Raw genomic sequence first — 94057 nt, 5'->3', positions numbered from 1 at the left:
GCGGTAGCCTTCCGTGTGCGCCATCACGAGCGGGTACGCACCAGATTTGTCCGTATTTGGCGGAGTCGGTCTGCCGCCATCGGGGTCGTCTTGTTTGCGCCACCAGTCGAGGAGTGACTGGTAGGAGTCCCATGTTTGGAGGGCTTTGCCGACGACCGCGCACTTGTTGTTCCGCAAGAAGTCGTCGCGGTCAACCTCCTTCTGTATCTCGGTACGATTGTACCCTTGCTGTTTGAGGTGAATGGTGTCGTTGAATATCTCGCGTGAGGCGAGGCGGGCGTCGTGAAGCCACGACCGTTCACCAGACGCTATCTGAAGGCGCGTCTGAATCGTCTTCGTGGCTTCCTCACCCATACCATGACAACCGTTATAGACTGTCATAAATGTAGGGATTAGAGATGGAGGAGTACCGCAGTCATGCGCATTCAGTTAGTTCCTGCAAGTATCACTTCGTGTGGTGTCCCAAGTACCGCCACCCGGTTCTCGATGTAGTGGAGGCCGATGTGCGAGAGTTGTTTGCGGAGACTGCCGACCACTTCGGACACGAGGTTCTCGCCTTGGAGATTGCGGACGATTACGTCCACCTGTTTGTGCAAACAGACCCGAAGCACAGTCCAGCGGATATTGCCCGGCAGTTCAAATCGTACTCGGGTAAGCACTTGCTGGAGCGGTATCCCGAAATTCGAGAGTCGTATTTCTGGGGCGGTGGATTCTGGAAGGTTGGGCACTACGTTGGAACGGCGGGAGCGGTGTCGGAGGAAGTAGTTGAACGATATATCGAGGAGACAGAACACTGAATCGAGTGTCGGGCTTCACCCCCGACCCCGGTGGGTCGGGGAACTCGCCCTCGCAGGTTGTTTAGAACAGCGCCTCGCGTTGGTCGAGCAGTTCGGCCGGGCCGCCGACTTCCCAGACGCGGGTCGGCACGAGTTCGGCGATTGCGGACTCGACGCGGTCGACGTGCGCTGCGGTCGTGTTCACATAGACGGACGCGCCGGTATCTGTCGAGTAGTAGGCTGGTATCCCCTCTTCGCGGAGGTCACGCACCCGCTCGAACACTGCCAGCGTCTCTGGCTGCCAGTAGACCCAGCCTGCAGGGCCAGTCATCGTCGTGGCGGCCAATGATAGCGAGTCGTGTTCCGCGAGTTCAAAGGCGTCCTCGAACGCCCCGCGCCGCAGGGCGTCGCGCATATCCGCGATTTGCTGATGGATGTGGGCCATCCGCGCCTCGAACATATGCGAGTCAGCCGCCTCGCGGTGGGCTTCCTCGGTGTGCTTGAACGCCGGGACTTCCGCGGCCACAATGCGGAGATCCTCTTCGAGATCCGTCTCGATACGGTGGGCCCGGCAGTCGGCGTCGTTCATGCCAGCGTCAAGCTGCGAGAACGCGCCGGTGACCGCGCGCGCTGCGGACGAGGAGCCGCGCCGGGCGACTGTCGATATCTCCGGGCGGGTCATCTCAAGGCCAGCGGCCTCGACAAGCGCGACGGCTGCGGCCGCAAATCCCGATGATGAGGACCCGAAGCCAATGTTCGTCGGGAAGTTGTTCTCCGAGTGGAACCGGACCGGCGCATTGATGTCGGCTAACTCGCGCACGTACTCGACGACCGCCTCGATGCGCTCGCGGCCGCGGCCAGTCACCGCCTCGCCGTCGATGACGAACTCGTCCTCATCGAGCGTATCGTCGAACGCGGCGGTCGTCTTCGAGTGGGAAGGGGCAGTGCAGACGCTGATGGAGTCGTGGTACGGGAGTCGAAGCTCGGGGTCGCGCATCCCGTGGTATTTGACGAGCCCCTGAATCGGATGGGCCTTCGCGGTCGCCTTCATGCGCCAACCGCCGGCCGTCGCTCGTATAAAACTCGCGTCCCAGCCCGCGACGGACCGCAAGGGGTTTTCCGGCGACGCCGGTACCGGAGGGTATGTCACAGCGACAGCAGCCCATCGAGGGACCGACCCGGAAGGGGATGCCGATGCTCGGCCTCGGCACGTGGGAGAACGACGACCTCGACCAGTGTGCCGACTCGGTCCGGACCGCCCTCGAGGTGGGCTACCGCCACATCGATACCGCCCAGATATACCGCAACGAGGCAGGCGTCGGCGACGGTATCGCCGCCGCCAACGTCGACCGCGAGGACGTGTTCCTTGCCTCCAAGGTGTGGATTGACAAGCTCTCGCCGGCCGATGTGGCTCGGTCCACACGCGAGAGTCTCGACCGGCTCAACACCGACTACGTCGACCTGATGTACGTCCACTGGCCGGCCGGCGAGTACGCGCCGGCGGAGACGCTGCCCGCCTTCGCAGAACTCGTCGATGACGGCCTCGTTGAGCGGATCGGCGTCTCTAACTTCGAGCCGGCTCACCTTGACGAGGCGGCGGATGTGCTCGGCGAACAGCCGTTCGCCAACCAGGTAGAGATGCACCCGCTGCTCCCCCAGACCGAACTGCGCGAGTACGCCGCCCGCAACGATATCGAACTTGTTGCTTACTCGCCGCTGGCTCGCGGCCAGGTGTTCGATGTGCCTGTCCTCACGGACATCGCCGACGCGCACGACGCCAGTGCCGCGCAGGTGAGTCTCGCGTGGCTGCGCGAGAAGGGCGTCACCGCTATTCCCAAGGCGACCAGTGAGGCCCACATCCGCGACAACTGGGCAAGCCTGGGGCTCGACCTCTCTGCGGAAGACATCGCGCGCATCGACGACATCGACCGGCGGGACCGCCGTGTCGACCCCGACTTCGGCCCTGACTGGGAGTGACGTGACCGCAAGACCCGTAAGCCGTCTCGCCCTCACGCCCGTATGCAAACGCGCCACGAGGTCCGCGTCGGCGACGCGCGCGGACTCGATCTCGATTCTGTCGACCTCGTGGTCACCTCTCCACCGTATCCAATGGTGGAAATGTGGGACGAGAGCTTCTGCGCCCAAGAACCGGCGATCGAGACGGCGCTGTCGGCCGGCGAGGGCGACCGTGCCTTCCAGTTGATGCACGATCTGCTTGATGATGTCTGGGCGCGACTGGCCGATGTCGTCCGCGAGGGAGGAATCGTCGCGATCAACGTCGGCGACGCAACCCGAACCCTCGACGAGTTCCAGCAGTACCCTAACGCGGCGGAGATAACCAGCCGGCTGCGCAATCATGGCTTCCAGCCGCTGCCGGACATCCTCTGGCGCAAGCCGGCCAACTCGGCGGCGAAATTCATGGGGAGCGGCACGCTCCCGACAAACGCCTACCCAACGCTGGAACACGAACATATCCTGCTGTTCCGCAACGGCGGCCCTCGCGAGTTTCCTCCGAGCGACGAGACGCGCTACGAGTCGGCGTATTTCTGGGAGGAGCGCAACGAGTGGTTTTCTGACCTCTGGGAGATACGCGGCGAACGCCAGGCACTGCCGGGCGATGGCCGCGATCGCTCGGCGGCGTTTCCCTTTGCCGTCCCCTATCGGCTGGTGTCGATGTTTTCTGTCTACGGCGACCGGGTACTGGACCCATTCTGGGGGACGGGGACCACAGCGCTGGCCGCGCTTGTCGCCGGCCGCGACAGCATCGGCTATGAGCGGGATCCCGCCCTCGTGGAGACATTCGCCGCAGCTGCCGCCGACGCGCCCACCCTCTCGCGTACCGTCGTCGAGGACCGGCTCGAGGCCCACCGCGCGTTTGCCGCCGATGCCGAAACGAACCACGAGGCGGTCCATTACGAGTTCGGCGTGAAGACGAAGCTGGAACGGAAAATCCGTCTCTACGAAGTGACCGACGTGGTCCGTGAAGGCCAGACGTGGACAGCCAGCTACGCACCCGTCTGACATCCTCCCACGGCTAACGCCGTGGGGTTCCCCCACTGGGGGTTGAACCCACGGAGACGGAGAGGTTCGCAGGTTCCTCGTCGCGTGGGACGATGACCTGCGTTTCGGGCCGTGCCAGTACGGCCCCCGCCTCGGACAGCGGTTTCGAGAACTTGCCCAAGGCTCGTTTGCCGATGTTCAGCGCACCGTTCTTGTCGGCGTTGTCGTCCAACCCACACTCGGGACACTCGAAGCGTCCCTGCGTCTCACGGATACCCTCACAGGCACACCGATTGCAGGTCTTCGACGTGTCGTATTCTTCGACCAACTGCACCTCGATGCCCGCGTCGTGGGCCTTGTACTCGATGTAGTTGAGCAGGCGGGCGAACGGCATCTTGTGGGTCTTGTCGTTGACGTACCGCCCTTTGTCGTTGTCCTTGCGAATCCCGCCGAGGTCGCCCACGACGATGACCGCGTTCCGTTCTTCGGCGTCCTCCACGATTTGGCGAGCAATCTTGTGGAGGCGGTCGTCCACCTTCCGCGCTTCCGCGTCACCGATACGCTCGACCACCTGCTGTCCTTGTCGGGGTTTCGCTTTCCCGATGGACTTCCGCAGTTGCTTGTAGTGTTCGCGGAGACGGCGCACTTCCTCGCCGTAGAAGGCGGTCTTCCGGTCGGAGAGGAACGCGCAGGTAGCCCACCATCCACACGCACGTCTACGAGACCACGCTCACTCAATCTGGAGCTCGCCGCCGTCTCCGTCCCCGGCGTCCTCATCCCACTCGATCTCGAACTCGATGCTCAGTTCGTCGGCGGTATCGGCCGGCCCCTCACGTTCTGCCTTCACCTCGAAGGTAGGCGGGCTGGCGGGTCGAGGGTCACCGTCTCGCCACCGGCGCTGAGCCGGAGTGGCTCGCCACCCTCGAGGTTCTCGGCGACTGTCCGTAGATACGAGGCAATCTCGCCGCGGTCACGCTCCGTCTCCGACTTGAACAGCACTTCTTCGGGCATACCAGAGATAGACGCCCCACCGACATAAGGCCGCCTGCACGACCGCTGGCCGCCGGGGTTTTGCCGGTCGGCGTTCACCCGTCCGTATGGACGCCGATCTTTCGTTCGACACCTTCCGACTGGCGGCCTCGACCGCGGACCTCGCCGATGAGCCGCAGGCTCGCGAGCACGCCGACCTCGTCGAGTTTAGGATGGATCTCGCAGCTGACCCGCTGTCGGCGCTCGACGATTACGATGGCAACCTGCCGCTGCTGTGCACGAATCGGGCTGCATGGGAGGGCGGTGAGGCTGACGATGAGGGCCGGCTGGCGGCTCTCGAGACAGCCGCCGAGCATGAGGCGGTTGTCGCCGTCGATATCGAGGTGGCCGCAATCGAGGATGGCGCCCAGCCCACGCTTGAGCATGCGCACGACCATGGAGCGCAGGTTGTCGCCTCGGTCCACGACTTCGCGGAGACGCCCGAGGGTGAGGAGCTCGCACGGCTGCTCGCACGGGCGGCCGCGGCCGGCGACATCGGCAAGCTCGCTGTCACCGCCGAGTCGCGGGCCGACACCCTCCGGCTGCTATCGGTGACGCAGGCAATGCACGACGAGGGTGCGACCGTCGCGACGATGGCGATGGGCGAGCCGGGCCGTCACACCCGTGCGGTCGCGCCGCTGTATGGCTCGCGGATCGGCTACGCCCCGGTCGACCCTACGGACGCGACCGCGCCCGGTCAGTACGAGCTCGGGACGCTCGCGCGACTGGTGGCGGAACTCGACGACTGAACGCAGGTTGCCCTCCTCACACCGCTAAACGGGGTAGGCTTTCATTTTGCGGCCGCTGTGAGCGGCGACGCCGCTTACTTTTCGATTATCGTCTCTTCGACGGCCTCGCCGAAGTGGCGTGCGGTGTCTTCGTAGTACACCAGCAGCTCTTCTCCCGCCTCGAGGTCGGTGACGGCTCGGCGGCCCTCGGTGGTGGCGACTTTGATAGTCTCGGCATTCTGGAGCAGCGTCTCGATGCGGTCACCGTCGGGCGTCTCTGCTTCGATGCGGAACATGGGCCGCCGCTCAATCTTGGCGCGGCCGACGATGGCCTCCCGGGTGTTGCCGGCCGTATCGACGATCTGTACCTCGTCGCCCGATTTGAGCTCCGAGAGGTACTTCGTGCCGCCGCCGGGTGTCCGGACGTAAGCGTGGACGGCCCCGGCGTTCACCCGGAACGGCCGCGAGGCGACGTACGGAGAGTCGGCCGTCTCAGCGTGAACAAAGAAGAGTCCGCGCGACATCGACCCGACGAGCATCCCCTCGTCGTCGGTCATCATCGAGCCGGTATCGACACAGACCCGGTCGGCGCTGCCCGTCTCCTCGACGGCCGTCACCGTCGCATGGGTGAGTTCGAGCGTTTCGCGGTCAGCCTCGTCGCGCACGTCGACAACGTCACGGATGGTGCCCGGGTCGTCTGCGTCCAACAGGACTGCGTCGGCGCCCAGCTCCAGCGTTTCGAAGGCGGTGCGGGCCTCCTCGGCGGTGCGAACGCCTGCCACCAGCTCCGTCTCTTCGCCAATGCGGGCGATGAGATTCTCCAGCGGAATGATGGTCCAGTCTTCGCCGACAACGACAGTATACTCGGCATCCCCGGCGGCCGTCTCCGCGAATGACTCGTAGTCTTCGTTCAGGATACGGACGTACGCAGCCTCTGCGCCCCCTCGCCGGAGTGTGGTCAGGTCGGCGCTGCCAGAGAAATCTCCCGGGAGGTCGACAGTACCGTCCCCCTCGCCATCCTTGCCGACGACGCGGATGTCCGGCTCCTCGTCGGCCTCCTCGGCGTCCATCACGTGAACGTCATCGCCGGTGAACGCAGCGACGGTCACCTGCCCGAGTTCCCGCACGCGCTCGACATCACGGCGGTCCACGAGCACGACGTCGACGCCCGCTTCCAGCCCCGCGGTGATGCGTGCGCGCCGCGTCTCCCAGTCGCCGACCGAGTCGTCGGCCTTCAGCCAGACGGAGCGTGTCATATACGTGGGTCGGCAGGTCCGGTATTGAACGTGGCGAAACTTACACTCCTCCACGGCGAAAGCCAACGGCTTTGCTCGTGGGAGACGGTCAAAGGGGGAGCGGGAGCCAGGAGAGCCACTCCAGCACCCGCTCGGGCGCCACCAGTGGCTCGTGGAGGACGAGCCAGTCGAGCAACGCCAGCCCGCCGCCATGAGCGACAACCGACGGGAGGATAGAGTTGGATTCGTAATCGACGAGCCCGAACAGTACGTCTGTCGGCCCGGACAACAGCAGTTCGACCGGCGGCTTGTGCACGTGGTGGAACGCGTAGACGATGGGGCTGATGAGCGCGGCCTTCCGGCCGAGTTCGCGGACGCTCACGCAGAGCAACCCCCGATAGTACGTCTCGGCCGCGAGGACAACCGCGAACTGTCGGAGCGCGTGGCTGGGGTACGTCTCCAGCGTGCCGCCCCACATCGGGTAAAAGGCCCGCACAGAGGGAAGCGTCGATCCAACGAGGTAAAACGGCGCGACGAAGGCTGCAAGCAGGAGGCTGTTGCGTATCGCTGCCCGGTCGACCCGCCACCCCAGCCGCCGGCCGTGAAATGCCACGAGCGCAGCAGGCGCCGCGAAAAACAGCAGGACGTCTTTCAGCACGCGCTCGTTCAGACCGGCAGTAGTCCACAGCGTCCACACGGCGCCGAGGATGGCGCCGACGGCGAGTGCTCGCACCGGCCACGAGAGGCGAGCAAACCGGCCACCAACGGGGTCGCGGTGCTCGCGGTCGGCAAACACCCCCCAGCCGTCTGGCCCTGTCCCCCCCACTGTCGCGGCTACTCCGTCGGGACGGGACCGGTGCCGATGACGTCGCGGACAGCCGTTTCGAACGCCTGCCTGGTCGGGAAGTAGGTCTCGTCGCTCTCTTCGATTACTGCGGCCAGGTCACGCGGCCCTGTCGGCGTTCGGATTCTCGTTTCCCCTTCCCGGCGGACGACCTCGCTCGCCTCGATACCGAAATGAAGCCGGCCAGTCACCTGCGCCAGCGGCACGCCCGCAACGTCAGGCCCGTCGCCCAGCGGCACCGCCGGCGCCTCGGTCTCGTCGTCTGTCATACACGCGAGTTTCCGTGGCCCGAGGTTAACCGTTGCGGACCGGTGCGCAGCGAAACGGGTTTGCGCCCACCGGTCCGACTCCCGACGTGTACCACGGCGTCGACTTCAGCGGCGCGGCCCGGCCAGGCGACTCTATCTGGCTTGCGAGCGCCGTCCCGAGCGATGACGGGATTCGCGTGCAAGCGTGCCGCTCGGCCCGTGCGGCGTTCGACGCGACCGACCGCGAGCCGGTGCTCCGGGCGCTCCGGGAGTGGTTGGCCGGCGCTGACGGCGCGGTTGGTCTCGATGTCTCCTTCGGGCTGCCGCGACCACTGCTCCCGTCGGTCCCGGACTGGTCGGCGGCGCTCGCATGGGTCGCAGACGAGTTTGCGGATACCGACGCCCGCGAGATGCAGGCCGCGCTCAAAGAGCGGGCGCGTGCGAGCGACGCTGACGGCGTTGAACTGAAGCGCCGAACAGACGGTCCGACCGGCGCCTCCTCGCCGTACTCGTTCATAACACGCTACCAGACGCTCCACGGGCTCCGGGATGTGCTCGCACCACTGGTCGCCACAGACCGGGTGACTGTCGCACCGATGACCGGCCGGGACGCGCCGCTCTGTGAGGTGTACCCGGCGGCGACGCTCCGTGCGCTGGACCTGCCGGCCGAACGGTACAAGGGTGGTACCCACGACGGAGAACGGGCCCGCCGCGAGCGGATACTCGCTGGCCTGCGGGCGTGGGGCGTCGACCTCTCAGCAGAGACCGAAGAGACAGCCCTCGCAGACGGAGGCGGCGACGCGCTCGATGCCGTCGTCGCGGCCGTCGCCGTGGCCCGAGCCGCCGAGGCTGGGTTCGCCGTCGACGAGTCCCGCTACGACCCGCTGGAAGGGTACATCTATGTCTGAACTCGCAGACGAAGGTCGATGCCGTCCGGGTCGGTAATCTGGAGTTCGTGGTCGCCGCCGACCTCGATATCGGCATCGCGGAGGCGGCTCTTGAGGGCCGTGAGCCCTGCCTCGGGGACGAGTATCTCTGCCCACGCGAGTCCACGGCCGGTCTTCGGCGCCGTCCGGCCCTGCCACGTATTCAGCCCGACATGGTGATGGTAGTCGCCGGCGGCGACGAACAGCGCGTCCGGCTGTTCGGCGTCGGGCCATTCGCGACGCACCCGGAACCCCAGTGTGTCGACGTAGAACTCACGAGCGGCCGCGACTGACGACACCTCGAGGTGGATGTGGCCCACATCGGTCTCAGCCGGCACCGTCTCGCCCCCGTCGCCGGCCGCGCGTATCGGCCCGAGGTCGAGCGGGCGCGTGTCGATGTCGACGCGGCCGTTGGGGAGCATCTCCCACGTCTCCCGCGGCGTGTCGCAGTACACCTCGACGCCGTTGTCCTCTGGGTCACGCAGGTACAGCGCCTCGCTAACGAGGTGGTCGGAGGCGCCAGTGAGGCGCCAGTCGGTCTCAATCCGCTCGAGGGCCGCCCCCAGTGCCGTTCGGTCGGGCACGCGAAATGCGGTGTGAAAAAGTCCTGTCTCGTCGGGGGCTCGCTCGGGGGCATCGCTCGCCTCGAGCACCAGAAACGGCGTCTCCGTCGTGCCGAGGACGGCCTGGTCGTCAGTTCGCTCGCGGACGACAAGTCCGACTACGTCCGCGTAGAAATCGGTCATCCGGTTGAGGTCAGCGATGGCGAGCGCGACCCGGCCGATACGGGTCTCCGGTGGCAGCGTCGCCTTGTCGGCTGGCATACCAGCCCGAGGTAGTCCGGCCACAAAAGTCCGGCCACGGGCGCTGCCGCGGACCCGACCGGCGGCGTTTTACCGCTCGACCCGCTGGCTTCGGTATGGAGGACCCGGCCGACCTCGCCGTCACGCTCGTGGACGGGTACGTGGACGAGCCGGCTCACTTTGGCGTACCGCCGTACGTCTCGACATACCCGCGGTACACGGCGGGTGCGCTGGTCGACGCCGGCGTCCCGCGGGAGCAGGTGACCTACCACACTATCGACGAACTCCGCGACGACCGCCACAAATGGCGCGACGTCGAGGAGGCGGACCTGTTCATCTACGTCGGGGGGATGACCGTCCCCGGGAGTTACGTCGGTGGTACGCCGGCCGAACCGGACGAGGTGCGCGAACTCGCGTGGACGGCCAACGGGACGAGCCTGATGGGGGGGCCGGTCCGGTTTGGCGTTGGCGAAGAGAACGCCGGCGCACAGGAGACGGCCCGCGACGACCTCGATTTCGACTTCCTCGCGCTCGCGGACGTGGAAGCGGCTGCCTACGACCTCGTCCACGGGGGCCTGGAAGGCTTCGAGGACCGCTACCGCTCGAATGATGAGGTTGCCCGGTGGGCACGGGAAGGGGCGTTCGTTGTCGAGCAGCACCCCAACCACCCCGATTACCTCATCTGTGAGATGGAGACCTCACGGGGCTGTGCCTACCGATGTTCATTCTGTACGGAGCCGATGTACGGCGATCCAGCCTTCCGGTCGGCCGAGGCAGTCGTGGATGAGGTGGCCGCACTATCAGACTGGGGAGTCCGTCACTTCCGGCTCGGCCGGCAGGCAGATATCCTCGCATTTGGCGGCGACGGCGAGGCGCCAAATCCAGAGGCTCTCCGTGACCTCTACGGCGGTATCCGTGAGGCTGCTCCTGACCTCGAGACGCTCCACCTCGACAATATGAATCCCGTGACTATCGTGGACTATCCGGAGCGGTCACGGGAGGCGATTCGGATTATCGCAGAGCACAACACGCCCGGCGATACTGCGGCATTCGGGCTCGAATCTGCCGATCCCGTTGTCCAAGAAGAGAACAACCTACTGGTCACCGCTGAGGAATGTCTCGAGGCAGTCCGGGTGGTGAACGGAGCCGGCGGTTGGCGACCCGGTGAGTCGCCTGCCGATGCCCCATCTATCGGGGCTGAGGCGCCACGCCGGCTGCCGAAACTTCTCCCGGGGATCAACCTCGTCCACGGACTGATGGGCGAGCGGCCAGAAACCTACGAGCATAATCTGCGATTCCTCGAGCGCGTTCTCGAGGAGGGCCTGATGCTCCGGCGCATCAATATCCGGCAGGTGATGGCTTTCGAGGGGACAGAGATGGCCGAGACAGGTGCCGATATCGCCGAGGCGCACAAGCAGAACTTCAAATCCTACAAACAGGAGGTGCGCGAGCGCATCGACCGCCCGATGCTCGAGCGTGTAGTGCCCCCCGGCACCGTCCTCCCGAACGTCCACCTCGAGTACCACCAAGACGGCCGGACATTCGGCCGACAGCTGGGCACCTACTCGCTGCTCGTCGCAGTGCCCGGCGAGCGAGAACTCGGCAGGACGGTGGATGTGGCTGTCACCGACCACGGCTACCGCTCGGTCACCGGCGTCCCCCACCCGCTGGACCCCAACAGCGCGTCGATGGACGAACTCGTGGCGGTTCCCGGCATCGGCCGTGGCCGAGCCGGCGACATCGTCGTCGACCGACCACACGCCAGTCTCGAGTCGGTCCCCGGTGATGATGAACGTCTGCAGGCGTTCTTTACGATCGATACGCCAGAGGGAGCCGATTGAGCCGGCAGCACTCCGCGTAGCCAAAAAGAATAGACTGTCGGCGCTACTCGTCGTCGGCGGCCGCGACGCGGGACTGCATCTCTTCGATCTGAGTGCGGAACTGCTCGAACTGCTGTTCGAACTGTTCCTCAAGGGCCGCGAACTGCTCCTGCATCTCCTCGCTTTGCTCCTCGAGGCGGCTCTGGAATTCTTCGCTACCCTCCTCGAACTGTGCTTGCATCTCTTCGAACTGTGACTCGGCCTGCTGGAACGCCTCCAGGGTCTGGCCCTCGATCTCCTCGTGGGCCTCCAGAAGCATGTCCAGCTGCTCGGTAACAGCCTCGAGATACTCAGTCACGAACTCCTCGTAGCTCTGAGTGCCGTCCTCGACGGCGTCTTCGGCGGCCGCAAGTGCGTCCGTCCGCTGGCGCTCGAGCTGGTCGAACTGCTCGTCGACCGTGTTCCGAACCTCTTCGACAGGCCCGGCTGCGTCCGGTGCCGTTGCCTCGATGGCGTCCAGTTGGCTGTGGATGGCACGGCGCGCGAAGTCGACGCCCGGGAGCGTCTCGCCGGCGTCCGGCTGGGTCGCGTCAAGAACGGCCTCGTTGAACTGTCGCTGGAACTCGACGCTGCTCTCGAGGGCCGCCTGGCTCTGCTCGATGGCGTTGCGCTGGAGTTCGAAGGCGGTCTGAATCGGGGTACTGAACGTATCGTTCGTCATCGTGTATACTATACTTCGCCGACGAGACTTATAAAGATTGCCCCCATAAACCACCTGATACCATTGAGTACCATCAAATGGTTCAGGAGGCGCGGCCAGCTCGCACGTCGACCAGTCCCAGAAGGTTCATAGCCGGCTGCTCGCAAACGACCCTCATGACGGAGGTGAGCGTGGTTCTCCCGGCGTACAACGAGGCGGAGACACTGGAGCACACCGTCAACGTGACCCTCGACACGCTCGCCTCCTTCTGCGACTCCTTCGAGGTCATCGTCGCTGAGGATGGCTGCGAGGACCGCACACCAGAGATCGCTGACCAACTCGCGGCCGAAGACCCTCGCGTGCGGCACTTCCACAGCGACGAGCGGCTGGGCCGTGGCGGCGCCCTGGAACGGGCGTTTCGCGCCAGTGACGGCGACGTGCTCGTCTACTTTGACACGGACCTCGCGACGGACATGGCGCACCTAGAAGAGTTGGTCGAATCCATCCGCACAGAGGGGTACGATGTCGCTACCGGGTCCCGGCGTATCCCAGGCCGGAAGCAGGAGCGCGAGCCGGAGCGGGGCGTCGCCTCGACGGGATTCAACGGGCTGGTCCGGCTGCTGCTCGGATCGGAACTGCATGACCACCAGTGCGGCTTCAAAGCGTTCGACCGGACGGCGCTGTTCGCCCTGCTCAATGACGTTGAAGACGACCACTGGTTCTGGGACACAGAGGTGCTCGTGCGCGCTCAGCGGGCCGGCTACCGGGTGAAAGAGTTTCCCGTTCGGTGGACACCAAAGGGAGACACGACGGTCGACCTCGTGCGTGACGTCCTCGGGATGGGAAGCCAGATTCTCCGTGTCTGGTGGGAGTTCAGCATCCAGCCGCGGGCCACACGCCGAGCCGGCCTCGCCGCTGGAAGTCTGCTGGTGGTCGCCGCGTTAGCGCTGATGACTGTTTATCTCGACCCGTCGGCAGTGCTCGACGCCATCGCCGGCGCCGACCCAACACTCGTGGCCGTCGCTGGCGTTGTTTACCTCCTCTCGTGGCCGCTACGAGGTGCTCGCTACCGCGATATCCTGGCGAAACTCGGCTACCCCGGCGATGTCGGCTTCCTCACTGGTGCGGTGTTTATCTCTCAGACCGGCAACCTCGTGTTTCCCGCACGGGCGGGTGATGCTGTCCGCGCCTACGTGGTGAAGGCTCGTCGGAAGGTCCCGTACCCCAGTGGATTTGCCTCGCTGGCCGTCGAACGCGTGTTCGACCTGCTGGCGATCACTGTGCTGGCGGGGACGGTCCTAGTGGGGCTAGTGCTCACAGACGGCACGGCCGGGCTGGCCGCGGCGATTGCTGCTGATGTCGGGGCTGTCACCATCGGCGGTGAGACCATCCGACCAGGCGAGGCGGCCCGGACCGCCCTTCAAGTAGCCGCAGGCGTGGGCCTGCTCGCTATCTTTGCCGTCGTCGTCATCCTCGCGAGTGCCCGGCATGAAACCAACTTCGTCCACCGCGCGCTTGCGGCCGTCAGCGACGACTCCTACGCGGATTACGTCTCGGACGCGATTGGCCGGTTCGTCGGCGACGTGCAGGCTGTCGCCGGCGACGGACGAGCCTTTGCCCGCGTCGGCGCGACCAGCCTCCTTGTGTGGGGTATCGACGTCGCGACTGCGGTCGTCGTGCTGGCCGCCTTCGGTGTCGCCGTGACGCCATACTTGCTTGCCGTCCTCTTTTTCGCTGTCAGCGTCGGCAACCTTGCGAAGGTGGTGCCGCTGTCGCCGGGTGGGATTGGTCTCTACGAGGGCGCGTTCACCCTCATTGTCGTCGCACTCACGGCCGTGCCCGGACTGACTGCTGCCGTCGCGCTTGCTGTTTCGGTCGTCGACCATGCGGTGAAGAACGTCGTCACCGTCCTCGGCGGCGTAGCTGCGACCCTGCTGTTCAATGTCTCGCTGGTCGAGGCCGTCGAGGGAGCTGCCGAGGCCGAGCGGGAACCGGTCAGTAGTGATCGGTGAGAAATGGCCCGAGGGCACCCGCCGCGGCCGTCCGCAGGGCTGCCTGCCGATCGGTCGCGCCGCCGGTAAGGACACCTGCGGCGCCCTGCTCGCGGGCGACGCCCTCTTTGCCGAGAACATCATCCATCACTGGGCCAAGTTCCTCACCGTCTTCGACGCGGGCCGCGATAGCCTCTGGGAGCCGTATCGACGGACCGCCACCTCGACCCCATCGCTCGCCGTCGGTCGCTGCGCCCCACATCACCAGCCAGAGCCCTTCGGCGGCCTCGTAGCGGGCGACACCGCCTTCCAGCCCAACCGCGAGGTCGTACTCGCCGGAGAGGGCTCGCTCGGCGCGGGTCTCCGCGCCCGCGACTGTCTCCGTGAGACCGTACGGCTGCTCGGAGACGCCCGACTCGACCGGCTCTGCCTCGACACGCGCTTCGGGAAGGGCCGCCTCGACGGCGGCGATCTTCACTGGGTTGCCGCTCCCGACTGCTACGTACATACCTCCACTGGCTGTCCCACTGGCTTGTACGTTGACACCGACGCTCCGGCATAAACCGGTCAGCTGTGCCGGCTATTCGCCCCAGGCGACTCCCGTACAGTCGGTCGCCCACAGAGTACCGGTACGCTTATAAGTTGGGTTCGCGTGAATCTGATAAGCGAAGCTACCCGGGCTTTCTCCGGCGGCCGCGCCACCCCGGTAGCCCCCGCCAGCGTACCACCAATGAGCGACCACATTCGCACCCACGCAGCGCGAACCGAAGAACAGGAAGCTGAACAGGACGAGCAGACGGAGGGGTGTCCGGAGTGTGGCGGCAACCTCACCGCCAGTGCTGATCACGAGACGGTCTGTGAAGACTGTGGGCTCGTCGTCGAAGAGGACAACATCGACCGCGGGCCGGAGTGGCGCGCGTTCGACTCTGCCGAGAAAGACGAGAAATCCCGCGTTGGCGCCCCGACGACGAACATGATGCACGACAAGGGGCTGTCGACGAATATCGACTGGCGCGACCAAGACGCCTACGGGAACTCACTGTCCTCCAACCAGCGGCAGAAGATGCAGCGGCTTCGCAAGTGGAACGAACGGTTCCGCACCCGTGACTCCAAGGAGCGCAATCTCAAGCAGGCCCTCGGCGAGATCGACCGGATGGCCTCCGCGCTCGGCCTCCCGGACAATGTCCGCGAGACGTCCAGCGTCATCTACCGGCGGGCGCTCGACGAGAATCTCCTGCCGGGCCGCTCCATCGAGGGGGTCTCCACGGCCGCCGTGTACGCGGCCGCCCGGCAGGCCGGTGTCCCCCGCTCGCTTGATGAAATCGACGAGGTCTCTCGAGTCGAGAAGGACGAAGTAGCCCGCACGTACCGCTACGTCGTCCGCGAACTGAAGTTGGAGGTCGCGCCCGCCGACCCCGAGAGCTACGTGCCCCGGTTCGCCTCTGACCTCGGGCTCTCCGACGAGGCCGAGAACCGCGCGCGCCAGCTGCTCCAGAACGCCAAACAGCAGGGCGTCCACTCCGGGAAGTCGCCGGTCGGCCTCGCCGCGGCCGCAGTGTACGCGGCAGCGCTGCTCACGAACGAGAAGACGACACAGGCGGCTGTCAGCGAGGTGGCCGATATCTCGGAGGTCACCATCCGCAACCGGTACCACGAGTTGCTGGAAGCCGAACAGGATATCCCCGTCGCCTGAGGCCCCGTTCGTCCGGCGGTTTTGCGTGCGGGCCGGAAGGTTCAGGTGAGCGCGACCGAACCTATCGCACATGGCAGCCGAGCAGGGACGGGAGCGTGACGGCGTCGTCGCCGCCGTCAAGTTTGATGTCGTCACGCTCCACGAGACGTGGATGGAACTCCTGTTCCCACGCCAGCGGGGCCACGCACACTCCGTGCTCGGGAAGTGGAAGCCGTCGACGACCGCCGACCGACTGAAGTACAACATCTGGGCCACGCTCGGCGTCCCGATCATCGCCCTATTGTACCCGTTCGTGCTGGTCGGGCTGGCGACCCGGTTTTACACACGCCGTATCGATAGCGGCGTCACCCGGCTGGGCGCAATCGGTGTCCTCCTGCTTGGCGTCGTTGCGTGGGGCGCGCTGACAGCGCTGGCGAGAATCCGGTTCGGCGCGACCGCCGAGGGATTCTACGCCGTCGCCGCCGCCTCGGTCACGGCCGTCGTCGCCAGCCTCCTTGCGTACGGCTTCCTCCGGATTGACGGCCGGTCGACCACCGTTCTCTTCGCGTATCCGTTCGCCACGACCGCCCTGTTCCTCCCGCCGGTCGTTGCGGCGCTGTACTCGCCGACCGTCGCCTCGGCAGTGCTCCCCCGGAGCTTCGACCTTGCAGTGTGGTTTCTCGATAATGTCGCGCCGGCCCAGCTGGCGGCATTCCTCCGCTCCTCGTACGATCTTGAAGGGGTCGCGTACGTCACCATGTGGTTTGCCGTGGCCGTGCCGCTGGGCTGGCTGCTCGGGATTGTCGTCACGTTGGCGGATGTGGTGCGACCGGCCGGCGAGGAGGAACCGGCCGGTTCCTGAACCGTTTTCGGGCTGGCGGTCCTCGAGCTGATATGGAGTTTGACACGACCACCACGGTCGCCGTCTTCCTCGGGCTCGTCGCGCTGGGCGTTGCCGGACTCGTTGCCGCGCCCCTCCCGATGACGGCCAGCACGATTCTGATGATGGTCGCCCCGTCGATGCTCGTGTTCGGGGCGCTGTGTCTGGGAATCGGCGTGAAGTTCGGTGAATACCGCGCAGCAGCGCGGTAGTGACGCTCGTCAGACGTGTGAACAGAAGAAGGGGTGTGGAGTCGTCTGGTTACATGTAGCCGAGATCGCGCAGCCGCTCCATCAGGTCCTCTTTGTCCTGGGCGCGGCCAGCGCGCTCGGTCGTGTTCTCCATATCCTGGAGCCATGCGGGCTCTTCGGCGGACTTGTCGGTTGAGATCTCGGAGCCGAGCGAGCGGAAACCCGCGAAGTACTTCGGCGACACCGGGATATCCTCGTGGGTGATACCCTCCGGGAGATCGTCGAATCCTTGCGGGACGTACCCCTCTTCGGGGTAGCCCTCGACGGTCTCCGGGACGACAAAGTACCAGAATGCGTCCCAGACGTCCGCTTCCATGAACTGCAGGATGGGCTGGATGCGGTCGTGAGGTGGGTAGATGTCGGGGTCGTGCCGCGGCGAGAAGAACGTCTCGTCGGCGCGAGCCTCCTGTTCGTCCCAGCGGATGCCGGAGATGATACCGTCGATGTTCTCCGACTCAAGCGTGTCGTTGAGCGCGACCGTCTTCAGCAGGTGATTGCCGACGTAGGTGTCCAGCAGGAATGGGAACGTCTCCTCCTCGTACTCGAGGATGTTCCGGATGTGGTGCTGGTTGTGCTCGGACAGTTCGGCAACGGGAATGTCGTCGCCGGGGTCGAGGCCGTGTTCGTCGACGTAGCGGCCGACGTCAACGTTGCGGGCGTACAGCAGCTCGACGTCCCAGCGGTCGGCCCACCGCTCGGCGAACTCGATGAGTTCGTCAAAGTGCTGGTAGTGGTCGATGAACACTGCCGGCGGCATCTCCAGGTCGTCGTACTGCTCGACGACCTCTTTCACGAAGTACAGCGTCAGCGTCGAGTCCTTCCCGCCGGTCCACATCACCGCTGGGTTCCGGTACTCGCGCAGGCCGGTCTCGACGACCTCCAGCGCCTTCTCTATCTTGTGCTCGATGCTCGGGTACTCGTCGGGTGACTCGCCTTCGCCGTCCGTGTAATCGACGTCAAGGTAATCGGAGAACTCGCTCATCGCGTGTTAATGACATCTAATTAGAATCCCTAAACCGTTTTCGACTTGGAACGGCCCGCCGGCCGTCCCGGGATCAGTTAGAGATGAACTTGTTGTCCCGCCACTCGACGGAACCGTCGGCATCCCGCTCGCGGGGGTCCTCGACGATCTCGATGGTGGCGGCCCGCTCCTCGCCGTCAACGATACGATGGGCCTCGAGTTCGCCGTCGACGGCGGCGATCGCGGTCAATTCGCCGCGCTCGGCAAACAGCGCCAGCTTGCGGAGGACCTGGAACATCGGATACTGGAGCGCCGTGTTCTGGAGCACCGTCTCGCGGTCGCCCTTGAAGCAGGCGTACTCGCGGAGCTTAGAGTTGATTTCCGGCTCTTCTTCCTCTTGAGCGAGACTGCCCCACGAGGGACCGTCGCCGCCGCCCCCACCGAAGCTGGGCTCGGCCTCTTCGGGCTGTTCCTCGACCCACTCGCCGTCCTCGTTCTCGTACACCCGATTCTCGGTAACGCTCGCCTTCAGCTGGGCCGTCGGCGTGTACTTGGAGATGTTGTCCTCCGCCGACACGGCCTTGACGATGAGCGTGTTGTTTCGTCGGGTGATGTCGACGTCGGCAATCTCGACGGGCAACTCAACCTCGTCGAAAAAGTCGTGCACGTCGTCGAGCGGCAGTTCGAGTGTCGAATGTAGTCTGAATACGCGACTGGTCATGTGGTATCCCTCGTCCCTTGTCGGGGCACGGCCCCTGACCGCTGTAGGGTCACCCGAATGTACGGACTGCGTACTTATAGTGTCTCGCCTTGCCCACGTCCGACCCAGTTGGACGCCAGTAGCCGCCGAACTCGGACGGAAGAGTGGCAATATCTCTCGATTTCGCTCCACGAGCGGTCGTGTCTTCGCTGGCGGTTACGTCCGGTTACCACCAACTCACGTCGGAGTTATACCCCTGGCGGCACTACCCATGTCCATGACGGATACTCCGGAGTACGAGGTAACAGTCGTCGGTGGCGGCCCAGCCGGCCTGACGGTGGCGCTGTACACGACCCGGCTCGGCCACGATACCGCGATGATTAACCGCGGCGGCGGCCGCGCCGCGATGATGCTGGACACACACAATGTCATCGGAGTCACGGAGGACGTGAGCGGCAACGAGTTCCTCCAGACCGCTCGCGAGCAGATTCAGGCATACGGCGCCGACTACCACCAAGACTTCGTGAGTGATATCGAGCGGCGCGAGGATGGCCGGTTCGACGTCACCGCCGGCAACATTGAGGTAATCAGCGAGCACGTCGTGCTGGCGACTGGCTTCTCCGACGTGCGTCCCGACCCGCCGCTGCCCCGCACCGGCCGTGGACTCCACTGGTGTCTCCACTGTGACGCCTACATGTTCGTCGACCAGCCGGTCTTCGTGATGGGCACCGGCGAGTCCGCGGCGAAAGTCGCGATGATTATGCTCAACTTTACCGACGATGTGGACCTGCTCACCCGAGGCGACGAGCCAGAGTGGAGCGAAGAGACCGCCCGCCAGCTCGAGGCACACCCGGTTGATGTCGTCGAGGCCGATATCGAGTCAATGCAGAAGGGCGAGGACGGCTGGCTGGAGTCGTTCACGTTCGAAGACGGCCAGACTCGCGAGTACCGCGGCGGCTTCCCGATGTACGGCAGCGATTACAATACCGAACTCGCGGAGTCGCTGGGCGTCGAGTTCAACGATGACGGGACCATTGCCGTCACTGACCACGGCGAGACGAACGTGGATGGCGTCTATGCTGTCGGCGACGTCACTCCCGGCCACAACCAGATTCCGACTGCGATGGGCGAGGGGGCCCGGTGTGGGATCCAGAACCACTACGATCTCCGGACCTTCCCTGTGGCGGTCGAGGATCTCGACGAGTACGACGGCGAGGTGCCCGCGGATGCCGCGCCCGGTGTCTCCAATCGACTGCGCGAGCTGGCCCGCCAGCACAACGCCGAGGCCGCCGCCCCGCCTGTCGACCTGGAGACAGACCCCGAACCGGCCGACGACTAAGCGGCCGGCCGCTTACTTTCACTCGCCTGCACGGCGGTCTCGCTCTCGTGTCACGACTGTCGTCATCCAGCAGGCCTCGTAGCGGCCGCCCCACTGGCGCTCCAGTTCCCACTCGAACGTCGCCCGCTCTCCACCAGCAGTGACCCGTACTTCGCGGCTCGCCTCGTTGCCGACCACGACGGTCGGCCCGAATTCGATCGCCGTCGCGTTCAGCAGGGCGCTGAAGGATGTCTCCAGCGTCTCGCGGAACGCGGCTCGCGACTCGTAGAAGCGTCTCGCGTCAGGGGCGGTGAACTGCCAGGTCGTGTTGATGGCCGCCGTGCGGTTCTCGGCGCGCAGCGCTGCCACCTGTATCTCGACGACACGCCCCGGTGTCCGCTCACAGGTGGGCCGGCGGTCGACCGCCGCCGAGGGACCGATCGTCCCGGTCGCGCCCGCCGTCGCCTGCTCCGCGTTGGGCACCGGCGCCGGCGTAACCGTCGTCTCGGTGGGCCCGCCGCTAGTCGCGGTGCCACACCCCGCGAGCAGCAGGCAGCCCACGAGCAGCAGCCGACGATACACGGGCAGAGTTGAACGCGCGCCGAAGAAAGGTTCCTCGCCGGTTAGTCGTCGGCGAACGCGGAGCCGGCCCCCTCCGTGGCGGCGTCGTTCTCGATGCTTGGTGGGTACTTCCCGCGGTCCAATCGCAGGTCAGACTGTGGGCGGGCCATGCAGGTGAGCGCGTACTCCTCGGCCTCTTCTTTGGTGAATGCGCGCTGCTCGGCGACGGTCTGTTCGACCTCCCCCTCGAGTATCTTCGCCGTACAGGCGAGACACATCCCCACCCGGCAGGAGTACTCCTGAGCGATGCCCTCCTCGATGCACCGCGAGAGGATGGTCTCCTTGTCGGAACAGGTCATCGTCTCGCCCGTCCCGACGAACTCGACCACGTACTCGGTCATACACTCAGTACGCTCACCCCCGACAAAACTCTTTACCGATGCGACGAGCGCTCGTAAAGAGTTTTTACCGTGGGGTGGCCAATGCGGGTAATGAGTACACGCTCAGTCGACGTCGCGGTCGTCGGCGCCGGGACGGCCGGCTGTTATGCCGCCGCGACGCTCGGCCAAGCGGGCTTCGATGTTGCCGTCGTTGAGCGGAAGGACGAGCAGGAGGCTGGCCACATCGCTTGCGGCGACGCGCTGAAAGGCGCCAACAAGTTCCCCGAGGCCATCCCTAAGTCGGCGCTCGAACCTGCGTTCACCAACACAGATGTCGACCACGGCCGCTTCGAGGCACCTCGCGAGGGGGTCGCGCTCGACATTCCCGTCCCCGGCGAACTGGCCGTTATCGACCGCTGGGAGTACGGCCGTATCCTCATCGACGCCGCCGAGCAAGCCGGCGCGCGCTTTGATTATGACACCGTCGTCCAAGACGTCGTGCAGGCCGACGACGGCCGCGTCACCGGCCTGCAGGCCACCCGGAAGGGGGAGCCGGTTCAGTACGAGGCCGAGATGGTACTCGATTGCGCTGGAGCGCTATCGATCCTCCAGGACAAGACAGACTTCTCGGGGACCACCTTCGATACCAATGTCCGCTACTCGCAGTTCTCCTCGGCCTACCGGGAGGTACTTGAGGTCGACGAGCCCGTCGACTGGTCGGATGCCCTCGTGTTGAAGCCGACGAAGCGCTCGGCGGGCTACCTGTGGTACTTCCCGCGCACCCCCACGGAGATCAACGTTGGGCTCGGCTTCCAGATGAACGAGGAGCCGATGAAGCTCGTCGACGACCTCCGAGCAGACATCCACGACCGCCCCGAGTTCCAGGGGGCCACCGTCGTCGACAAGCTTGGCGCGGCACTCCCCACCCGCCGGACGTACGACTCTGCGGTCGCCCCCGGCTACATCGCCGCAGGCGACTCTGCAGCCCACGTGAACCCCATCTCCGGAGGCGGCATCGCTGGCGCGGCCTACGCCGGGAAGTATGCCGCAGAACAGACGATCGAGGCCATCGAGACTGGTGACGCAAGTGAGCCGTCGCTGTGGGAGTACAACAGCCGTGTGATGGACCACTTCGGCGCTCGCTACGCCGCCCTTGACGTCTACAATATCTTCTCGACGGCCTACGAGATTAGCGACCTGACCGCGCTGGCGGGTGCGCTTCCAGGCGAGCAGATTGCTGATGCACTCTACTCGGGCTCGTCGGGCGTCTCCCCGTGGCTCGCGCTCAAGACGCTCTGGAAGGCACGGGGCCACCTCGACACGCTGATTGATCTCTACCGGACGAAAGATGTCGCCGACCGACTGCTCGAACACTATGAGTCGTACCCGGACGCGCCGGGCGACTTCGAAGCCTGGCGCAGCGAGCGCGACAGCATCATGGACGATGTGTACGCGACCACCGGCGCCGAACCGAAATACTGAGCGCGTACAGCGGTCGAAAACGAGTCTCGCGGTCAGGCAGTCGAGCCGTCAGGGGTCGGCGTCGCCGTTAGTTCCTCGCCCTGCTGGCTCGCGTCACCCTCGTCGCTCTCGTCGTCCGGCGTCACGTCGCTAATTGCGCTCCCGAGGTCCGACAGCTCGCCGTTGAGGAACTGCCCGATGAGGTCGTGAATCTGTTCGACGTGGCCGGGCACCTGTTCGGGCATGTCGGCCGGCGGCCCGCGCTGCTCAGCGGCGCCGTCACCGGCAGCCGCGGCAGCTGGCGCGTCACCGGTTGCTTCCGTGTCCGTCGCGTTGTCGGGCTGTTCGGCAGCTTGGTCACCGGTCTGTTCGTCTGGGCGCGCGTCTGCGGGCGCGGCTGCGTCACTGTTCCCCGGGGCGGCGGCGACCGCGCCGGCCGCACCGGCCGTCACCACCAGTGCCGCGAGCAGTGCCGCGGCGTACGTTTTCAGGCTCATCGCATCCGACCCTACCGGCCGGGGATAGATAAGGGGGGTAAGCCGTTCGGCCGTGTTCAGGCCGCTGAACGGTGATAAACAGAACGAACGGTTTCAGCTGTCCGTCGACAGCCTTTCGACAACGCCCGCGAGCGTATCGATGCCGATGGCGATGCTCGGCTCGTCCACGTCGAACGTGGCGGTGTGATGGCCGCCGGGATGCGAGGTACCGATGCCGACGTAACAGGCCCGACCGCCGCGATCCTGGACGTACTGCATCAGGTATGTGGCATCCTCGCTGCCGCCGAGGTCGTCCCGGCGCACGATTGAGTCGACGCCGTCGACGCCGCCCGCGACATCGGCCACGCGTTCGACCAGCTTCTCGTCGCTGGTCGCGCTGGGCGCATCGCCGACGATATGCGTGTCGACCTCACAGCCGTACGTCGCTGCAGCGCCCGCGAGCGCCTCGTCGGCGCGCTCGAGCATGTACTCTTTCAGGTCGGTCGTCTCGCCGCGCACCTCCGCCTCGATTCGCGCGGACTCTGGGATGATGTTTGTCGCGGTGCCGCCCTCGACGCGACCGGCGTTCACCCGTGTAGCCCCGTCGGAGTGGCGTGGGATACCGTATAGCGCCTGAACGGCGGCGGCCATCGCCTGTACCGCGTTGCGGCCCTCCTCGGGGCGGGCACCGGCGTGGCCAGGGTGGCCCGTGAACTCTGCGTGGAGATGCGAGACGGCGAGGAACCCGTCGATACCTGCGACCACCTCGCCCGTCGGATGGTCGAGGCCGACATGGAGCGCCAGCAGGTGGTCGACATCGTCGAGATGGCCCGACTCGGCCATCGCCTTCCCGCCGCCGACGACCTCCTCTGCCGGCTGGAACAGCACTTTGAATGTTCCCTGGAAGTCGGACTCTTTTACCCGTCGGAGGATGCCCAGCCCGATGGTCGTGTGGGCGTCGTGGCCACAGGCGTGCATGTAGCCGTCCACCTCGGAGCGGAACCCCTCGCGAGCAGGGACGTGGTCGTCGTCGTCTGCTTCCCGCTGCGGAAGCGCGTCGATATCGACCCGGAGTGCGACCGTCGGTCCCTCACCCTGCTCGATGACGGCGACTGCACCGGTGTAGCCTCCCTCCGTCTTCGCAAGGACATCCTCGCGGGCGCCCGCTTCACGGGCGCGTTCGTGCCACGCGGCCAGTTCCTCGTTATCGGGAACCCCCATCCGTTCGCCATCCGCGAGCACTTCGCGGCCGATAAACAGGTCGTCAACGCCGATACGCTCCAGCTCGTCGACGATGCGCGAGGTGGTGTGGAACTCTCGCCAGGCGGGCTCTGGGTAGCGGTGGAGGTCACGGCGCAGGGCAACCAGCGCGTCGTGGCTCGTCAGGCTCATACCCGTGTCACGCAGGCCGGGACAAAAACCTCCCTGCTACGTCCGCTTGACACTCGCCTCAACATGGACGCTGGCGGGATACTCGTCGCCGGCGACATCGCGTGCGAACGCCTCGTAGGCGTGTATCTCTATCTCACGGGTGTAGACGCTGTAGTGCCACGGTTCGTAGGAGTCGCCGGGGGCAAGTCGCTTCTGTTGGGGGGCAGCTACCTCCGTCGCAGGCTGAGGGTGGGGGCCCTTCAGCTCGACTCCCTTCCGCTCGGCGCGCTCTTTGATATCTGTCACCACGCGGTCGAGCACTTCTCGGTCCCCGCTCTCGAACGTGAGTTTGGTGACGAAAGGCATGTTCGAGCGGTCGGTAGCGACGGGCAAAAGGCCGCCGTTCGGGGCGCAACCCTTTTGTACAGATGCGTCCGTCATTGTACACACATGAACACTGAGCTCGCCCCGGAGGTGCGGTCGATTCTTCAGGCCGCCCGCGAACGGGGCCGCGGCGATGGCCGGCAGGTCGACGTAGACGCGCGCTCGTTATCGGCTACGTTCGCCAGCAGCGAGGCCGATGGGCGCGTTCCGCTCATCGCGGAGGTGAAACCGACCAGCCCAACGACCGACGGCCGCCGCGATGACGACCCCGTCGCGCTTGCCGAGGAGATGGTTGCCGGCGGTGCGGCCGCACTCTCGGTGCTGACGGAGCCAGACCACTTCGGCGGCTCCCCCGAGACGCTGGAGCGAGTGCGTGCGGCCGTCGACGTTCCCGTCCTGCGGAAAGATTTCGTGTTGGACGAGGCGGGGCTGGATGTCGTCGCGGCCGACGTGGTGCTGCTCATCGCCCGCTTTGTCGACGACTTGGCGCCACTGGTCACGGCTGCCCGCGACCGGGGATTCCAGGTGCTCGTGGAGACACATACCCGCGCAGAGCTCGAGCGGGCCGTCGCAGCCGGCGCGGAGTTCGTCGGCGTCAACAATCGCGATCTCGGGGCGCTGGAGGTGGACCTCTCTACGTTCGAATCGGTCGCACCTGCAGCACCCGAGAGCGTCACGCTGATTGCAGAGAGCGGCGTAACAGCAGTAGACGACGTCCGCCGGATGCGGGCGGCCGGTGCCGACGCCCTGCTGGTCGGCTCGGCCATCATGGACGGTAACGTCCGCGAGAACACCCACCGATTCACCCATGTCAGAGACTGATTCAACGGAGGCCGACACGAAGTTCGGCGACTACGGCGGTCAGTACGTGCCCGAGGCGCTGATGCCGGCGATCCAGGAACTGCGGGATGCCTACGAGCGGTACGTCCTGCACAACGAGGATGGCTTCATGGACGAGTTCCGCCGCCGGCTGCGCGACTTCGGCGGTCGGCCAACGCCGCTCCAGCGGGCCGATACCCTCTCGGAGCGGTACGACCGCGACGTGTACCTGAAGCGTGAGGATCTGCTCCACGGTGGGGCCCACAAGCTGAACAACGCGCTCGGCCAGTGTCTGCTCGCCCGCTACATGGGCAAAGAGCGCATCATCGCGGAGACGGGCGCCGGCCAGCACGGCACCGCGACGGCGATGGCCGCGGCCCACCTTGGGATGCCCTGTGAGATCTACATGGGCGAGCGAGACATCAACCGCCAGCGCCCCAACGTGTTCCGGATGCGCATCAACGGCGCCGAGGTGAACCCCGTGACCACCGGTCGCGGGACGCTGAAGGAGGCCATCTCCGAGACGATGCGCGACTGGGCGACCACCGTCGAGACGACTCACTACGTCATCGGCTCCATCGTCGGTCCCGCTCCGTTCCCCGCGATGGTGCGTGATTTCCACCGTGTCATCAGCGAGGAGACGCGCCGACAGGCCCGCGAGCAGTACGGCCGGCTCCCCGACTCAGTGCTGGCGTGTGCGGGCGGCGGCTCGAACACGATGGGCATCTTCGCCGACTTCATCGAGGACGACGTCGACCTCTACGCCGTCGAGGCGGGCGGCTCCTCGCTGTCCGTCGACGAAGAAGAGGGAGTCGCCCCCAACTCCGCATCGCTGTCGACCGGCAGTGAGGGCGTTCTCCACGGCGCGCGCACGAAGCTCCTGCAGGACTCCGACGGCCAGATTATGGAGTCACACTCCGTCTCCTCCGGACTGGACTACGCCGGTGTCGGCCCCGAACTCGCTCACCTCGTCGACGAGGGGCGCGTCGAGGCTGTCAATGTGGACGACGATGCCGCCCTCGAGGGGTTCCACCGGCTCTCGCAGGCGGAAGGTATCATCCCCGCGCTGGAGACCGCCCACGCGTTCGGCTTCATCGAAGAGACGGACCGCGAGTTGGGTGAGTTCATCGTCATCAACGTCTCCGGACGCGGCGACAAGGACCTCGAGGCGGCCCTCGAGGAGACGGATCGCCGCGACATCCCGAACGCTCCCGAGATGGAGGTCTTCCGATGAGCCACGACGGGAGCCGCATCCGCGCGGCCTTTGCGGACGAGCCGGCGTTCGTCCCGTACCTTGCGGCCGGCGATCCCGATGTCGACGCCTCACGGCACTACGTCGAGGCACTTGCGGCCGGCGGTGCCGATGTAATCGAACTTGGGCTTCCGTTCTCCGAACCTATCGCCGAAGGCCCGACCATCCAGAGTGCAATCGTACGCTCACTGGAGGGCGGGATGACCGTCGACAGCTACTTCACGTTCGTCGAGTCGCTGGACGTGGACGTGCCCGTCGTCTGTATGACCTACTACAACCTCATCTACCAGTACGGCGACGAGCAGGGACCGGCGCCGTTCGTCCGGCGCGCGGCCGAGGCGGGAATCGAGGGGTTCGTCGTCCCGGACCTCCCCGCCGAGGAGGCGGGCCCGCTCCGGGCGGCCTGTGACGAGCACGGCCGCGACCTGATTTTCATCGTCGCGCCCACAACCGAGGACGAACGGCTCGACCGGCTGGTGTCGCTCTCGTCGGGATACGTGTACGTACAGGCGCGGCTAGGCGTCACGGGCGCCCGCAACGAAGTGAGCGAGCAGACGACCGCCAGCTTGGAGCGCCTCCGTGCGTACGACATCCCGAAAGCCGTCGGCTTCGGCATCAAGAATGGCGAACAGGCCCGGGCCATAGTCGCCGGCGGCGCCGACGGCGTTATCGTCGGCTCAGCACTCGTCGACGTGGTCGCCGAGGGCCACGAGTCGGACGCGTCTGTCGAGGAGACGGCCGACCGGCTCGAGGCGCTGTGTCGGGAACTGAAAGAGGGCGCGGTCGCCGGCGCTGGCGACCGGCCGACACCGGAACGAACTTGAACCGCTCTACCGGAACGGTGACACACATGCACACAGGCGTCTCCGCGCGGCTCGACCGTATCAGCACGGACGGGAAGTTCCTCATCGTCCCGATGGACCACGGCATCACCATGGGGGCCGTGAAGGGCCTGAAGGACATCGAGGCAACCATCGACGGCGTCACCCGCGGCGGCGCCGATGCCGTCCTCACGCAGAAGGGAATCGCTCCCCGTGTCCACGACAACAAGAACGGCCAGGGATATATTGTCCACCTGAACGCCTCCACCGAGATTGGCCCCGACGAGAACGACAAGCGCATCTCCGGGAGCGTCGAGGCAGCGGTCCGCGCGGGCGCGGATGCCGTCTCCCTGCATATCAACGTCGGCTCCGAGTACGAGCCGAAACAGCTGGAGGATCTCGCGGCCGTCACCGACGAGGCCGCACGGCTGGGCATCCCCGTCCTTGCGATGGCGTACGCCCGCGGGCCGGGTGTCGACGGCTCGGACCCCGAGGCGCTGGGCCACGCCGTCCGATTCGCCGAGGAACTGGGAGCGGATGTCGTGAAAACGGGCTACTCCGGGGACGCGGACAGCTTCGAGCATGTCGTCGAGTCGACCCGGCTCCCGGTCGTTATCGCCGGGGGCGCGAAGGGGACCGACCGCGAGACCGTCGAGGCCGTCCGAGGGGTGATGGACGCCGGTGGCGCCGGCGTCTCGATGGGCCGGTCTATCTTCCAGCACGATGACCCCGAAGCCATCACGACCGCGGTCAGTGCCGTCGTCCACGACGATGCCGATGTAGATAAGGCACTCGATCGAGCGGGCCTCGCCGTCCAGGCCTGATTACCCCTGTAGAACGGTCGACAGCTCTGCCAGCGACGAGAACGTGTGGTCTGGCGGGTGCCGGTCCGGGGTATCATCGCGGTCGCTCTCGCGGGGATACCACGCCGCACGGAGCCCTGCGCCCTTCGCGCCCGCGACATCGTGATGTAACGAATTACCGACGTACAGCGTCTCCTGTGGTCGTGCGTTCAGTTCGGTGAGCGCGCGGTCGAAGGGTTCTCGGGCCGGCTTGGGCCGCGTGTCCGCGCCCGCGTACACTCGGGTCGCGAAGGTGTTCTCAAGCCCGAGTGTCCGCAGTTTCGTCCGCTGGACCTCCGGCCCACCGTTCGTGATGAGTCCGACCGGCCCGAGGTTGCGGGCAGCTGCAAGCGCCGCCTCTGCGCCCGGTCGGAAGGAAACAGCGGTGTGGTCTGTTGCCGCCTCGTAGGTCCGTGCGAGCGTCGCGGCCGTCTCTGTCGGCCCGCCGAACTGGGCTGCCGCCTCGCGGAACAGATAGGTGAGAAACTGGTGGTCGTCGGCCGCCTCAGGGGTATCCGCGGCGACGGACCACAACTGGTCGGGCGTACAGAACGGGCCTACCCCTGCCCGGTGGAACGCTTCTTCAAGGACGGCCTCAGGGTCCTGGTCGTAGCGGATGAGTGTATCGTCAAGGTCGAAACAGACGGTGGAGACAGTCATTGTACATAAAAGGAGGCGTCACCGGATAAGCGTTCGCCACGCGCTTTTGTCGCGTCGGCGACTACAGTCGCTATGCTCCCGGTCGACCCGACCCGACTCGATTCAGAGAATATCGGCGAAAAACGGACGACGCTCCAGATGCCTCACGAGGACGCCGTCGAGCACGTCCGTGAGGCGTTTCTCGACGCAGGGTTCGGTGTCGCGACCGAATTCTCGCCGTCCGAGCTCCTCAACGAGAAGGTCGACGCCGACCGCGACCCGTATCATGTGCTCGGCGCGTGCAACCCGCGGATGGCCGACCGCGCGCTCGATGCCTCCGAGAACCGAATCGGCGGATTGTTCCCGTGTAACGTCGTAGTCTGGGAGGAAGAGCCGGGCGTTCAGACGGTCTATCACGTCTCCATCATGAAGATTGCACGGCTCGTCGGGATGGCGCCCGACGACGAGACGATGGCCGACATCGTCGCGGAGACGGGCGAACTCGTCGAGGCGGCGTGGGCGAACCTCGAGGACTGACCGCTACTCCTGGCGCGCGTAGTCCGTCAGCCGCGACTGGACGCCGGCGACCAACTCAGAATTGCGCCGGAGCGTCTCCAAATCGACCGGCCAGCGGTCGAGCAGTTCACGGATAGCATCGTGGAGCGTCTCGGCCGTGCCGGGTTCGCCCTCTTCGAAGGCGTTCCGGACTGTCTCGCGTACCTGCCAGACGCCGGCCGGCCCCCAGTAATCAGGGGTGACGTGGCGGACGACAAGCACCTTTGCCTGTCGACCGCGGTCTGCAAGGTGCTCGAGGGCGCCCAGCTGTGCCGCGTAATAGGCGCCTGCGGTCTCGTCGGCGTAGTCGGTCCGGCCCTCGAACCCCTCGTAATCGCTGGTGACTGCGTACCCGCGGCCTGCGGGGTTCCAGACGGAGCCGGGCGCCTTCAGCTCGACGAGTTCGTACTCGAAGTCACCGGGCGCGAGCAGCACCCAGAAGCGGTTGCCGAGATACTCGTTGTACCACACCTCCGTCGCGTCGACGCTCGGCCGGTTGTGAAGCTGGCCGCGAAGGAACGAACAGACGGTATCGTCGACAGCGGTGATCGACCACCGGGTGGGGACGAGCTTCCGCTCGTCGGTCTGACCGAGCGCGCCCGCGGACAGCACGTTCTCGATATCGTACACGTCGAGGCCACGGTTGTAGAGATATGTGATGGCGCCCTCGGCCTTCCAGTCGTCGTCCGAGAGGGTGTACTCAACCGGCTTGGGGACGTGTGGATTCTCGGCGAGATCGGCGTACTCGGCGGTGGCGCGCGGGCCAGTCGGCGTCGAGATATCCGCAAACGAGAGGTCCATGTCCACCTCTGGGCGACCGTCGAGCCCAACCTCAACATCGACGGGCCGGTCGGCGATGGCTACCTCTCGTTGGACGCCAGTGAACCCGTCCCACTCGTCGGCGACGTGGACGTTCGTTCGCCGGGTGGAGTTGAGCAGGTTCGTCCGCGAGCGGAACACATCGTCGATCGTGTACCCGCGCTCGTACCAGTGGGGGCCAGTCTCGAAGGCGGCCGCCCGCTCCGGCTCGGCAACGGGGGCGAGCACGCCCGCGGACACGTCCGGGTACGACGACCGGCCGACGAAGACGCCCGGTGCGGTTGACCCGAACAGTGCGTCACCCTGGATAGTCTCGTCCATCGATTGCTCGACGGCCTCGAGGTGGTCCGTGATGGCGTAGGACTTCTCCTCGGCGAGCTGGCGCCGACGCGCCTGCTCGTCCTCATCGAGTCCCTCGATGTAGTCGTCGAGCCGCATCGACCGATGGTTCGGTGCTCGGATGCTTTAACGGTTCGCCGCGCCGGCTCACCGGGAATGGGAAACCACTATGCGCGCGCCGCCGATGCCGGAGGTATGACGAGCGTCAAGGAGTTCCGGGTGGCCGAACCCGCCACGTCGTCGTCGCTCGGCCGGGGGGCGTTCGTGTTCACCGATGACTACTCCGTCTTCGACTGGGGGCCGATGCCGGACGAGATTCCGGGCAAGGGGACGGCGCTGTGTGCGATGGGGGCGGCCAACTTTGAGCTGCTTGAGGCCGCCGACGTTCCCACCCACTACCGGGGAGTCGTCGTCGACGGCGAGCCCGTCCCGCTGGCCGAGGTGGAGGAGCCGCCCCGCGAGATGGCGATTGGGCTGACACAGGTGCCTGACCTCCCGCACGAGGGGCGTACCTACGACTACGACGCGTTCCACGCGGCCGCGGGCGACAACTACCTCGTCCCGCTGGAGGTTGTGTTCCGCAACACCGTCCCCGTCGGGTCGTCGCTCCGTACGCGTGGCCGCCCCGCCGACTACGGTCTCGACGCCGATGAGTGGCCTGACGAACCTGTCGACCTTCCTGAGCCGGTCGTGGAGTTCTCCACGAAGTTCGAGGAGTCCGACCGGTACCTCTCGCGGGCGGAGGCGGACCGTATCGCCGGCGCCGCCGATATCGCCGCTCTGGATGCCCTCGCTCGCGAGGTGAACGACCTCATCACGGAGCGGGCCGCCCGAACGGGACTCGTCCACGAGGACGGCAAGATCGAGTGCTGTTATGTCAACGGCGATCTGCTCGTGGCCGATGTTGTTGGTACCTTCGACGAGAACCGGTTCTCGTACGACGGCCAGCAACTGTCCAAGGAGGTACTCCGCCAGTACCACAAGCGCGAGCAACCCGAGTGGGTCGCCGCCGTCGCCGACGCCAAAGAGCGGGCGAAACGCGAGGACGTCGCCGACTGGCGGACGCTATGCGAGACCGCGCCGGCGCCACTACCCGACGCCGTACTTACGACCGTCGGTGATATGTACGCGGCCGGCGCGGAGACCTATCTCGACCAATCATTGTTCGACGCGCCGTCGCTTCCGGAGGCGGTGGCAGCCGTCCGCGACCTGTAGTCACTCCTCGCCCAGTGCCGCAGCCAGTCCGTCAACTGGCCGGTCAGCCCGCAGTTCTTCCAACTCCGACGGCAGACCGAGCTGGTAGCGCTCGCGGTCGACAGCTTCGCGGAGTTCGACCCGGCCGCGGTGGACGTACACCGCATCGTCGAGATGGAGACGGACCGCCTCCAGCAGCGCCTCGGCTTCGAGCGGTTGTCCCCGTCGCTGTATCTCTTCGACATCGGCGTCCGAGGGCACGTTGAAAGCCCGCTGCGTGATGATCGGTCCCTGGTCGAGATCGGTCGTCACGTAGTGGGCGGTGACACCGGCGATTCGCACGCCCTCCTCGCGCGCCTGTCGGTAGGCGGCCGCACCGGGGAACGACGGCAGCAGCGACGGATGGACGTTGATGATGCGGTCCTCGTAGCGGAACACGACCTCCGGGCTGAGGATACGCATATACCGCGCGAGCACCACAAGATCGACCGCGTACTCGTCGAGCAGGTCCAGCAGTGCCGTCTCGTCGGGCGTGCCGCGCTCGTCGCCGATGTGGTGGAACGGGACATCGTACTGCTCGGCCAGCGGTCGGAGGTCCTCGTGGTTGGCGATGATCACGCTGATTTCAGCGTCGAAATCGCCGTTGGCCCACGCGGCGAACAGCGCCTCCAGACAGTGACTCTCCTTGGTTGCCAGCACGGCAATCGACTGGGTCTCGCGGTCAGCGGGGAATCGCACCCGGACGTCTTGGCCGATCTCCTCCCCCAGGTCCGCGAGTGCGGCCCGCAGCTCCGACTGGCTGCAGGTCATTTCGGCGGTATCGACGTGCAACGTCATCCGGAACAGTCCGTCTCGGACTGCCTGATCGACGTCCTCGATGTTGATCTCCCGCTCGAACAGCAGCGTCGTCACTTTGGCGATGATGCCCGTCTTGTCGTCGCCGACGACGGTAATCTCGGTGTATCGGCGGCTCACGCCGACCCGCTCCGTTCCATACCGTGGTGCGCCACCGGCCGGGCAAAAACCGCGCGCTTTCTGCGTCGCTCGCTGTGCACGTCCGTGTACACCGACGCCGACCCACAAGCGTTTTGATTCACTGACGCGCAGGCGCGGGTGATGACCGACTACACCGCGACGGTGACCGTCCGGCTGAAACACGGGGTACTCGACCCCGAGGCCGAGACGACCCAGCGGGCGCTAGAGCGGCTTGGATTCGAACTCGCCGATCTCCGTAGCGCCGACCGCTTCGAGATCGACCTCGCGGCCGACAGCGCCGACGCCGCTGCCGCCCGGGCTGACGAGATGGCCGAGCGACTGCTGGCGAACCCGACCATCCACGACTACGAGGTGGCCGTCGCGGAGGCCGACACGGGCGACGCATGACCGTCGCCGTCGTCCGCTTCGGCGGCTCGAACTGCGACCGCGACGCGCTCGCGGCGCTCGAGCATCTCGGCGTCGACGCCGAAATCGTCTGGCACGCAGACGGTCTCCCCGAGGACGTCGCGGGCGTCGTCGTGCCAGGGGGCTTCTCGTACGGCGATTACCTCCGGGCCGGCGCGATGGCCGCTCGTGCGCCCGTGATGGAAGAGGTCCGCGCGGCCGCGGAGGCGGGCGTCCCCGTCCTCGGCGTGTGCAACGGCGCACAAATTGGCTCGGAGTCCGGGCTGACGCCCGGCGCGTTCACGACGAACCGGTCGGCCCGCTTCCAGTGTGAACACGTCCACCTGCGTGTCGAGAATGCCGACACACCGTTCACCCGCGCGTTTGACGCCGGCGACGTCGTCTCGCTGCCCATCGCTCACGGCGAGGGGCGTTTCGAGATTAAGGATGACGCGCTCGCGGCCCTCGAGCGTGACGACCGGGTGCTGTTCCGCTACTGTGATGCGGACGGGAACGTGACGGATGCGGCCAACCCCAACGGGTCGAAAGACAACGTGGCGGGCGTCCTCGGTGAGCGGGAGACGGTGGCGGTACTGATGCCTCATCCTGAGCGGGCGACCCTGCCGGATGTCGCTGGGCCGAACGGCGCGGGGACCGACGGCGCGGGCGTACTCGCAGCGTTCCAGAAATAAACGGGTCCCAGTTGGCTATCGACGCAAGAACGACGGCCCGCGGTGTTGCTCACAACAGCCACTGACGCTGTGGACAGCCGCCGGCGACGCCTCAGGAAAGGAACGTACGGGTCGCGGCGAGCGCGCGGTCGTCCGGCTCAAGCCAAGGCGCGTGCCCCAGCCCGTCGAGTTCGCGAATCGCCGCGTCGGGCATCTCGGCTGCGGCAGCCCGCCCAACTGATGGCGGAAAGTACTGATCCTCGCTTCCCCAGACGAACAGCGTCGGCTGAGTGATGTCCCCTAGCTCTTCTCGCAGCATGTATGCGGAATCCACGCCCGAGAGCCCCAGGCTGTCCTGGAAGACGGATGCAAGGCTCTTGCGGCGGCCCGGCGGCTGGAGTTCGGCAAGATAGGCGGCGAGCAGTTCCGTCGACAGCGATGCCTCGTCGACGACCATCAGTCGGCCGAACAGCTGGCGGGCACTCTCGATGTCGTCGGGTTCTGTCAGCCCGACCAGCCGCTCGCCGACCACGGGAAGCCCGCTCAGGCGCGCGGACAGCGGGAACGCGCCGCTCAACCCGCCCGGCGCACCAAGCAGAACGAGCCGGTCGACCAGGGCTGGCCGGTCGAGTGCGGCCGCCAGCGCCTGGAAGCCGCCGAAGGAGTTCCCGACGAGTGGACAGGAGTCGATGCCGAGCGCGTCGAGTGTGGCCGCACACAGGTTAGCGTTGAACGGTCGGATATCGACACGCGTGCTGTCCAGCGGATCTGACAACCCTCTGCCCGGTCGGTCGACAGCGTAGCAGGTGAACCGCTCGGCCAAGCCGGCTACCAGCGGGAGCCACGAACTCGCGCCAACGCCAACCCCGTGCAACAACAGCAGCGGCGGGCCCTCGCCGGCGACCAGTGTGTGGACCCGCTCAACCGGGCCGACGTCGACCTGGAGGTGCCGTGACGTGATATCGAGCCCATGTCGGTCTGCGAGTGCCCCCACCGCCTGCTCGTAGCGGCGCACGTACTCCGTCACGGTCGCCGGTTGGGCCGCCGGCACAAAACCACGACGGCTAGTAGCAGCGCGTCTCCACTCGCTGGTCGTAGAGCCGGCGGAGCAGGTTCGTCACCGGGCCGCTCCCCACCTGGAGACCGTCGACCTCGTCAATTGGTCTGAGCTCCCACGTCGTGTTCGTGAGGAACGCCTCGTCGGCCTCCCGGAGGTCGTCCACGCTGTAGGTGCCGGTTTCGACGGGAAACGACTCATCAGCCGCCAGCTCAAGCACGTGTTCGCGGGTGATACCAGGGAGCAGTTCCCCCGTTGCGGGCGTCTTCAGCGTCCCGTCGTCAATAAAGAAGATGTTGCTCGTCGTCCCCTCCTGGAGGTTACCGTCGATATCCCGCAAGAGCGCCTCGTCCGGCTGATACCCCTCGTTGGTCACCCGGCGGAGTTCCAGCCGCGCCATGATACCGTTCAGGTAGTTGTGTGTCTTCGCGTCGGCAGGCACCGCCGCCGAGGGTGTCCGGCGCGTTTTCACCGTCTGGACCGTCGCGTGGCCATCCCACACCGGATCGCTGTCGACACCACCCCGCGGCAGCGGCTTCACCTGTATGACCACTGTCGAGTCCACCGCCTCCCGGGGAGTGAGCTTTCCCGGCTGGACGCCCCGAGTGACCGAGACGCGGACGTACGCATCCGCCAGGTCATTCGCGTCGAGCGTCTCCGCCACGCGGACGGCAAGATCGGCCGGGACGGCGTCGGGCATCCCCAGTGTCTCGCAGGTGTTCGCCAGCCGCCGGCGGTGCCGCTCCCATGCGAACACCTCGCCGCCGTACGCGCGACAGGTTTCGAACGCGGCGTCACCGTAGCGGAAGCCGCGGTCCTCCACGTGGACTGTCGCCTCCTCGCGGGCGACGAGGTCGCCGTCGACGTGGTACTGCACACCCAGCGTTCGACCTGCCCCCACGTTGGTCTGTCGGACCGTGCGAGTCAAGGGCGCGCCGCCCGACCCTCAGGTATGTTCGCGGTCGTCGGCTGTACGGACTGTGAGGCGCTGTGGGTCGTCGAGGGCCGCCCGGAGACGACCGCCTGTCCCCGGTGTGAACGGCGTCATCGATTCGAGAAACTCCGGGCGTTCGCGGAGACAGAGACCGCCGACGCCGCACGCAACGTCCGGTCGGTCATGCAGCAGCGCCGGGCGGACGACGATACCGATCTCGCCGACTTTGCGACGATGGGCGAGCGCGCCATGGAGGGGGGTGTCGACGCGACGGAGTTGCTCGCGGATGCGGGTATCGATCCGGAAGAGGCTGCCGCTGCAGGCGAGCGCGCGACCACAGGCCGCGAGTCGCTGTCGAAGCGGGAGGCCGTCGAGCGGGCTGTGGCTCACCTGGACACGCCGACCGAGGCGGAAATCGCCGACTTCGCTGCCGAGCACGGCGTCGACCGTGCGTACGTGGAGCGAGCGCTCCGAAAGCTCGAGCAAGCTGGGGCTGTGACCGCAACCGACGAGGGGTATCGCTCGCTATGAGTGACGACGGCTGGGAGCCGGACCCCGCGTGGGACGACCCGACGGCTGACGGGCCAGCTGGCTGGCCGTCGCTGGCCGACCTCGATCCTGCCTCGATTGGCGTCGGCCTGCTCGTCGGGCTGGCGGGTGTCCTCCTGTTCATCCAGCCGAGCGTCCGGGCCGTCACCCTGCTCGGCCGTCAGGTGCCGACATTCGTGCTCTCGGCGGGCGTGCTCTCGCTGGGCTTTGCCGTCGGGACTCCTATCTACCTCGCGCGCGGGCACCGGCTCCGCGGGCTCGCCCACGGTATCGGCGCTGTCGGCTTTGGCGGGCTCTTCTTTGCGGCTGGGTTCGGCAGTCTCACGCTGCTGTGGGTGGCGCTGGCGCTCCTGCTTGGCGGGCTGTTGTTTCTCGTCTCGGAGACCCGGAAGCTGTAGCTACCGTCCGAGCTCCTCGTGTGCGCTCGCAAGGTTCGAGGAAGCGAGCGCGCCCAGCAGCGACAGTTCTCCTCCCAGCGCGGCCGTCGTGATGACCTCAGCGAGCGCGTCGGCGTTTGCCCCCGGCGGATCGCCACCGCCGCGGACGCCGACGACGTCGAGTGCTTCGGCCTGTGTCGGGAGCTTCGTTCCGCCGCCGACCGTTCCGACCTCCAGTGACGCGATCGTGAGCGAGGCGTACAGCGTCGCACCGTCGTCGCGCACGTCGACGGTGGTGATGGCGTTGGCACCCTCGACGACCTGTGCAATGTCTTGGCCTGTCGCGAGGAACGCCGCCGCGACGGTGTTAGCGGCATGGGCGTTGAAGCCGAGCGAGCCCGCCTTGGCGCTGCCGACGAGGTTCTTGCGCGTGTTCGCCTCCGCGATAGCCTCCGGTGTGGTCTTCAGTACGTCTGCGACCGTCTCGCGGGAGAGCGTGACATCGGCGCTGACGGTGCGGCCGCGGCCCTCGACGGCGTTGACTGCCGCGGGCTTTTTGTCTGTACAGAGGTTGCCCGACAGCGCGACAAGCTCGGCGGGCGTCTCCGCCTCCAGCAGTTCGGCAGCCTCCTGTGTGGCGATGGTGGCCATGTTCATCCCCATCGCGTCTTTGGTGTCGTAGGCGAACCGGACGAAGACGCTGTCGCCGACGACGTATGGCGTCGCTTCCTGGAGTGTGCCGTGGCTTGTCGTCGCCTCTGCGGCTGCCGCCAACTCGTCGACATGCTCACGAACCCACGCGGCCATTTCGGCAGCTTCCCCCACGTCTGCGACCCGGAAGACCGGCGCGCGCGTCATCGCGTTCTTCAGCACGCGGGCGGTCGCGCCGCCGCCCGCCCGGATGGCCGCACAGCCGCGGTTGACCGAGGCGACCAGCGCCCCTTCCGTGGTCGCCAGCGGGAGGTACGTCTCCGGCGGCGCCGCCCCACCTGTATCCAGTTCGATTGGCCCGACGACGCCCATCGGCACCTGCGCGCCCCCGAGCATGTTCTCGATGTTAGCATCGGCGGCCTGCTCGGGATCGAACCCGTACGCCGCGACGGTCTCGAGGTCGGCGCCCGTCTCCGCTGCGAGCAGGCGCCGGCGAACCGTGGCCGCCGTCGCCGCGTCGGTGTGCTCGTCGAGTTTGTGCAGGCGCACCTCGCCCTCGCGGACGCGCTCGAGAAGCACGTCGACTTCGTCCGTATCGCTCATACCGGCGGGTCGGCCCCCCGCGGCATACCGTTTCGGTTCGGCCCCGAACGCTTACCGGCTGGGGGAGCCACCGCACGGGTATGACCCAACCTGCGGACCTCCTTGTCACGAATGCGGAGGTACACGCACTGACCGACCCCGACCGGACCCACGAGGCTGTCGCCGTCCGTGACGGCCGTATCGTCCGCGTTGGCGATGCCTTCGAAGTGGGGTTCCTCAAGGGTGCCGAAACGAACGTCATCGACGCCGGTGGCGGTGTCGTCCTCCCGGGGTTCATCGACGCACATACCCACCTCGAAATGGTCGGCCGGCACCTCGTCCACGCAGACCTCCGGGATGTTGACTCGCCGGCGGCGGCCGTCGACCGGCTCCGTGAACGGGCCGCCGAGACGGACGGCCCGGTGCTCGGCTTCGGCTACGACGAATCGACGTGGAGCGAGGCTCGCTATCTCACCCGCGATGACCTCGACGATGTTGCAACCGACCGACCCGTGGTCGCCTTCCGGGAGGATATGCACACTGCGTCGGTGAACACGGCTGCCCTCGACCAACATCGCGATGCGATGCCCGACGCGGACATCCGCACCGACGACGGCGAGCCGACGGGCGTCGTGGTCGAGACGGCCGTCGACCCGCTATTTGCGGCCGTCGATTCCGACCGGGAGGGGACGGAGCAACTCGTCCGGGCCGCACAGGAGCACGCGAACGCGTTGGGGGTCACCGGTGTCCACGATATGTGCCGTCAGAGCCACAAGCCGCGGGTCTACCGAGATCTCGCTGCGGCTGGTGAATTGACGCTACGTATTCGCATCAATTACTGGAGCGACCACCTCGATGCTGTCGAGGAGACGGGGCTTCGGTCGGGCGCTGGCGGCGACCGCGTCCAGACGGGAGCGGTGAAGTCGTTCACCGACGGCTCCTTCGGCGGCCGCACCGCCAAGCTGCGGGCGCCGTACGCCGACGCCGACGAGACGGGCCAGTGGGTCGTCGACCCGGACGAGGTTGCCGAGCTCGTGGCGCAGGCGAGTGCGGCGGACCTCCAGTTCACTGCCCACGCCATCGGCGATGCGGCGGTTGCGGAGACGCTCGACATCTTCGCGAACCACGACGCCGAGCGACTCCGCCACCGGGTCGAACACGCGGAACTGCTCACCGGCGACCTTGTCGAACGGTTCGCCGAGACGGGCGCCGTCGCGTCCGTCCAGCCCAACTTCCTGAAGTGGGCCCGTGAGGGTGGCCTCTACGAGTCGCGGCTGGGTGAGCGTCGCCGCGAGGTGATGCCGTTCAGCGAGCTGCTCGACGCGGGCGTCCCGCTCGCCTTCGGCTCTGATTGCATGCCGCTGGATCCGCTGTTCGGCGTCGAACAGGCCGTCACCGCGCCCGAGGCCAGCCAGCGGCTCACCGTGACCGAGGCACTCCGGGCCTACACGGCCGGCGGCGCCTACGCCGCTGGCGAGGAAGACCTCGCGGGGACCATCGAACCTGGCAAGCGGGCGGACCTCGTCGTGCTGGCCGACTCGCCGTGGGACCGCCCCAAGAGCGTCGCCGATATCGACGTCACTACCACCATCGTCGGGGGTGAGGTAGTTTACCGGCGCTGACGGCCACTCTGAAGCGGCAACGCTTACCTGTGGCTCATTTTGTAGAAGAAATCTTTTCAGAGGTGGCGCTGTTAGGCTGTGGTACTGCGGGGTACCATACTGTGGCACGAATGGAGACAGTGGGGCTCGATACCGACCTGAGCCTCTTCAAGTACGACAATCTCGAACAGCTTCCGCCCGAGTACCGCGATCTTGCCGAGCCCGAGCGGACGGCCCGCATCACGGCCGCGCTTGACACCCTCGGCGACGATGTGGTGGTACTGGGCCACAATTATCAGCGGCGCGAAATCGTGGAACACGCCGACTTCGTCGGTGACTCCTACGAACTGTCGAAGCGCGCGGCCGACTCCGATGCCGATCACGTCATCTTCTGTGGGGTGACGTTCATGGCCGAGTCGGCCGACATCATCACCGACGACGATCAGTCGGTGCTGCTTCCGTCGATGGAGGCGTCCTGTCCGATGGCGGGGATGGCCGAGGCGCTGCAGGTGGACGCAGCGTGGGCCGAACTCACCGAGGCAGCCCCCGACGCCGACATCGTCCCGGTGACGTACATGAACAGCTACGCCGATCTGAAGGCATTCTGTGCCGAGCAGGGCGGACTGGTCTGCACCTCCTCGAACGCCCACGACGCCTTCGAGTGGGCTTTCGAGCGGGGTGATACGGTGCTGTTCCTGCCGGACAAGCACCTCGGCTACAACACAGCCCACCGGCTCGGCCTCGAAGAGTCTGTCATCGAGTGGGACCCGTGGGACGCCGACGGGACCGACGCCGCCGCGGCTGCCGACGCCGATGTCGTCCTCTGGGACGGGTACTGCCAGGTCCACGAGCGGTTCACTGCCGACCACGTGCACGACCTCCGCGAGCGGCGGCCGGAGGCGAACGTCGTCGTCCACCCGGAGTGTCGCCGCGAGGTGGTCGAGGCCGCCGATGTCGTCGGTTCGACCTCGACCATTCGCGACACCGTTGCAAACGCCGACCCCGGAGAGACGTGGGCTATCGGCACGGAAATCCACCTGGCGCGCCACCTCAACCGCTGGCACGAAGATGTGGAGGTGGTACCGCTGTGTGGCGACGCCTGCATGGACTGTAACGCGATGCGACAGATCGACCCCAACTACCTGACGTGGATTCTGGAGGAACTGGTCGAGGGGCGCGAGCGTAATCGTATCGAGGTCGCCCCTCGCGAACGCGAGTTGGCAGAGACAGCTCTCGACCGGATGCTGGAGATATGACTGCGACACGACAGACAGAGACGCTCGTCGTCGGGTCGGGCATCGCCGGCTGTGCGGCAGCACTGGCGGCCGCCCGTGCCGGCGCGGATGTCACGCTCGCCACGAAGGCGAGCGAACCGGAGGAGACGAACACCTACTGGGCCCAGGGCGGCATCGCCGTCTCGCGGGGCGACCCCGAGGGGTTCCGCGCAGATATCCTCGCGGCCGGCGACGGTGCCTGTGACCCGGCGGCCGTCGACACGCTCGTCGCCGAAGCGGACGACGCTGTTCGGGACATCCTCGTCGACACGCTGGCCGTCCCGTTCGACACGGACGGCGACGGTGAGTTCGACCACGGCCGCGAGGCCGCACACGCCGTCCCGCGTATCCTCCACGTCGACGCGAAGACGGGCGCGGCCATCCTGCCGCGGTTCATCGACTATCTACGCACGGAGACGGCTGTCGATGTCCGCGCGGATACCGCCGCGCTCGACCTGCTGACACACGAGGGACGCGTCCACGGTGCGTTGCTTGAGCGCGACGGCACGGTCACCCCGTGGTTCGCCGGCGCGACTGTGCTGGCGACCGGCGGTATCGGTGCCGCTTACGGCCGCTCGACCAACCCCGACAGCGCCACCGGTGACGGGATCGCGATGGCGGCGCTCGCTGGCGCCGATGTCGCCGACATGGAGTACGTCCAGTTCCACCCGACCGCCTACGCCGGTGACGAGGGCACGTTCCTGCTCAGCGAGGCACTTCGGGGCGAGGGAGCGCTGCTCGTGAACGGCGACGGTGAACGGTTCATGCCCGACTACCACGCCGACGCGGAGCTGGCACCGCGGGACGTGGTCGCGCGGGCTGTCCGAGCCGAGCGCGACCGGACTGGCGAGGTCCGGCTTGATGTCTCGCCACTCCCGTTCACCGAGTCGTTCCCCGGCCTCGCCGAGCGCTGTCGCGAGCACGGTGTCGACATCGACGCAGGGATTCCCGTCGCCCCCGCTGAGCACTTCCTCTGTGGCGGTATCGACGTGGCCCGCGATGGCTCGGCGAGCCTCGACCGGCTGTTTGCCGCCGGCGAGTGTGCCTGCACGGGCGTCCATGGCGCCAACCGGCTCGCCTCTACCTCGCTGCTGGAGGGGCTGGTGTTCGGTCGCCGCGCTGGCCGCGCCGCCGCCGGCTACGATCCAGAGCCGGTCGAACCGCCGACGCTCCGCGACAGTGATCCCGACCTCCCGGCGGGGTTCGCCGAAGAGAAGCTTCGCCGGCTCCGGCGGACCATGGACCAGTATGTCGGCGTTGAGCGAGCGCCGTCGGACCTGGAACGGGCTGCCGCGAGCATCCGCCGGCTGAAGGGCGAGGTGGACGCGTACGTGCGCACGCGGACCGCCCGTGACCTGTACGAGCTCCGTAATGCGACGGTGACGGCACTGCTGGTCGTGCGCGCTGCTGCCGCCAACGACGAATCGCGCGGCTGCCACCACGTCACCGCCCCCGAGGCCAGTGCCGATTGAGCGCTCGCAGGTCGAACGGTGGCTCCGCGAGGACCTCGGTCACCACGACGTGACGAACGACATCCCTGGCGAGACGACCGGTCGGCTGCTCGCCCGAGAGTCGGGCGTCGCCGCTGGCATCTCGGCCGCACGCGCCGTCTTCGAGTATCTCGACGTCCCCGTCACCGCCTCCGTCACGGCCGGTGAGCGAGTCGCGGCCGATGACACCCTGCTTGCCGTCGAGGGGCCAACGCGGGACGTGCTCCGCGGTGAGCGGGTCGCCGCCAATATTGTCGGCCATGCGGCTGGCATAGCGACGCGGACCCGCGCAGCCGTCGAGCGAGCCCGGGAGGCCAGCGACGAGGTCCGCGTCGCGGCCACCCGGAAGACGACGCCCGGACTCCGTGGTGTCGAGAAGCGGGCTGTCGCGGCCGGCGGCGGCGACACCCACCGGCTCGACCTCTCACACATGGTCATGGTGAAGGAGAACCATATCGCCAATCTCGGTCTTGAGCAGGCCGTCGAACGGTTCCGCGAGCGGGCGTCGTTCGCGACGAAAATAGAGTGTGAGGTAGAGCGACCGGCCGACGCCCCGCGAGCAGCAGCTGCCGGCGCCGACGCAGTCCTGCTCGACAACATGTCGCCCGCGGAGACAGCCCGTGCGGTCGACCTACTGGACGGCGCCGCGCTCGCGGAAGCCTCCGGCGGCATCGGCCTGGAGGATGTGGCCGACTACGCAGCCACCGGTGTCGATGTCGTCTCGATGGGGACGCTCACCCACTCGGCCGACCAGCTGGATGTCTCCTTCCAGACGGGCTGAGCGGCGAAACTACCTTGCTGGCGTGGTCGAATACACGGGTATGAACGCGAGCGACTGGCCCCGCGAGGTGGGCAACCACCGTGTAACGATGGAGTGGGACTGCGAGCGGTGTGGCCGCTCGTTCGACTGTCTTTCCCAGTTCAGGCAGACGGACTGTCAATGAGTAACGACTCGCCGGTCATCGCGGCCGGCGGGTCGACGCCGACCAACCGCAAGAGCGTCGGCGCGATATCACACAGTGCACCTCCCTCTCGAACCCGGTAGCCGCCGGCGGTTCCGTCAGGCGCGACGTAGACGAACGGCACCGGATTCGTCGTGTGGGCAGTATGGGGGTCCTCGGGCGACCCCATCTCGTCGGCGTTGCCGTGGTCGGCGGTGACGAGCAGGTGACCGCCTGCCGCCTGGACCGTCTCGGCTAGCCGACCTAGGCCGGCGTCGACCGCCTCGACGGCCGCTACGGCCGCCTCGAAGTCACCCGTGTGGCCGACCATGTCCGGGTTCGCGTAGTTGCACACGAGCACGTCCGGGTCCTCCTGTTCGATACGGTCGATAGCCGTGTCGGTCACCTCGCCAGCGCTCATCTCTGGCTGCTCATCGTACGTCGCTACGGCCGGCGAGTCGACGATGACCCGCTGTTCGCCCGTGAACGCTCGCTCCCGGCCGCCATTGAGGAAGTAGGTGACGTGTGGTGATTTCTCGGACTCGGCCACCCGAAGCTGGGTGAGCCCGGCCGCAGCGAGTGTCTCCCCGAGCACGTCTGCCGGCTGTGTCGGTGGGAACGCCACCGGGAGGTCGAACGTCTCGTCGTACTCGGTCATCGTGACGAGACGCGCGCCTGGTGGGTCGACGGTGACGCCAGCGGCCGCCCAGTCCGCTGGTCGGATGCCGGCGAGCATCCGGGTAAGCTGTCTGGCCCGGTCGGCCCGGAAGTTACAGAAGACGGCCGCGTCCGCGGCGGTGAGCGGCAGGCCGCCGTCGACGAGCGTCGGCTCGACGAACTCGTCGGTCTCGCCCCGCTCGTAGCTGGCCTCGACGGCGGCCACAGGGTCGGCCGCCTCGTGGTCAGCCCGCCGGTTCACGATTGCGTCGAAGGCCCGCTTCGTCCGGGCCCAGTTCTCGTCGCGGTCCATCGCATAGTAACGACCGGTGACCGTCGCCACGTGGCCGCCGTGCTCGTCGACGACCGCCTCGAGGTCACGCAGATAGTTGGCCCCCGACCGCGGCGGCGTGTCGCGGCCGTCGGTGAACGCATGGACGACCGGCGTGAGCCCCGCGTCGGCCGCCGCCCGGACCAGCGCGTGGATGTGGTGCTGGTAGGCGTGAACACCACCATCGGAGACGAGCCCGAGGAGATGGAGCCGGCCGTCGTTCGCACGGGCATACTCGAAGGCATCCGCGATGGCCTCCCGGTCGCGGAGTTGGTCGGCGGCGGCGGCCTCGCTCACGCGCGTGGAATCCTGCAGGACGACCCGCCCCGCGCCGATATTGAGATGGCCCACCTCGCTGTTGCCCATCTGTCCCTCGGGGAGGCCGACCCGGCGGCCGTGGGTTGCAAGCGTCCCGGCGGCGCCGGCTGCGCGGAGCCGGTCGAAATTCGGGGTCTCGGCGGCGGCGACAGCGTCCCGGGTCGACCCGTCGCCGATGCCCCATCCGTCGAGGATGACCAGGGCGGCTCTCATTGGCGGGAGGTGGCTGCGCCCGCGTAAGTAGCCGTTGGAAGCCGTTTCACTTTCGGCGCGGTCCCGAGCGGCTTTTATTGGTCGGCGCTAACCGAGAGTCGTGACGCTCGACCCGGTCCATTTCAAGGCCATCTCACGGCTCGCAGAGGGGGTCTCTCGGACCGTCGACGAGCGAGCCCACCGCGAGTTTGCCGAAACTGTCTGGGCAGAGTGGCTCGACCCGCTGGTCGACGACGGCCGGCGCGTGCTCGAGCCGCTCGCCGAGCAGGCGCGCTACCGGGTCGACACCGAGGCGATCGCACTCGAGCCCGACCGGTTCGAGACCCGCCATGGGCTCGACTCGGGCACTATCAATCCGACGACGTTCAAGAACGGGCTGGTGGTCGATGTGGCGCAGGCGGCGATGAGTCGTGTCCCCTCGGACCTTGAGCTCCACCGTGGACGGACGAACGTCGTCGCCGTTCACTCCAACGACGTGACTGTCGGGCTGGACGGCGAATGGACGCTGGACGACGGAGGATACGTCCGCCAGCGGCTCCTCCACGTCCCGGCGACGGACCGCTCGATGACTGCCGTCGTTCACGAACTCGCTCTCTATCTCGCAGAGGTGACTCACGCGACCGAGAACGCCGGCGTCGTTGAGGATCTACTCATCCTCGACGGGCCGATCTACCCGAAGGGCCTGCTCACGTGGGAGCGGCGCGACCCCGAGCTCGCGAAGCTACTCGCCGAGGAGGAGACGCCCAAGCAGGTCATCCAGTCGTATGTCAATCTCGTTGAGGACTTCATCGAGCGGGACGTGCCGCTGGTCGGTTTCGTGAAGAACCCCGCCAGCCGACTCGTCACCCGGACGATTCGCGACGAACAGGGCAACTCACCGTGGCTCAACGACGCGGCCTTCTTCTCGCAACTGCTCGAGCGCGGTCACCTCGAGGACGGCCGGTGGGTGCGTGAGACGGACGAACTCACCTACACGAACTGGTTCGTGTCGCGGGGCGCCACGGATGGCGCGCTCGCGTCGCCGGACACGCTCGCGGGCATCGACCGGGCGCTCGATCACGAGGCCTACGAGGTGACGTTCGCAATGGTGTACGACCCCCGAACGGACACGATTTACCGGCTCGAAGCGCCGCGGCACTTCACCGCCGACCCCGATACGCGGGAGGCGCTCACCCGCCAGCTGCTGAAGGGAATCGCCGCCGAGCAGGGGCCGCCCGAGGCGGTCGGCAAGGCTGACTCGCTGGCACGTATCGGCCAGGAGGAGTCAGCCGCGCTCCGAGCGGCCCTCGAGACCGCCTTCGACTCGGAGGTCGACGCCGGCTACGACGAGGACCGCTGGGGCGCGTTCGTCGACTAGACGGAGCCTTCGAGGCTCGTCTCCGGTTCGGGCTCCTCGCGGAGCAGCTCGATCTCTACCTCCGATTCCGGAACGCCCACGCGGGCAAACTGCGTGCGGAGATGCTCTTTCGCCGATTCGATGGCCCGCTCGCGGGTTTCGAAGCCGCGGGCCGTCGGCGACTCGAAGGCGACCCGAATCTCCCGGCCGTCGAGCGTCTGCACCTGCCCGCCTGATTCCACCTCGTAGAAGGCGTCACAGACCCAGACGTACGGCGCCCCCTCGTCTGGGGCGCCCCGGAACGAGGGTGGCTCTTCGCCCCGCTCGTAGAGCGTCCCGGTGAGGGCCGTCCCGCCGGCGTGGCCGCGGATGAGCAACATAGTCGTGGGTAGGACACCCGGGCGTAAATGCTCGCGGTCGCCACGACTACACTAGCGGCTCGCGCACCAATAAAACGGAGAAGTCGGTCGCCGGCTTACCCGAAGAGCTCGCCGAGCCCTTCGCCGCCGTCGCCCTCGTCTTCGTCGTCGCCGCCCTCGTCGGCCTCCTCGGCCTCTTCCTCGTCGGCCTCTTCCTCGGCCTCCTCGGCCTCGGTCTCGTCGGCTTCGGCTTCGGCGGCAGCGGCGCCGCCAGCCCCGCCGGCCGGGACGGCTGCGGCCTGCTCGACGGCCTCCTCGATGTCGACGTCCTCGAGGGCCGCGACGAGCGCTTTCACGCGCGACTCCTCGACGTCGGCACCGGCTGCCTCAAGCACGCCGGTCAGGTTGTCCTCGTTGATCTCTTCGCCAGTCTCGTGCAGGATGAGTGCTGCGTAAACGTATTCCATTGGTGGTCACCCGAACATGTCGCCGAGCGCGTCGCCGCCGTCGCCGCCCTCGTCCTCGTCGTCGTCAGTGTCGGAGTCGGTGGCGTCGTCGGCCGTCTCGGCGTCCGCTTGGTCGTCGTCCTGTGCGTCGTCCGCATCGTCCGCGGCCGGCTCGCTGGCGGCTGTGTCGCCCGCCGGCTCGATGTCGCGAAGTTCCTCAGGGAGCGCCTCCTCGTCGTCGATGGCGGCTGCCAGCGCGCGAACCTGCGCGTCGGCCTTCGACACCAGGTCGTCCGCGAGGTCCGGCGACTCGACAGCCGCGTGGATGCCGAGGCTCTTCGCCTCGCCGGAGCCCTTCCGGAGGAGCGTCCCTGCGGTCCGAGCCGTCGGGTAGACGGCGTTGACCGAGAGGTTGCGCCCGCGCGCCGCGGCGGTTTCGATGTCTGCGCGGTAAGCGTCGACATCGATGTCGAGTTCCTCCGGGGCGAAGCTGACGCCCTCGGAGACGACCCCGCGCAGGTCGAGCCCGACCTCCTTGGGCTCGATGCCCAGCTCGCCGAGCACGTTCTCGAGGTCGGCGCTGACCTCTTCGCCCGCCTCAAGCACGGTCGACTCCTCCGTCACGTGGATGGAGCCGTCCATGATGCGGGCGGCGGCGCCGACCTGCTGGAGTTCGCCCACGAACGGTCCGGGATCGACCCCCGTGTCACCCTCCGGGATGACGATGTCGTTGGGGGCGATTTCGCCGGCACTGATCGGAGCGGGCGTCTTCGACGCCTCAAGCTGTTTGTAGAGCCCGAACGGGTTGTCGTTCGTCGCGATGATGCCGACCTGGCCGGTGACGTGCTCGGTCAGCCCGCCGAGGCCGCCTTCGGCCGCCTCGAGCGCACGCCGTAACAGCGTGTTCCGCGAGACGCGCAGCTCCGCGGAGCCGTGCAGCTCCCGGCGCATGTCCTGGAGCTGGCGCGAGGGGATACCGGTGATGTCGACGATGCCGACCGACTCGTAGGAGTCGAGGAGTGCGACGATATCGTCGACTTCCTCGCGTTTCCACTCCGGAATCGTCTCGGTGCGGCGCTCGCTTTCGGCGCTCATACGGGCACCTCCTCGGCGGGGCCCATCGTGGTCTTCACGTAGACGCCGTCGATATTCTGCGGGCCCTTCTCGAGGTCGCCGGTGAGTCGACGGATGATGACGTCGATGTTGTCGGCGATGTCCTCGGCGTCCATATCTTCGGCCCCCACGCGGGTGTGGAACGTCCGCCGGTCGCGGCTCCGCACCTGGACGGTGTTTTTCATCCGTTCGATGGTCTCGACGACATCATCGTCCGGCTGGAGCGGCGTCGGCATCTTCCCGCGGGGACCGAGGACGGTCCCGAGATAGCGGCCGATATCCTGCATCATGCTCGCCTCGGCGACGAAGAAATCCGTTTCGTCGGCCAGATCCTTCGCGGCGTCGTCGTCGTCACCGAGTTCCTCGAGGGCCTCCCCGTCGAGTACCTCGTCAGCGACGTCTTCGGCGCGAAGGGCGGTCTCGCCTTCGGCGAACACGACGATGCGTGTCTCCTGTCCCGTTCCCCGCGGAAGGACGATCGACTCGTCGATGCGGTTATTAGGGTCGTTAAGGTCAATGTCGCGCAGGTTGACGGCGAGGTCGACCGTTTCGCGGAAATTCCGCTCGGGTGCCTCGTCGAGTGCGCGCGCGACTGCGTCTTCTATCGTATCTGCCATTTTTCACCTCCGTAGTCGAAGCCGTAGGGCTACTACGGTGTGACACAGGCTACGCCTGTCTCGTCAGAACCGACGCCGAAGGCACACTTAAGTCCGTCGAAGCGCGCGAGCCACCACGCCGCACGTCACGGAACGGGGCAGTGTGTGTCGTCTGTGATAAGAGTGCGTCGCTGCTCAGGCCGCCGCTTCCTCGCCGAGCACGTCGTCGTACTCGCCGGCGTCGATGCGCTCCTTGAACGAGCGGGCGTCCTCGCCCTCGATGGTGACGCCCAGGGAGACGCAGGTTCCGGCGACCTCCTTGGCCGCACCCTTCGTGTCGTACGCCAGCAGGTCCGGCAGTTTCTGTTGGGCGACAGTCTTCAACTGCTCGACACTCATGTCTGCGACGAACTCCTCGTTGGGCTTGCCCGAGCCCGTCTCGAAGCCAAGTTCGTCCTTGATGAGTGCGGCCGTCGGCGGCACACCGACCTCAATATCGAAGGAGCCGCTGTCCTCGTATGAGACGGTGACGGGGACCTCCGTCCCGTCGAAGGCGGCGGTCTGGTCGTTGATCTCTGCGACAACAGCCTGCACGTCCACCGGCGTCGGCCCGAGCTCGGGCCCCAGCGGCGGCCCGGGGTTGGCCTCCCCGCCGGGCACGAGCACTTCGATGGTTCCAGCCATACCTCAGACGACCGGATGCGAGCGGTTAAGCGTTGCCAATTGCGGCCTCGCCGGCTACAGATTAACGACGAACAACCCCACGACGGCGACCCCGACGAACAGCGCCCCCACGTCTGCCAGTCCAGTCTCGAAGACGAACACCGCAAGTACGGTGTGGAGGACGGCGACGAACAGCAGCGCCCCCAACAGAAGGTTCGCGGCCAAACGGCGTTTCTCCATACTACCTTCACGCGTGGCCGAGACAAAACGGCATCCCTCTCGGCAGGCGGCCAGGCTGTGTCCTCCCGGTGACCGGCAGGCGACTGGGGCTATGTCGCGCTTGCTTTCGGCCGGCGCCCAGGTCGTAGCGGGCGACACGGACAGCCTTTTGAGCGACAGCGCCGGACGCTCCTGTGAATGGGGCTCGAAGAGGAGATCGAGGAGCTCGAACAAGAGATCGCCGAGACGCCCTACAACAAGTCGACTGAGGCACACATTGGGCGGCTGAAGGCGAAGCTGGCCGAGAAGAAGGAGAAGCTCGAGCGCCAGCAGTCTGGCTCCGGCGGTGGCGGAGGGTACGCCGTCGAGAAGACCGGCGACGCTACCGTCGCGCTGGTCGGCTTCCCCTCGGTCGGGAAGTCGACGCTCCTTAACGCCCTCACCAACGCCGACAGCGAGGTGGGCTCCTACGAGTTCACCACCCTCGACGTCAATCCGGGGATGCTCCAGTACAAGGGGGCGAACATCCAGCTGCTCGACGTGCCGGGGCTCATCGAGGGAGCCGCCAGCGGCCGCGGCGGCGGGCGGGAGGTGCTGTCGGTCGTGCGGACGGCGGATCTCGTTCTGTTCGTCCTGTCGGTGTTCGAGATTGACCAGTACCAGCGGCTCGCCGACGAACTGTACGAGAACAAGGTGCGGCTGGACGCCGAGCCGCCGAGTATCTCCGTCACCAAACGCCACACCGGCGGGCTGAGCGTGACGACCGCCGACGGCGTCGACCTCGACGAGGAGACCATCGCGCAGGTGTGCCGCGAGTACGGCTACGTCAACGCCGATATCACCATCCGCGAGAACCTCGATATCGACCGGCTGGTGGACGCGCTGATGGACAACCGGGTCTATCTCCCGTCTGCGGTCGCCGTCAACAAGGCCGATCTCATCGAGGAGTCGTATCTCGAGACGGTCCACGAGGAACTGCGCGCGCATGATATCGACCCCGAGGAGGCGGTGTTCATCTCTGCCGAGGAGGAAAAAGGACTTGAGGCGCTCAAGGAGACCATCTACGAGAAGCTGGGGCTCATCCGCATCTACATGGACAAGCCGGGCCGCGGCGTCGACTACGAGGAGCCGCTGGTCGTCTCTGAGGAGGAGAATACCGTCGGGGACGTGCTCCAGAAGCTCGGCGGCTCCTTCGAGGACCGGTTCCGGTTCGCCCGCGTCTCCGGCGACAGTGCCGTCCACGACCAACAGCAGGTGGGCCGCGATCACGAACTGGCCGACGAAGACGTGCTCCGTATCATCACCCGCAAGTAGATGGCCACACAGGTTCGAGGCCAGGCCCACGCGACGCCGCGCCGCCGCCTGCTGGCCGTGGGACTGCTGGGGCTGGTCCCGTGGACGGTCTTGCTCATCGACTACGGTGGGCCGACGGTCGTGAACGCGCTGTTTCCGCTCGCAGTCGTCGATTACAACCCCGCGCTCGCCCCGGCCGTCCGTGTGACGCCCGTGTGGCGGTTCTTCGCCGCCGGGGGCGGGTTGCCCCGGAACCCGGAGCTGTGGCCCGCGAGCATCCTCTTGCATGGGGCCGCGCTGGCGAGCGCCGCCGCCGGCCTTGCCGACCGCGAAGACCCCCGGCTGACGGGCGGGCTGCTCGCGTTCGCCGGCCTGGCGGGGCTGGGCGTAACGCTCGCCTTCGCCCACCGACTCCGCTACACGCCTCTGCCCGCCGGGGCGCTGCTCGCGTGCGCGCTCGCGTGGTGGTACTACGGGCCAGCGCTCCAGGCTGCGATTCTCGCGCCGATTCGAGAGCCGTGAGATGGACCGGGCCCGCGGGCCGCGGACCTTTCTGGGGTGAGCCAGCCGCCCGCCGCTCCGTCGCGTCTGGCACCTCAGTCACGCTGTCATAGGTAGGCTTTCGTGGCCCGCCCCCGTTCGTCCCGGTGATGTACGCTCCGCTCGACCACGTGATGATGCGCGTCGCGGACCTGGAGGCATCGCTCGACTGGTACACTACCCACCTTGGATACGAGGAGAAGGGTCGCTGGGAGGCCGACACGTTCACGAACGTGTATCTCGGGCCGGAGGATGCCCACGAGGCGGGTGCGGTGCTCGAGCTCACCTCCAACCATGACTCGGAACCCGAGGAACTGGGCGACGCCTGGGGGCACATCGCCGTGCGCGTCCCCGAGGACGAACTACAGGAGCGGTACGACGAACTGATGGCCGGCGGTGTTGAGGACTATCGCGATCCGGAGTCCTGCGGCAACCGCTACGCGTTCGTGAAGGACCCCGATGGCCACGAGATCGAGATTGTCAAGCGGGATTACGGTCCGCTGTACTCGCTGGACCACACGATGATCCGTGTCGAGGACGTCGACGAGGCACTCGGCTTCTGGACCCGTAAGTTCGAGTACGAACACGCCGGCCGCTGGGAGGCCGACACCTTCGCGAACTACTTCATGGCACCTGCCGATGCCCCGCCGGAGGCGATGACCGTCGAGCTCACCTACAATTATGACGGTCGCTCGTACACGATGGGCGACGCCTGGGGCCACCTCGCCGTCCAGGTCGACGATCTCGACGAGGCCTGGGACACGCTCACCACTCGCGGAGCCGCGCCCGACCGGCCGCCCGCCGAGTGTGACAATCTCTACGCGTTCACCCGCGACAACGAGGGTCACGAAATCGAACTACTCGAGGAACACGTCACGAACGCCTGAAACATGGCCAACTGATCACCGCTTATCGAATTTAATTATACTATTAAAATCCACGATTATATTCGCTGTACCGCTCTCTTTGGTGCAAATATTATATAGATACTACAAAATAAAACGATTGTATGGATATGCCGGAGTTATCCCAGCATTTCAGATTCGTTTGCACTTGTTGGATGGGAGTGACGGCCTTGCTCGGCCTGTAGCGGCATTAGTATCGACACTTCCTCAATAGTGAAGACTCCTCCTACACAGGCCGGTTGCCACGCCGGTCTCGTGTAGGCTAGTTCGCCAGGATTTTATCCCTCGCTGGCCAGCGCAGGCACTGTCGATACGTATTAACTGCTTCGGGCGCCCCATTGCCATATGGACAACGGCGATCGAGGGCCCCGCTTGAGTCGCCGACGCCTGCTGCAGGCGGTCGGCGGTGTCACGGCACTGGGAGCAGGTGTCGCCGTTGATAACGTCCTGCTCGGCTACGAGGCGCTGGGGACGAACCTCCGCGAGCAGGACCTCGGCGCCGAGGTCACAGAGACGGCCACCAGTGGCCTGCGACGTACTGACTGGAACGGCATCCGCGTGCTCCTGTGGGACGACCAACTCCGACTGCTTGACGGCCCTGATGGCGACGTGCTCGCTGCCCGCCGCTACTCTGAGCTGCCGCCAGCCGAAACACGCCAGCTAGACGACCAGTACGGCTTGGACGGGCTGTTAACCGATGGGCTCCCCGCGGTGCGTGCCCTCCGGCGTGGCGATGTCGACTACGTCTTTTCTGACCACGAGGCCTTCTTCGAGCGGGTGCGCGCGGGGACGCCTGTCCGATCGGCGATTGAATTGCTACGAGGATTCCGGCCTGCTGACCCGGACGCTGTCGCGACGGTCGCTGACGCGGCCCCGACGGACCCGGCGGCCGTCGCGAAGGGCCTCGTAGACGGCTTCCGGGCACACACCCACTACGATATCGCCCGCTACCTCGCGGGGGCGGTGCAGTTCAACCTCGCGTTCGACGCGGTTGACCTCCGTGCGGGCTTCCGAGATGATACCAGCTTCACCGCGATGCAGGACGGCGGCGTGGGCATGTTCTGCAACGAGTTCGCCAGCCGCGCAGCGCAGGCGTTCCATGCCGTCCCCGCACGTAAGCAGGCGCCGCCCGTGCTCGCGGGCATCGTCATCGACGAACGGCACCGTCACATCTTCACGGTGCTCGCGAGCATCCTCCGGGACGACGAGGGGCTCGTCATGCCTGCGACGTTCCTCGATTACACCCACAGCACACTCTACGACGATCTCAACCTGACAGGGCTGCTCGGCGAGGGGCTGGGCGCGTACAACCGCCGCCACCGGGCGGGGACGGTCTGGTGGGCGCCGATTCGTGTCCGGTGAGACAATCGACCAGCAGAGATTTACCAGTCAGGAGCAAACCCCACACACATGCCAACGTCGGCCCTGACCAGCGCGCTCGCGTGGCTGTCCGTGGGGGCGTTCCTCGCGGGCGTCCTCGTGGTCCGGCGCGACCGCCGGGTGGGCCGACTCCTTACCGCCGGTGCGTGGGCCATCTTCGGCGTCTTCTGGGGAACGCTCGTCCCCCACTTCTGGTACGCCCAGTCGAGCTTCATCGAGGCGGGGCTGTCGCTCGTGGCCGTCCCTGCCTGTCTGTACACGGGCTACCGGCTGTACACGGGCCGTGAGTCGCTGTTCGTCCTCTCGCGAGCCGTCGCCGTGATGGGCGTCATCTACCTCCCGGCGACGACCATCGCGGCCATCTACGAGCCGCTGGTGGAACTCGTCGCTTTGCAGGCGAAGTGGGGCGTCGAGCTGTTGGGCTATCAGCCGGCGCTCGTCGATAACGGAGAGGGCGTCCAGAGCGTCCTGCTGTTCAACGGTGGGACGGAGGCCGCCCGCGCGACGGAGATACTGCTCGCGTGTACCGGCCTCGGGAGCATGGCCATCTTCGCAGGGCTCGTCGCAGCCGTCCGGGCCCCCCTCGACCGGAAGGCCAAGGCTCTCGCCGTCTCTGTCCCCGTCATCTGGGTGCTCAACATCGTCCGGAACGTGTTCATCGCCGCGGCGTTCGGCGCCCAGTGGTTCCAGGTGTTCGTCCCACAGGTGCTGTCGCTGTTTGGCGCCTCCGAGCCGGAGCTCGTCTCCTTCTTAATCGCCGACAAGGTGCTGAGCCAGTCCGGCTCGCTCGTCGCGCTTGTCCTCATCATGTTCGCTGTCCTCCGGTTCCTTCCCGAACTGGAGACGGTTGTAACGGACGTGCTGTACCTGCTCACCGGCGACGAGTACGACCTCGGGCTCACGGACCCGCCCGGCCCCGGTGGCGTCCGCGCCGACGGCGGAACGACCGACAGCGACTGACTACGGGCGGTCGGCCAGCCCGGCCGGCGCCCCCGCGAGTGTCTGGAGCGCCTCGGCCTCGACGTGGTGGAGATCACCGGGGATGACGAGCAGATGGAGTGGGTCGCCGAACGAACGATCGGCAAGTTGTCGTAGCCGGTCGGCCGCGACCACCGGCGCCGGCGAGCCGGCCCGACACACCGCGACGCCCAGACAGTCCTCGTAGTCGGCCGCCAGCAACTCCGCGGCCCGACTGGCGGTCATATACTCCCCGCGCTCCTGCTTGATGTCGAGATAGACCAGCGTGTGAAGCCCGCGCTCGCGGTTGGCGTTGATCGTCTCACAGACGGACGCGGGCACCCCCTCGCCACCGTGGGCGTACGGGAACGGCAGCGTCGTCGCCTTGCCGAACCGGTAGTTCTGGAGGCCAGTGAGCGACGCGGCCGCACTCGCGGCGGTCGTCCCGTGGATGAGCCGTGTCTCGATGCCACGGTCGTGCGCACGCAACCGGAGGTCGACGTGGGTCGTCGAGATCATCGTGTCGCCGGCGGTGAGAAACACCGCGTCACCGTCGGCGGCGGCCGCAAGCACCGGCTCTGGGTCCTGTTCGACGCCCGCCCGGTCGCGCACCTCGATTTCGACATCGTGGTGGGCCGCCAGCGAGTCCACGTCGGTACCCGCCAGCTGTGAGGTGTAAAACTCCGCGAAGACGCGGTCAGCCGCCCGAATTGCCTCCTGACCGGCGACGGTGACCGACCGCTCGTCCCACAGCCCGAGGCCGACGAAGGTGAGCATGTGCCAGCGAGGCGGGCAGGCCGAATAAACGGCCCGCTTGGAGCGTCACGCTTACCGCCGGCCGGCGTCCACGTCCGGTGATGACCGTCCCGTGCGTCCGCGTCCAGCCGGAGGCGGGCGAACAGACCCGACAGGCGCTCGCCGACCAGGGGCTGCTCGATGACGCCTACGACATCACCGTCGCAGACGGCTGGCTCTACGTTCCCGTCGCCGATCCTGACGAGGTCCCCGAGGACTATGAGGTGGTTACCTTCGACGCGCCCCGCCGCGAGACCCAGACGCTCCCACGCGACATCCTCGGCTTCGAGCCGCACGTCGAACGGCTAGGCGATATCGCAATCCTCGACGAGGATGACCACGACCGGGCCGTTCGGATCGCCGAGGCGGTGATGGCCTCCGATCTGCCCGTGACGACGGTGGTGAACCGCGCCTCGAAGGTGCAGGGTGACCACCGGGTGCGCGAGTGGGACGTGCTTGCGGGCGAGGACACCGAGACGGTCCACACAGAGTACGGCGTCGACCTGCTGGTAGACATCCGCGACGTCTATTTCTCACCACGGCTGGCGACCGAACGCCACCGCGTCGTCGAGCAGGTGGCGGCCGACGAGCACGTCTTCGACATGTTCGCCGGTGTCGGCCCGTTCGTCGTCCCGATGGCCAAACGGGGAGCGACCTGTGTCGGCTGTGACCTCAATCCCGCCGCTATCCGGTACCTCCGGGAGAATGCCCGACGGAACGGCGTCGCCGACCGCGTCACCGCCCTCGAGGGGGACGTCCGTGAGGTGGCCGTCGGCGGTGGCCCAGACGGCACCGATTACACCGGGTGGGCCGACCGCGTGGTGATGAACCTCCCGCACTCGGCCGACGCATTCCTCGACACGGCCGTCCGGCTTGCAGGCGCGGAGTGTGTCATCCACCTCTATGACATCCAGTCCGAAGAGGACCCCTTCGGTCCTGGCGAACATGCACTCCAGGCGGCAGCCGACGACGCGTACGCCGTCGACATCGAGACGCGCCGGATCGTCCGCTCGTATGCCCCCCATGAAGTGAACATCTGTCTGGATGCTCGGCTCACCCAAACATGACGGCAGCATCGCCGCCACACCACCCGCCAGCGGCCCGGTTCGCAACGCTTATACTCGGCTCCCTACCACGGTACGACAGACGCGCCGGAGTAGCTCAGCTGGCAGAGCGATTCCTTCGTAAGGAATAGGCCGGGGGTTCAAATCCCCCCTCCGGCTTCGCTGTCGCCGCTCGTCTCCCCGCTTTTTACTCACTCTCGTGTGGCATCTCTTCTATCGGCTTGTCGCTACCCCGAGAGTGCCGCCGCCGCAGACCAACCAGCCCGGGTCAGCCGCCAGCGCCGGACGCCTCTGTGCGTGTTGAACCCGACCCGGCCCTCAAGCGCCAGTTGCTGAAGATGAACCGTGACGTACGGCTTCGGCACGCCCAGCGCCGCTGCAAGGCGGCTGGTCGGCACCGCCGTCGCGTCTGCCTCCGCGAGCGCCGCGAGCACTGCCTCGGCCGTGCACGTCGTCTCCATGCCCGTCCGTCGCGGCCGGAGCCTACCAAGCTATCGCTCGGAAGCGTGCCACCCAAGTAAGGGAGTGGCGTGCTCTCGCCCGTGGCCCGCTACGAGGAGCGGCTGTTCGGTGGCTACACCGGCCGGATACTCGGCAGTCTCGTCGTCGCGTGGGCGACACTGCAGACCGGCCGATTTCTGCTGTCACCGCTGTTGCCCAGTATCATCGATTCCCTCGCCATCACGAAGGTGACCGCAGGATTCGCGCTGGGCGCCCTGCAGTTCACCTACGCACTCACCCAGTATCCCAGCGGCCGCCTCTCGGATGCGCTCTCGCGGGCGTCGCTGCTCCTGCCGGGGTTCGTCACGCTGGTAGCGGCCTTCCTCCTCTTGGGGACGGCCGGCGGCTACGCCGTCTTCGTCCTCGCGGCGCTGCTGATCGGTGTCGGCAAAGGGCTGTTCGCCATCCCGTCGCGCGCGCTCGTCTCCGATTTGTTCGTCGAGCGGCGCGGCCAGGCGTTCGGGCTCTACACCGCGGGAACAGACGTCGGAGGAACGCTCGCGGCGGCGGCCGCCTTCCTCGTCGTTGGCGGCGGGGCAACGCTCGTGACCGGGCCGGCTGGCGACTGGCTTCTGGCCGCCGGGTGGCGAGCACCGTTCGCCCCCGTGGCGGCCGTGCTCGCTGGGGCGGGCCTGCTGTATCTGGGGTGGAGCCGCGAACCGTTCCGCTTCGGGCGGCCCTCAATCGGGCTTGCGGCGACGCTGCGCCGACTTGCGACCACTCGCGAGCAGCGGGCGACGCTGGCAGCGTTCGCGCTCTTCTATTTCATGGTCGGGGCGTGGATCAACTTCCTGCCGACCTACCTCGCAGAGGCGAAAGGGCTGGCGGCGCCGCTCCCGCAGTTGCTGTTTGCGGTCGTATTCATCGTCGGGCTGGCGGTGAAGCCGGCTGCTGGAGCGGTCTCCGACCGGTTCCCACGGCGGCTCGTCGGCGCTGCGGGCCTGGGGTTGGCGGTGCTGGCGCTCGTGGCGGTCACACTCGCCGTCTCCGTCCCGGGTATCGCGGCGGCCGTCGCGCTGTTTGCCGCCGGCTACAAGGCGCAGTTCCCCGTCGTCGACGCTGTCCTGCTCGACGCCGCCCCGAGTGCGAACGCTGGCGGCGATCTCGGGGCGGCGCGAGCACTGTTCATCGGCGTCGGTGCACTCGGCCCCGTCTATATGGGTGCCGTCGCGTCGACGCTTGGGTACGGCGCCGCGCTTGCGGGTCTGGTCGGCTGTCTCGTCGTTGCGGGGCTCCTCCTCGTTGTTGAGACGCGGCGCTGACGATTAACCGGCGCCTAAGTGGCCAAGTTATAAGTGGCGCCCTCCATCCGTGCGAGTATGCCACAGTGTAGCAACTGTGATGGGTTTGTGACGGAGGCATACGTACGGGTGTTCGCGCCCGACGGGATGGACGCGGTGCGGGTGTGTCCGAACTGCGAAGATAAGCTGCGTGACGGCGCGGAGGTGCGCGAGGCACGGTCCACACGGGGCGGGTAGCTCACTCCTCGACGCGCTCGCGATCGGCCCGATCCGCCTCGACATCTACCTCGTCGAGCCGCTGCTCGCCGGCCGGCGTGAGCCCGTATATACACTCGTTGGTGACCGGCTGCACGTAGCCTCGTTCGGCGAGCGCCTCGACACGCCCGTCGGCATGGCCAAGCGGAAGCCCCAGCCGCGTCGCGATGAGGGGCACGTACTCCGGCGGGTGCTCGGCGAGGTACGACAGGATGCGTCTGTCCGCAGGTCGGAGGCTGTCGTCGGCCACGTGTCGGGCCACCCGAGTCGAACGAAACGTCCCCGAGACACATGTATCTGTGGGTAACGTTAACACACACTCTCGGACCGATCACAAGTCATTCTCGTCGGCGAACGCCGTGACAGTGGCTGTGTCGGTCGCGGGATTTTCGTCCACGACAACGGCCGTCCCGAAGACGGCTTCCAGTCGCTCGGCCGTGAGCACCTCCTCAGGCGTGCCGGCCGCCTGGATCGTTCCGTCGGCCAGCAACACAACACGATCACAAAATCGGGCGGCCAGCTCCAGATCGTGAATAGCGGCTACGACCGTCTCGTCGAGCCCGGCGACCAGTTCCAGGGTCTGCACCTGATGATTGATGTCGAGACTCGCGGTCGGCTCATCGAGTAGGAGCACCGGCGCATCCTGTGCGAGTGCCCGGGCCAGCAGGACCCGCTGCTTTTCACCGCCGGAGAGCGTCTCCACCGACCGGTCCGCGTAGGCGGCCGTCTCGGTTCGCTCCAGCGCAGCCGCCACCCGAGCCGGCCCCTCCGGATCAGCCTGACGCCGGAGCCGACGTCGGTACGGCGTCCTCCCCATCTCGACGACCTGTTCGACTGTGAATTCGAAGCCGAACGATGTGTCCTGCGGCACCGAGGCCACGAGCCGAGCGGTCTCCTTGGCCGACAGTGCGGCCAGGGCACGGTCTGCGACCGTGACAGTGCCCGTTGTCGGAGAGAGGAGTCCGCCCATCACCTCGAGCAGCGTCGACTTTCCCGCCCCGTTCGGCCCCACGAGCGCGACGAACTCCCCACGCTCGACGGCCAGCGACACCTCCGAGAGGACGCGCACACCGCCGCGATCGACGCTAACACCGTCGACGTGAATCACAGCTCGCTCACCTCGCGCTTGCGGAGCAGGTACAGGAAGAACGGTGCGCCAAGCGCCGCGGTGACGATGCCAACTGGGAGTTCGGCTGCCCCGGCGCGGGCCAGCGTGTCGGCGGCCACGAGGAAGGTCGCGCCTGCGAGCGCACTTGTCGGGAGCAAGACCCGATGGTCGGGGCCGACGAGCAGGCGCATTGCGTGCGGAACGATGAGCCCGACAAACCCGATTACCCCCGCGACGGCCACCGCCGCGCCAGTGACGACGCTGGCGGTTGCCAACAGGAGTTGTTTCGTCCGCTCAACCTTGACGCCGACCGCCTGCGCCTCCTGTTCGCCGAGCAGCAACGCGTTGAGGTCACCCGCGTACAGATACATGACGCCGACGAGCACGACACCGAGACTGCCCGTGACGAGTGCCTCATCGAACGTCGACGCGTCGAGATGGCCCATCAGCCAGTACACCACCCGTCGCATCGACTCCCCACTCTGCAAGAGCAGATACGACGTTACTGCGCCTAACAGCGTCTGCACCGCCACGCCGGCAAGTAGGAGCGTCGCTACCGGGGTGTGGCCGCCCTCCGTTGCAATCGCGTACACGACCCCAGCCGTGACCAGCGCGCCGGCGAAGGCAGCCGCTCGGAGCCCGACTACCGCTGGCAGTACGCCTGGGAGAACGATGAAACAGACAGCCCCGGTTGCGGCCCCTGACGAGACGCCGATGATGGAGGGGTCCGCCATCGGGTTCCGGAAGAACCCCTGCATCACGACGCCCGCGGCTGCCAGCGCAAAACCAACCGTCGCTCCGAGGGCAATCCGAGGCAACCGGACCGTCATGACGATGGCCGTCGCCGTCGCGTCGACTGGGAACATAAACGGGTGGACCCACACAATGCCCACGCTTGGCACCTGGCCCAGTGCCGCCCCGGTTGCCGTCACTGTGAGCCCGACGGGGATGGCCAGCCCGTTCGCGACCACCTGCAGGACGACGGTGGGCGCGAGCGGGACCGGGCCGATGCTGCTGGCCGTCGCCATAACGGCAGCGAGGAGCGCGACCAGCCCGACGGAGTAGACCCCAGCGCGACGGCGCGGATGCACGGGTACAACCCGATTGTAGTTAGACAAATACTTATTGAATCCCCTCGCTCCTTCAGAAGATGACTCGTACACTCAGCGCACTCTGTGTTCTTCTTATCGTCGCAACGGCGCTCGCGCCCGTGAGCGCTGCCGGGGCAGCCACCGGCGCGACCACCTCACACGACTGCTCATTTCCGGTGACCATGACCGACGCCAGCGGGACCGACGTCACGCTAGAGGAACGACCTGACCGCGTGACGACGCTCAACCCATCGGCGGCCCAGACCATGTGGGCTCTTGACGCTGAATCGCAGGTCGTCGGTCGAACGAAGTTCGCCGCGTACCTCGAGGGCGCCGAGACACGCACCAACGTCTCGGCTGCCGGTGGGTTCGGCGTCAGCGTCGAGAAGGTCGTCGGGACGAACCCCGACCTCGTCCTCGCACCCAACACGACCAGCGCCGAGACGGTAACGGCCCTGCGTGATGCCGGGCTGACTGTCTACCAGTTCGCTCTCGCCGAAGATATCGACGACGTCGCAGCGAAGACGACGACGATTGGGCGACTCACAGGGAACTGCGAGGCGGCCGCCCGGACCAACGCCTGGATGACAGCCAACGTTGACGCAGCACGCCAGGCTACCGCTGATGTCGACCGGCCGCGTGTACTCTACCCGCTCGGGAGCGGCTTCGTCGCCAACACGAATACGTTCATCTCGGCGATGATTACGGCCAGCGGCGGTACGAACGTGATGGCCGAGACCAACCTCTCGCGGGCGTACCCACAGGTCAGCGACGAGGTGATTCTGGAGCTGGACCCTGAGGTACTCGTCATCACCGAGACGAACCGGTATCTCCTCGCCCAGCAGCCGTACAACGCGACGACGGCCGGCCGGATGAATCAGACCGTCTTCGTTGACGCGAACTATTTGAACCAGCCGGCACCCCGCTCTGTAGTGTATGCCGTCCGGAACCTCACTACTGGCCTCCACCCGGACGCCGCCGCCTCGGCCGAGTTCGTGGCGAAAAGCGAGGTAACCGTCGCCACCGAGACGCCGCCGCCGACGGATGCAACGTTCACCGCGACACCGACCGAACCTGAGCCAACGCCCACAACCGCTCCCGGCCAACCGGGGCTTGGCGTCGTCCCGGCGCTGCTCGCACTCGCGGCCATCGCACTCCTCAGCCGTCGCGACTAACCGACTGCACCATTCTCTGCCGGCGTCACCAGCCGCTCGAATCCAACCAGTGCTGCCGCCAGCAAGAGACACACGCCGGCAAGCATCAGCCACCACAGCGTCGCCAGCCCGGCATCGAAGAAGAGTCCGCCGAGGAACGAACCGGCGCCGATTCCCACCCGCTTTGCCACCTCGACCACCGAGAGGTGAGTGCCCCGCTCGCTTGCCTCACCGAGGCCGGCTGTCAGCGAGGTCACCAGCGGCGCGTGGAGAATCTCGCCGAGTGTCCGGACGACGAGGTGGGTGCCGACGAACGCGACGCCCGCAAGCACAGGTCCGACGCCAATATCTGCCAGCAAGGCCGCGCCCATCGAGACACCCCACAATAGCGCCGACAGCGTCAGCCCGCGGGTGCGCCGCCAGTCGTCGACGGCCGCCACCACCGGCAGCTGGAAGAGGACGATCGTGAGTGGGTTGAGCGTGTAGAGTGTGCCCAGCTGGACTGGCGACAACCCGAGTCCTGCCTTCGCAACAACCGGCACCGTCGCCTGCATCTGTGCGTACATAATCGCGAAACCGACGTTCAGCCCCGCGAGCACCAGCACCCGCGGCTCGCGCACCGCGGCGAGCCAGCGGCCGAACGCACCTGCCGCGTTGGCGCCAGTCTCCTCGCCGTCCGTCCCGCCAGTGGCCCGCGGGACGAACGCGATTAGCAGGAGCGCCACTAACCCAGAGGTAGCGCCATCGGCGACGAACACGGCGACGGAGGCGACCGAGTACAGCAACCCACCTGCGACGAAGCCGGCGCCGAAGCCGGCGTTGTTGGCGACCTTCAGCAGCGCGTAACCGCGGTCCCGCTCGCTCTCGGCGGTGAGGTCGGCAAGCAGCGCCTGCGCGGCCGGCGTGTACAGACCACCCACGAGACCGGCGACGACGGAGACGCCGACGAACGCGGCGCCAAGCCGCGAGACGCCGACTGGCTGGACGAGTGCGCCGGGAACGAGGGCGGCCAGCGCGGGCACGGCCGCGTACGCCGACAGCGCGAACGCCGCCGCGGCCATCGAGACGACCATCACTGGCCTGCGACCGACGGCGTCCGCGAGATACCCGCCGACGGCCGTCCCCACGCCGGTTGCGACGCTCTTCGCGCCGAGTCCCAGTCCCACCACCGCGAGCGCGATTCCCACCTCGAGATGGAAGTGAACGGTCGCGAACGGGTAGACGAGGCCGGCGCCGAACACGTTGACCAGCTGGCCGCCGGCGACGACGTAGACCGCATGGTCGAAGCCACGGATAGCATCCAGCGATGGGCGACGGACCACGACGGCCGTCGGCGGGCGGACCCTTTCAACGCCCCGTTTGCGACCGGCCGGCCGTCTTCGACAAGAGGTATAAGCCCGTGCCGACAGGTCTTCGCATGGTCGAGAACGTGCTGTGGCCCGCTCAGTTCGACGCCGAACTGTCGCGGGCAGAGGGTCGGCGGGTCTCGCTGGACCTCGCGGTCGAGGACCCGACGGTCGACGAGATTGCGGAAGCGGTCCAGCAGGTGGGCTACGACGCCATCATCGACCGCGAGGCGCAGTATCCTCGCGAGTTCGAGCCCCGCGGTCGGGTGCTCGTACAAGATGCCGACGACGCGGCCAAGTCGGATCTGCTGGGTGCCGTCGCGGCGTATCTCGGCGTCCTGCGCGGATGAGACGGCTCGGCGAGGTCACCGGAACCGCACAGGGGCTGGCGGTCGCCCGGCTCCCCGATGCTGACTACCCCGATATCGGCACGACAGCCCTCGACGAGTCGCTCACCGAGGTCGGCCGGGTAGTCGACGTGTTCGGTCCCGTCGACCGCCCGTACGTCGCCGTCGCTCCTGCCGACGACGTGGACCCTGAGCGCCTGCTGGGGGCAAAGCTGTACGCTCGCTGATCACACGGGCTCGGCCGGCAGCAGCTCGTCGCGCTCGCGGGCGGCCAGCCATTCGCATAACTCACACAGCTGCTCGGTTGCGGCCTCGAACAGCTGTTTGCCCTTTGCCGCAGTGGCGTCCGTCTGGTCGCCGAAGACGCCGTTCGCGCTGTTGTCACGCGCGTCGAAGAACGTCGCCGCGCCGTTCTGGTAGGTGCCCTCAGCGGCCCAGATGTCGCGGACACCGCCGTCACGGGCTGCCGCGAGCTGGTCCTCGTGCACGAGGTCGGTGAGGTGTTGCAGCATCGCCGTCTCTTTGGGCCCGCCGTGGGGGCCGTTGTGCTCGAACAGCTCGTCGACCAGTTCGGGCACCGACTCGTCCCACATCCACTCCAGCGCATAACACGTCTCGGCGGCGTGGAGGTCCTTTGCCACCTCACGGAGGGCGTCCACGTTGCCGCCGTGGGCGTTGACGTAGACGACGCGATCGATACCGTGGTAGGTGAGATTCTCCGTTAGCTCGCGGACGTACGCGCGGAACGTGTCCGGACTTACCCACATCGTCCCCGGGAACTGCCTGTGGTGGCGCGAGATACCCACGTTCACAGTCGGCGTACACAGATAGCCGGTCCGCGCGGCGGCCTCGCGGGCCAGCGACTCCGCAATGACATGGTCCGTTGCCTCCGGGAGGTGGGGGCCGTGCTGTTCTGTCGACCCGAGCGGCACCAGCGCGAGCGACTCCGCCTCGAAATACGCCTTGAGATCAGGCCAGGTCTCGTCTGCCAGGTACATACGTCAACGTGGGCGGCCACCCCTATCAACGTGCGCGATTCCGCTCGACCGGCTGGCTCACGAGGAGCCTGACGAGCCGGTCAGCGCGTCTGTCCACAGCCGCGAGAGGTCGGCCGTTCCCGTCATGAGCCGCTGGAGCTGCTGGAGGCTCTCGCGGGCCATGTCCGGCGGGCTCCCCTCGTAGACGAATACTGCCCGCTCGTCGCGGTCGTCGTCGGTGAACGTCACCTCGTAGCTCCCCTGCTCGGGGTCGAACCGCTGGCTGACGCTGTAGCCCTCGTCGGCGAAGTAGACGAAGGTGAGCCGGGTGAACGACTCCCAGCGGTTCGTCTCCACGCGCGTGTCGTAACTCCGTCCACTCTCTGCCATGCTGGTCGTTAGCACACTGGCGACAAAAATCCGGCTCCCCGCGGCCAGCAGAAGCCTTCTTTACGCCGGCCGCCACAGCTTCGCCCGACGAATGCGACAGTATCTCGACCTCGTGGCCGACACGCTCGCGACCGGGCAACACAAGCCCAACCGGACCGGCGTGGACACGATCTCGGCATTTTCCCACAGCTACACAGTCGACCTCGCGGACGGGTTCCCGCTCGTCACGACGAAAGACCTCTCAGGGTTCCGCTGGAACTCGCTCATCCACGAACTGCTCTGGTATCTCTCCGGCGAGGCGCACATCCGCAATCTCCGTGAAGAGACGAGTATCTGGGATGCCTGGGCCGACGAAGAGGGCCGGCTCGACACTGCGTACGGCCGGTTCTGGCGCCGCTATCCCGTCCCCAACGAGACGGACCAGCTGCCCGGTGAATCCTGGCCCGCAGAGGACGACCCATGGCGCAACGACGACGGCACCTTCGACCAGCTGGCGTACGCGCTCGACCAGCTCCGCGAGAACCCCCGCTCCCGGCGTATCGTCGTCAACGCGTGGCACCCCGCCAACGCCGCCCGGTCAACGCTGCCGCCGTGTCACTACACGTTCGTTTTCAACGTCCAGAACGGCCGACTCAACACCCATCTCACCCAGCGATCAGGCGATGTCGCGCTGGGGGTGCCGTTCAATATCGCCGCCTACGCGCTGTTGACACACGCGGTCGCCAACCGCACCGACCTCGCCGTCGGGAAGTTCGGCCACACCGTCGTCGACGCGCACATCTACTGCGGCCAGGGCGCCCGTGGCGACTGGTACGCGGAGAACCTCTCCGCACTGCAGACCCGCCTCGCCGACGTGAACGACCCCGCGGAGTACCGCGCGGTTCGCGACTGGCTCGAGGCGACGGTCCCGCCCGAAGCCGAGGGCGACGAGCGACTCGATCACGTGCCCGGGCTGTTGACGCAGCTGTCTCGCGAGCCACGCGAGCGGCCCACCATCGACGTGGCTGACCGCCCGCTCGATGAGCTGTCGTTCGAGGATTTCCAGCTGTCGGGATACGACCCCGCACCGGGCATCGACTTCGCTGTCGCCGAATGAGCTACGCGCACCCGGACCTCGAGCTCGTCGCGATCGCGGCCGTCGCCGCCAACGGCGTCATCGGCCGCGACGGCACGCTCCCGTGGCATCTCCCCGCCGATCTCGCCCACTTCAAGGAGCTGACGACCGGCCATCCGGTCATCCTCGGCCGGCGCACCTACGAGTCGATTCGCGACCGCCTCGGTGGCCCGCTCCCAGACCGGACGAACATCGTCCTCTCCCGGTCTTCGCTTGAATTGCCGGACGGAGCCGTCCACGCGCCGGATGTCGACGCGGCGCTTAAGGCTGCCGCCGCTCGGGACAGCGTCGCCTTCGTTGCCGGCGGCGCGACAGTGTACGAGACGCTGCTGGAGCGAGTCGACCGGCTCGAGCTTACGGAGCTGGACGCTGCCTACGAGGGAGACACGTACTTCCCCGAAGTGGGCGATAAATGGGTCGAGACCGGCCGGGAGTCACACGATGCGTTCGCGTTCGTCACGTACGAGCGGGCCTGATCAGAGCTCGCCATCGACATAGGCACCGATGGCGCCGCCGAGTGCCCCGCCACCGACGAGATAGCTGCCTCCGAGTAACAGAAACAGGACGCCCGCCAACGAGACGAGGCCGGCCATTCCGCCCCCCATCATTCCGTCGCGCATCATCGGCATCCCCAGAATCGGAATTCCGAGGACTGCGAGGACGAGTCCGCCAACGACCAGGACGACGAGGAAGGCCAGCAGGCCGGCCAGGCCGCCGACTCGCGCGCCGGCGCGGTAGTCTCGGGGCACGCCCTGCAGATAGCCTGCGACGGCGCCGCCGATGACGATGGCGAACGGGAGAAACGAGAGGAGCAGTCCGACCGCCGCCCCGATGACCGCGTTCCAGAGTGTGTCGCCGTCGCCCATATCTGGGAGGTCGACGGCCGTCCGTATACGTGTTGGCACGCTACAACAATTCGGAGACTTCCGTCCCACTGGTCACCTCGGGGATGATGACCTCGTCAGCGCCGGCCCGGCGGGCCGTCGCCTCGTACATCTCCTCACCGACGCGAGTGATGATGCGACACTCCGGCGAGAGGCCCGCCGCGACGATGGTAATCTGGATGTTGACGTTGGAGTCATCGATGGCGGCTACCAAGACGTCTGCCCGCTGGACGCCCGCGTCTCGAAGCGTCTCCTCCAACCGCGCGTCCCCGACGACGGCGGGCACCGACTCGGGGAGCCGCTCGAGTTCGCTCTCGTTCGATTCCACCACGACCACGTCTCGCCCGGCCTCGGAGAGCCGCTGGGTGATGGTGCGGCCGAACATGCCGAACCCACAGACGACGACGTGGTCGTCCAGTTGCTGTATCTCGCGTGTCATCCGTATATCTCGCAGTTCCTCGCCGATTACCCCGCCAAACGCCGCGGTCACCACCGTCTCGCCGGCCCAGAGGCTCGCCACGATGAGCCCGGAGAAGACGATGAGCGCGACGGCTTTTGTCACTCGCTCTGGGCCCTCGGGGTGCTCGGCGAAGTGAAGCTCCAGGCTCGTTGGGTCGAGCAGCCAGAATGCCGCCTCGATGACCCCGACGTCGGCCAGCAGGACGAACGCGGCAATCCCGCCGCCCGCAACCACCACGAACGCCGTGGCCGGCGCCAGCACCCGTCCGAGCAGCGGTCGGTCACGGAGTCGCTGTGCCACGTTCCATGCTACCAGTCACCGAGGCAAAAGACTCTCGCCGCGCCGTTCCGCGTGCATTTATACCCGTTCCCGTCACACTCCCGGTAGATGACGCGGGCCGCCGCCGTCGTACTCGTATGTCTGCTCGCGGCCAGCCTTGTCGCCGGCGCCGCTGGCGGGACGGCCGGCGCCACGGCTGCCCGCCCGGCTCCCCTCTCGCTCACCCAGCAGGACTTCGACCGCACAGAGTTCCGCCTGACTGTCTACGCTAACGGCTCGACACGGTGGATGTTCTCCTTCACTCAGTCGCTCGAGAACGAGTCCGAACGGACCGCATTCGAAGACTACGCTGACCGATTCAACACCGAAGAGACGGAACTGTACACAGATTTCGTGGCCCGGGCCGACCAGCTGACCGCCCAGGGGACGAACGCCACGGGCCGACAGATGGAGGCGCGAGCGTTCACACGGCGCGCGTACGTCGATGAGGGACTTGTCGGCGAGGGCGACGAACGTGGCGTCGTCCGGATGTCGTTCCTGTGGACGAATTTCGCGCGGACGGACGGTGACCGGGTCGTGATTGCGGATGTCTTCGAGGGTGGCTTCTACATCGGCCCGACGCAGACACTCGTCGTCAGCCACGGACCCGAGCTTGCCTTCCAGGAGGCACAACCGGCGCCCACCTCTCGTAGCGATGCCGATTCGCTGGCGGACAGCGACTCGGTCACCTGGGAAGGCGAGCAGTCGTTCAACGACAATCGCCCGCGGATCGTCCTTGGGCCGCCAGATGGGACGCCGTCTGACGGGACGCCCACAGATGGTACCACGCCGACTGCCACGCCGACTGCCACGCCGGCTGGTACGCCCGATCTCGGCGCGATTCCGTGGCTCGCGTTAGTGGCGGTACTCCTGCTCGGGGTCGCGGCCGCCTACGTCTACCGAGCCGGCGCGCTTGAGGGCGGCGTCGGAACCGACGACGGCAACGGGGGGGCGGCTGGGGCGGCGGCGCCCGATATCAGCGACGAGGAGTTGATGAGCGACGAAGACCGGGTCGTCTCGATGCTGGAGGAACGGGGCGGCCGGATGAAGCAGGTGAACATCGTCGAGGAGACCGGGTGGTCGAAGTCGAAAGTATCGATGCTGCTGTCGGACATGGAGGACGAAGGCCGCATCTCGAAACTCCGGGTCGGCCGCGAGAACATCGTATCACTGGCCGGCGAGGAGCCGGAGGCTGCTGGCTCGCCGTTCGACGACGACGAAGGTGATGGGTGAGAAACCGCACCACGGCGTGCCCAAAGCGCAACCGTTATACCCCGGACTGCGCTACACTTCGCTGAGTTCCACCCGTGCTCTGGTGGTGTAGTCCGGCCAATCATATTGCCCTCTCACGGCAATGACCAGGGTTCGAATCCCTGCCGGAGCACTCCAACTCAACTCCTTTCGAGATTAGATGGCCAGCGACAGAACCTCGACATCTTCCTACCCTGAATAGGTGGGCTTCCGCTTGCTACGTGTCACTGTTGCCAGAATGACGGCGTGAGCACGACCAACACTGACACGACCTCGAGCCGGCCAATCCACATCAGGAACACCATGTAGAGCTTCGCAGCCGGCGAGAACGGCTGGAAACTGTTCATCGGGCCGACGAGGCCGAAGCCGGGGCCGATGTTGCCGAGCGTGGCGATAGCGACACTCATCGCCTCCAGCCCCGACAGCGACACGCCGGGCGTGCGAAGACTATCCAAATACAGCAGTATCGTCGAGAGCGCAAACAGGAGCACGAACAGGAGCACGAACGCGAACACGTCTCGGAGCGTCTCCTCGTCGACCACCTCGCCGGCGAACCTGATTGGCCGAATCGCCTCCGGGTGAACGGCCGTGAACAGCGACCGCGCGATAGCCTTCTCGACGAGCAGCCACCGGACGATCTTGACCGAGCCCGCAGCCGACCCGGCGGAGCCACCCAGGAAGTAGGCGAACAGTAAAATTGTCTTCGCGGACGCATCCCACGTGTTGAAGTCCATGCTCGCGTAGCCGGTGGTCGTCACGATAGCGAGCACTTGGAACAGCCCCTGTCGGAGTGCGCGTTCGGCGTTGCCAGGAATACGCGCCACATTCTCCGGCGTCGACGCCAGGCCCACTCCGAGGAACAACAGCGCCGACAGGACAACTCCGAACGCGCCGGCAACGAGCAGGTAGCCGCGGAACTCTGTGTTGTCGGTCAGCTGGCGCGGTCGACCGCGGAGCACGTACCAGAATAGTGCGAAGTTCGTGCCCGCCACAATCATGAACGGCATGATGGCCCATTGAATCGCCGGCGAGAATGCCTCGACGCTGCGCGCCTCCGGGGAGAAGCCGCCGGTCGGCAGCGTTGTGAACGCGTGCGCGACGGCGTTGTACAGCCCCATGTTGGGGGCCAGTCCCGCGAGGTGGAGCCCATAGTAGACGAGGGCAGCCAGCACGGTGAACCCAGCGTAGATGCCCCACAGTGCCCGCGCCGTCTGCTGGATCCGCGGCGTCAGCTTCTCGAACCCGAGTCCAGGCGATTCCTCGCTGATGACCTGTGCCCCGCCGACTGACAGCTCCGGCAGAATAGCAACCATCAACACGAGGATTCCCATTCCGCCGAGCCACTGGGTGAGTTGACGCCACATCAGCATCGCGTGGCCGTGCCGCGCTACAGAGATCTCGCCGAGCACCGTCGCGCCGGTCGTCGTGAACCCGGACATCGACTCGAACAGCGCGTTGACTGGGCTGGCGACGGTCCCCGTGCCAGCGACGAGATACGGGATGGTCCCTGCGAGCGGCACGGCCAGCCACGCGAGACTCACTAGCAGGAACGCCTCCCGGTTGCCAAGGTCCGCACCGGAGTGAATCTGTTCGAGCAGCCAGCCGCCGCCGACCATCACGGCCGCCGCCACGACGAACGGGAGCGGGTCCTCGCCGTAGCCGACGGCCAGCGCCAGCGGGACGAGCGGTGCGACCCCGAGATACTTGAGCACCGTCCCGACGACGGCGACGCTCACCCTGTAGTCGACGTAGCTCGTCCCACTAGCCATCGTGCGTTCCCGCACTCGCCCAGCGAGGGAATACGCCTTTCGCCGCGGCCCCGAAGGCCTAATTGTCGGGGCAGTCCGGTTCCCAGCATGCGAGGCCGACTCCGACACCCACTGGTCGCCCTGGCGGCCGTCGTCTCACTTACCGTCCCGTGGCTCGCCCTCCGTGGCTTGGGGCTCGTCCCGACGCTCCCTGTCTCGGCTGTCATCCTGACCAGTGGTATCGCTGTCGTCGGTGCCGCGTTCGTACTGACGTGGGGCGCCGAGACGACTGAAGTGGACGTGCCGCGTTCATTCGCGCTGGCTGTCCTCGCTATCATTGCCGTCGCACCGGAGTACGCCGTCGACGCGCTGTTCGCGTGGGAGGCCGGCCAGTTCGCCGGGACCGCGCGCGGGACCGAGGCGGCGAATCTCGCGGTGGCGAACATGATCGGCGCCAACCGCATCCTCGTCGGCCTCGGCTGGTCGGGGATTGCGCTGTATGCTATCTACCGCGCCCGGACCGCCGCTGACGCGAGCGTGCTGTCGCGGGACGGCTTCCTCGCGGGCGCCGTCCGACTAGAGGATCGGCATCGAGATACTCTTCCTTGGGGCGGCGACGGTGTATGCGCTGTTCATCCAGCTCGGTGGCGGTATCGACGCCCTCGACGCGTTCGTGCTCGTGAGTATCTATGCCGCCTATGTTGTCGTCATCCTCCGAGGGGAGTCGACCCACGAACCCCAGCTTGGCGTGCCCGGCTACCTCCAGCGACTCCCTCGCTCCCGCCGGATTGCTGCCGTCCTTCTCATGTTTGTCTTCGCGGGTGCGGTCATCCTGCTGGCGGTGAAACCGTTCGCGAAAGGGCTGGAGACGCTCGGGCCACGAATCGGGCTCTCGTCGTTCTTCATGATTCAGTGGGTTGCGCCGCTGGCCTCGGAGTCCCCCGAGTTCATCGCTACCGCCTATCTCGTCCGGAAACTGCGGACCACCTCGGCGTTCAACGCGCTCATCTCCTCGAAATTGAACCAGTGGACGCTACTCATCGGTACGCTCGTCGTCGTCTACAGCGCGTCACTCGGTAGATACGACGTGTTGAGCTTCAGCCTGAAGCAGGCCGGCGAGATCTGGCTGACGGCCGCCCAGAGCTTCTTTGCGGTGACGCTGCTCGTCAACTTCGAGATTAGCATCCGGGAGGCACTCGCCCTGCTGGGACTGTTCGCAATCCAGTTCCACCCTGTCTTCCAGACGTACGAGGGGTTGCTTGCGTACAGCGTCGTCTATCTCCTGCTTGGCGCGGGCGTGCTGGTCGTCCGCCGCGACCAGCTCCCGACCGTCCTCGCGCAGGCTCGCGAACACAGCCGTCGCGGCGGCCCGGCACCCACACCGCCCAGCGAAGACTGAAGACGGCTACTCGGCCACGTCAGCGACGGTCGCGTCAGCGAGTTCGCGCAGCTGCGCCGGGGCGATTGGGAACACCGCCTCGGGCGTACCTGCGGCGGCCCAGACCGTCGACTGGTCGGTGAGCGTCTCATCGAGATAGACCGGGAGTGGTCGGTCGTGACAGATGGGCGGCACCCCGCCGATTGCCCAGCCGGTCGCCTCGCGTACTGTCTCCGGGTCGGCCATCGCGACGGCCGTAGCGGGGACGCCCATGGCATCTGCCAGTTTCGCCTCGTCGACCCGGTTGGCCCCGGAGGTGACGACCACGATGGGGTCGCCGTCGGCGAGGAAGACGAGGCTACTCGCGATCCGTGCGACCGCACAGCCGATGGCCTCGGCGGCATCGGCGGCTGTGCGCGTCTCCTCAGAGAACTCCTCAACCGAGAGGTCGACGCCATACTGGTCTTTAGCACGGCTGCGGAACTCCTCGGCGCGTGGGTGCATACCCTGGCGCACGTTCTGTCTGGACAAACCGGTTCCGCTCCGTCGACAGCTTTCTGCCCACCCGGCCCCACCTCCGACCAATGACCGACCGCCTCCACGAGATTGCCCGGGCGTGTCTCGAGGCTGGGATTGACGCCGCCCACCCAGAGCGGGTCGTCGGTGACGCCGTCACACACGAACAAGGCACGCTCGCGGTGGGTGGACGACCGCCTGATGGTGGGCCGTCCGCCGACCGGGTCCGCTACCGGCTTGCAGACTACGACCGGCTGCTCGTCGTTGGCGGGGGAAATGCGGCCGGCACGGCAGCTGCGGCACTTGAGACGGTGCTCGGCGACGCCATTGACGACGGGCTCGTGGTTAGCGATGTCCCGGTACCGACCGAGCGGATCGATGTGTGCGAGGGGACTCATCCGGTTCCCGGCGAGTCGGCGGCTGCGGCCACCAGTCGGTTGACCGACCTGCTTGCCGATGCCGGCGAGGATACCCTGGTCGTCGCTGTGGTGACCGGTGGGGCGAGCGCGCTGCTGCCGGCGCCCGCCGAGGGACTTACGCTCGCCGACCTGCGGGCGACGACGGAGGCGTTGCTGGCTAGCGGCGCGGATATCCACGAGGTGAACGCTGTCCGGAAACACTGCTCGGCGTCGAAGGGGGGTGGTCTCGCAGCACGGGCGGCCCCCGCGACGGTGGTTGCCTTGCTGTTCAGCGACGTTGTCGGCGATGACCCGGCGGTCATCGGGAGTGGGCCGTTCGCGCCCGATACGTCGACGCTCGCGGACGCCCGCGCCGTGCTCGACCGCTACGACGTGGACGTGCCCACGGCGGTGCGCGACCACCTCGAGACGGCCGCCGAGACGCCCGGCCCGGATGACTCGACGTTCGCCAGCGTGACGCCCCGACTGCTCGCAGATGGGGATACCGCCGCGGCCGCCGCGGCCGAGGCGGCTGGTGACCACGGCTTCGACCCACTCGTACTCTCGACACGGGTGCGTGGCGAGGCGCGAGAGGCGGCGACAACGCATGTTGCCGTCGCCGAGCAAATGCGTGCGACTGGCGATCCAATCGCACCGCCGGCGGTCGTCGTCTCGGGCGGAGAGACGACCGTCCGCCGGGAGGGAGCCATGGCCGGCACGGGCGGGCCGAACGCGGAATTCGCGCTCGCAGCTGCGCTCGAACTCGACGTATCCGAGGCCGTCGTCGCCGCTGTCGACACGGACGGAATCGACGGCAATGCCGAGACAGCGGGCGCCAGCATCGATGCCGACACGGTCACCGACGAGACGGCTGCCCGCGCGGCGCTCGAGACACATGATGCCGCCGGCTACCTGGAGGATGTCGGCGCGACGGTCCATACTGGCCCGACAGGGACGAACGTCAACGACCTGCGAGTGGTTGTCCTCGCGTAGTCACTCCCGCTCGCGACCGACGGTCCCGCCGGCGACCCGTGCGCTCACCTGTACTGAGCGGCTGCTCGGCTGTCGGAACGAGCGGGCGAGCCAGAGAAGACCACCACCGGTGGCGACGGCCAGCCCTCCGGCCGCCCCCGGGCGGCCGAAGGCGAGGAGCGTACTCGTTGCCAGTCCGCCGACCCCGACGCCGATACCAAGTCCGACGCGAGCGACCAGCCGACGCAGCGGCCCAGGGTCGTCGGCGTACAGGAAGGTGACGTCGGTGTCGCCGCGGGCGACGGAGTCGAGCGTCGCCTCAGCGGCTGGCGGCACGCCAAGAAGGCCGCCGACTGTCGCCCGGGCCGCTCGCTCGATTTCTTCGCGCGCCAGCCCCGTCGCGTCGACATCACCGGCGCCCCGCTCGCGGAGGAACGACGTCACCGCGGCGACAAAGTCGAACTCTGGGTCGAGCGTTCGCGTCACCCCCTCAAGGACCGTCGACACCCGGACGATGAGCGCGAGATCCTGCGGCAGCCTGAATGGGAAGTCGCTCACGTCGCCGACCGCCGCCTGAAACTCGCGGACGTACTGTTGGATCTCGTCTTGGTCGAACGGCTGGCCGCGCAGCTGCTCGATGACCAGCCCGAACACCTCACGCATGAGCGCGCGATCGGCGTCAGGGTCGAGCGCTCCCATCGCGACGAACGCGTCGATGACGCGGTCGATATCGTCGGTCGCCAAGCCGACATAGAAGTCGAGAATCTGCTCGCGACGCCGCTCCGAGAGGCGCCCGACGACGCCAAAGTCGTAGAAGATGATGGCGCCGTCCGGGCGGACCGACAGGTTCCCCGGATGTGGATCGGCGTGGAAGACGCCGTCCTCGATAATCATCTGGAAGTACGCCTCCGAGAGGCGCTCGACCAGTGCTGTTGGGTCGACACCCTGCGCTCGGAGCGCGTCCACGTCGGTTATCTTGCTGCCGGCGATGTACTCCATCGTGAGCACGCGCTCGGTCGACCGGGCTGAGACCACAGGTGGAACGACCACGGTCGGCTCGTCGGCGAAGTTCTCGCGCACCTCCTCAAGACGGGCAGCCTCGGCCGCGTAGTCCATCTCACCGCGGATGGTGGTTGCGAACTCCTCGGCGAGGTTCTCCATCGTGAACGCCTGGCCCGGTGGCGCGAACCGGACAATGATGGGGAGGAGTGTCTCCACAACGACGAGATCAGCCGCCACCCGCTCGCGGATGTTCGGCCGGAGTACCTTGACCGCTACCCGCCGTCCCTCATAGGTAGCCGTGTACACCTGACCGAGCGACGCACCACTGATTGGCTCGGTGTCGAAGTCGTCGAACGTCTCCGCGACCGGGCCCAGTTCCGCCTCCACGACCGGCTCGATGCGGTGCCACGGCTCGGGCGGCACCTCGTCTTGCAGGCTCGACAACTCCTCGATGTACGCCGGTGGGAGGAGATCTGGCCGCGCAGAGAGAATCTGTCCCACCTTGATGAACGTCGGCCCGAGGTCCAGCAACGTCGCCAGCAGGTACTCTGCCCGGCGGCGCTGATCATCGACTGTTACCTCCCGGCTCCGCCCGAGGAGGAGAAAGCGCTGGCGGTCGCGAGCGTACGCGACCGCGAGCGGGAAGAACGCCCGCAGGACGGCGACAAAACGGCGGACCGTCCGTAGCGTGTTCGGCTCCGGGCGGTCGGCTGGGTCACGGGCCGTCACTGTCAGTCATTGGATGCCCCTGACCAAGTGCCTATCCTTCGAAGATGTAGTCGAGTTGCGCGCGTGTCTCGGCCAAGTCGCCGGAGTTGTCAACGACAAGATCCGGGTCTGCAACCGGTTCGTACGTGGTGCGGAACTGCTCGTAGACGGCGACATCGGCGTCGCTCGCGTCATCGCTGCGAGCCCGGATGCGCTCGCGGACGACGCCGTCGGCACACTCGACGTGGACCAACCGGAAGCGAGCACCGGCGTCGGCAGCCGCCGCTCGAGCATCCGCGCGCGCCTCTGCCGTCGGGAACGTCGCATCTAACACGACACTTTCCTCGGCAAGCCGACTCTGTGCCCGGTCGAACAGCCGCTCATACACCGTCGCCGTCTCGGCGTCGTCGTACGTCGGGTCGGCGAACAGCTCCTTGCGGAGGACGTCCGTGCGGAGGTGGGCGGCGTCGAGCCGGGTGGCGATCTCTGCTGCGACGGTCGTCTTCCCCGTGCCGGGGAGACCGCAGACGGCCACCAGGGTTTGCACGCTTCAACTTCCGCCAACGACCACTAAGCCGTTGTGGAACCGCGCCACCGTTTTGCCGCCTCGGTTCCCCTGCTCAGACGTGTACCGCTCGCCTGCCATCAGAACGATGTGCGAGGACCCGACCCCGGGCGCAACTGCCCGTCTCGCGGTCCGGCTCGGCGACGATTCGGCCGAAGAGCCCGTCCGCGCGGCGCTTGCGGCCCACGGCACTGTCGAGGGGAGCACGCGATTCGGCACACTTCACGCCCGCGTGCCGGAGCCGGCGGTGGCGGACCTGCTTGCGACTCTCGAGACGGAGGGTGTCGACGCCGTCGAGACCCGCACGCGGGTGAGCGAGGAGACGGGCGCCGAGGAGTAGCTACGTGTAGTCGGGCCGCTCGGCGTACTCGATCGGGTCGGTCGCTCCGGCCCGCTGGAAGGCCTGGAGCCGGTACGCACAGGCATCGCACGTGCCACACGCCGGTGCCTCCGACCGGTAACACGACCACGTGTGTTCATACGGGACGCCGAGTTCGAGGCCCCGCTCGGCGATGTCTGTCTTCGACCACTCCACGAACGGCGCCTGGAGGGTAATCTCCGTCTCGGGCTTCGTACCGACATCGACGACTCGCTGGAACGCCTCGAAGAACGCCGGCCGACAGTCTGGGTAGCCAGAGAAATCCTCCGAGTGGGCGCCGATGAAGATAGCCGAGGCATCGTTGGCCTCCGCGAACGAGACGGCCATCGCGAGCAGGTTGGCGTTGCGGAACGGCACGTACGTGTCGGGTACCTCCTCGTCCGCAAGGTCGGCGTCCGGGACGGCCATGTCGTCGTCGGTAAGCGACGAGTCACCCAGCTTGGCGAGGTGGTCTGTTTCGACGCGGCACAGCCCCGCGTCGACCGTTTCGGCGAGCCGGCGCGCACACTCGTACTCCTTGGCTTCGGTCGCCTGCCCGTAGGAGGTGTGCAGACACAGCGGCTCGTGGCCTCGCTTCATCGCCTCGTAGACTGCGGTGGCGCTGTCCATCCCGCCGGAAACAAGAACGACAGCCCGGCTCATCGTTCCGGGGCGTCGTTCCACAGTGTGACGTGCAGACGGGGCGTGTACCGGTAGCCGTACTCCTCGGCGAGCGCTGCCGCGACGGGGCGGGTCTCGGCCAGTCGCCCGCGGGTGGCTCCTTCGGGCATCAGCAGGATGTCTGTATCGCGCACCTCAGTGCGCGTCACGCCCCGGAGATCGGCCACCAGCGACTCGATTTCGGGCAGGTCGTCCCGCTCGGCAACAACGAACTTGAGCTGGAACGGATAGGCGTCCACCAACTGAGCGAGCGCCTCGAGATCGATCCGTCGCTCGTCGTGGTGATCGGCCCACTCGCCATCGCCCGCCGGGTCGCGCTCGGGCGTCGGCGTGCTGTTGGCCAGCTTCGGACTGATGCTCGCAAGGTCGATGTCGGCGTCGACGAACCGGGTCCCGTTCGTCTCGACGGTCGCGTGGGCGTCGACGGCCGCCAGCAGGTCGACTGCGGCATCGTGGACCAGTGGCTCACCGCCAGTCAGGACGAGATGGTCGGGGTCGCGCTCGGCGACGGCATCGGCTATGCGGTCGACGCTCATCCACGCGCCGGTCGGCTCCCACGAGGTGTGATACGAGTCGCAGTACCAGCAGCGCAGGTTACAGCCGCTCGTGCGCACGAACGTCGACGGAACGCCCGCGAGTCGCCCCTCGCCCTGGAGAGAGGCGAACAGTTCGTTGACAGGAAGTGCTGGCCCCTCCGGAGCAGTCTCACGCTCGGGCGCTGTCTCGGAGACGGGCATCAGCGCGCCTCCAGTTCGCCCGTCTCGGCCACCGCCACCGAGACGTCTGAGATGGTCTCGGGGAGCCGCTCGGCCAGCCGCTCCTCGAGCAGCACGGCCATCACCTCGGCCGTCGGCGGCGCGTCCAGCACAACGAGCGCGTCGCCGTCACCTGCCTCGCGGAATGCCTCCACGAGTGGATCGCCCGCCTCGAGAAGGAACATATGGTCCCACTCGTCGACGATGCTCGTCACGACGCCCTTGTCGACGACCCAGCCATCCTCGCCGAGCGTGCCCGTCACCTCCACCCGTATCTCGTAGTTGTGGCCGTGCGGCCGGGCGCATTTCCCATCGTGATGTCTGAGCCGGTGGCCTGCAGAGATGCGCAGTGGCCGGTCGCCGCCGACGACGAGCGTCCGCTCGCCGCCCCGCGCCGCCGACGACTCCCCGAGTGTGCTTCGAGTCATATCCGAGTCTTATCGAGCGCACGTATGAACGTGTCCCACCGCGACCGAAGCGGGTAACCCGCTGCCGCTACTGGCCGCCGTATGGACCTCGCGCCGGGGACCTGGCGGCTGGCGACGCCGCTGTTTCTCGCGGCTGTCCCAGCGACGGTGGTCGCCCTGCCGGCGGGGCTCGCCCTGCTCGCGCTCGGGGCTGCGACGCTGTGGTTCCACCGTGACCCGCCTCGGCCGACCGGCGATGGCGTCGTCTCGCCAGCGGACGGTACCGTCTCCGTCGTTCGCACAGAGGAGGGTCGGATCCGCGTGGGCGTCTTCATGTCGCCGCTGTCTGTCCACGTCAACCGCGCGCCGCTGGCTGGGCGGATTCGCCGTGTCGAGCGGGTGCCCGGCGCCTACCGGCCAGCGTTCTCGAAGGATTCTGACCGCAACGAGCGGGTCCGCCTCGAAAGCGACGACTGGACACTTGTGCTCATTGCCGGCTGGTTCGCACGCCGTATCCACCCGTACGTCTCGGCCGGCGACGACGTTACGCCCGGCGAGCGGGTGGGCCACATCAGCTACGGGTCGCGTGCGGACGTGCTCATGCCGCCCGACGTCGAGCGGGACCACCTGACCGTTGCAGAGGGCGACGACGTCCGCGCTGGTGAGACGCTCGCGCGCCGGCCTGATTGAGATACGGTAGCACGCCTCGGCAAAAATTAATATAACTCCGCTGAACAGTTGGGGTGAACACGGCGCACGGAGGCTCACCATGCTCACCACTTCTACCTTCATCGACGACGGCGCGTTCCTGAGCGTCGCCGCTATGCTCGTCGCCGGGAAGTGGCGGGTCGTGGGCGCCCGTGTGTCGACCCCGACCTGCGCCGCATAGGCGGCGACGTCCCGTCGGCGGCGGGTCGGGGACGCCCTTCTTCGACGCCACCGTCACAGCCACACGGCCGCGCAGGCGGGTCCTATCACCACCCCACCTACCCCCGAGCAGTCGGTGTCCACATGGACGCGCGTTCGAATCGCGCCGGGGGCATCATGTCAGTCCAGCGACCTACCACCGAGGTCGAGACCGCCGTCCAGCTGCGTGTCCCACGCGGCGAGGCTGGCTCGCTGCAGGACGGTGTCCGAGCGGTCCTCGCCAGTATCGACGCCGTCCGGCAGGTCACCGTGCATGACATCGGTACGGTTCGGCCCGACGCGTTCGACCTCTACGTTGACGCGACGGCCCGCGTCGAACTCGCGGCCGAGAACCCAGCCATGACGCTCGCGGACGGCTTCGGCGTCGTCACGGTCGACCGCTGTGAGGTGCGGTAAGATGACCGGGCCCGACGCCACGCCGGCTCGCCATTCGCATCGCCCGCCCACCGACTCCCACCCAGATCGACACTCACCATGTCACGACCCCGACGCAGGCCCGACCCCACCCGACACAACTGTACGCACCCAGCGACCGCGGCCGCCGCCACGATAGTTGCCGGCGTGCTGTTCGTCGCCCTCCCGCTGCTGGCCGTGCTCGCGCCGGGTCCGACGCTGGCAGTCGTTATCGCCGCGAGCGCAGCGCTGTTCCACTACGGCGCGCGTCGGCCGACGGTTCGCGATCAGCTGCCGACCCCGGTCGAGACAGTCGTCGAGACGCGCGTGCAACCGAGCGAGACCACGACAACGGCCGATGCCGACTGACCTTTAGCCGGTCCAGCGGGCGTCTGCAAGCGTGCGCTGGACGGCCTCTTCGCCGACGGCCGCTGCGAGGTGTTCGTAGCCAGCTCGCTCGGCGCGCCCCTCCGCTTCTGCGACAAGCCGTGAGACGATGAACTCCGGTGTCGACTTGCCGAGCTGGCCGAACCGCGGCTGGTAGTCCACCTCCAGCTCTAACTCGGCTGTCAACCCCTCCGCGAAGATGCCGTCCACACGGGCCGCGTCTGGCAACGGCTCGAGGTCCTCTGCGAGATGGGTGACGAAGACGCCCAGCGCCGCCCGGTCGACGGTCAGTGTCACCAGCCCGTGGAGCAGGTCGGCGGCTCGGCCGGGCTCCGTGATGGCCTCGAACTCGTCGACAAGCATCAGTGTCCGTCCCTCCTCGGTCACGGGCGGAACGACCGACCGAAGCGTCGACTCCAACACGCCTGCATTAAACGAGGCGTGCCGGCGGTGGAAGACGACGCTGTCGACCAGTCCCACTGTCGCCTGCTCGGCGGGAACCGGGAGCCCCATCAGTGCCAGCAGTTGCACCTGACATAACGTCTCGAGGACGGTCGTCTTCCCGCCCGAGTTCGCCCCCGTGAGCACGGCCACCCGGTCGCCTGTGGGCACGTCGAGCCCGTGGTCGCCGACAGCGTAGTCGATCGGCTGGACTGTCTCGCCGGCCGCAACGAGTTCGACGTTGCGCGCCCCCGTCACCGCCAGCGCATCACCGTCGGTTAGCGTCGGCGTTGTGAGGTCGTACGCACGGGCGAACCGCGCCAGCGAGACGAGAAAGGCGAGTTCCTCGACCGCCTCGGCGGCCGCATCGAGTGGCTCCCGGGCCTCCTCGACGGTGGCGTGGAGCCGTTCTGCGACCGTCGTCTCGCGCTCGTCCACCTGCGTCCGGAGTTCTGTTGCCAGCGCGCGCAATCCCTCCGTCACGAACGTCTCGGCATCACGTGCGTCAGTGGGCACGGCTGTGCGCACTTCGTCGGTCGACAGACCCGCCTCGTCGGCGACGTGGCGGACGAACGCTGACTGAAACTCCGCAGCGTCGCGAGCGGCCGTCTGGACCGCCTCTATCACGCTCTCTGGATCAGCAGCCATATCCTCGACGCGGCCGAGTGCGTTTCGGAGTCGGTCGAGTTCATCGTCAGCCCCGGCTCCCAGCCGGTCGCCGTCGAGCGCGCGCAGAGCGACGGCCGCCTCCGCGAGTGCGTCCGTGTCTAGTGCCGCCACGGGTGCGAACACGCCCGTCTCGACGCCGGTTTCAGAGAGTGCGACAGCTGTTTCCGCGGCTGCGCGCTCGCCGTCCCCGTCGTGATGCTCGAACGCCTCCAGGACGGCTGCTCGTGTCCCCTCGTCAAGACTGTCCCAGGTGTCGACCGCCTCCTGTACTCGCTCGAGGCGCTCCTCCATCGCCGCGCGGTCGGTCAGCGGTGTCAGCACGCGCACTCGGTCTGCTGCCCGACGGGTCACCGCGTGCTCCTCGGCGCGCGCGAGCAGTTGTTTGTAGACATCGCGCGCGTCACGCGTCGCCAGCGTGTCCAGGCCCGCACCACCGCTGGCCCGCCGGAGGATGCGGGTGGCCCGTCCTGGCGAGAGCCCAGCGTCGACGAGTGCTCGCGAGTCGGCACTCTCGATGGCCTCTACGGCCGCCTCGACGCCCAACTCGGTGGCGAGCAGGTCGGCTGTTTTCGGGCCGACGCCCCAGTACTCCTGTAATCGCATGTGCGATATCTCCCGCGCGGTGGCCAAGAACCCCCCGCCGTCGAGGCGTCATGACTTCCGTTAACAAAGGGTTTATAATGAGAGTATCACCAGAACATAAGCGTAATGGCAGGGCCCACACGAACGCGGGAGCGTGCGAGCGAGACGGAAGACGAAACCGAAACCGCCGGCTGCCCGGAGTGTGAGTCCGATTCGCTGGTGAAGACCGGCGACGGGGAGTTGATGTGTGACGACTGCGGGCTCATTCTTGAGGACGAAAATATCGACCGGGGACCGGAGTGGCGCGCGTTCAACCACTCCGAACGCCAGTCCAAATCTCGGGTGGGTGCCCCGACCACCCAGACGATGCACGACAAGGGGTTGACGACCCAGATCGACTGGAAAGACAAGGACGCGTACGGCCGCTCGATCTCCTCGGAGAAGCGCTCACAGATGCACCGACTGCGGAAATGGCAGGAGCGCATCCGGACGAAAGATGCCGGCGAGCGGAACCTCCAGTTTGCACTCTCCGAAATCGATCGGATGTCCTCGGCGCTGGGAGTCCCCCGGTCGGTACGGGAGGTGGCGTCGGTCATCTACCGGCGCGCGCTCGACGAGGATCTCATCCGTGGCCGCTCCATCGAAGGGGTTGCCACGAGCGCGCTGTATGCGGCCTGTCGACAGGAAGGGATTCCGCGCAGCCTCGACGAGGTGGGCGAAGTGGCCCGAGTCGAGCAGAAGGAGATCGGCCGCACCTATCGCTACATCGCGCAGGAACTGTCGCTTGGGCTGGAGCCGGTCGACCCGGTCCAGTATGTCCCGCGGTTCTGCTCGGAACTCGAACTGAGCGAAGAGGTCGAGCAGAAGACCCGCGAGATAATCGAGGTGACCGCCGAACAGGGGATGCTGTCGGGCAAGTCGCCGACAGGATACGCCGCGGCGGCCATCTACGCCGCCTCGCTGCTCTGTAACGAGAAGAAAACACAACGAGAGGTCGCCGACGTCGCACAGGTCACCGAGGTCACCATCCGCAACCGCTACCAGGAGCAGATCGAAGCGCTGGATATCCACTAGCTGAACGCTTTTTTCCGTGGCCCCCGTTCCGCCGGCGTGACCGGCGGCACCTACACACTGCTCGTCGAATTAGAGGGTGACGCCGCCATCGAGGCCGGCGCACTCGGGAGCCACGCGTTCCCGGCCGGCTGGTACGCCTACACGGGAAGCGCGCTCGGGTCGGGGGGCTTCGCCCGCGTCGAGCGCCACCACGAACTCGCGGCCGGTGCTCGCGAGACCCGCCACTGGCACGTCGACTACCTGCTCGGCCACCCCGATGCCCGCCTCGATGCGGACATCCGGACGGCGGTCGACGCGGAGTGTGCTGTCGCCCGCGCACTCCCCGAAGGGCCGGTCGCCGGCTTCGGCGCCTCCGACTGTGACTGCCGGAGTCACCTCGCGTACGCACCTGACCGACAGTCGCTCGAGCGGGCGGTCCAGGCGGCCCACGGAGCGGCCGACGGATGAGTGACCACCGGAACTATTACGGGCTCGTAAACCGCGGTAGTCGTCGTGGTTTACGAGACGGGAAATCGGACGGTCGACGAGGCGGTGCGTCGGGTGCTGGACGGCGAGTCGCTCGACCGGACGGACGGGCTGGCACTCATAGCCCAGCCGGTCGAGGATCTCGCGCCGGCGGCGGACGCCGTGCGCGCCCAGTTCGGCGACGACACTGTCGACGCGTGTAGTATCGTCAACGCGAAGGCGGGCAACTGCGCCGAAGACTGCGGCTTCTGTGCTCAGTCGGTCCACTTCGACACCGGCATCGAGACGTACGGCCTGCTCGATCCGGAGGAGATCCTCGCGGCTGCGAAGCGGGCCGAGCGGGACGGCGCCCAGCGGTTCGGCGTCGTCGTCGCCGAAAAGGGCGTCAGCAAAGAGAAACGGCCCGAGGAGTGGGCGGACGTGCTTCGGGCGATTCGGCTCGTCCGCGACGAGACAGACGTAGAGGTCGACGCGAGTCTCGGCATCCTCACCGAGGAGGAAGCCGAAATCATCGCTGCGGAGGGAGTCAACCACTACAATCACAATATCGAGACCTCGCCGCGGTACTTCCCCGAGATTGTCTCGACGCACTCCTTCGCGGACCGTGTCGAGACGCTCGAACGGGCGAAAGCCGCCGGGATGGATCTGTGTGCAGGCGTCATCCTCGGGATGGGAGAGTCACCCACCGACCGTATAGACGCCGCGCTGGCGCTCCGGGACGTCGGTATCGAGTCGCTGCCTGTGAACATCCTCAACCCCGTCGCGGGGACGCCGCTGGGTGACGACGACGGGGCCGACATCACGACAGCGGAGATCATCAGGACCGTCGCGGTGTACCGGCTCCTCCATCCGGAGGCACGGGTCCGGCTGACCGGCGGTCGGGAGGCAAACCTCGATGCCGACGAGCAGCACCTTCCGTTCGAGGCTGGTGCGGACGGCATCCTGACAGGCGACTATCTCACGACGGACGGGCAGTCACCCGGCGACGATATCGAGGTCATCGAGCGGGCGGGATTGGAGCCGAACAGAGAGACGAACGAATTCGACCCCGAGGCGGTGAAGTCGGGGGCTGTCGACGACCCCGCGGCGGACGTAGAGACGGCTGCAGGGACGGCGACGAGCAATGCGACTGACGACTGATATGGATACGATAGAGTTTGCGGTACTGGGAACCGGTGGTATCGGCCGACGGACGCTTGAGGTCAGCACGCAGAAAGACGAGTTGACGCCGGTGGCTGCCTGCGACCGACACGGCGTCGCGCTTGACCCGGACGGCCTTGATGTCGAGGAGTTGCTGGACGCGACCGAGGGGAACATCGCTGGCGACGGTACCGGCGACACGGACGCCCGGACGGACGGCGGCGCAGCCGTCGAGCGGGGCGACGGTGTGAAACAGCACGGCGCCGATGCCGGCATCGTCGCCTCGACGCAGGGCCAGCGAGTCGCCGACCCGATCGGCGAGATTGTCGATGCGAGCGACCGGCTCGATGCCGTCCTGCTCGCGCTCCCCAACCTCGAACACGACTTCATCCCGCGGGTGGCAGAGCGGTTCGCCGATGCCGGCTACGAGGGTGTACTCGTGGACGTGCTGAAGCGATCCCGGGTCATCGGAATGTTGGACGACCGTGAAGAGCAACTCGTCGACGCGGGCATCACCTTCGTCTGTGGCGCGGGGGCGACGCCCGGCTTCCTCACTGGAGCGGCGGCGCTGGCCGCCCAGTCATTCGTCGAGGTGGAGTCGGTCGACATCCGCTGGGGGGTCGGCCTCAAGTCGGGGTACGAGGACAACCGCGGGACGGTTCGTGAGGATATCGCCCACCTAGACGGCTACGACATGGAGACGGCTCGCGAGATGAGCGAGGCGGAGATCGAGGCCGTCATCGACGAGCACGACGGCGTCATCGAGTTCGAGGATATGGAGCACGCCGACGACGTGCTGCTCGAGCGGGCAGGCATCTGCGACGCGGAAGATGTCACCGTCGGCGGCGTGCTCGACGTGCGCAACGACGAGAAGCCCGTCACGACGACGGTGACGGTCACGGGCCGCACGTTCGACGGTGAGCGTGCGACCAACACGTTCGAACTGGGCGACGAGACGAGTATGGCCGCGAACGTGAACGGGCCGGCGCTGGGCTATCTCAAGGCAGCCGTCCGGCAGAACCGCGCCGGTGACTACGGCGTCTTCGGGCCGGCAGAACTGATGCCTGGCTTCTGAGATGGCCGGCCGCGAGGTCCACGATTCCGACCACGCTCAGCCCCACGGCTTCGACCTCGGTGCGCGTCGCCGTGAGCGGGCAGCCAGCGGTCTTCAGCGCTCGCTGGAGCCGGCTGCCTCCGTCGCCCCGCGCACGCGGGTTGCTGGCGCTGAGCGGCTCGTCTTCGCCTCTAACAACTATCTCGGACTCGCGACCGACGAGCGGGTCCAGCAAGCCGCCGCCGAAGCCGCCCACGAGACGGGCGCCGGTGCGGGCGCCAGCCGGCTTGTCACCGGCGACACCGACTGTCACCGCCGGCTGGAGCGCGCGCTTGCGGACACGAAGGGCACAGAGCGGGCGCTCGCGTTCTCCTCTGGATACGCCGCCAACGTCGGCACACTCACCGCGCTGGACCCGGATGTCGTCTTCTCCGACGCGCTCAACCACGCGAGTATCGTCGACGGCTGCCGGCTGACAGGGGCGGACACGGTCGTCTACGACCACTGTGACCCGGCGAGCCTGGCGGCGGCGATGCGCGAACGGGCCGATCAAGACAGTCACGGCGAATCTTGGCTCGTGGTGACGGACTCGGTGTTCAGCATGGACGGTGACGTGGCCCCGCTTGCGGCACTGTGTAACGTCGCCGAACGCCATGGGGCGTGGCTAATGGTCGATGAGGCACACGCGACCGGCCTCTACGAAGACGGCGGTGGCATTGTCGAACGCGAGGGGCTCGGCGACCGGGTCGACATCCGGCTGGGGACACTCTCGAAGGCACTCGCCAGCCAGGGCGGCTACGTCGCTGGCTCCGAACAGCTCGTCGACCACCTCATTAATGAGGCCCGGTCGTTCGTCTTCTCGACCGGGCTCGCGCCCCCGGCGGCCGGCGCTGCCCGCGAGGCGCTTCGCATAGCCCGCGACGGGGCGGTTCGCGACCGGCTGTGGGAGAATGTCGCCCGCCTGCGCGAGGGGCTGACAGCCCTCGGCTACGAGGTACGCGGCGAGACGCAGATTCTTCCGGTGATGGTCGGGGACCGCGCGGACGCGACGGGCCTCGCGGAGTCGCTCCGCGAGGCGGGCGTTATCGCCCCGGCTATCCGCCCGCCGACGGTGCCGGAAGGGACCAGCCGGCTTCGCGTCGCGCCTACCGCCGCGCACACGCCCGCCGAGATCGACGCGTGTCTGGCCGCCTTCGAAGCGGCCGGGGGGTCGCCGTGAGCGGCTTTGCCGTCGTGGGTACGGGGACCGGTGTCGGCAAGACGGTGGTGACGGCTGGCCTCGTCGGCTGGCTGCGCGCGGCGGGTCGGGAGGCGCTTGCCGTCAAGCCCGCCCAGACCGGCTACCCGCCGGACGACGACGCCGGCTACGTCGCCGATGCCTGCGGTACCGACGCGGCCGCGACCTGTCTTCGCCGGTTGGAACCCGCGCTCGCACCCGAGGTAGCTGCCGACGTCGCCGATGTCGAGCTGTCGTATGCGGCGCTTCGCGAGGGTGTCGAGACGGCCGTTGCCGGCGCCGACCCCGGTGTGGTCGAGGGTATCGGTGGACTCCGGGTACCGCTCGCGGACGGCCGCGAGGTGCTGGACCTGGTCGCCGACCTCGAGCTTCCGGTGGTCGTCGTCGCCGACTCCGGGCTCGGAACACTCAACCACTCCGCGCTCACCGTCCAGGCGGCCCGCGAGCGCGGTCTCACTGTGTCAGGGGTCGTTCTCAACCGCTACGAGGGGGCGACCCTCGCCGAGCGGACGAACCCTGACGTGCTTGCCGAGATGGTTGACGCGCCCGTCCACACGCTCCCCCCGCTCGAGCTGACGACGCCTGCCGATGCTGTCACTGGCGTGCGCGCCCACCTGCCGGCTGACGTGTTCCCGGACGGGTACGGTCCTGACTAACTGCGCGCCCGCGCGGTGACGTAGATGCCTGCAAGCACGACAGCCCCACCTGCCAGCGTGACCGCGCCGGGCACCTCTCCGAGTATCACCAGCGCGAGCAGCGTGCTCCCGACAGGTTCGCCGACCAGCGAGACGCTCACGACGGAACTCTCGACGTGTGCCAGCGCCCAGTTGATGACCGTATGGCCGAACACGCCAGGACCGATGGCCATCCCGAGGAACAGCAGCCACTCGCGGGCGGGGTAGGCGACGAGCGGAGCCTCCTGCGCGAGCGAGTAGCCCAGCAGACCGGCCGCACAGACAACGTAGACGACCAACACGTATGGGACGAGCGCCACCCGCTGGCGTACCGACCGGCCCGCAAGTACGTACGCGGCCGCGAACACGGCGCCCGCCAGCGCGAGCGCATTCCCCATGAGCGGCGCGGGCGCGACGGCCGGCCCGAGCAGGCCATCGAGACTCATCAGGCCGGAGCCCGCGAGCGCGACGCCGATACCCAGGGCCGTCCGCCGGGAGAGTGGCTCGTCAAGCAGGAGTGCAGCCCCGACCGCGACGAACGCCGGCTGGGTCGTCACGAGTGTGACGCTCGCGGCCACGGTGGTCCGGTCGACGGATTCGAACCACGCGGCAAAGTGGGCCGCCAGTGCGACGCCAGCCAAGAGGGCCGACAGCAGGTCGCGCCCCCGGAGCGCCCGAAATTCCGACAGTGACCCCCGTGCCAGCGGGACGAGCAGGAGCCACGTGAACGCCACCCGCCAGAACGCCATCGGGCCCTTGGGCGCCGAAGAGAGTCGGATGAGGATAGCGCTCGTGGAGACGGCGACGACCGCCAGCGCGAGCGCGGCCATCGGCGGCGTGCGTGCCTCAAGACGGGCGACCAGCGACACGGTCGCACCTGCGGTGGCGCCGGCTTGAGTGTGTCCCAACGCGACCGGAACTCTTCGGCCTTCGAGCGGGGGAGGATATCAACCTTCTAATCGGCGCTTCGTCTCGCGGTGCCGGTAGCGGAACATCGGCTCGAAGCCGACCGGGCCCGACAGCGGTGCGATAGCCGCGCCGAGCGACCCACCCGGTAGCCGGTACTCGACACGGTCGGAGACGAGCGTCTCTCCGTCGGCCGCGTAGAAGCGGTGGGTGTGCTCCCAGTGAGGAAATGGGCCGTCCTCCATCGTGTCGCGGAACATCGCTCGCCCCGCTTCGGCGTCGTACTCGCGCTCCGTGATGACGGATGTCCACGACTGGCGCGGCGCCACGCCGAACGGCGCCAGTGACATCTCAATACGGGACCCCGTCTCGAGCACATCCGGGTCTGGGTTGCCGTCCGGCCCGAGTACGCGCTCCACCTCGAGATTCATGAACCCCGGCGTCAGCGCGGTGAGGCCGGTCACCCGCGAGTGGAACTCCCAGACCTCTTCGAGGGGTGCGTCGACCCACGTCTCCCGGTGGTAGGTAGGCATGCGCGAGGAGAGGAGCGGCCGCGGGAAAACGCTCGCGGTGGAGCCGGAGTGTCGGCGGCTACTTCAGCCGCTCCTGCAGGAACGACGGGTGGGCCTCTTCGACGCCCTCGACGGTGAGGATCTGCTCGGCGATGACTTCGCCGACCTCGTCGCCGTCCGTCCCGCGCACCTCCGCCATCAGCGTGTGGTCGCCCGAAGAGGCGTACAGCGACTCGACGGCCTCGAGGTCGGTCAGTGCGCGCGAGGCCTCGACGTACTTCTCGCTTGCCACCTCGATGCCGACCAGTGCGATGGAGCGAGCCGCCAGTTTCTTCGGGTCGACGTCCGCGGAGTAGCCGACGATGACCCCCTCTGACTCCAGTTTGTCGACGTACTTGCGGACGGTGGGCTTGGAGACGTCTGCCCGGTCCGCAATCTCGGCGTAGGAGGCCTGTGCATCGTCCTCCAGCACCGAGAGGATTCGGTCTTCCGTGGTGTCCGCGCTCATACCACTCTTTTTCGCGCCACCGGAAAAATATCTTCCGTATCGGAAAACCCGCGCCGACGCCTCAGCGGTGGGCGTCGAGCAGGTCGTACGACCGCTGCCACTCGTGGTCGTCGTCGAAGTACTGCTCGGCGATTGGCTCTGCTGGCATCGCGTCCGTCTCGATTTTCTCCTCGTGATACGAGCGGCGATCCTCCTCACGGTAGTAGCGGCCCGTCAGCACCTTGCCATCCCACAGCGCCGACTCGGTCTCGTACATCGCCTCGGCAGCCTCGCCCCGCTCGGTGACGTCGAAGTCGTACTCGTCGCTCTGCTGGATGTCGATGTACGGGACGTACTGCTTTGCGTCCTTGTTCCACGTGGGACACTGGGTGAGAAAGTCCACGTGCGAGAAGCCGTCGTGCTGGATGGCCTCGATGAGAATCTCCTTCGCCTGGTTCGGGTTGACCGCCGCCGTCCGGGCGACGTAGCTCGCGCCGGCCGACAGCGACATCGACAGCGGCCGCAGGGGGTCCTTCGCGGAGCCCTGGGGCTGCGTCTTCGACTTGTGCCCCTTCGGGCTCGTGGGCGACGTCTGGCCCTTCGTGAGCCCGAAGATCTCGTTGTTGAACACGATGTAGGTCATGTCGTGGTTCTCCCGGGCGGTGTGCATGAAGTGGTTACCGCCGATGCCGTAGCCGTCGCCGTCCCCGCCCGCCGCGATGACGGTCAGTTCGGGGTTCGCGAGTTTGGCAGCGCGGGCGACCGGCAGCGACCGGCCGTGGATGGAGTGGAAGCCGTAGCTCTCGAAGTACGAGGAGAGCTTCCCCGAGCAGCCGATGCCCGTCACGAGCAGTATCTCCTCGGGATCCAGCCCCAGTTCGGCGGCGGCGCCTTTCAGCGCCTTCAGTACACCGAAGTCACCACAGCCCGGACACCACGTCGCCTGTGGCTCGATCTCGGGCGTGAATTCGTCCTGTTCTACCTCGCGGTCCGTGCCGATTGCGTTGAATGCGCTCATATCAATCACCCGTGGCCGGCTGGAGGCGAGCGGACGTCCGCTCGAACTCCGTGCCGTTGATGCTCGCTTCGAACCCCTCGATGATCTCGCCCGGCTCGAAGGGGTTGCCGTTGTACTTGCGGAGGCTCGCCATCTTCTCGCCGAACCGACCCAGCTCCTTCTTCACGAGCCCCTCGAACTGCCCGGTTGCGTTCATCTCGACAACGAGACACTCGTCGACGGACTCGAGAAACGCCGCAATCTCGTCGGTGGCCAGCGGCATCAGGTCAGAGACGCCCAGCGACTTCACGTCGTGGCCCTCGGCCCGCAGCCGGTCGACAGCCTCCTCGACGGTGCCCTGCTGGCTCCCGAATGTCATGATTCCGTAGCGGGCGTCCTCGTCGCCGTGATACGACTGATGAGAGGTCTCCGTGAGATCCTCCGCGATGGACGACAGCTTCTGGATACGGCGATTCATCTGCGCCACCCGGTTGTCGGGATCTTCCGAGATATGTCCCTCCGGGGTGTGTTCGTTGCCGCTGGCGAGGAATCGCCCACCCCGTTGGCCGGGAATCGAGCGGGGTGAAGCCCCGCGCTCGGTGTCGTGCTGGTAGCGTTTGAACTTCCCCGAGGCGTGATGGGCTGCCTCCGCGAGGTCCGACTCGGTCAGTGTCGTCCCCGGGTCCGGGTTCGGCTCCCGGTCGAAGAACGATGCGTCGACGTTGCGGAGCTCTCCGGAGAGCTTCTGGTCGTACAGGACAATCGCCGGCAGGTGGTAGTCGTAGGCGAGTTCGAACGCCTTCCGTGTCTGGTCGTACGCTTCGGCGACGTTGCCGGGCGCGAACACGACCCGACAGGAGTCTCCCTGGCTCGTGTACAGAACGTGCTCAAGGTCGGCCTGCTCTGGTTTCGTCGGCATCCCTGTCGACGGCCCGGCCCGCATCGCCTCCACGAGGACGACGGGGGTCTCCGTGATCTCTGCGAGGCCAAGCGGCTCGGACATGAGCGCGAAGCCGCCGCCCGAGGAACCGGACATCGACTTGACGCCCGCGTGTGAGGCCCCCAGCGCCAGCGCGGCCGCGGCGATTTCGTCTTCGACCTGTTCTGCGACGCCGCCGAATTCGGGGAGATACTGGCTCATCAGCGTGAACACCTCCGTCCACGGCGTCATCGGATAACCGGCGATGAACCGGCACCCCTCGTCGAGTGCGCCGTACGCGATGGCGTTCGAAGCCGACAGCAGCACCTGCTCTTCGTCGTGTGTCCCCGTCGGTACGGAAAGATTGTGAGCTTGCTCTTCGCCGGCCAACTGCTCGTAGGCGTCCTCAAGCACCTCCACGTTCGCCTCGTAGACGTCCTGTGGCATGCTCTCGGCCATCAGTTCCTTGAAATACGAGAGGTCGATGCCCAGCAGGGCGGCCGTCGCGCCGACGCCCGCCGTGTTGCGCATCACCTCGCGGCCGTGCTCTTTGGCGATGGCTCTGAGATCCATCGGGTACACGTGCCAGTCGTTACGCTCGGCCCGCTCGTCGAAGTCCTCTGGAAGGTCCGCCTCGTCGAGCAGCCCGGAGTCGTAGACGATGATGCCGCCCTCGTTGAGTTCATCGAGGTTCTCGGTGAGCGGCTTCACCTCCTCCGTGCCGTAGTAGGCGTCTTCCTGAGGGTTGCGCGCGAAGGAGTCACCCAGCGAGAGTAGGAAATTATAGCCGTCGCCCCGCGATTTCACCGGTTCGTCGCGAGCGCGCACCTCGACGTACGTGTGGCCGCCGCGGATGCGCGACGGGTAATGTCGATGGGTGAACACGTGGAGACCGGCACGCATCAGCGCCTTCGTGAAGTTCTGGCTCGTGGAGTCGATTCCGTCGCCGGAACCGCCCGCGATTCGCCAGACGAGTTCGTTTGCTGTCATAGTAACACCGGCGTCTGAACGCCTTACCGGTACTCGGTGGCTCCCGACCAAAAGAGTTTGTGAGTCTTTAGCAAAGGTTAATAATGATAAAGGTGTATTAACCGTGTTCAATAGCCCCGTGAGCGACGATAACCCGGCCGCTGCCGGCGCGTTTCGGCCCACCCATAAGTATATATGGGTGAGTACCGTGGCCCCAAGTAAGCGGGATGTCGCTCAGCGAGCTAATCACCGGCGTCGAGGACCACGAGAAGACGCTCACCGTCTTCAATAGCGACGCCGATACCGTCGAGACGCTGCGGGCCCAGTTCGGTGACCGCAATCTCACCGTCCGTGGCGAGTCGACCGAGAGCGGCACGCCCGAATCCTACGTCGTCCTATCACAGGACGAAGAGTTCGTCACTGCCGCCGCCGTCAAGGATGTTCTCGGCGGACGCGACCAGCCGGACCCGGGCTTCGACTCCGAGAGCTACCGGCCCATCCTCGATCATCTCGACGAGACGATGTTCACCTCCTACGATACGGAGCAGATGATCGCGGCCTCTCGGGAAATCGAAGACCGGGCCTGGCGGCTTGGGGCTGGCGAACTCTACGCCGGCTTTCAGAAGCTGTCCATCCTTGAGCCACAGATGGATGTCTACGAGCGGCTCTCCTCGAAGGATGATCTCTCGGTCCACGCGTACGCCACCCCCGACACGGAGTCGGTGCCGGATCACGGGAGCAATCTCACCATCCACGTCGAACGAGCCGAGGAGATACGCGACTCCTGGTTCGTCGTCTACGACGGTGGCGGTGACGATGTCAACAAGTGCGCATTGGTCGCCGAGGAACGGGAGCCGCGGGCGTTCTACGGCTTCTGGACCTATGACCCGGAGACGGTCGACTGGCTCCTCCAGTACCTGAGAGCCACCTACGGACTTATCGAACAGTAGGAGGGCGGCATACCGCCGTATGAGGCAGTCGGGTCGTTAGCTGAATACAGGCGCTAAGCCCCCTTCCTCAAGGAGCAACGCAACGAGCGAAGCGAGTGAGTAGCGCAGTAGGGCGGGGATACAGCGCCGTCATCATCTGCCCGTACACTGTTCTGTTGCAGGCTCACAGGCCAACGTCTACCGAAGCCACTATACGTGTAGCGTGCATGCTATGCATTACGGTGAAACGCAAGACAATCACTATTCGGGAGGACCAAAATGAATGGATTGAGGATCAACACCTCAATCTCTCGTCGTTCGTCCGCGAGCAGTTGGACGACCTCATCGAGGAACGCGAGTAGCGGATGTACTACGCCTACAAGTACCGTCTCGAGCCGTCCGACGCCCACCGCGCGGAGTTGGACCGCCACCGCGATATTTGTCGGCAATTGTACAACCACACGCGCTACCGCCTCAACGAATACCAAGACGAACACGGCGAACTGCCGTCGATGACCACCCTGCGGTCGGAACTCCCTGATCTCAAGCAGTGGTGGGACGACCTCTCCGACGTGTACTCGAAAGTTCTCCAAACTGCTCTGTTGAATAGCGATCTCTGAGCCGTAAGAGATACTGATTTTGAGAGCATGAGCCACAACCGCTCATACACCGACCCAATTGCTGTACGCCTACCCAAGCACCGCTATTCAACAGAGCACTCCAAACCGTCGTGGAACGCCTATTCGACAACCTCAACGGACTCTCCAAACTCAAGGAGAACTGCTACGGCGTCGGCCAACTCAAGTGGAAACCGCCACGGGAGTTCCGTAGTTTCACGTACAGTCAGTCTGGCTTCAAGCTCGACAAGAAGGGCGGTCAGACT

104 protein-coding genes, 2 tRNA genes and 6 pseudogenes are annotated in these 94057 nt (G+C 66.9%); 59 read left to right on the top strand and 53 right to left on the bottom strand.

All coding sequences use genetic code 11. The features are described from left to right. Nucleotides 1–354: pseudogene (locus ABEJ63_RS07815) on the bottom strand (RNA-guided endonuclease TnpB family protein); the annotation flags it as partial. 44 nt (nucleotides 355–398) lie between these two features. Here ABEJ63_RS07815 and tnpA point away from each other — a divergent pair. After that, nucleotides 399–797 (top strand): IS200/IS605 family transposase, encoded by a 399-nt coding sequence (gene tnpA, locus ABEJ63_RS07810; RefSeq protein ID WP_375795792.1) that lies wholly within the window; start codon nucleotides 399–401, stop codon nucleotides 795–797. A gap of 61 nt (nucleotides 798–858) precedes the next feature. Here tnpA and mvaD read toward each other — a convergent pair whose 3' ends face one another. Continuing rightward, a complete protein-coding gene (gene mvaD / locus ABEJ63_RS07805) occupies nucleotides 859–1827 on the bottom strand; it encodes a phosphomevalonate decarboxylase MvaD (protein ID WP_375795791.1) in 969 nt (322 codons plus the stop codon). Between the two features lie 137 nt (nucleotides 1828–1964). Here mvaD and ABEJ63_RS07800 point away from each other — a divergent pair, with 137 nt between their 5' ends. Both ABEJ63_RS07800 and ABEJ63_RS07795 read left to right on the top strand, forming a co-directional pair. Further along, on the top strand, nucleotides 1965–2753 hold the full coding sequence (locus ABEJ63_RS07800) for an aldo/keto reductase (RefSeq protein ID WP_375795798.1): 789 nt from the start codon (nucleotides 1965–1967) through the stop codon (nucleotides 2751–2753). A gap of 42 nt (nucleotides 2754–2795) precedes the next feature. Next, nucleotides 2796–3797, top strand: coding sequence for a DNA-methyltransferase (locus ABEJ63_RS07795; protein ID WP_375795790.1), 1002 nt, complete (start codon nucleotides 2796–2798; stop codon nucleotides 3795–3797). Between the two features lie 13 nt (nucleotides 3798–3810). Here the strand turns inward: ABEJ63_RS07795 and ABEJ63_RS07790 are convergent. Continuing rightward, a pseudogene (locus ABEJ63_RS07790) lies at nucleotides 3811–4479 on the bottom strand (RNA-guided endonuclease TnpB family protein); the annotation flags it as partial. Between the two features lie 27 nt (nucleotides 4480–4506). Next, a pseudogene (locus ABEJ63_RS07785) lies at nucleotides 4507–4787 on the bottom strand (amphi-Trp domain-containing protein). An 86-nt stretch (nucleotides 4788–4873) separates the two neighbouring features. On the opposite strand from ABEJ63_RS07785, the gene ABEJ63_RS07780 reads away from it, so the two are divergent. Then, nucleotides 4874–5554 (top strand): type I 3-dehydroquinate dehydratase, encoded by a 681-nt coding sequence (locus ABEJ63_RS07780; RefSeq protein ID WP_375795789.1) that lies wholly within the window; start codon nucleotides 4874–4876, stop codon nucleotides 5552–5554. Between the two features lie 74 nt (nucleotides 5555–5628). On the opposite strand, the gene ABEJ63_RS07775 is transcribed toward ABEJ63_RS07780, so the two are convergent. The 3 genes from ABEJ63_RS07775 to ABEJ63_RS07765 all read right to left on the bottom strand — a co-directional run bounded on the left by ABEJ63_RS07775 (nucleotide 5629) and on the right by ABEJ63_RS07765 (nucleotide 7881). Beyond that, nucleotides 5629–6789 carry a 3-dehydroquinate synthase II gene (locus ABEJ63_RS07775; protein ID WP_375795788.1) on the bottom strand — a complete coding sequence of 387 codons (1161 nt, stop codon included), beginning with the start codon at nucleotides 6787–6789 and terminating at the stop codon, nucleotides 5629–5631. Nucleotides 6790–6877: 88 nt separating this feature from the next. Next, nucleotides 6878–7564, bottom strand: a complete 687-nt coding sequence (locus ABEJ63_RS07770) for a CPBP family intramembrane glutamic endopeptidase (RefSeq protein WP_375795797.1) — start codon at nucleotides 7562–7564, stop codon at nucleotides 6878–6880. Nucleotides 7565–7602: 38 nt separating this feature from the next. After that, entirely contained in the window at nucleotides 7603–7881 is a 279-nt protein-coding gene (locus tag ABEJ63_RS07765) for a DUF5789 family protein (protein WP_375795787.1), read from the bottom strand. A gap of 86 nt (nucleotides 7882–7967) precedes the next feature. Here ABEJ63_RS07765 and ABEJ63_RS07760 point away from each other — a divergent pair, with 86 nt between their 5' ends. Continuing rightward, entirely contained in the window at nucleotides 7968–8768 is an 801-nt protein-coding gene (locus tag ABEJ63_RS07760; protein ID WP_375795786.1) for a DUF429 domain-containing protein, read from the top strand. Here the strand turns inward: ABEJ63_RS07760 and ABEJ63_RS07755 are convergent. Further along, the gene (locus tag ABEJ63_RS07755) at nucleotides 8759–9610 is read right to left on the bottom strand and encodes a VOC family protein (protein WP_375795785.1); all 852 of its coding nucleotides are present in this window, start codon (nucleotides 9608–9610) and stop codon (nucleotides 8759–8761) included. The genes ABEJ63_RS07760 and ABEJ63_RS07755 overlap by 10 nt on opposite strands. Nucleotides 9611–9705: 95 nt before the next feature. On the opposite strand from ABEJ63_RS07755, the gene ABEJ63_RS07750 reads away from it, so the two are divergent. Next, on the top strand, nucleotides 9706–11430 hold the full coding sequence (locus ABEJ63_RS07750; RefSeq protein ID WP_375795784.1) for a radical SAM protein: 1725 nt from the start codon (nucleotides 9706–9708) through the stop codon (nucleotides 11428–11430). Between the two features lie 43 nt (nucleotides 11431–11473). Here the strand turns inward: ABEJ63_RS07750 and ABEJ63_RS07745 are convergent, their stop codons facing one another. Further along, nucleotides 11474–12130, bottom strand: coding sequence for a hypothetical protein (locus tag ABEJ63_RS07745; RefSeq protein ID WP_375795783.1), 657 nt, complete (start codon nucleotides 12128–12130; stop codon nucleotides 11474–11476). A gap of 155 nt (nucleotides 12131–12285) precedes the next feature. Between ABEJ63_RS07745 and ABEJ63_RS07740 the strand changes: the two genes are divergently transcribed. Next, a complete protein-coding gene (locus tag ABEJ63_RS07740; RefSeq protein WP_375795782.1) occupies nucleotides 12286–14121 on the top strand; it encodes a flippase-like domain-containing protein in 1836 nt (611 codons plus the stop codon). Here the strand turns inward: ABEJ63_RS07740 and ABEJ63_RS07735 are convergent. Further along, complete coding sequence (locus tag ABEJ63_RS07735; RefSeq protein ID WP_375795781.1) at nucleotides 14105–14608, bottom strand: DUF84 family protein; 504 nt, start codon at nucleotides 14606–14608, stop codon at nucleotides 14105–14107. The genes ABEJ63_RS07740 and ABEJ63_RS07735 overlap by 17 nt on opposite strands. A 222-nt stretch (nucleotides 14609–14830) precedes the next feature. On the opposite strand from ABEJ63_RS07735, the gene ABEJ63_RS07730 reads away from it, so the two are divergent. From ABEJ63_RS07730 to ABEJ63_RS07720, 3 genes are all read left to right on the top strand, one after another. Next, nucleotides 14831–15793 (top strand): transcription initiation factor IIB family protein, encoded by a 963-nt coding sequence (locus ABEJ63_RS07730; protein ID WP_375795780.1) that lies wholly within the window; start codon nucleotides 14831–14833, stop codon nucleotides 15791–15793. A 70-nt stretch (nucleotides 15794–15863) separates the two neighbouring features. After that, complete coding sequence (locus ABEJ63_RS07725) at nucleotides 15864–16634, top strand: hypothetical protein (protein ID WP_375795779.1); 771 nt, start codon at nucleotides 15864–15866, stop codon at nucleotides 16632–16634. Between the two features lie 32 nt (nucleotides 16635–16666). Continuing rightward, entirely contained in the window at nucleotides 16667–16864 is a 198-nt protein-coding gene (locus ABEJ63_RS07720; RefSeq protein ID WP_375795778.1) for a hypothetical protein, read from the top strand. A gap of 49 nt (nucleotides 16865–16913) precedes the next feature. On the opposite strand, the gene ABEJ63_RS07715 is transcribed toward ABEJ63_RS07720, so the two are convergent. Further along, a complete protein-coding gene (locus tag ABEJ63_RS07715; RefSeq protein ID WP_375795777.1) occupies nucleotides 16914–17885 on the bottom strand; it encodes a phosphoadenosine phosphosulfate reductase family protein in 972 nt (323 codons plus the stop codon). A 73-nt stretch (nucleotides 17886–17958) separates the two neighbouring features. Next, a complete protein-coding gene (locus ABEJ63_RS07710; protein WP_375795776.1) occupies nucleotides 17959–18585 on the bottom strand; it encodes a hypothetical protein in 627 nt (208 codons plus the stop codon). A gap of 256 nt (nucleotides 18586–18841) precedes the next feature. On the opposite strand from ABEJ63_RS07710, the gene ABEJ63_RS07705 reads away from it, so the two are divergent. Further along, nucleotides 18842–19903 carry an NAD(P)/FAD-dependent oxidoreductase gene (locus tag ABEJ63_RS07705; protein ID WP_375795775.1) on the top strand — a complete coding sequence of 354 codons (1062 nt, stop codon included), beginning with the start codon at nucleotides 18842–18844 and terminating at the stop codon, nucleotides 19901–19903. Nucleotides 19904–19921: 18 nt separating this feature from the next. On the opposite strand, the gene ABEJ63_RS07700 is transcribed toward ABEJ63_RS07705, so the two are convergent. Both ABEJ63_RS07700 and ABEJ63_RS07695 read right to left on the bottom strand, forming a co-directional pair. After that, nucleotides 19922–20464: a DUF4864 domain-containing protein gene (locus tag ABEJ63_RS07700; protein WP_375795774.1), complete on the bottom strand. Its 543-nt coding sequence runs from the start codon at nucleotides 20462–20464 to the stop codon at nucleotides 19922–19924. A 41-nt stretch (nucleotides 20465–20505) separates the two neighbouring features. Next, nucleotides 20506–20844 carry a 2Fe-2S iron-sulfur cluster-binding protein gene (locus tag ABEJ63_RS07695; RefSeq protein WP_375795773.1) on the bottom strand — a complete coding sequence of 113 codons (339 nt, stop codon included), beginning with the start codon at nucleotides 20842–20844 and terminating at the stop codon, nucleotides 20506–20508. Nucleotides 20845–20934: 90 nt separating this feature from the next. Between ABEJ63_RS07695 and ABEJ63_RS07690 the strand changes: the two genes are divergently transcribed. Continuing rightward, entirely contained in the window at nucleotides 20935–22305 is a 1371-nt protein-coding gene (locus tag ABEJ63_RS07690; RefSeq protein ID WP_375795772.1) for a geranylgeranyl reductase family protein, read from the top strand. 32 nt (nucleotides 22306–22337) lie between these two features. Here the strand turns inward: ABEJ63_RS07690 and ABEJ63_RS07685 are convergent, their stop codons facing one another. The 3 genes from ABEJ63_RS07685 to ABEJ63_RS07675 all read right to left on the bottom strand — a co-directional run bounded on the left by ABEJ63_RS07685 (nucleotide 22338) and on the right by ABEJ63_RS07675 (nucleotide 24497). Next, complete coding sequence (locus ABEJ63_RS07685) at nucleotides 22338–22781, bottom strand: hypothetical protein (protein WP_375795771.1); 444 nt, start codon at nucleotides 22779–22781, stop codon at nucleotides 22338–22340. Nucleotides 22782–22874: 93 nt separating this feature from the next. Further along, nucleotides 22875–24152, bottom strand: a complete 1278-nt coding sequence (locus tag ABEJ63_RS07680) for an amidohydrolase (RefSeq protein WP_375795770.1) — start codon at nucleotides 24150–24152, stop codon at nucleotides 22875–22877. Nucleotides 24153–24188: 36 nt separating this feature from the next. Continuing rightward, entirely contained in the window at nucleotides 24189–24497 is a 309-nt protein-coding gene (locus ABEJ63_RS07675; RefSeq protein WP_375795769.1) for a 30S ribosomal protein S10, read from the bottom strand. A gap of 84 nt (nucleotides 24498–24581) precedes the next feature. Here ABEJ63_RS07675 and trpC point away from each other — a divergent pair, with 84 nt between their 5' ends. The 4 genes from trpC to ABEJ63_RS07655 are packed head-to-tail and all read left to right on the top strand — an operon-like array spanning nucleotide 24582 to nucleotide 28231. Then, on the top strand, nucleotides 24582–25337 hold the full coding sequence (gene trpC / locus ABEJ63_RS07670) for an indole-3-glycerol phosphate synthase (protein ID WP_375795768.1): 756 nt from the start codon (nucleotides 24582–24584) through the stop codon (nucleotides 25335–25337). Beyond that, nucleotides 25324–26568 (top strand): tryptophan synthase subunit beta, encoded by a 1245-nt coding sequence (gene trpB, locus ABEJ63_RS07665; protein ID WP_375795767.1) that lies wholly within the window; start codon nucleotides 25324–25326, stop codon nucleotides 26566–26568. Before trpC ends, trpB begins: the two co-directional genes overlap by 14 nt. Further along, nucleotides 26565–27410: a tryptophan synthase subunit alpha gene (gene trpA, locus ABEJ63_RS07660; protein ID WP_375795766.1), complete on the top strand. Its 846-nt coding sequence runs from the start codon at nucleotides 26565–26567 to the stop codon at nucleotides 27408–27410. The genes trpB and trpA overlap by 4 nt, the downstream gene beginning before the upstream one ends. A 26-nt stretch (nucleotides 27411–27436) precedes the next feature. Beyond that, nucleotides 27437–28231: a 2-amino-3,7-dideoxy-D-threo-hept-6-ulosonate synthase gene (locus tag ABEJ63_RS07655; protein WP_375795765.1), complete on the top strand. Its 795-nt coding sequence runs from the start codon at nucleotides 27437–27439 to the stop codon at nucleotides 28229–28231. Here the strand turns inward: ABEJ63_RS07655 and ABEJ63_RS07650 are convergent, their stop codons facing one another. Then, on the bottom strand, nucleotides 28232–28909 hold the full coding sequence (locus ABEJ63_RS07650) for an HAD family hydrolase (RefSeq protein ID WP_375795764.1): 678 nt from the start codon (nucleotides 28907–28909) through the stop codon (nucleotides 28232–28234). It lies immediately after the preceding gene. A 72-nt stretch (nucleotides 28910–28981) separates the two neighbouring features. Here ABEJ63_RS07650 and ABEJ63_RS07645 point away from each other — a divergent pair, with 72 nt between their 5' ends. Next, the gene (locus tag ABEJ63_RS07645) at nucleotides 28982–29425 is read left to right on the top strand and encodes a DUF302 domain-containing protein (RefSeq protein WP_375795763.1); all 444 of its coding nucleotides are present in this window, start codon (nucleotides 28982–28984) and stop codon (nucleotides 29423–29425) included. Between the two features lie 3 nt (nucleotides 29426–29428). Here ABEJ63_RS07645 and nreA read toward each other — a convergent pair whose 3' ends face one another. Continuing rightward, complete coding sequence (gene nreA / locus ABEJ63_RS07640; protein WP_375795762.1) at nucleotides 29429–30700, bottom strand: DNA repair protein NreA; 1272 nt, start codon at nucleotides 30698–30700, stop codon at nucleotides 29429–29431. 96 nt (nucleotides 30701–30796) lie between these two features. On the opposite strand from nreA, the gene ABEJ63_RS07635 reads away from it, so the two are divergent. Further along, nucleotides 30797–31816 (top strand): phosphoribosylaminoimidazolesuccinocarboxamide synthase, encoded by a 1020-nt coding sequence (locus ABEJ63_RS07635; RefSeq protein WP_375795761.1) that lies wholly within the window; start codon nucleotides 30797–30799, stop codon nucleotides 31814–31816. On the opposite strand, the gene ABEJ63_RS07630 is transcribed toward ABEJ63_RS07635, so the two are convergent. Next, the gene (locus tag ABEJ63_RS07630; RefSeq protein WP_375795760.1) at nucleotides 31817–32770 is read right to left on the bottom strand and encodes a formyltetrahydrofolate deformylase; all 954 of its coding nucleotides are present in this window, start codon (nucleotides 32768–32770) and stop codon (nucleotides 31817–31819) included. A 141-nt stretch (nucleotides 32771–32911) separates the two neighbouring features. On the opposite strand from ABEJ63_RS07630, the gene purS reads away from it, so the two are divergent. Next, entirely contained in the window at nucleotides 32912–33178 is a 267-nt protein-coding gene (gene purS, locus ABEJ63_RS07625) for a phosphoribosylformylglycinamidine synthase subunit PurS (RefSeq protein ID WP_375795759.1), read from the top strand. Beyond that, complete coding sequence (gene purQ, locus ABEJ63_RS07620) at nucleotides 33175–33867, top strand: phosphoribosylformylglycinamidine synthase I (RefSeq protein WP_375795758.1); 693 nt, start codon at nucleotides 33175–33177, stop codon at nucleotides 33865–33867. The genes purS and purQ overlap by 4 nt, the downstream gene beginning before the upstream one ends. 91 nt (nucleotides 33868–33958) lie before the next feature. Here purQ and ABEJ63_RS07615 read toward each other — a convergent pair whose 3' ends face one another. Continuing rightward, nucleotides 33959–34873, bottom strand: coding sequence for an alpha/beta fold hydrolase (locus tag ABEJ63_RS07615; RefSeq protein WP_375795757.1), 915 nt, complete (start codon nucleotides 34871–34873; stop codon nucleotides 33959–33961). 37 nt (nucleotides 34874–34910) lie between these two features. Next, a complete protein-coding gene (locus tag ABEJ63_RS07610; RefSeq protein ID WP_375795756.1) occupies nucleotides 34911–35780 on the bottom strand; it encodes an aminotransferase class IV in 870 nt (289 codons plus the stop codon). A gap of 75 nt (nucleotides 35781–35855) precedes the next feature. Here ABEJ63_RS07610 and ABEJ63_RS07605 point away from each other — a divergent pair, with 75 nt between their 5' ends. Together ABEJ63_RS07605 and ABEJ63_RS07600 are read left to right on the top strand one after the other, a co-directional pair. Then, entirely contained in the window at nucleotides 35856–36368 is a 513-nt protein-coding gene (locus ABEJ63_RS07605; RefSeq protein ID WP_375795755.1) for a DUF5817 domain-containing protein, read from the top strand. Further along, the gene (locus tag ABEJ63_RS07600) at nucleotides 36365–36784 is read left to right on the top strand and encodes a hypothetical protein (RefSeq protein ID WP_375795754.1); all 420 of its coding nucleotides are present in this window, start codon (nucleotides 36365–36367) and stop codon (nucleotides 36782–36784) included. The genes ABEJ63_RS07605 and ABEJ63_RS07600 overlap by 4 nt, the downstream gene beginning before the upstream one ends. On the opposite strand, the gene hmgA is transcribed toward ABEJ63_RS07600, so the two are convergent. Next, a complete protein-coding gene (gene hmgA / locus ABEJ63_RS07595; protein ID WP_375795753.1) occupies nucleotides 36785–38017 on the bottom strand; it encodes a hydroxymethylglutaryl-CoA reductase (NADPH) in 1233 nt (410 codons plus the stop codon). It lies immediately after the preceding gene. A gap of 80 nt (nucleotides 38018–38097) precedes the next feature. On the opposite strand from hmgA, the gene ABEJ63_RS07590 reads away from it, so the two are divergent. The 5 genes from ABEJ63_RS07590 to ABEJ63_RS07570 all read left to right on the top strand — a co-directional run bounded on the left by ABEJ63_RS07590 (nucleotide 38098) and on the right by ABEJ63_RS07570 (nucleotide 43305). Then, complete coding sequence (locus tag ABEJ63_RS07590; RefSeq protein WP_375795752.1) at nucleotides 38098–39618, top strand: amidohydrolase; 1521 nt, start codon at nucleotides 38098–38100, stop codon at nucleotides 39616–39618. A 110-nt stretch (nucleotides 39619–39728) separates the two neighbouring features. Further along, nucleotides 39729–40853, top strand: a complete 1125-nt coding sequence (gene nadA / locus ABEJ63_RS07585) for a quinolinate synthase NadA (protein ID WP_375795796.1) — start codon at nucleotides 39729–39731, stop codon at nucleotides 40851–40853. Continuing rightward, on the top strand, nucleotides 40850–42343 hold the full coding sequence (locus ABEJ63_RS07580) for an L-aspartate oxidase (protein ID WP_375795751.1): 1494 nt from the start codon (nucleotides 40850–40852) through the stop codon (nucleotides 42341–42343). Before nadA ends, ABEJ63_RS07580 begins: the two co-directional genes overlap by 4 nt. Continuing rightward, a complete protein-coding gene (gene nadC / locus ABEJ63_RS07575) occupies nucleotides 42333–43142 on the top strand; it encodes a carboxylating nicotinate-nucleotide diphosphorylase (protein ID WP_375795750.1) in 810 nt (269 codons plus the stop codon). Before ABEJ63_RS07580 ends, nadC begins: the two co-directional genes overlap by 11 nt. Before the next feature lie 40 nt (nucleotides 43143–43182). Further along, nucleotides 43183–43305: a hypothetical protein gene (locus ABEJ63_RS07570; RefSeq protein WP_375795749.1), complete on the top strand. Its 123-nt coding sequence runs from the start codon at nucleotides 43183–43185 to the stop codon at nucleotides 43303–43305. On the opposite strand, the gene gpmI is transcribed toward ABEJ63_RS07570, so the two are convergent. After that, the gene (gpmI, locus tag ABEJ63_RS07565; protein ID WP_375795748.1) at nucleotides 43283–44821 is read right to left on the bottom strand and encodes a 2,3-bisphosphoglycerate-independent phosphoglycerate mutase; all 1539 of its coding nucleotides are present in this window, start codon (nucleotides 44819–44821) and stop codon (nucleotides 43283–43285) included. The genes ABEJ63_RS07570 and gpmI overlap by 23 nt on opposite strands. 100 nt (nucleotides 44822–44921) lie before the next feature. On the opposite strand from gpmI, the gene ABEJ63_RS07560 reads away from it, so the two are divergent. After that, nucleotides 44922–46178, top strand: coding sequence for a DNA double-strand break repair nuclease NurA (locus ABEJ63_RS07560; RefSeq protein ID WP_375795747.1), 1257 nt, complete (start codon nucleotides 44922–44924; stop codon nucleotides 46176–46178). Here ABEJ63_RS07560 and ABEJ63_RS07555 read toward each other — a convergent pair. The 6 genes from ABEJ63_RS07555 to ABEJ63_RS07530 form a co-directional block, all read right to left on the bottom strand. Beyond that, nucleotides 46175–46537, bottom strand: a complete 363-nt coding sequence (locus ABEJ63_RS07555) for a hypothetical protein (protein ID WP_375795746.1) — start codon at nucleotides 46535–46537, stop codon at nucleotides 46175–46177. The two genes, ABEJ63_RS07560 and ABEJ63_RS07555, sit on opposite strands and share 4 nt — an antisense overlap. Nucleotides 46538–46632: 95 nt before the next feature. Then, nucleotides 46633–46983, bottom strand: a complete 351-nt coding sequence (gene rpl12p / locus ABEJ63_RS07550) for a 50S ribosomal protein P1 (RefSeq protein ID WP_375795745.1) — start codon at nucleotides 46981–46983, stop codon at nucleotides 46633–46635. Nucleotides 46984–46989: 6 nt separating this feature from the next. Next, nucleotides 46990–48057, bottom strand: a complete 1068-nt coding sequence (locus ABEJ63_RS07545; RefSeq protein ID WP_375795744.1) for a 50S ribosomal protein L10 — start codon at nucleotides 48055–48057, stop codon at nucleotides 46990–46992. Next, complete coding sequence (locus ABEJ63_RS07540; RefSeq protein WP_375795743.1) at nucleotides 48054–48692, bottom strand: 50S ribosomal protein L1; 639 nt, start codon at nucleotides 48690–48692, stop codon at nucleotides 48054–48056. The genes ABEJ63_RS07545 and ABEJ63_RS07540 overlap by 4 nt, the downstream gene beginning before the upstream one ends. A gap of 174 nt (nucleotides 48693–48866) precedes the next feature. Beyond that, nucleotides 48867–49355, bottom strand: coding sequence for a 50S ribosomal protein L11 (locus ABEJ63_RS07535; RefSeq protein WP_375795742.1), 489 nt, complete (start codon nucleotides 49353–49355; stop codon nucleotides 48867–48869). A gap of 54 nt (nucleotides 49356–49409) precedes the next feature. Further along, nucleotides 49410–49574: a hypothetical protein gene (locus tag ABEJ63_RS07530; RefSeq protein ID WP_375795741.1), complete on the bottom strand. Its 165-nt coding sequence runs from the start codon at nucleotides 49572–49574 to the stop codon at nucleotides 49410–49412. Nucleotides 49575–49751: 177 nt separating this feature from the next. Between ABEJ63_RS07530 and ABEJ63_RS07525 the strand changes: the two genes are divergently transcribed. The 5 genes from ABEJ63_RS07525 to artA all read left to right on the top strand — a co-directional run bounded on the left by ABEJ63_RS07525 (nucleotide 49752) and on the right by artA (nucleotide 54631). After that, a complete protein-coding gene (locus tag ABEJ63_RS07525) occupies nucleotides 49752–50867 on the top strand; it encodes an OBG GTPase family GTP-binding protein (RefSeq protein ID WP_375795740.1) in 1116 nt (371 codons plus the stop codon). Further along, nucleotides 50868–51368, top strand: coding sequence for a TIGR04206 family protein (locus ABEJ63_RS07520; RefSeq protein ID WP_375795739.1), 501 nt, complete (start codon nucleotides 50868–50870; stop codon nucleotides 51366–51368). It begins immediately after the preceding gene. Between the two features lie 128 nt (nucleotides 51369–51496). Then, entirely contained in the window at nucleotides 51497–52273 is a 777-nt protein-coding gene (locus tag ABEJ63_RS07515) for a VOC family protein (RefSeq protein WP_375795738.1), read from the top strand. A gap of 363 nt (nucleotides 52274–52636) precedes the next feature. Then, nucleotides 52637–53653 carry a hypothetical protein gene (locus ABEJ63_RS07510; protein ID WP_375795737.1) on the top strand — a complete coding sequence of 339 codons (1017 nt, stop codon included), beginning with the start codon at nucleotides 52637–52639 and terminating at the stop codon, nucleotides 53651–53653. 48 nt (nucleotides 53654–53701) lie between these two features. Then, complete coding sequence (artA, locus tag ABEJ63_RS07505; protein ID WP_375795736.1) at nucleotides 53702–54631, top strand: archaeosortase A; 930 nt, start codon at nucleotides 53702–53704, stop codon at nucleotides 54629–54631. Here the strand turns inward: artA and dph5 are convergent, their stop codons facing one another. Continuing rightward, on the bottom strand, nucleotides 54632–55405 hold the full coding sequence (dph5, locus tag ABEJ63_RS07500) for a diphthine synthase (RefSeq protein ID WP_375795735.1): 774 nt from the start codon (nucleotides 55403–55405) through the stop codon (nucleotides 54632–54634). It abuts the gene before it with no gap. A gap of 80 nt (nucleotides 55406–55485) precedes the next feature. On the opposite strand from dph5, the gene ABEJ63_RS07495 reads away from it, so the two are divergent. Both ABEJ63_RS07495 and ABEJ63_RS07490 read left to right on the top strand, forming a co-directional pair. Continuing rightward, on the top strand, nucleotides 55486–56490 hold the full coding sequence (locus ABEJ63_RS07495; RefSeq protein ID WP_375795734.1) for a class I SAM-dependent methyltransferase family protein: 1005 nt from the start codon (nucleotides 55486–55488) through the stop codon (nucleotides 56488–56490). 83 nt (nucleotides 56491–56573) lie between these two features. Further along, nucleotides 56574–56646: transfer RNA gene (locus ABEJ63_RS07490), tRNA-Thr, on the top strand. A 68-nt stretch (nucleotides 56647–56714) separates the two neighbouring features. Here the strand turns inward: ABEJ63_RS07490 and ABEJ63_RS07485 are convergent. Next, entirely contained in the window at nucleotides 56715–56948 is a 234-nt protein-coding gene (locus ABEJ63_RS07485) for a hypothetical protein (RefSeq protein WP_375795733.1), read from the bottom strand. A 126-nt stretch (nucleotides 56949–57074) separates the two neighbouring features. Between ABEJ63_RS07485 and ABEJ63_RS07480 the strand changes: the two genes are divergently transcribed. Continuing rightward, entirely contained in the window at nucleotides 57075–58250 is a 1176-nt protein-coding gene (locus ABEJ63_RS07480; protein WP_375795795.1) for an MFS transporter, read from the top strand. A 57-nt stretch (nucleotides 58251–58307) separates the two neighbouring features. Beyond that, nucleotides 58308–58466 carry a hypothetical protein gene (locus tag ABEJ63_RS07475; protein WP_375795732.1) on the top strand — a complete coding sequence of 53 codons (159 nt, stop codon included), beginning with the start codon at nucleotides 58308–58310 and terminating at the stop codon, nucleotides 58464–58466. A 1-nt stretch (nucleotide 58467) separates the two neighbouring features. On the opposite strand, the gene ABEJ63_RS07470 is transcribed toward ABEJ63_RS07475, so the two are convergent. From ABEJ63_RS07470 to btuC, 3 genes are all read right to left on the bottom strand, one after another. After that, complete coding sequence (locus tag ABEJ63_RS07470) at nucleotides 58468–58734, bottom strand: helix-turn-helix domain-containing protein (RefSeq protein ID WP_375795731.1); 267 nt, start codon at nucleotides 58732–58734, stop codon at nucleotides 58468–58470. A gap of 81 nt (nucleotides 58735–58815) precedes the next feature. Continuing rightward, nucleotides 58816–59592, bottom strand: coding sequence for a heme ABC transporter ATP-binding protein (locus tag ABEJ63_RS07465; protein ID WP_375795730.1), 777 nt, complete (start codon nucleotides 59590–59592; stop codon nucleotides 58816–58818). Next, nucleotides 59589–60683, bottom strand: a complete 1095-nt coding sequence (gene btuC, locus ABEJ63_RS07460; protein ID WP_375795729.1) for a vitamin B12 ABC transporter permease BtuC — start codon at nucleotides 60681–60683, stop codon at nucleotides 59589–59591. Before btuC ends, ABEJ63_RS07465 begins: the two co-directional genes overlap by 4 nt. A 59-nt stretch (nucleotides 60684–60742) precedes the next feature. Between btuC and ABEJ63_RS07455 the strand changes: the two genes are divergently transcribed. Beyond that, nucleotides 60743–61858: a PGF-CTERM-anchored ABC transporter substrate-binding protein gene (locus tag ABEJ63_RS07455; protein WP_375795728.1), complete on the top strand. Its 1116-nt coding sequence runs from the start codon at nucleotides 60743–60745 to the stop codon at nucleotides 61856–61858. Here the strand turns inward: ABEJ63_RS07455 and ABEJ63_RS07450 are convergent. Beyond that, nucleotides 61855–63159 (bottom strand): MFS transporter, encoded by a 1305-nt coding sequence (locus ABEJ63_RS07450; RefSeq protein WP_375795727.1) that lies wholly within the window; start codon nucleotides 63157–63159, stop codon nucleotides 61855–61857. The genes ABEJ63_RS07455 and ABEJ63_RS07450 overlap by 4 nt on opposite strands. 95 nt (nucleotides 63160–63254) lie before the next feature. Between ABEJ63_RS07450 and srp19 the strand changes: the two genes are divergently transcribed. Next, nucleotides 63255–63533: a signal recognition particle subunit SRP19 gene (gene srp19, locus ABEJ63_RS07445; protein WP_375795726.1), complete on the top strand. Its 279-nt coding sequence runs from the start codon at nucleotides 63255–63257 to the stop codon at nucleotides 63531–63533. Beyond that, nucleotides 63530–63757: an H/ACA ribonucleoprotein complex subunit GAR1 gene (locus tag ABEJ63_RS07440; RefSeq protein ID WP_375795725.1), complete on the top strand. Its 228-nt coding sequence runs from the start codon at nucleotides 63530–63532 to the stop codon at nucleotides 63755–63757. Before srp19 ends, ABEJ63_RS07440 begins: the two co-directional genes overlap by 4 nt. On the opposite strand, the gene ABEJ63_RS07435 is transcribed toward ABEJ63_RS07440, so the two are convergent. Together ABEJ63_RS07435 and ABEJ63_RS07430 are read right to left on the bottom strand one after the other, a co-directional pair. After that, nucleotides 63758–64528 (bottom strand): creatininase family protein, encoded by a 771-nt coding sequence (locus tag ABEJ63_RS07435; protein WP_375795724.1) that lies wholly within the window; start codon nucleotides 64526–64528, stop codon nucleotides 63758–63760. A gap of 57 nt (nucleotides 64529–64585) precedes the next feature. Continuing rightward, a complete protein-coding gene (locus ABEJ63_RS07430; protein WP_375795723.1) occupies nucleotides 64586–64897 on the bottom strand; it encodes a hypothetical protein in 312 nt (103 codons plus the stop codon). 91 nt (nucleotides 64898–64988) lie between these two features. Between ABEJ63_RS07430 and thyA the strand changes: the two genes are divergently transcribed. Both thyA and ABEJ63_RS07420 read left to right on the top strand, forming a co-directional pair. Next, nucleotides 64989–65993 carry a thymidylate synthase gene (thyA, locus tag ABEJ63_RS07425; RefSeq protein WP_375795722.1) on the top strand — a complete coding sequence of 335 codons (1005 nt, stop codon included), beginning with the start codon at nucleotides 64989–64991 and terminating at the stop codon, nucleotides 65991–65993. Next, a complete protein-coding gene (locus ABEJ63_RS07420; RefSeq protein WP_375795721.1) occupies nucleotides 65990–66487 on the top strand; it encodes a dihydrofolate reductase in 498 nt (165 codons plus the stop codon). Before thyA ends, ABEJ63_RS07420 begins: the two co-directional genes overlap by 4 nt. On the opposite strand, the gene ABEJ63_RS07415 is transcribed toward ABEJ63_RS07420, so the two are convergent. Further along, nucleotides 66488–66877, bottom strand: coding sequence for a DUF5518 domain-containing protein (locus ABEJ63_RS07415; RefSeq protein WP_375795720.1), 390 nt, complete (start codon nucleotides 66875–66877; stop codon nucleotides 66488–66490). Between the two features lie 40 nt (nucleotides 66878–66917). After that, nucleotides 66918–67655, bottom strand: a complete 738-nt coding sequence (locus ABEJ63_RS07410) for a potassium channel family protein (protein WP_375795719.1) — start codon at nucleotides 67653–67655, stop codon at nucleotides 66918–66920. 87 nt (nucleotides 67656–67742) lie between these two features. Between ABEJ63_RS07410 and ABEJ63_RS07405 the strand changes: the two genes are divergently transcribed. Together ABEJ63_RS07405 and ABEJ63_RS07400 are read left to right on the top strand one after the other, a co-directional pair. Then, nucleotides 67743–68906 (top strand): helix-turn-helix transcriptional regulator, encoded by a 1164-nt coding sequence (locus ABEJ63_RS07405; protein ID WP_375795718.1) that lies wholly within the window; start codon nucleotides 67743–67745, stop codon nucleotides 68904–68906. 76 nt (nucleotides 68907–68982) lie between these two features. Continuing rightward, nucleotides 68983–69057 (top strand) — tRNA-Glu (locus ABEJ63_RS07400). A 91-nt stretch (nucleotides 69058–69148) separates the two neighbouring features. On the opposite strand, the gene ABEJ63_RS07395 is transcribed toward ABEJ63_RS07400, so the two are convergent. Continuing rightward, on the bottom strand, nucleotides 69149–70693 hold the full coding sequence (locus ABEJ63_RS07395; RefSeq protein ID WP_375795717.1) for a TrkH family potassium uptake protein: 1545 nt from the start codon (nucleotides 70691–70693) through the stop codon (nucleotides 69149–69151). A gap of 87 nt (nucleotides 70694–70780) precedes the next feature. Between ABEJ63_RS07395 and ABEJ63_RS07390 the strand changes: the two are divergent. Next, nucleotides 70781–72071: pseudogene (locus ABEJ63_RS07390) on the top strand (sodium:calcium antiporter). Between the two features lie 6 nt (nucleotides 72072–72077). On the opposite strand, the gene ABEJ63_RS07385 reads toward ABEJ63_RS07390, so the two are convergent. After that, nucleotides 72078–72554 (bottom strand): YbaK/EbsC family protein, encoded by a 477-nt coding sequence (locus tag ABEJ63_RS07385; RefSeq protein WP_375795716.1) that lies wholly within the window; start codon nucleotides 72552–72554, stop codon nucleotides 72078–72080. 80 nt (nucleotides 72555–72634) lie between these two features. On the opposite strand from ABEJ63_RS07385, the gene ABEJ63_RS07380 reads away from it, so the two are divergent. After that, nucleotides 72635–73957, top strand: a complete 1323-nt coding sequence (locus tag ABEJ63_RS07380) for a glycerate kinase (protein ID WP_375795715.1) — start codon at nucleotides 72635–72637, stop codon at nucleotides 73955–73957. On the opposite strand, the gene ABEJ63_RS07375 is transcribed toward ABEJ63_RS07380, so the two are convergent. Continuing rightward, on the bottom strand, nucleotides 73958–75667 hold the full coding sequence (locus ABEJ63_RS07375) for an ABC1 kinase family protein (RefSeq protein WP_375795714.1): 1710 nt from the start codon (nucleotides 75665–75667) through the stop codon (nucleotides 73958–73960). It lies immediately after the preceding gene. Nucleotides 75668–75698: 31 nt separating this feature from the next. Beyond that, nucleotides 75699–76193: an AAA family ATPase gene (locus ABEJ63_RS07370; protein WP_375795713.1), complete on the bottom strand. Its 495-nt coding sequence runs from the start codon at nucleotides 76191–76193 to the stop codon at nucleotides 75699–75701. A gap of 79 nt (nucleotides 76194–76272) precedes the next feature. Between ABEJ63_RS07370 and ABEJ63_RS07365 the strand changes: the two genes are divergently transcribed. After that, nucleotides 76273–76551, top strand: a complete 279-nt coding sequence (locus ABEJ63_RS07365) for a hypothetical protein (RefSeq protein ID WP_375795712.1) — start codon at nucleotides 76273–76275, stop codon at nucleotides 76549–76551. On the opposite strand, the gene queC is transcribed toward ABEJ63_RS07365, so the two are convergent. Genes queC through ABEJ63_RS07350 form a run of 3 tightly spaced genes read right to left on the bottom strand, consistent with a single transcriptional unit; the run spans nucleotide 76552 to nucleotide 78433 of the window. Beyond that, nucleotides 76552–77232: a 7-cyano-7-deazaguanine synthase QueC gene (gene queC, locus ABEJ63_RS07360; RefSeq protein ID WP_375795711.1), complete on the bottom strand. Its 681-nt coding sequence runs from the start codon at nucleotides 77230–77232 to the stop codon at nucleotides 76552–76554. It lies immediately after the preceding gene. Further along, nucleotides 77229–77987 carry a 7-carboxy-7-deazaguanine synthase QueE gene (locus ABEJ63_RS07355; protein WP_375795710.1) on the bottom strand — a complete coding sequence of 253 codons (759 nt, stop codon included), beginning with the start codon at nucleotides 77985–77987 and terminating at the stop codon, nucleotides 77229–77231. Before ABEJ63_RS07355 ends, queC begins: the two co-directional genes overlap by 4 nt. Then, complete coding sequence (locus tag ABEJ63_RS07350) at nucleotides 77987–78433, bottom strand: 6-pyruvoyl tetrahydropterin synthase family protein (RefSeq protein ID WP_375795709.1); 447 nt, start codon at nucleotides 78431–78433, stop codon at nucleotides 77987–77989. The genes ABEJ63_RS07355 and ABEJ63_RS07350 overlap by 1 nt, the downstream gene beginning before the upstream one ends. An 81-nt stretch (nucleotides 78434–78514) precedes the next feature. Here ABEJ63_RS07350 and ABEJ63_RS07345 point away from each other — a divergent pair, with 81 nt between their 5' ends. From ABEJ63_RS07345 to ABEJ63_RS07335, 3 genes are all read left to right on the top strand, one after another. Next, nucleotides 78515–79102: a protein sorting system archaetidylserine decarboxylase gene (locus tag ABEJ63_RS07345; protein ID WP_375795708.1), complete on the top strand. Its 588-nt coding sequence runs from the start codon at nucleotides 78515–78517 to the stop codon at nucleotides 79100–79102. Nucleotides 79103–79423: 321 nt separating this feature from the next. Beyond that, nucleotides 79424–79735 (top strand): hypothetical protein, encoded by a 312-nt coding sequence (locus ABEJ63_RS07340; RefSeq protein ID WP_375795707.1) that lies wholly within the window; start codon nucleotides 79424–79426, stop codon nucleotides 79733–79735. 78 nt (nucleotides 79736–79813) lie between these two features. After that, on the top strand, nucleotides 79814–80101 hold the full coding sequence (locus tag ABEJ63_RS07335) for a hypothetical protein (protein WP_375795706.1): 288 nt from the start codon (nucleotides 79814–79816) through the stop codon (nucleotides 80099–80101). Between the two features lie 3 nt (nucleotides 80102–80104). On the opposite strand, the gene ABEJ63_RS07330 is transcribed toward ABEJ63_RS07335, so the two are convergent. Continuing rightward, nucleotides 80105–81832, bottom strand: a complete 1728-nt coding sequence (locus ABEJ63_RS07330) for a MutS-related protein (protein ID WP_375795705.1) — start codon at nucleotides 81830–81832, stop codon at nucleotides 80105–80107. Nucleotides 81833–81937: 105 nt separating this feature from the next. Here ABEJ63_RS07330 and ABEJ63_RS07325 point away from each other — a divergent pair, with 105 nt between their 5' ends. Genes ABEJ63_RS07325 through bioD form a run of 6 tightly spaced genes read left to right on the top strand, consistent with a single transcriptional unit; the run spans nucleotide 81938 to nucleotide 87437 of the window. Next, the gene (locus ABEJ63_RS07325) at nucleotides 81938–82885 is read left to right on the top strand and encodes a transcription initiation factor IIB family protein (protein WP_375795704.1); all 948 of its coding nucleotides are present in this window, start codon (nucleotides 81938–81940) and stop codon (nucleotides 82883–82885) included. 36 nt (nucleotides 82886–82921) lie between these two features. Beyond that, complete coding sequence (locus ABEJ63_RS07320; RefSeq protein WP_375795703.1) at nucleotides 82922–83332, top strand: DUF123 domain-containing protein; 411 nt, start codon at nucleotides 82922–82924, stop codon at nucleotides 83330–83332. A 45-nt stretch (nucleotides 83333–83377) separates the two neighbouring features. Then, nucleotides 83378–84490, top strand: coding sequence for a biotin synthase BioB (gene bioB / locus ABEJ63_RS07315; protein ID WP_375795702.1), 1113 nt, complete (start codon nucleotides 83378–83380; stop codon nucleotides 84488–84490). Between the two features lies 1 nt (nucleotide 84491). After that, nucleotides 84492–85565, top strand: coding sequence for a transcriptional regulator (locus ABEJ63_RS07310; RefSeq protein WP_375795794.1), 1074 nt, complete (start codon nucleotides 84492–84494; stop codon nucleotides 85563–85565). 1 nt (nucleotide 85566) lies between these two features. Then, entirely contained in the window at nucleotides 85567–86763 is a 1197-nt protein-coding gene (locus ABEJ63_RS07305; protein WP_375795701.1) for an aminotransferase class I/II-fold pyridoxal phosphate-dependent enzyme, read from the top strand. Continuing rightward, nucleotides 86760–87437, top strand: coding sequence for a dethiobiotin synthase (gene bioD, locus ABEJ63_RS07300; protein ID WP_375795700.1), 678 nt, complete (start codon nucleotides 86760–86762; stop codon nucleotides 87435–87437). Before ABEJ63_RS07305 ends, bioD begins: the two co-directional genes overlap by 4 nt. On the opposite strand, the gene ABEJ63_RS07295 is transcribed toward bioD, so the two are convergent. The 5 genes from ABEJ63_RS07295 to ABEJ63_RS07275 all read right to left on the bottom strand — a co-directional run bounded on the left by ABEJ63_RS07295 (nucleotide 87434) and on the right by ABEJ63_RS07275 (nucleotide 92266). Further along, on the bottom strand, nucleotides 87434–88285 hold the full coding sequence (locus ABEJ63_RS07295) for a DMT family transporter (RefSeq protein WP_375795793.1): 852 nt from the start codon (nucleotides 88283–88285) through the stop codon (nucleotides 87434–87436). The two genes, bioD and ABEJ63_RS07295, sit on opposite strands and share 4 nt — an antisense overlap. A 117-nt stretch (nucleotides 88286–88402) precedes the next feature. Next, nucleotides 88403–88894, bottom strand: a complete 492-nt coding sequence (locus tag ABEJ63_RS07290; RefSeq protein WP_375795699.1) for an SRPBCC family protein — start codon at nucleotides 88892–88894, stop codon at nucleotides 88403–88405. Between the two features lie 58 nt (nucleotides 88895–88952). Then, the gene (gene lrpA1 / locus ABEJ63_RS07285) at nucleotides 88953–89381 is read right to left on the bottom strand and encodes an HTH-type transcriptional regulator LrpA1 (RefSeq protein ID WP_375795698.1); all 429 of its coding nucleotides are present in this window, start codon (nucleotides 89379–89381) and stop codon (nucleotides 88953–88955) included. A gap of 61 nt (nucleotides 89382–89442) precedes the next feature. Next, a complete protein-coding gene (locus ABEJ63_RS07280; protein ID WP_375795697.1) occupies nucleotides 89443–90378 on the bottom strand; it encodes a thiamine pyrophosphate-dependent enzyme in 936 nt (311 codons plus the stop codon). Nucleotide 90379: 1 nt separating this feature from the next. Further along, the gene (locus ABEJ63_RS07275; RefSeq protein WP_375795696.1) at nucleotides 90380–92266 is read right to left on the bottom strand and encodes a 2-oxoacid:acceptor oxidoreductase subunit alpha; all 1887 of its coding nucleotides are present in this window, start codon (nucleotides 92264–92266) and stop codon (nucleotides 90380–90382) included. Between the two features lie 206 nt (nucleotides 92267–92472). On the opposite strand from ABEJ63_RS07275, the gene ABEJ63_RS07270 reads away from it, so the two are divergent. The 3 genes and pseudogenes from ABEJ63_RS07270 to ABEJ63_RS07260 all read left to right on the top strand — a co-directional run. Further along, nucleotides 92473–93195 (top strand): DICT sensory domain-containing protein, encoded by a 723-nt coding sequence (locus ABEJ63_RS07270; protein ID WP_375795695.1) that lies wholly within the window; start codon nucleotides 92473–92475, stop codon nucleotides 93193–93195. A 344-nt stretch (nucleotides 93196–93539) separates the two neighbouring features. Beyond that, nucleotides 93540–93761 (top strand): annotated as a pseudogene (locus ABEJ63_RS07265) (helix-turn-helix domain-containing protein); the annotation flags it as partial. A 131-nt stretch (nucleotides 93762–93892) separates the two neighbouring features. Continuing rightward, nucleotides 93893–94057 (top strand): annotated as a pseudogene (locus ABEJ63_RS07260) (RNA-guided endonuclease TnpB family protein); the annotation flags it as partial.

This window comes from Halosegnis sp., from assembly GCF_042216475.1.
Lineage (GTDB): Archaea > Halobacteriota > Halobacteria > Halobacteriales > Haloarculaceae > Halosegnis.
The sequence above is the reverse complement of the archived record's forward strand: the minus strand, read 5'-3'. Positions and strand labels throughout refer to the sequence as shown.

Coding starts and splice junctions, on each gene's coding strand:
- ABEJ63_RS07680 (WP_375795770.1), bottom strand. CDS start 24,152: ATGAGCCTGACGAGCCACGACGCGCTGGTTGCCCTGCGCCGTGACCTC.
- ABEJ63_RS07530 (WP_375795741.1), bottom strand. CDS start 49,574: ATGGAGAAACGCCGTTTGGCCGCGAACCTTCTGTTGGGGGCGCTGCTG.
- ABEJ63_RS07675 (WP_375795769.1), bottom strand. CDS start 24,497: ATGCCTTTCGTCACCAAACTCACGTTCGAGAGCGGGGACCGAGAAGTG.
- ABEJ63_RS07485 (WP_375795733.1), bottom strand. CDS start 56,948: ATGGAGACGACGTGCACGGCCGAGGCAGTGCTCGCGGCGCTCGCGGAG.
- nadA (WP_375795796.1), top strand. CDS start 39,729: ATGGAGACAGTGGGGCTCGATACCGACCTGAGCCTCTTCAAGTACGAC.
- ABEJ63_RS07270 (WP_375795695.1), top strand. CDS start 92,473: ATGTCGCTCAGCGAGCTAATCACCGGCGTCGAGGACCACGAGAAGACG.
- ABEJ63_RS07335 (WP_375795706.1), top strand. CDS start 79,814: ATGTCACGACCCCGACGCAGGCCCGACCCCACCCGACACAACTGTACG.
- ABEJ63_RS07590 (WP_375795752.1), top strand. CDS start 38,098: ATGACCCAACCTGCGGACCTCCTTGTCACGAATGCGGAGGTACACGCA.
- purS (WP_375795759.1), top strand. CDS start 32,912: ATGACCGACTACACCGCGACGGTGACCGTCCGGCTGAAACACGGGGTA.
- ABEJ63_RS07800 (WP_375795798.1), top strand. CDS start 1,965: ATGCCGATGCTCGGCCTCGGCACGTGGGAGAACGACGACCTCGACCAG.
- ABEJ63_RS07395 (WP_375795717.1), bottom strand. CDS start 70,693: ATGGCTAGTGGGACGAGCTACGTCGACTACAGGGTGAGCGTCGCCGTC.
- ABEJ63_RS07430 (WP_375795723.1), bottom strand. CDS start 64,897: ATGGCAGAGAGTGGACGGAGTTACGACACGCGCGTGGAGACGAACCGC.
- ABEJ63_RS07535 (WP_375795742.1), bottom strand. CDS start 49,355: ATGGCTGGAACCATCGAAGTGCTCGTGCCCGGCGGGGAGGCCAACCCC.
- ABEJ63_RS07725 (WP_375795779.1), top strand. CDS start 15,864: ATGGCAGCCGAGCAGGGACGGGAGCGTGACGGCGTCGTCGCCGCCGTC.
- ABEJ63_RS07415 (WP_375795720.1), bottom strand. CDS start 66,877: ATGGGCGACGGCGACACACTCTGGAACGCGGTCATCGGGGCGGCGGTC.
- hmgA (WP_375795753.1), bottom strand. CDS start 38,017: ATGAGCGATACGGACGAAGTCGACGTGCTTCTCGAGCGCGTCCGCGAG.
- trpC (WP_375795768.1), top strand. CDS start 24,582: ATGAACACTGAGCTCGCCCCGGAGGTGCGGTCGATTCTTCAGGCCGCC.
- mvaD (WP_375795791.1), bottom strand. CDS start 1,827: ATGAAGGCGACCGCGAAGGCCCATCCGATTCAGGGGCTCGTCAAATAC.
- ABEJ63_RS07355 (WP_375795710.1), bottom strand. CDS start 77,987: ATGCCCGTCTCCGAGACAGCGCCCGAGCGTGAGACTGCTCCGGAGGGG.
- ABEJ63_RS07545 (WP_375795744.1), bottom strand. CDS start 48,057: ATGAGCGCCGAAAGCGAGCGCCGCACCGAGACGATTCCGGAGTGGAAA.
- ABEJ63_RS07600 (WP_375795754.1), top strand. CDS start 36,365: ATGAGTGACGACGGCTGGGAGCCGGACCCCGCGTGGGACGACCCGACG.
- ABEJ63_RS07520 (WP_375795739.1), top strand. CDS start 50,868: ATGGCCACACAGGTTCGAGGCCAGGCCCACGCGACGCCGCGCCGCCGC.
- ABEJ63_RS07305 (WP_375795701.1), top strand. CDS start 85,567: ATGGCCGGCCGCGAGGTCCACGATTCCGACCACGCTCAGCCCCACGGC.
- ABEJ63_RS07555 (WP_375795746.1), bottom strand. CDS start 46,537: ATGTTGCTCATCCGCGGCCACGCCGGCGGGACGGCCCTCACCGGGACG.
- ABEJ63_RS07635 (WP_375795761.1), top strand. CDS start 30,797: ATGACGAGCGTCAAGGAGTTCCGGGTGGCCGAACCCGCCACGTCGTCG.
- ABEJ63_RS07290 (WP_375795699.1), bottom strand. CDS start 88,894: ATGCCTACCTACCACCGGGAGACGTGGGTCGACGCACCCCTCGAAGAG.
- ABEJ63_RS07650 (WP_375795764.1), bottom strand. CDS start 28,909: ATGACTGTCTCCACCGTCTGTTTCGACCTTGACGATACACTCATCCGC.
- ABEJ63_RS07795 (WP_375795790.1), top strand. CDS start 2,796: ATGCAAACGCGCCACGAGGTCCGCGTCGGCGACGCGCGCGGACTCGAT.
- ABEJ63_RS07685 (WP_375795771.1), bottom strand. CDS start 22,781: ATGAGCCTGAAAACGTACGCCGCGGCACTGCTCGCGGCACTGGTGGTG.
- ABEJ63_RS07755 (WP_375795785.1), bottom strand. CDS start 9,610: ATGCCAGCCGACAAGGCGACGCTGCCACCGGAGACCCGTATCGGCCGG.
- artA (WP_375795736.1), top strand. CDS start 53,702: ATGCCAACGTCGGCCCTGACCAGCGCGCTCGCGTGGCTGTCCGTGGGG.
- ABEJ63_RS07705 (WP_375795775.1), top strand. CDS start 18,842: ATGACGGATACTCCGGAGTACGAGGTAACAGTCGTCGGTGGCGGCCCA.
- thyA (WP_375795722.1), top strand. CDS start 64,989: ATGCGACAGTATCTCGACCTCGTGGCCGACACGCTCGCGACCGGGCAA.
- ABEJ63_RS07455 (WP_375795728.1), top strand. CDS start 60,743: ATGACTCGTACACTCAGCGCACTCTGTGTTCTTCTTATCGTCGCAACG.
- ABEJ63_RS07280 (WP_375795697.1), bottom strand. CDS start 90,378: ATGAGCGCATTCAACGCAATCGGCACGGACCGCGAGGTAGAACAGGAC.
- srp19 (WP_375795726.1), top strand. CDS start 63,255: ATGGTCGAGAACGTGCTGTGGCCCGCTCAGTTCGACGCCGAACTGTCG.
- ABEJ63_RS07695 (WP_375795773.1), bottom strand. CDS start 20,844: ATGACCGAGTACGTGGTCGAGTTCGTCGGGACGGGCGAGACGATGACC.
- ABEJ63_RS07330 (WP_375795705.1), bottom strand. CDS start 81,832: ATGCGATTACAGGAGTACTGGGGCGTCGGCCCGAAAACAGCCGACCTG.
- ABEJ63_RS07720 (WP_375795778.1), top strand. CDS start 16,667: ATGGAGTTTGACACGACCACCACGGTCGCCGTCTTCCTCGGGCTCGTC.
- nreA (WP_375795762.1), bottom strand. CDS start 30,700: ATGCGGCTCGACGACTACATCGAGGGACTCGATGAGGACGAGCAGGCG.
- ABEJ63_RS07690 (WP_375795772.1), top strand. CDS start 20,935: ATGAGTACACGCTCAGTCGACGTCGCGGTCGTCGGCGCCGGGACGGCC.
- ABEJ63_RS07645 (WP_375795763.1), top strand. CDS start 28,982: ATGCTCCCGGTCGACCCGACCCGACTCGATTCAGAGAATATCGGCGAA.
- ABEJ63_RS07440 (WP_375795725.1), top strand. CDS start 63,530: ATGAGACGGCTCGGCGAGGTCACCGGAACCGCACAGGGGCTGGCGGTC.
- ABEJ63_RS07435 (WP_375795724.1), bottom strand. CDS start 64,528: ATGTACCTGGCAGACGAGACCTGGCCTGATCTCAAGGCGTATTTCGAG.
- ABEJ63_RS07475 (WP_375795732.1), top strand. CDS start 58,308: ATGCCACAGTGTAGCAACTGTGATGGGTTTGTGACGGAGGCATACGTA.
- ABEJ63_RS07715 (WP_375795777.1), bottom strand. CDS start 17,885: ATGAGCGAGTTCTCCGATTACCTTGACGTCGATTACACGGACGGCGAA.
- ABEJ63_RS07345 (WP_375795708.1), top strand. CDS start 78,515: ATGGACCTCGCGCCGGGGACCTGGCGGCTGGCGACGCCGCTGTTTCTC.
- ABEJ63_RS07350 (WP_375795709.1), bottom strand. CDS start 78,433: ATGACTCGAAGCACACTCGGGGAGTCGTCGGCGGCGCGGGGCGGCGAG.
- ABEJ63_RS07525 (WP_375795740.1), top strand. CDS start 49,752: ATGGGGCTCGAAGAGGAGATCGAGGAGCTCGAACAAGAGATCGCCGAG.
- ABEJ63_RS07510 (WP_375795737.1), top strand. CDS start 52,637: ATGGACAACGGCGATCGAGGGCCCCGCTTGAGTCGCCGACGCCTGCTG.
- ABEJ63_RS07580 (WP_375795751.1), top strand. CDS start 40,850: ATGACTGCGACACGACAGACAGAGACGCTCGTCGTCGGGTCGGGCATC.
- dph5 (WP_375795735.1), bottom strand. CDS start 55,405: ATGCTCACCTTCGTCGGCCTCGGGCTGTGGGACGAGCGGTCGGTCACC.
- ABEJ63_RS07775 (WP_375795788.1), bottom strand. CDS start 6,789: ATGACACGCTCCGTCTGGCTGAAGGCCGACGACTCGGTCGGCGACTGG.
- ABEJ63_RS07310 (WP_375795794.1), top strand. CDS start 84,492: ATGGATACGATAGAGTTTGCGGTACTGGGAACCGGTGGTATCGGCCGA.
- ABEJ63_RS07340 (WP_375795707.1), top strand. CDS start 79,424: ATGGACGCGCGTTCGAATCGCGCCGGGGGCATCATGTCAGTCCAGCGA.
- ABEJ63_RS07385 (WP_375795716.1), bottom strand. CDS start 72,554: ATGCACCCACGCGCCGAGGAGTTCCGCAGCCGTGCTAAAGACCAGTAT.
- lrpA1 (WP_375795698.1), bottom strand. CDS start 89,381: ATGAGCGCGGACACCACGGAAGACCGAATCCTCTCGGTGCTGGAGGAC.
- ABEJ63_RS07740 (WP_375795782.1), top strand. CDS start 12,286: ATGACGGAGGTGAGCGTGGTTCTCCCGGCGTACAACGAGGCGGAGACA.
- ABEJ63_RS07765 (WP_375795787.1), bottom strand. CDS start 7,881: ATGACAGACGACGAGACCGAGGCGCCGGCGGTGCCGCTGGGCGACGGG.
- ABEJ63_RS07405 (WP_375795718.1), top strand. CDS start 67,743: ATGACGCGGGCCGCCGCCGTCGTACTCGTATGTCTGCTCGCGGCCAGC.
- rpl12p (WP_375795745.1), bottom strand. CDS start 46,983: ATGGAATACGTTTACGCAGCACTCATCCTGCACGAGACTGGCGAAGAG.
- ABEJ63_RS07710 (WP_375795776.1), bottom strand. CDS start 18,585: ATGACCAGTCGCGTATTCAGACTACATTCGACACTCGAACTGCCGCTC.
- ABEJ63_RS07295 (WP_375795793.1), bottom strand. CDS start 88,285: ATGGCCGCGCTCGCGCTGGCGGTCGTCGCCGTCTCCACGAGCGCTATC.
- ABEJ63_RS07750 (WP_375795784.1), top strand. CDS start 9,706: ATGGAGGACCCGGCCGACCTCGCCGTCACGCTCGTGGACGGGTACGTG.
- ABEJ63_RS07380 (WP_375795715.1), top strand. CDS start 72,635: ATGACCGACCGCCTCCACGAGATTGCCCGGGCGTGTCTCGAGGCTGGG.
- ABEJ63_RS07780 (WP_375795789.1), top strand. CDS start 4,874: ATGGACGCCGATCTTTCGTTCGACACCTTCCGACTGGCGGCCTCGACC.
- ABEJ63_RS07730 (WP_375795780.1), top strand. CDS start 14,831: ATGAGCGACCACATTCGCACCCACGCAGCGCGAACCGAAGAACAGGAA.
- trpA (WP_375795766.1), top strand. CDS start 26,565: ATGAGCCACGACGGGAGCCGCATCCGCGCGGCCTTTGCGGACGAGCCG.
- trpB (WP_375795767.1), top strand. CDS start 25,324: ATGTCAGAGACTGATTCAACGGAGGCCGACACGAAGTTCGGCGACTAC.
- ABEJ63_RS07605 (WP_375795755.1), top strand. CDS start 35,856: ATGTTCGCGGTCGTCGGCTGTACGGACTGTGAGGCGCTGTGGGTCGTC.
- ABEJ63_RS07655 (WP_375795765.1), top strand. CDS start 27,437: ATGCACACAGGCGTCTCCGCGCGGCTCGACCGTATCAGCACGGACGGG.
- queC (WP_375795711.1), bottom strand. CDS start 77,232: ATGAGCCGGGCTGTCGTTCTTGTTTCCGGCGGGATGGACAGCGCCACC.
- ABEJ63_RS07495 (WP_375795734.1), top strand. CDS start 55,486: ATGACCGTCCCGTGCGTCCGCGTCCAGCCGGAGGCGGGCGAACAGACC.
- ABEJ63_RS07515 (WP_375795738.1), top strand. CDS start 51,497: ATGTACGCTCCGCTCGACCACGTGATGATGCGCGTCGCGGACCTGGAG.
- ABEJ63_RS07325 (WP_375795704.1), top strand. CDS start 81,938: ATGGCAGGGCCCACACGAACGCGGGAGCGTGCGAGCGAGACGGAAGAC.
- ABEJ63_RS07745 (WP_375795783.1), bottom strand. CDS start 12,130: ATGACGAACGATACGTTCAGTACCCCGATTCAGACCGCCTTCGAACTC.
- ABEJ63_RS07735 (WP_375795781.1), bottom strand. CDS start 14,608: ATGTACGTAGCAGTCGGGAGCGGCAACCCAGTGAAGATCGCCGCCGTC.
- ABEJ63_RS07420 (WP_375795721.1), top strand. CDS start 65,990: ATGAGCTACGCGCACCCGGACCTCGAGCTCGTCGCGATCGCGGCCGTC.
- ABEJ63_RS07275 (WP_375795696.1), bottom strand. CDS start 92,266: ATGACAGCAAACGAACTCGTCTGGCGAATCGCGGGCGGTTCCGGCGAC.
- ABEJ63_RS07540 (WP_375795743.1), bottom strand. CDS start 48,692: ATGGCAGATACGATAGAAGACGCAGTCGCGCGCGCACTCGACGAGGCA.
- purQ (WP_375795758.1), top strand. CDS start 33,175: ATGACCGTCGCCGTCGTCCGCTTCGGCGGCTCGAACTGCGACCGCGAC.
- tnpA (WP_375795792.1), top strand. CDS start 399: ATGGAGGAGTACCGCAGTCATGCGCATTCAGTTAGTTCCTGCAAGTAT.
- ABEJ63_RS07570 (WP_375795749.1), top strand. CDS start 43,183: ATGAACGCGAGCGACTGGCCCCGCGAGGTGGGCAACCACCGTGTAACG.
- gpmI (WP_375795748.1), bottom strand. CDS start 44,821: ATGAGAGCCGCCCTGGTCATCCTCGACGGATGGGGCATCGGCGACGGG.